Origin of the sequence: Stenotrophomonas sp. SMYL41 (assembly GCF_036319965.1) — a bacterium.
Taxonomy (GTDB): domain Bacteria; phylum Pseudomonadota; class Gammaproteobacteria; order Xanthomonadales; family Xanthomonadaceae; genus Stenotrophomonas; species Stenotrophomonas maltophilia_R.
Window position 1 is genome coordinate 56710 of sequence record NZ_JAWIRX010000003.1, and the last position, 114220, is coordinate 170929.

Annotated in this window: 102 protein-coding genes and 2 pseudogenes (2 of these 104 running past the window's edge); 48 read left to right on the top strand and 56 right to left on the bottom strand. The window is 66.0% G+C overall.

Features of this window, described 5'->3' with window-relative positions:
- From flgE to V3B30_RS04375, 5 genes are all read right to left on the bottom strand, one after another.
- Positions 1-846 carry the 5' portion of a flagellar hook protein FlgE gene (flgE, locus tag V3B30_RS04355; protein ID WP_087922493.1) on the bottom strand. Its footprint begins 378 nt before the window's first position, so 846 of the gene's 1224 nt are visible here — the first part of the coding sequence; it begins with the start codon at positions 844-846; its stop codon lies off the left edge, out of view.
- Between the two features lie 32 nt (positions 847-878).
- Positions 879-1562: a flagellar hook capping FlgD N-terminal domain-containing protein gene (locus V3B30_RS04360; RefSeq protein WP_087922494.1), complete on the bottom strand. Its 684-nt coding sequence runs from the start codon at positions 1560-1562 to the stop codon at positions 879-881.
- Positions 1563-1585: 23 nt separating this feature from the next.
- Positions 1586-1993 carry a flagellar basal body rod protein FlgC gene (gene flgC, locus V3B30_RS04365; protein ID WP_087922495.1) on the bottom strand — a complete coding sequence of 136 codons (408 nt, stop codon included), beginning with the start codon at positions 1991-1993 and terminating at the stop codon, positions 1586-1588.
- Positions 1994-1996: 3 nt separating this feature from the next.
- Positions 1997-2392, bottom strand: coding sequence for a flagellar basal body rod protein FlgB (gene flgB / locus V3B30_RS04370; protein WP_005409576.1), 396 nt, complete (start codon positions 2390-2392; stop codon positions 1997-1999).
- Between the two features lie 149 nt (positions 2393-2541).
- Positions 2542-3486 (bottom strand): chemotaxis protein, encoded by a 945-nt coding sequence (locus tag V3B30_RS04375; protein WP_014037130.1) that lies wholly within the window; start codon positions 3484-3486, stop codon positions 2542-2544.
- Between the two features lie 142 nt (positions 3487-3628).
- Here V3B30_RS04375 and flgA point away from each other — a divergent pair, with 142 nt between their 5' ends.
- The 4 genes from flgA (at position 3629) to V3B30_RS04395 (ending at position 6313) form a co-directional block, all read left to right on the top strand.
- Entirely contained in the window at positions 3629-4285 is a 657-nt protein-coding gene (gene flgA, locus V3B30_RS04380) for a flagellar basal body P-ring formation chaperone FlgA (RefSeq protein WP_262082667.1), read from the top strand.
- 75 nt (positions 4286-4360) lie between these two features.
- Entirely contained in the window at positions 4361-4666 is a 306-nt protein-coding gene (gene flgM / locus V3B30_RS04385) for a flagellar biosynthesis anti-sigma factor FlgM (RefSeq protein ID WP_005409579.1), read from the top strand.
- Entirely contained in the window at positions 4663-5001 is a 339-nt protein-coding gene (locus tag V3B30_RS04390; protein WP_014037132.1) for a FlgN family protein, read from the top strand. Before flgM ends, V3B30_RS04390 begins: the two co-directional genes overlap by 4 nt.
- Before the next feature lie 91 nt (positions 5002-5092).
- Complete coding sequence (locus tag V3B30_RS04395) at positions 5093-6313, top strand: ATP-binding protein (RefSeq protein WP_100472215.1); 1221 nt, start codon at positions 5093-5095, stop codon at positions 6311-6313.
- A 93-nt stretch (positions 6314-6406) separates the two neighbouring features.
- On the opposite strand, the gene V3B30_RS04400 is transcribed toward V3B30_RS04395, so the two are convergent.
- Entirely contained in the window at positions 6407-8179 is a 1773-nt protein-coding gene (locus V3B30_RS04400) for an EAL domain-containing protein (protein ID WP_100472216.1), read from the bottom strand.
- A gap of 4 nt (positions 8180-8183) precedes the next feature.
- On the bottom strand, positions 8184-10286 hold the full coding sequence (locus tag V3B30_RS04405) for a PAS domain-containing sensor histidine kinase (RefSeq protein ID WP_100472217.1): 2103 nt from the start codon (positions 10284-10286) through the stop codon (positions 8184-8186).
- Positions 10287-10416: 130 nt separating this feature from the next.
- Between V3B30_RS04405 and V3B30_RS04410 the strand changes: the two genes are divergently transcribed.
- Positions 10417-13176, top strand: coding sequence for a GGDEF domain-containing phosphodiesterase (locus V3B30_RS04410; protein ID WP_262082666.1), 2760 nt, complete (start codon positions 10417-10419; stop codon positions 13174-13176).
- A 219-nt stretch (positions 13177-13395) separates the two neighbouring features.
- Here V3B30_RS04410 and V3B30_RS04415 read toward each other — a convergent pair whose 3' ends face one another.
- The 8 genes from V3B30_RS04415 to V3B30_RS04450 all read right to left on the bottom strand — a co-directional run bounded on the left by V3B30_RS04415 (position 13396) and on the right by V3B30_RS04450 (position 18581).
- On the bottom strand, positions 13396-13605 hold the full coding sequence (locus V3B30_RS04415) for a hypothetical protein (protein WP_262082665.1): 210 nt from the start codon (positions 13603-13605) through the stop codon (positions 13396-13398).
- A 170-nt stretch (positions 13606-13775) separates the two neighbouring features.
- Entirely contained in the window at positions 13776-14123 is a 348-nt protein-coding gene (locus V3B30_RS04420; protein ID WP_262082664.1) for a hypothetical protein, read from the bottom strand.
- A gap of 97 nt (positions 14124-14220) precedes the next feature.
- Positions 14221-14436 (bottom strand): hypothetical protein, encoded by a 216-nt coding sequence (locus V3B30_RS04425; protein ID WP_099552262.1) that lies wholly within the window; start codon positions 14434-14436, stop codon positions 14221-14223.
- Positions 14437-14534: 98 nt separating this feature from the next.
- Positions 14535-15725, bottom strand: a complete 1191-nt coding sequence (locus tag V3B30_RS04430) for a methyl-accepting chemotaxis protein (protein ID WP_049421939.1) — start codon at positions 15723-15725, stop codon at positions 14535-14537.
- A 169-nt stretch (positions 15726-15894) separates the two neighbouring features.
- On the bottom strand, positions 15895-16509 hold the full coding sequence (gene hflD, locus V3B30_RS04435) for a high frequency lysogenization protein HflD (RefSeq protein ID WP_010485865.1): 615 nt from the start codon (positions 16507-16509) through the stop codon (positions 15895-15897).
- The gene (mnmA, locus tag V3B30_RS04440; RefSeq protein WP_100472222.1) at positions 16506-17648 is read right to left on the bottom strand and encodes a tRNA 2-thiouridine(34) synthase MnmA; all 1143 of its coding nucleotides are present in this window, start codon (positions 17646-17648) and stop codon (positions 16506-16508) included. Before mnmA ends, hflD begins: the two co-directional genes overlap by 4 nt.
- The gene (locus V3B30_RS04445; protein WP_262082661.1) at positions 17645-18106 is read right to left on the bottom strand and encodes an NUDIX hydrolase; all 462 of its coding nucleotides are present in this window, start codon (positions 18104-18106) and stop codon (positions 17645-17647) included. The genes mnmA and V3B30_RS04445 overlap by 4 nt, the downstream gene beginning before the upstream one ends.
- Position 18107: 1 nt before the next feature.
- Positions 18108-18581, bottom strand: a complete 474-nt coding sequence (locus V3B30_RS04450; RefSeq protein WP_100472224.1) for a YbjN domain-containing protein — start codon at positions 18579-18581, stop codon at positions 18108-18110.
- A gap of 112 nt (positions 18582-18693) precedes the next feature.
- Here V3B30_RS04450 and clpS point away from each other — a divergent pair, with 112 nt between their 5' ends.
- Positions 18694-19020 (top strand): ATP-dependent Clp protease adapter ClpS, encoded by a 327-nt coding sequence (clpS, locus tag V3B30_RS04455; protein ID WP_006444529.1) that lies wholly within the window; start codon positions 18694-18696, stop codon positions 19018-19020.
- 76 nt (positions 19021-19096) lie between these two features.
- Here clpS and V3B30_RS04460 read toward each other — a convergent pair whose 3' ends face one another.
- Positions 19097-19909 carry an APH(6) family putative aminoglycoside O-phosphotransferase gene (locus V3B30_RS04460; RefSeq protein WP_262082659.1) on the bottom strand — a complete coding sequence of 271 codons (813 nt, stop codon included), beginning with the start codon at positions 19907-19909 and terminating at the stop codon, positions 19097-19099.
- A gap of 138 nt (positions 19910-20047) precedes the next feature.
- On the opposite strand from V3B30_RS04460, the gene clpA reads away from it, so the two are divergent.
- Entirely contained in the window at positions 20048-22333 is a 2286-nt protein-coding gene (clpA, locus tag V3B30_RS04465; protein WP_100472226.1) for an ATP-dependent Clp protease ATP-binding subunit ClpA, read from the top strand.
- A 71-nt stretch (positions 22334-22404) separates the two neighbouring features.
- Here clpA and V3B30_RS04470 read toward each other — a convergent pair whose 3' ends face one another.
- The 3 genes from V3B30_RS04470 to aat all read right to left on the bottom strand — a co-directional run bounded on the left by V3B30_RS04470 (position 22405) and on the right by aat (position 24033).
- Positions 22405-22785: a hypothetical protein gene (locus V3B30_RS04470; protein ID WP_262082657.1), complete on the bottom strand. Its 381-nt coding sequence runs from the start codon at positions 22783-22785 to the stop codon at positions 22405-22407.
- A gap of 202 nt (positions 22786-22987) precedes the next feature.
- A complete protein-coding gene (gene infA, locus V3B30_RS04475) occupies positions 22988-23206 on the bottom strand; it encodes a translation initiation factor IF-1 (RefSeq protein WP_005409596.1) in 219 nt (72 codons plus the stop codon).
- A gap of 86 nt (positions 23207-23292) precedes the next feature.
- Positions 23293-24033 (bottom strand): leucyl/phenylalanyl-tRNA--protein transferase, encoded by a 741-nt coding sequence (gene aat, locus V3B30_RS04480; RefSeq protein ID WP_262082682.1) that lies wholly within the window; start codon positions 24031-24033, stop codon positions 23293-23295.
- A 72-nt stretch (positions 24034-24105) separates the two neighbouring features.
- On the opposite strand from aat, the gene V3B30_RS04485 reads away from it, so the two are divergent.
- Entirely contained in the window at positions 24106-25374 is a 1269-nt protein-coding gene (locus V3B30_RS04485) for a hypothetical protein (RefSeq protein WP_262082656.1), read from the top strand.
- 58 nt (positions 25375-25432) lie between these two features.
- Here V3B30_RS04485 and V3B30_RS04490 read toward each other — a convergent pair whose 3' ends face one another.
- A complete protein-coding gene (locus V3B30_RS04490) occupies positions 25433-26557 on the bottom strand; it encodes a GNAT family N-acetyltransferase (RefSeq protein ID WP_262082655.1) in 1125 nt (374 codons plus the stop codon).
- Between the two features lie 191 nt (positions 26558-26748).
- Here V3B30_RS04490 and V3B30_RS04495 point away from each other — a divergent pair, with 191 nt between their 5' ends.
- Both V3B30_RS04495 and V3B30_RS04500 read left to right on the top strand, forming a co-directional pair.
- Entirely contained in the window at positions 26749-27039 is a 291-nt protein-coding gene (locus tag V3B30_RS04495; protein WP_262082654.1) for a hypothetical protein, read from the top strand.
- A 402-nt stretch (positions 27040-27441) separates the two neighbouring features.
- Positions 27442-28227, top strand: coding sequence for an N-acetylmuramoyl-L-alanine amidase (locus tag V3B30_RS04500; protein ID WP_262082653.1), 786 nt, complete (start codon positions 27442-27444; stop codon positions 28225-28227).
- A gap of 99 nt (positions 28228-28326) precedes the next feature.
- Here V3B30_RS04500 and trxB read toward each other — a convergent pair whose 3' ends face one another.
- Positions 28327-29298, bottom strand: a complete 972-nt coding sequence (gene trxB, locus V3B30_RS04505; RefSeq protein ID WP_014037154.1) for a thioredoxin-disulfide reductase — start codon at positions 29296-29298, stop codon at positions 28327-28329.
- Positions 29299-29531: 233 nt separating this feature from the next.
- On the opposite strand from trxB, the gene V3B30_RS04510 reads away from it, so the two are divergent.
- The 5 genes from V3B30_RS04510 (at position 29532) to V3B30_RS04530 (ending at position 36559) form a co-directional block, all read left to right on the top strand.
- On the top strand, positions 29532-31895 hold the full coding sequence (locus tag V3B30_RS04510) for a DNA translocase FtsK (protein ID WP_100472231.1): 2364 nt from the start codon (positions 29532-29534) through the stop codon (positions 31893-31895).
- 39 nt (positions 31896-31934) lie between these two features.
- The gene (locus V3B30_RS04515) at positions 31935-33878 is read left to right on the top strand and encodes a DUF3857 domain-containing protein (RefSeq protein WP_262082652.1); all 1944 of its coding nucleotides are present in this window, start codon (positions 31935-31937) and stop codon (positions 33876-33878) included.
- Between the two features lie 111 nt (positions 33879-33989).
- Positions 33990-34628, top strand: a complete 639-nt coding sequence (gene lolA, locus V3B30_RS04520) for an outer membrane lipoprotein chaperone LolA (RefSeq protein WP_262082651.1) — start codon at positions 33990-33992, stop codon at positions 34626-34628.
- 193 nt (positions 34629-34821) lie between these two features.
- Positions 34822-36099, top strand: a complete 1278-nt coding sequence (locus tag V3B30_RS04525; protein ID WP_262082650.1) for a replication-associated recombination protein A — start codon at positions 34822-34824, stop codon at positions 36097-36099.
- Positions 36100-36187: 88 nt separating this feature from the next.
- Entirely contained in the window at positions 36188-36559 is a 372-nt protein-coding gene (locus V3B30_RS04530) for a DUF805 domain-containing protein (protein WP_262082649.1), read from the top strand.
- Positions 36560-36632: 73 nt separating this feature from the next.
- Here V3B30_RS04530 and V3B30_RS04535 read toward each other — a convergent pair whose 3' ends face one another.
- Positions 36633-37007 carry a hypothetical protein gene (locus V3B30_RS04535; RefSeq protein WP_262082648.1) on the bottom strand — a complete coding sequence of 125 codons (375 nt, stop codon included), beginning with the start codon at positions 37005-37007 and terminating at the stop codon, positions 36633-36635.
- Positions 37008-37288: 281 nt separating this feature from the next.
- Between V3B30_RS04535 and V3B30_RS04540 the strand changes: the two genes are divergently transcribed.
- The 9 genes from V3B30_RS04540 (at position 37289) to V3B30_RS04580 (ending at position 47364) form a co-directional block, all read left to right on the top strand.
- Positions 37289-38317: an alpha/beta hydrolase-fold protein gene (locus tag V3B30_RS04540; RefSeq protein WP_262082647.1), complete on the top strand. Its 1029-nt coding sequence runs from the start codon at positions 37289-37291 to the stop codon at positions 38315-38317.
- Between the two features lie 122 nt (positions 38318-38439).
- Complete coding sequence (locus V3B30_RS04545) at positions 38440-39816, top strand: YncE family protein (protein ID WP_100472238.1); 1377 nt, start codon at positions 38440-38442, stop codon at positions 39814-39816.
- A gap of 51 nt (positions 39817-39867) precedes the next feature.
- Positions 39868-40914, top strand: coding sequence for an ABC transporter substrate-binding protein (locus V3B30_RS04550; protein ID WP_100472239.1), 1047 nt, complete (start codon positions 39868-39870; stop codon positions 40912-40914).
- Complete coding sequence (locus V3B30_RS04555) at positions 40911-41954, top strand: iron ABC transporter permease (protein ID WP_100472240.1); 1044 nt, start codon at positions 40911-40913, stop codon at positions 41952-41954. The genes V3B30_RS04550 and V3B30_RS04555 overlap by 4 nt, the downstream gene beginning before the upstream one ends.
- On the top strand, positions 41951-42712 hold the full coding sequence (locus V3B30_RS04560; RefSeq protein ID WP_262082645.1) for a heme ABC transporter ATP-binding protein: 762 nt from the start codon (positions 41951-41953) through the stop codon (positions 42710-42712). The genes V3B30_RS04555 and V3B30_RS04560 overlap by 4 nt, the downstream gene beginning before the upstream one ends.
- Before the next feature lie 103 nt (positions 42713-42815).
- On the top strand, positions 42816-43520 hold the full coding sequence (locus V3B30_RS04565; protein WP_262082681.1) for a hypothetical protein: 705 nt from the start codon (positions 42816-42818) through the stop codon (positions 43518-43520).
- A gap of 415 nt (positions 43521-43935) precedes the next feature.
- The gene (fusA, locus tag V3B30_RS04570; protein WP_262082644.1) at positions 43936-45972 is read left to right on the top strand and encodes an elongation factor G; all 2037 of its coding nucleotides are present in this window, start codon (positions 43936-43938) and stop codon (positions 45970-45972) included.
- A gap of 253 nt (positions 45973-46225) precedes the next feature.
- The gene (locus V3B30_RS04575; protein WP_005409616.1) at positions 46226-46498 is read left to right on the top strand and encodes a hypothetical protein; all 273 of its coding nucleotides are present in this window, start codon (positions 46226-46228) and stop codon (positions 46496-46498) included.
- Positions 46499-46608: 110 nt separating this feature from the next.
- Positions 46609-47364, top strand: a complete 756-nt coding sequence (locus tag V3B30_RS04580; RefSeq protein WP_100472246.1) for a SapC family protein — start codon at positions 46609-46611, stop codon at positions 47362-47364.
- Here the strand turns inward: V3B30_RS04580 and V3B30_RS04585 are convergent, their stop codons facing one another.
- From V3B30_RS04585 to V3B30_RS04635, 11 genes are all read right to left on the bottom strand, one after another.
- Positions 47365-49692, bottom strand: coding sequence for an ATP-binding protein (locus tag V3B30_RS04585; protein WP_262082643.1), 2328 nt, complete (start codon positions 49690-49692; stop codon positions 47365-47367).
- Positions 49689-50315 (bottom strand): response regulator transcription factor, encoded by a 627-nt coding sequence (locus V3B30_RS04590; RefSeq protein ID WP_100475193.1) that lies wholly within the window; start codon positions 50313-50315, stop codon positions 49689-49691. Before V3B30_RS04590 ends, V3B30_RS04585 begins: the two co-directional genes overlap by 4 nt.
- Before the next feature lie 241 nt (positions 50316-50556).
- Positions 50557-51090 (bottom strand): lipocalin family protein, encoded by a 534-nt coding sequence (locus V3B30_RS04595; protein ID WP_262082642.1) that lies wholly within the window; start codon positions 51088-51090, stop codon positions 50557-50559.
- An 8-nt stretch (positions 51091-51098) separates the two neighbouring features.
- Positions 51099-52172: a cyclopropane-fatty-acyl-phospholipid synthase family protein gene (locus tag V3B30_RS04600; RefSeq protein ID WP_262082641.1), complete on the bottom strand. Its 1074-nt coding sequence runs from the start codon at positions 52170-52172 to the stop codon at positions 51099-51101.
- Complete coding sequence (locus V3B30_RS04605) at positions 52169-52954, bottom strand: DUF1295 domain-containing protein (protein ID WP_262082640.1); 786 nt, start codon at positions 52952-52954, stop codon at positions 52169-52171. Before V3B30_RS04605 ends, V3B30_RS04600 begins: the two co-directional genes overlap by 4 nt.
- Entirely contained in the window at positions 52951-53496 is a 546-nt protein-coding gene (locus V3B30_RS04610) for a DUF2878 domain-containing protein (protein WP_262082639.1), read from the bottom strand. The genes V3B30_RS04605 and V3B30_RS04610 overlap by 4 nt, the downstream gene beginning before the upstream one ends.
- A gap of 1 nt (position 53497) precedes the next feature.
- The gene (locus V3B30_RS04615) at positions 53498-54757 is read right to left on the bottom strand and encodes a cyclopropane-fatty-acyl-phospholipid synthase family protein (protein ID WP_262082637.1); all 1260 of its coding nucleotides are present in this window, start codon (positions 54755-54757) and stop codon (positions 53498-53500) included.
- Positions 54754-55521 carry a DUF1365 domain-containing protein gene (locus V3B30_RS04620; RefSeq protein ID WP_262082636.1) on the bottom strand — a complete coding sequence of 256 codons (768 nt, stop codon included), beginning with the start codon at positions 55519-55521 and terminating at the stop codon, positions 54754-54756. The genes V3B30_RS04615 and V3B30_RS04620 overlap by 4 nt, the downstream gene beginning before the upstream one ends.
- The gene (locus V3B30_RS04625; RefSeq protein WP_262082635.1) at positions 55518-56795 is read right to left on the bottom strand and encodes an FAD-dependent oxidoreductase; all 1278 of its coding nucleotides are present in this window, start codon (positions 56793-56795) and stop codon (positions 55518-55520) included. The genes V3B30_RS04620 and V3B30_RS04625 overlap by 4 nt, the downstream gene beginning before the upstream one ends.
- 1 nt (position 56796) lies before the next feature.
- Positions 56797-57747: an acyl-CoA desaturase gene (locus tag V3B30_RS04630; protein WP_100472265.1), complete on the bottom strand. Its 951-nt coding sequence runs from the start codon at positions 57745-57747 to the stop codon at positions 56797-56799.
- An 81-nt stretch (positions 57748-57828) separates the two neighbouring features.
- On the bottom strand, positions 57829-58596 hold the full coding sequence (locus V3B30_RS04635; RefSeq protein WP_262082634.1) for a hypothetical protein: 768 nt from the start codon (positions 58594-58596) through the stop codon (positions 57829-57831).
- 132 nt (positions 58597-58728) lie between these two features.
- On the opposite strand from V3B30_RS04635, the gene V3B30_RS04640 reads away from it, so the two are divergent.
- From V3B30_RS04640 to V3B30_RS04650, 3 genes are read left to right on the top strand one after another with little or no spacing between them, the layout of a single operon-like run.
- Complete coding sequence (locus V3B30_RS04640) at positions 58729-59352, top strand: sigma-70 family RNA polymerase sigma factor (RefSeq protein ID WP_100472269.1); 624 nt, start codon at positions 58729-58731, stop codon at positions 59350-59352.
- Positions 59349-60023, top strand: coding sequence for a ChrR family anti-sigma-E factor (locus V3B30_RS04645; RefSeq protein ID WP_262082633.1), 675 nt, complete (start codon positions 59349-59351; stop codon positions 60021-60023). The genes V3B30_RS04640 and V3B30_RS04645 overlap by 4 nt, the downstream gene beginning before the upstream one ends.
- 1 nt (position 60024) lies before the next feature.
- Entirely contained in the window at positions 60025-60726 is a 702-nt protein-coding gene (locus tag V3B30_RS04650) for an oxidoreductase (RefSeq protein WP_262082632.1), read from the top strand.
- Between the two features lie 2 nt (positions 60727-60728).
- On the opposite strand, the gene V3B30_RS04655 is transcribed toward V3B30_RS04650, so the two are convergent.
- From V3B30_RS04655 to V3B30_RS04665, 3 genes and pseudogenes are all read right to left on the bottom strand, one after another.
- Positions 60729-63128, bottom strand: a complete 2400-nt coding sequence (locus V3B30_RS04655) for a response regulator (RefSeq protein ID WP_262082631.1) — start codon at positions 63126-63128, stop codon at positions 60729-60731.
- Positions 63121-63481: pseudogene (locus tag V3B30_RS04660) on the bottom strand (response regulator). Before V3B30_RS04660 ends, V3B30_RS04655 begins: the two are co-directional and overlap by 8 nt.
- On the bottom strand, positions 63478-65715 hold the full coding sequence (locus V3B30_RS04665; protein WP_262082630.1) for an ATP-binding protein: 2238 nt from the start codon (positions 65713-65715) through the stop codon (positions 63478-63480). Before V3B30_RS04665 ends, V3B30_RS04660 begins: the two are co-directional and overlap by 4 nt.
- 250 nt (positions 65716-65965) lie before the next feature.
- Here V3B30_RS04665 and V3B30_RS04670 point away from each other — a divergent pair, with 250 nt between their 5' ends.
- The gene (locus V3B30_RS04670; protein ID WP_100472276.1) at positions 65966-66259 is read left to right on the top strand and encodes a hypothetical protein; all 294 of its coding nucleotides are present in this window, start codon (positions 65966-65968) and stop codon (positions 66257-66259) included.
- A 16-nt stretch (positions 66260-66275) separates the two neighbouring features.
- Here the strand turns inward: V3B30_RS04670 and V3B30_RS04675 are convergent, their stop codons facing one another.
- Both V3B30_RS04675 and V3B30_RS04680 read right to left on the bottom strand, forming a co-directional pair.
- On the bottom strand, positions 66276-66761 hold the full coding sequence (locus V3B30_RS04675) for a TspO/MBR family protein (protein WP_262082629.1): 486 nt from the start codon (positions 66759-66761) through the stop codon (positions 66276-66278).
- 72 nt (positions 66762-66833) lie between these two features.
- Complete coding sequence (locus V3B30_RS04680; RefSeq protein ID WP_262082628.1) at positions 66834-69029, bottom strand: hypothetical protein; 2196 nt, start codon at positions 69027-69029, stop codon at positions 66834-66836.
- Between the two features lie 133 nt (positions 69030-69162).
- On the opposite strand from V3B30_RS04680, the gene V3B30_RS04685 reads away from it, so the two are divergent.
- Positions 69163-69642, top strand: a complete 480-nt coding sequence (locus V3B30_RS04685) for a GNAT family N-acetyltransferase (protein ID WP_262082627.1) — start codon at positions 69163-69165, stop codon at positions 69640-69642.
- Positions 69643-69661: 19 nt separating this feature from the next.
- Here V3B30_RS04685 and V3B30_RS04690 read toward each other — a convergent pair whose 3' ends face one another.
- On the bottom strand, positions 69662-70477 hold the full coding sequence (locus V3B30_RS04690) for a helix-turn-helix transcriptional regulator (protein ID WP_329809634.1): 816 nt from the start codon (positions 70475-70477) through the stop codon (positions 69662-69664).
- Between V3B30_RS04690 and V3B30_RS04695 the strand changes: the two genes are divergently transcribed.
- Entirely contained in the window at positions 70358-71062 is a 705-nt protein-coding gene (locus tag V3B30_RS04695) for a DUF6265 family protein (protein WP_329809633.1), read from the top strand. The genes V3B30_RS04690 and V3B30_RS04695 overlap by 120 nt on opposite strands.
- 573 nt (positions 71063-71635) lie before the next feature.
- On the opposite strand, the gene V3B30_RS04700 is transcribed toward V3B30_RS04695, so the two are convergent.
- The 5 genes from V3B30_RS04700 to V3B30_RS04720 all read right to left on the bottom strand — a co-directional run bounded on the left by V3B30_RS04700 (position 71636) and on the right by V3B30_RS04720 (position 75698).
- Positions 71636-72016, bottom strand: coding sequence for a flavodoxin (locus V3B30_RS04700; protein WP_262082612.1), 381 nt, complete (start codon positions 72014-72016; stop codon positions 71636-71638).
- A 40-nt stretch (positions 72017-72056) separates the two neighbouring features.
- Positions 72057-73061: an HAD-IC family P-type ATPase gene (locus tag V3B30_RS04705; RefSeq protein ID WP_329809639.1), complete on the bottom strand. Its 1005-nt coding sequence runs from the start codon at positions 73059-73061 to the stop codon at positions 72057-72059.
- The gene (locus tag V3B30_RS04710; RefSeq protein ID WP_234368018.1) at positions 72950-74173 is read right to left on the bottom strand and encodes a cation transporter; all 1224 of its coding nucleotides are present in this window, start codon (positions 74171-74173) and stop codon (positions 72950-72952) included. The genes V3B30_RS04705 and V3B30_RS04710 overlap by 112 nt, the downstream gene beginning before the upstream one ends.
- A 287-nt stretch (positions 74174-74460) precedes the next feature.
- On the bottom strand, positions 74461-75402 hold the full coding sequence (locus tag V3B30_RS04715) for an SseB family protein (RefSeq protein ID WP_049401588.1): 942 nt from the start codon (positions 75400-75402) through the stop codon (positions 74461-74463).
- 2 nt (positions 75403-75404) lie between these two features.
- Positions 75405-75698: a BPSL0761 family protein gene (locus V3B30_RS04720; RefSeq protein WP_223224794.1), complete on the bottom strand. Its 294-nt coding sequence runs from the start codon at positions 75696-75698 to the stop codon at positions 75405-75407.
- 294 nt (positions 75699-75992) lie between these two features.
- Between V3B30_RS04720 and V3B30_RS04725 the strand changes: the two genes are divergently transcribed.
- The 5 genes from V3B30_RS04725 to V3B30_RS04745 all read left to right on the top strand — a co-directional run bounded on the left by V3B30_RS04725 (position 75993) and on the right by V3B30_RS04745 (position 82812).
- The gene (locus tag V3B30_RS04725; protein ID WP_019184715.1) at positions 75993-76253 is read left to right on the top strand and encodes a cation transporter; all 261 of its coding nucleotides are present in this window, start codon (positions 75993-75995) and stop codon (positions 76251-76253) included.
- 137 nt (positions 76254-76390) lie between these two features.
- Positions 76391-76786 (top strand): hypothetical protein, encoded by a 396-nt coding sequence (locus tag V3B30_RS04730; protein ID WP_107379584.1) that lies wholly within the window; start codon positions 76391-76393, stop codon positions 76784-76786.
- Positions 76787-76910: 124 nt separating this feature from the next.
- Positions 76911-78164: a TolC family protein gene (locus tag V3B30_RS04735; RefSeq protein WP_329809630.1), complete on the top strand. Its 1254-nt coding sequence runs from the start codon at positions 76911-76913 to the stop codon at positions 78162-78164.
- Complete coding sequence (locus V3B30_RS04740; protein ID WP_262082611.1) at positions 78161-79675, top strand: efflux RND transporter periplasmic adaptor subunit; 1515 nt, start codon at positions 78161-78163, stop codon at positions 79673-79675. Before V3B30_RS04735 ends, V3B30_RS04740 begins: the two co-directional genes overlap by 4 nt.
- Complete coding sequence (locus tag V3B30_RS04745; protein WP_005413407.1) at positions 79672-82812, top strand: CusA/CzcA family heavy metal efflux RND transporter; 3141 nt, start codon at positions 79672-79674, stop codon at positions 82810-82812. Before V3B30_RS04740 ends, V3B30_RS04745 begins: the two co-directional genes overlap by 4 nt.
- Before the next feature lie 104 nt (positions 82813-82916).
- Here V3B30_RS04745 and V3B30_RS04750 read toward each other — a convergent pair whose 3' ends face one another.
- Positions 82917-83747, bottom strand: a complete 831-nt coding sequence (locus V3B30_RS04750; RefSeq protein ID WP_026070028.1) for a DUF4198 domain-containing protein — start codon at positions 83745-83747, stop codon at positions 82917-82919.
- Positions 83748-83950: 203 nt separating this feature from the next.
- Positions 83951-84997 carry a DNA-binding protein gene (locus V3B30_RS04755; protein WP_107431706.1) on the bottom strand — a complete coding sequence of 349 codons (1047 nt, stop codon included), beginning with the start codon at positions 84995-84997 and terminating at the stop codon, positions 83951-83953.
- A 324-nt stretch (positions 84998-85321) separates the two neighbouring features.
- Here V3B30_RS04755 and V3B30_RS04760 point away from each other — a divergent pair, with 324 nt between their 5' ends.
- From V3B30_RS04760 to V3B30_RS04805, 10 genes are all read left to right on the top strand, one after another.
- Positions 85322-85714, top strand: coding sequence for a hypothetical protein (locus tag V3B30_RS04760; protein ID WP_107431705.1), 393 nt, complete (start codon positions 85322-85324; stop codon positions 85712-85714).
- Between the two features lie 71 nt (positions 85715-85785).
- Positions 85786-87096, top strand: coding sequence for a TolC family protein (locus V3B30_RS04765; protein ID WP_107379586.1), 1311 nt, complete (start codon positions 85786-85788; stop codon positions 87094-87096).
- Positions 87093-88577: an efflux RND transporter periplasmic adaptor subunit gene (locus tag V3B30_RS04770; RefSeq protein ID WP_107431704.1), complete on the top strand. Its 1485-nt coding sequence runs from the start codon at positions 87093-87095 to the stop codon at positions 88575-88577. The genes V3B30_RS04765 and V3B30_RS04770 overlap by 4 nt, the downstream gene beginning before the upstream one ends.
- Positions 88574-91738 (top strand): CusA/CzcA family heavy metal efflux RND transporter, encoded by a 3165-nt coding sequence (locus V3B30_RS04775; protein WP_107379587.1) that lies wholly within the window; start codon positions 88574-88576, stop codon positions 91736-91738. Before V3B30_RS04770 ends, V3B30_RS04775 begins: the two co-directional genes overlap by 4 nt.
- Before the next feature lie 43 nt (positions 91739-91781).
- A complete protein-coding gene (locus V3B30_RS04780) occupies positions 91782-92138 on the top strand; it encodes a hypothetical protein (RefSeq protein WP_046430565.1) in 357 nt (118 codons plus the stop codon).
- Positions 92139-92222: 84 nt separating this feature from the next.
- Entirely contained in the window at positions 92223-92669 is a 447-nt protein-coding gene (locus V3B30_RS04785; RefSeq protein WP_234368019.1) for a copper-binding protein, read from the top strand.
- Positions 92670-92735: 66 nt separating this feature from the next.
- Positions 92736-93122, top strand: coding sequence for a P-II family nitrogen regulator (locus tag V3B30_RS04790; RefSeq protein WP_049420838.1), 387 nt, complete (start codon positions 92736-92738; stop codon positions 93120-93122).
- Between the two features lie 39 nt (positions 93123-93161).
- Positions 93162-94667, top strand: a complete 1506-nt coding sequence (locus V3B30_RS04795; protein ID WP_230548501.1) for an NAD-dependent epimerase/dehydratase family protein — start codon at positions 93162-93164, stop codon at positions 94665-94667.
- Positions 94580-95854 (top strand): vitamin K epoxide reductase family protein, encoded by a 1275-nt coding sequence (locus V3B30_RS04800; RefSeq protein ID WP_197596969.1) that lies wholly within the window; start codon positions 94580-94582, stop codon positions 95852-95854. Before V3B30_RS04795 ends, V3B30_RS04800 begins: the two co-directional genes overlap by 88 nt.
- A gap of 329 nt (positions 95855-96183) precedes the next feature.
- Positions 96184-96396, top strand: coding sequence for a hypothetical protein (locus V3B30_RS04805; RefSeq protein WP_049420837.1), 213 nt, complete (start codon positions 96184-96186; stop codon positions 96394-96396).
- A 103-nt stretch (positions 96397-96499) separates the two neighbouring features.
- Here the strand turns inward: V3B30_RS04805 and V3B30_RS04810 are convergent, their stop codons facing one another.
- From V3B30_RS04810 to V3B30_RS04855, 10 genes are all read right to left on the bottom strand, one after another.
- A complete protein-coding gene (locus V3B30_RS04810; RefSeq protein WP_197596970.1) occupies positions 96500-97039 on the bottom strand; it encodes an MAPEG family protein in 540 nt (179 codons plus the stop codon).
- Positions 97040-97151: 112 nt separating this feature from the next.
- Positions 97152-98558 carry a dihydrolipoyl dehydrogenase gene (gene lpdA, locus V3B30_RS04815; protein WP_107379588.1) on the bottom strand — a complete coding sequence of 469 codons (1407 nt, stop codon included), beginning with the start codon at positions 98556-98558 and terminating at the stop codon, positions 97152-97154.
- 2 nt (positions 98559-98560) lie between these two features.
- The gene (gene lspA, locus V3B30_RS04820) at positions 98561-99088 is read right to left on the bottom strand and encodes a signal peptidase II (RefSeq protein WP_046430576.1); all 528 of its coding nucleotides are present in this window, start codon (positions 99086-99088) and stop codon (positions 98561-98563) included.
- A complete protein-coding gene (locus V3B30_RS04825) occupies positions 99078-100343 on the bottom strand; it encodes a sodium:proton exchanger (RefSeq protein WP_046430578.1) in 1266 nt (421 codons plus the stop codon). The genes lspA and V3B30_RS04825 overlap by 11 nt, the downstream gene beginning before the upstream one ends.
- 146 nt (positions 100344-100489) lie before the next feature.
- Positions 100490-100810: a P-II family nitrogen regulator gene (locus V3B30_RS04830; protein ID WP_046430579.1), complete on the bottom strand. Its 321-nt coding sequence runs from the start codon at positions 100808-100810 to the stop codon at positions 100490-100492.
- Positions 100810-103935, bottom strand: coding sequence for a CusA/CzcA family heavy metal efflux RND transporter (locus tag V3B30_RS04835; RefSeq protein WP_046430581.1), 3126 nt, complete (start codon positions 103933-103935; stop codon positions 100810-100812). Before V3B30_RS04835 ends, V3B30_RS04830 begins: the two co-directional genes overlap by 1 nt.
- Positions 103936-103969: 34 nt before the next feature.
- Positions 103970-105154 (bottom strand): efflux RND transporter periplasmic adaptor subunit, encoded by a 1185-nt coding sequence (locus tag V3B30_RS04840; protein WP_080342744.1) that lies wholly within the window; start codon positions 105152-105154, stop codon positions 103970-103972.
- Positions 105151-106437, bottom strand: a complete 1287-nt coding sequence (locus V3B30_RS04845) for a TolC family protein (RefSeq protein ID WP_080342745.1) — start codon at positions 106435-106437, stop codon at positions 105151-105153. Before V3B30_RS04845 ends, V3B30_RS04840 begins: the two co-directional genes overlap by 4 nt.
- A gap of 459 nt (positions 106438-106896) precedes the next feature.
- A complete protein-coding gene (locus V3B30_RS04850) occupies positions 106897-109284 on the bottom strand; it encodes a heavy metal translocating P-type ATPase (protein ID WP_046430586.1) in 2388 nt (795 codons plus the stop codon).
- Positions 109285-109290: 6 nt separating this feature from the next.
- On the bottom strand, positions 109291-111234 hold the full coding sequence (locus V3B30_RS04855; RefSeq protein ID WP_049420834.1) for a cytochrome c/FTR1 family iron permease: 1944 nt from the start codon (positions 111232-111234) through the stop codon (positions 109291-109293).
- A 120-nt stretch (positions 111235-111354) separates the two neighbouring features.
- Here V3B30_RS04855 and V3B30_RS04860 point away from each other — a divergent pair, with 120 nt between their 5' ends.
- The 3 genes and pseudogenes from V3B30_RS04860 to V3B30_RS04870 all read left to right on the top strand — a co-directional run.
- Positions 111355-111762 carry a helix-turn-helix domain-containing protein gene (locus V3B30_RS04860; protein WP_046430626.1) on the top strand — a complete coding sequence of 136 codons (408 nt, stop codon included), beginning with the start codon at positions 111355-111357 and terminating at the stop codon, positions 111760-111762.
- A 5-nt stretch (positions 111763-111767) separates the two neighbouring features.
- Positions 111768-113414 (top strand): NAD+ synthase, encoded by a 1647-nt coding sequence (locus V3B30_RS04865; protein ID WP_046430604.1) that lies wholly within the window; start codon positions 111768-111770, stop codon positions 113412-113414.
- 17 nt (positions 113415-113431) lie between these two features.
- Positions 113432-114220, top strand: a pseudogene (locus tag V3B30_RS04870) (site-specific integrase) (its annotated part continues 147 nt past the right edge of the window); the annotation flags it as partial.

The following is a 114220-nucleotide window of genomic DNA, read 5'->3' on the forward strand; positions in this document are numbered from 1 at the left end:
GTTGCGCAGCGCGAACTTCTCGCCGTACTGGGTCGAGCCACTGATATCCAGCGTCATGTTCAACTGGCCGGCACCGGTGGTCGGGGTGAAGGTGCCGAGGCTGACCTTGCCGTCGGCCGGTGCGACCAGCTTGCCGCTGTTGTCGAAGGTGACCGGGGTGGGTGCGCCTGCCGGCTGGCCATCGACGTAATTGCGCACGGTCCATTCGTTGGGGTTGGCGCCCTTCACGAAGTACGAGACCTGGATGTGGCTCACACCCAGCGAGTCGTACACGGTGATGCCACCGCTGGAGTGGTTGTAGCTGTTCGAATCGGTCGGGTCGAAGGTCGCCACCGTCGGTTGCTTGGCGTTGGCCGGCAGGGTGAAGCCAACCTTCACTTCGCTGGTCTGCTTCGGCGGGCTGTCGGTGGTCAGCAGCTGCAGGTCGACCAGCCGGCCGGCATCGAAGTTGGTGCCATCGGCGTTCGGCGCGAACACCTGCAGGCGCGCGCCCTGCGGGTTCACAACATAGCCGGCCGAGTCGGTCTGGAAGTTGCCGGCACGCGAGTACACGCGCGAACCATTCATGTTCATGGTGAAGAAGCCTTCACCGGAAATGGCCATGTCCAGGCTGCGCCCGGTCTGCTCGTTGTGGCCCTGGATGAACTGCTGGGCGACGTTGGAAACACGCACGCCCGAGCCGGTCTGGTTCTTCGACAGGCCGTAGCTGGTCGAAGCGAACAGATCGGCGAACTCCGCGCGCGACTGCTTGAAGCCGGTGGTGTTTACATTGGCGACGTTGTTGGCGGTGACGCTCAGGTCGGTGTTGGCGGCATTGATGCCGGACAGCGAGACATTGAAGCCCATGGGATGCTCCTGGTTGATGCGGAATGTGCGGCTCAGCTGACGCGGAGCACGTAGTCGATCGGGGCCGTGCCCAGGCCCTTGAGATTCAGGTACAGGCCGTCGGAACCGACGGTCACGCTTTCCACCGGCGCCTGCACGTAGGTGGACAGCTTGGTGCTCTTGCCAGCGGTGTCGACGTGGTTGGCGACGATGGAATACTTGCCCGGTTCCATGCGCTTGCCATTGGCATCCTTGCCATCCCACTGGAAGGCGGTCTCGCCGGCGGCCTTGGCTTCCACGCTCAGCGAGGTGACCTTGGCGCCGTTGGCGTCGGTGATGTCCACGGTGATGATGCCGGCCGACGGCGCAGCCACCGTGCCTTCGACGCTGCCTTCCTTCTCCAGCACCAGTTTCTCCGAAGGCACCAGCACCTGGTGGCCGACCAGCGCCGCACCACGCAGCACCTGGTCGCTGGCCATCGATTCCTGGAAGCCCTTCACCGTCTTGTTCAGATCGGTGATGCCTTGCACAGTGGACATCTGCGCCATCTGCGCGACCATCTGCGTGTTGTCCATCGGCTTCAGCGGATCCTGGTGCTGCAGCTGCTCGGTCATCAGGCGCAGGAAGTCGGCCTGGTCAAGCGTGTTCTTCTTTTTCGTGGCATTGCTGTTGGGGGCATTCAGGCCCAGCGCGGAATAGACGTCCTGGCTGGTCTGGTTGTTGACGGCGGTGGTCATGGCGGTGTCCGGTGCTGCGGGCCTCAGCGGCCCATGGTCAGGGTGGCCAGGGCCAGTTCCTTGGCGGTGGTCAACATCTCCACGCCGGCCTGGTAATTGCGCGAGGTCGAGATCAGGTTGACCATCTGCGCCACCGGATCGACGTCGGGCTGGTAGATGTAGCCATCAGCGTCGGCCAGCGGATGGCCCGGCTCGTAGCGCTTGATCGGCGCGGCCTCGCTCTGGCTGATCTCCTTCACCTTCACCGAGGTGATGTTCGGATCGTTCCTGCTGGTGACGGCCTGGAAAATCGGTTCCAGCGGCTTGTACACGGCGTCGGCGGAACCGGCGACGGTGTCGGCGTTGGAGAGGTTGGAGGCGATGGTGCTCATGCGCACCGACTGCGCCTGCAGCGCGGAGCCGGCGATATCGAAGATCGGCAGGTTGCTCATGGCTTATTGCCCCGTGATCGCGGTCAGCATGGAACGCACCTTGCTCTCGACGAAGCTGAGCGAGGCGCGGTATTCCAGTGCGGCGCGACCATAGGCGGCACGCTCGGCATCGGGGTCGACGGTGTTGCCGTCCAGGCTGGGCTGCACGCCTTCGCGCGCGATCTGGAACGGGTTCAGGCCACTACTGATCTCGTAGTGCTGCTCATGGGTGGTGGCCATCAGGCCGTTGGCATCCTGCCCCTGGGCGTGGCGCAGGGCGGCATCGAAGTCCAGGTCCTGGGCCTTGTAGCCGGGCGTGTCGGCATTGCCGAGGTTGCTGGCGATCAGCTTCATCCGCTGTTCGCGCAACGGCATGGCCTGGGCGTGGACGCCCAGGTAGTCGGTAATCAGGTTGCGCACGGTGCACTCCCACGGGAACGTTGCCCGGGAAGCTGCAAGGGGTGTGCCAAAGGCGTGGGGTCAGATCCCCGCAGGGGCTCTGACCCCGTGGTCGACACGTTGCGATGCGGGATCGGAGCCCGTTCCGGGTTCCGATCCCGCGGCCGGCCCTACGCCGCCAGCGCCACCTTGCGCAGGCGGTCCAGCACGAAATCAGCCAGTTCGTGCGGCGAGTACTTGGCGACGAAGGCATTGGCGCCGACGCGCTCGACCATGGCGTTGTTGAAGACGCCCGACAGCGAGGTGTGCAGCAGCACGTACAGGCCGGCCAGGCCCGGGTGGCGCCGAATTTCCGTCGTCAGCGTGTAGCCATCCATGGCCGGCATCTCGATGTCGGAGATGACCATGGCGTAGCGCTCGGCCGGGTTCTCGCCCGAGGCGTGGACCTGCAGCAGGTGGTCCAGCGCCTGCTTGCCGTCGGAAAGCAGGGTGGCACCCACGCCCAGCTGGTCCAGCACGCTGCGGATCTGCTGGCGGGCCACGCGCGAGTCGTCCACCACCAGCACCTGCAGCTGCGGGCCGTCGGCGGGCATGGCCATCGCCGGGTCGAGTACCGCTTCACCGCGCACCTGGGCGATATCGGCCAGCACGCTTTCAACGTCGATCACCTGGATCAGCTCACCCTGGAAGCGGGTCACCGCGGTCAGGTAGCTCGACTCGGCGCCCAACTCCGGCGGCGGGTGGATGTCTTCCACCGCGATGTTGACGATGCGCTCCACGCCGCTGACCAGGAAGCCCTGGATCGAACGGTTGAATTCGGTGACCACCAGGTAGCCCGGCGAGGTGTCCGCATCGGGCTCGCGCTCGGGGTGGCCGATCGCCAGGCCCAGGTCCAGCACCGGTACCGAGCGGCCGCGCACGTCGGCCACGCCAGAGAACTGGCTGGGCAGGCCGGGCACCTGGAACAGCTCGGGCCGCCGCAGGACTTCCTGAACCTTGAAGACATTGACGCCAAAAAGCTGACGTCCGCCGAGACGGAACAGCAGCAGCGCCAGGCGGTTGTGGCCGGCCAGTCGGGTCCGCTGGTCGATCCGGTTGAGCAGGTCATGGGACATGGCTGCTGTATCGGCGTGGGGGGGCGGAACTTGAGCGCTTTTGTGGTGTCGAGCATGGCTCGACTCCACAAAAGGCGGCCCCTCGGTCTGGCACACCCCTTGCACGCACCAGGGCCAGGTCTTGCCGATTGAAGGAGGCGCCATGCGCCGGGTCACATCTCTATTCGCCATCGCGCTCGCCGTGGCTGCGCCATGGGCGAGCGCTGCGGACTGGCAGCCGGTGGCCAGCATCCGCACCGCGGCGCTGTCGACGCTGCCGGCGGGCAGTGAAGGCGAAGCGCAGGTGGCCGATGCGCTGCGCCTGCCGAAATGTGGCGGCGCGTTGCAGGTGCAACCCACCGCCAACACTACGGTGGAGGTCAGCTGTCCCGATGCGGGCGGTTGGCGCCTGTTCGTGCCGGTGAAAGTGCGACGCAACCAGACCGTGCTGGTGCTCAACCGTGGAATCGGTACTGGAGAAACCCTCACTGCCGCCGATATCACCACTGCCCAGCGTGACGCCGCCCGGATTGCCGGCGCGGTGCTGGCCGATCCCACTGCAGCGATCGGCCGCATCGCCCGCCGTCCGTTGCAGGCCGGAGCCCTGCTGTCGAACAGCGACCTGGTGGTCCAGCGTCTCATCAGGCGAGGAGACAATGTGGCCCTGGTGTCGCGTCGCGGCTCGGTCGAGGTCCGCATCGCCGGTCGTGCGATGGGTGATGCAGGTGAGAACGAACGGGTCTCGGTCGAGAACCTTTCCTCGCGACGGATCGTGCAGGGCACGGTCGATGCCGCAGGTGACGTAATCGTGGCGCGTTGAATTACCGCAGAATATCCCTAAAGATCACGGCCCTGCGGCCGTTATCCCTTGTGAACGGCAACTCCAGGACACCCCATGAGCCAGAAAATCGACGGCAACCTGCAGGTCCCCCAGGCACTGCGCAGCGTGACGACCCCGGCCAACAAGCCCGGCGTCAGCACCGATGCGGCGGCGCGCCCGGTCGAGGCGGCCGACAGCCTGCGCCTGACCGGCGAGGCCACCAATCTGCAGGCCATCGAGCGTGAGCTGACCACCGCCCCGGCGATCGACGCCCAGCGCGTGGCAGCTGTGCGCGAGTCGCTGCAGAACGGCACCTACAAGATCAATCCGGACGCGATCGCATCGCGCATGCTCGATCTGGACCAGCAGCTGCACGGATGACTGCGGCAATGAGCGAGCCGCTGCAGCGTCTCGCCCAGGCCCTGGACGTTGAGCGCCAGGCCCTGGTCGAGCACGACGTGCACGCCCTGATCCGGGCTACCGGCGCCAAGCTGGAAGCGCTGCGTGCGCTGGAAGGCGCGCCACCGGTGGGCGAGGGCGAACAACTGCAGGAACTGGCCGAGCGCAACCGTGCCAACGGCGTGCTGCTGTCGCGCCGCCGCCGCGAGGTGAACTGGGCACTGCGCCAGCTCGGCCGCACCGAAGACGCCTCGGCCTACGACGCCAAGGGCCAGTCGCATACGGTCAGCATCGGACGGCCGCTCGCCGTCGCCTGACGCGACGGCGGTCGCACAACCCCATCAAGCGGGCTGAAGCCCGCTGCACGACCGCGTATATTGGGCGCCTGTTCGAACGCCCCGAGTCGCCGTGTCCGCTGCCAACGCCCTGGTTACCGCCCCCCTTCCGCCACAGCCGGTGCTGCAGGCCCTGCTTGAGCGCCTGCGCGAAGGGCTGCTGCTGTTCACCGAGGACGGGCAGGTGGCCCTGGCCAATCCGGCCGCGCAGAACCTGCTGGCCGGTGGCGAGGAGGGCGGACTGCCGCCGCCGCAGCGCCTGCGCGAACTGCTGCCCCCCGACGCACTGGAGCAGGCCCGCCAGCATGGCCACTGGAATGGCAGCCTGCCGCTGGGCGAGGGCGTGGTCATCGCCCACCTGTACCACCATGGCCCGATCGGCCAAGGCCATTTCCTCGCCCTGTTCCGCCACATTGAAGGGCAGGAAGACTACGAACGCGAACTGCAGCAGCGCCACGCCGAGCTGCGCCAGGCCTACCTGCGCCTCAATGGCACCCAGGAAAAGCTGCTGCAGTCCGAGAAGATGGCCTCGATCGGCCAGCTGGCCGCCGGCGTCGCGCATGAGATCAACAACCCGATCGGTTACGTGCACTCCAACCTGGGCAGCCTGCAGGAATACCTGCGAAGCCTGTTCACCGTCATCGAAGCCTACGAGCGCGCCCTGCGCGCGCCGGACCCGAAGGCGCTGATTCCGGAGATCGACGACATCCGCGACCGCCTGGACATCGATTTCATCAGCCGCGATCTGCCGCAGCTGATGGCCGAGTCGCGCGAAGGCATCGAACGGGTGACGCGTATCGTGCGCGACCTGAAGGACTTCTCGTACTCGGGCCGCGACGAGTCGTGGAAGCTGGTCGACCTGCACGCGGGCCTGGAATCGACCATCAACATCATCTGGAACGAACTCAAGTACAAGGTCACCCTGGTGCGCGAGTTCGGCCAGTTGCCGCTGGTGGAGTGCCTGCCGTCGGAGTTGAACCAGGTCTACATGAACCTGCTGCTCAATGCCGGCCATGCCATCGCCGAACGCGGCACGATCACCGTGCGCACCGGCGTCGACGGCGATCACGTATGGGTCGAATTCGAAGACACCGGCGGCGGCATCTCGCCGGAACTGCGCCAGCGCATCTTCGATCCGTTCTTCACCACCAAGCCGGTGGGCAGCGGCACCGGCCTGGGCCTGTCGATCTCCTACAGCATCATCAACAAGCACCACGGCCGCATCGACCTGGACAGCACCCCGGGCGTGGGCTCGCGCTTCCGCGTGGTGCTGCCGGTGAAGCAGCCGCGCTGACCGCACCTGGTAGTGCCGGCCGCTGGCGGCAACCTCATCCCACCAAGTACCCCAGAGCAGCCGGCCGGCGGCCGGCTCTACCGGACGGGACCCTCACCGCGGCGGCCGATCCTCGCCACCATCCCCGGCGTCCACCGGCGCCGGGCCGGCATTGCTGCGGCGCTGTTCCTCGTAGGTGCGGAACGCCTGGTGGATGTGCTTGCGCAGCTCGTCGTCGTTCCACGGCTTGGTCAGGAAGCGGTAGATCGCGCCGCGGTTGATCGCATCGGTCACCGTGTTCAGATCGGTGTAGCCCGACAGCACCAGGCGGATCGTGTCCGGGTACAGCATCTTCACCCGGCCCAGGAATTCGGTGCCGCTCATGTCGCTCATGCGCTGGTCGGACAGAATCACCTGCACGTCGTTGATCGCCAGCAGATCAAAGGCATCACGCACGTTGCCGGCCGCCAGGATGCGGTAGCCGTCGCGGCGGAACAGGCGCACCAGCGAGCGCAGCACGTTTTCCTCATCGTCCAGCAACAGCAGCGTCCGGTCCGGGCGCGTTTCGGCGAAGGCCTCCGGGCGCAGGTAGCGGCGGCGCAGCGTCATGCCGGCGGCATCGGCCGACATCGGTTCACCGAACAGGTAGCCCTGGAATACATCGCAGTCGTTGCGGCGCAGGAATCCCAGCTGGGCCTGCGACTCCACGCCGTTGGCGATCACGGTCATGCCCAGCTGGTGGCCCATGGCAATGATCGCGCGCGCGATGGCGGCCTCGCGGTTGCCGGCCGGCGCACTCTTGATGAAGCTGCGGTCGATCTTCAGCTTGTCCACCGGGTAGCGCACCAGTGCGCTGAGGCTGGAGTCGCCGGTGCCGAAGTTGTCCAGGCTCAGGCTGATGCCTTCGTTGCGAAGGTTGGCCAGCGTCTCATGGACGAAATTGACGTTGTTGGTCAGCGCACTCTCGTTGATCTCCAGCGTCAGCATGTGCGCCGGCACGCCCGCGGCCTGCATCAGCGACATCACCTCGGCGAAGAAGTTCGGCCGCAGCAGTTGCAGGGTAGATACGTTCACCGCGATGGTGAAGTCATCGAAGCCCTGGTCGCGCCAAAGCCGCGCCTGCTTCAGCGCGCCTTCCAGCACCCAGGTGCCGATCTGCACGATGATGCCCAGCCGCTCGGCGGTGCGCATGAAGCGTTCCGGCACCAGCATGCCCAGGGTGGGCGACTGCCAGCGCAGCAGCGCCTCCATGCCCACCACATGGCCATCGCGCGCACTCACCAGCGGCTGGTAGCGCAGCTTCAGCTCGCCATTGGGGATGGCATCGACGATCTGGCGGGCGATGATGCTTTCGCTGTGCGCGCTGGGCGGAGTGTCCACCGCATGGATGCGCACCGCATTGCCGCCTTCGCGGGCGGCCTGGTACAGCGCATCTTCCGCATGGTCGAGCAGGCGTGAGGCACTGCTGGCATGCTCCGGGCACAGGCTCACGCCCAGCTTGCCGGTCATGAACAGCGTGTACGGCAGCACCGACAGTGGCAGCTCCATCTGCTGGCGGATCTCTTCGGCGAAATCCTCCGGCAGCGGCAGGTCTGCGGTGCGTGGCACCGCGATCAGGAACTCGTCGCTGCCATGCCGCCACAGCTTGCCGCGACCGCGCAGGTAAGACTGCAGGCGTTGCGCGACCAGCACCAGCGCCTGGTCGCCCACTTCGGCGCTCATGTTCTCGTTGACCGATGCGAAGTGGTCGATGTCCACGTGCATCAGCATCAGCGCGATGCCGCCGGAGGCTGCCTCGGCAACCATGGCCTGCAGCTCGGGGTTGCCGGCGCCAAGGCGGTCGGGGGCATCGTCGATGCTGACCGGGGGCAGGTTCGGATTCCACATAGGCTCAGTATTCCGGTGAATCGACGGCGGCCATGCTGGCCGCCTGGTAGGGGAGGTGGACGTCGATCAGGGTGCCTTCGCCATGCGCGGATTCGATCCGCACGTGGCCACCGACGCTCTGTGCGCGCTCGCGCATCACGATCAGGCCGAGGCCGCGCGGGCCATCCGGATCGAAGCCCTCGCCATCATCGCGGATCTGCAGGTGCAGGCCGCGTTGGCCGACATCGCGCAGCTGCAGCAGTACCTGGCTGGCGCGCGCGTGGCGCAGGGCATTGGTGAGGCTTTCCTGGGCGATGCGGAAGCAGGCCTGTTCAATGCTGTTGTCGGGGCGGTGCGGCAGCGGCTCGATCTCGGCCAGCAGCTCCACCGGCGAGGAGCGGAACAGCACCCGCGCCTGCCAGCTCAGCGCCGCCTCCAGGCCCAGTGCATCCAGCTGCGGCGGGCGCAGCAGGGTGGAGATGTCGCGCAACTTGGCCACGGTGGTGTCGGCCAGGCTGACGATCTGCGCCAGGTCTTCGGCACGGCGCAGCGGGTCATCCTCGTCCTGCGCTGCATAGGCCGACAGCTTGATCGCGGTGATGGCCTGGCCGATGTCATCGTGCAGGTCGCGCGAGATCGCACGACGCTCATCCTCCTGCAGCGAGAACAGCCGCCCGGCCATCGCCTGCAGCTCGCGGTTGCTGGTTTCCAGCGCGCTGCGGGTGCGTTCGGAATCGCTCAGGTCGCGCACGATCAGCAGCTTGCAGTCGCGGCCGCCGTAACGGACTTCGCCCACCGCCAGGCCGGCATGGAAGCTGCGGCCGTCGGCACGCTGCATGGCCACTACGCTGCTGTGGCCCGGACCCAGGTGCGGCTGGCCGGCGCGCAGCTGGCTGCGCACCCGCGGCAGGTCTGCGGCAGCGACCAGTGCCGACAGTGGCTCGCCAAGCAGGGTGTGGCTACCGTAGCCGAACAGGCCAGCGGCCCAGGCGTTGGCGTACAGCACATGCTCGTCGGAGAGGATCACCACGCCGTCGGGCAGCACCCGCACCAGCTCGCGGAACTGTTCCTCGCGCTCGCGCAGAAGGCGCCGCGACTGCTCCCGCTCGGTCACGTCCTGCAGCGTGCCCAGCACGCGGCTGCGGCCCGCTTCATCGATCCCACTGGCGGCGCGCAGGTGCACCATCAGCGCACGGCCGTCCATCGCCAGCAGCGGCAGCAGCACGTCCACCTGCACCGGCTCACCGGAGCACAGCTCGGCCAGCAGCTGTTCGGTCTGGCTGGCGGTGGCCGGGTCGGCCGGCACCAGCAGCTCGTCGAAGCGGTGCCAGCGGCGGGCCTCGGGCGGGCGACGGCCGAGCAGGCGATAGACCTGGCTGGAATAACGGCCCAGCCCGGTGGACGGATCAAGCTCCCAGGCGCCGATGCGGGCCAGTTCATGGGCCTCCTCCACCCGGGCCAGCGCCTGGTCGCGGCGCAGCTGGGCCAGGTCCTCGGCGGTGCGATCGATGGCGATCAGCAGGCGGGCGTTGTGGCCGTCGTAGCTGATGGCGTTGGAGCGCAGTTCCATCTGCCGCAGCGAACCGTCGCGCAGCTGCAGTTGCGCCCGCAGGATGCACAGCTCCTCGGGCGCCTCGCGTATTGCTTCCAGCTTGGTCTGCAGCGCCTGGTCCTGGCCCGGGGGCCACAAGGCATCGATGGTCTGTTCCAGCAGCTCGTCGCGGTCCCAGCCGAAGGTGCTGCAGGCGGCCGGGTTGGCATCCAGGATCGCCAGCGTGTCCAGGTCATAGACGAGGATCGGGCCGGGGTTGCCCTCGAACATCTGCCGCAGGCGCAGCTCCGAGGCCTGCTGGCGCGCATGGGTGTGCAGCACGTGTTCGGCCAGCGGACGCAGCAGCAGATACAGCAGGCCCGCGCTGGCCAGGGCGAAGAACGAACCCTTCAGGCCCTGCCACAGGGCCGCCTGCTGCGGATCGGGCACCAGCGCCTGCACCACGCTGTCGGTGGCGATCATCCATGCAAGCGCCATCACCAGGTAGCTCAGCACTACCCGCCGTCGGTCACGGCTCAGCGCCTGCGCCATCCGTGGGTCGGGAACTGGAGCGTTGCCGGTCGGTTCTGCGGGCATGGACGGGGTGGGTGAAAGGGGCGCCGGTCATCTTACCCCGCAGCGCGCCGTGACCACTCAATTATCCGCCGCAGGCGCCGTTAACCACTGCGTGCCCCGCTGACGGGCGTGTCATCCGGAGCAAGATCGCGTGGACCAAGGGATCATCGCCAGCCTGCTGCAGCACCCGCTTGCGTCGGCGCTGGTCATCGTCGACCGCACGGGCCGCCCGCTGGCGGCCAATCCCGCTGCGCGCGCGCATGGCCTGCCGGCTACCGTAGCCGCGTATGCCCCGATGCTGGAAGATCTGCGCCTGTTGGCCGCTGATGGCGGCATCGTGGCCTGCACGCTGCCAGGTGGCCCGCGCGGGCACTACGACGGTCATCTGCGCGCCGTGCACGACGGCGCCGGCAATCTGCTGGCGTTCACCCTGAGCGTTCCCGAGCCGGTACCGGTCGACGGTGGCGGGCGTTGGGAGCTGGCACTGGACAGCGCCGGGCACAGCCTGTGGGACTGGGACATCCCCAGTGACCGCGTGGCGCGCACGCCGGCGCTGGGCGACGAAACCGCCACCGAAATGCTGTCGCGCGTGCACGGCGAGGACATCGCCCAGGTGCGCGCCGCGCTGGACGAGCACCTGCGAGGGCGAAGCGAGCAGTACAGCGCGCAGTTCCGCTTCCGCCAGGCCGACGGGCAGTGGCGCTGGGTGTTGGATCGCGGCCGCGTGGTCGCGCGCACCGCCGACGGCCAGCCATTGCGCATGGTGGGTACACATACCGATATCGAGCAGCAGAAGCAGCTTGAATCGCTGCTGCAGGAACAACAGCTGCACCTGAGCGAGGCCCAGCGCATCGCCAGCATGGGCAGCTGGTCGTTCGACCCCAACAGCGGTCACTTCTGGTGGTCGCCGGAACTGCGCTCGCTGCTGGCGCTGGGGCAGGGCGCCGTGCCAGGCCAGCGGCGCTGGCTGAAGCAGCTGCACCCGCGTTCCCGGGGTGCGCTGCGCGCGGCATGGCGGCGCCTGTGGCGTGACGGCCGTGCCGCCAATCTCGAGCTGGAGCTGACCCGCGGCCATGAACCTTCGCAGCATCTGCGCCTGTGGATGCAGCCACTGCTGGACATGGACGGGCAGCCCAAGCGCCTGCTCGGCCAGGTGCAGAACATCACCGAGCAGCATCAGACCGACGCGTTGATCCGCTGGCGCACCGAGCTGCTCAACCGGGTTTCCGCGCTGGGCCGCATCGGCGGCTGCGAGATCGAAGTGCAGACCCGGCACATGCAGTGGACCGAGGAGTGCTATCGCATCCACGGCCTGCGCAAGGAACCGATCACGCTGGATCAAGCGCTGGCGCTGTACACCGAGGATTCGCGCCTCGCCTTCGAGGCGGCGCTGGGCCGGATCGCCGCAGGTGGGCTGCCCGAGCAGCTGGACCTGTGCTTCTACCGCCAGTCCGGCCTGCGCGTGTGGGTGCAGGTACTGATCGAGCTGGACCGTCGCGATGGCCTGCCGCCGCGCTTCGTGGTGCTGTTCCGTGACATCACCCGCGAGCGCGAGGCCAACGAGCGCATCGAGCTGCTGGCCCACTACGACCTGCTGACCGGCCTGCCCAACCGCGTGCTGCTCGGCGAGCAGACCGCAGAGGCGATCGAGGAGGCGCGCGACCGCGGCACCTCGCTGGCGATGCTGTTCATCGACCTGGACGGCTTCAAGACCATCAACGACAGCTTCGGCCATGCCACCGGCGATGCGCTGCTGAAGGCCGCCGCCACGCGGCTGCACCAGAACCTGCGCAACAACGACCTGTTCGGCCGCTTCAGCGGTGACGAGTTCATCGTGGTGCTGCGTGACCTGGCCGAGCCGGAAGACGCGGGGCATGTCGCCCGCAAGTTGATCGCCTCGCTGGCCGAGCCGCTGCGCCGTGGCGAGACCACCTTGAAGGTCGGCGCCAGTGTCGGCATCGCGATGCTGGGTGATGCCCAGACCGACTTCGATTCACTGCTGCGCGCCGCCGACGCCGCGATGTACGCGGCCAAGGAAGCGGGGCGCAACACCTACCAGTACTACAGCCAGGACGCGCTGGCGCGCATCCAGCGCAGGCTGGAACTGGAGCACGCCCTGCACGGGGCGATCGAGCGCGAAGAATTCAGCCTGGCCTACCAGCCGTTGCTGCACGCCCACCAGGGCGAGCCGCCCGCGATTGAAGCGCTGCTGCGCTGGCATCGGCCCGGCATCGGCTACTGCAGCCCGGCCGAGTTCATCCCGATTGCCGAAAAATGCGGCGAAATCGTGCGCATCGGCGACTGGGTGCTGAATGAAGCCTGCCGCCAGGCGACCGCCTGGGACCGTGCTGGACTACATTTCGACCGAATCGCGGTCAATGTATCGGCGGTGCAGCTGCGCGACCGCGGGTTCGCCGAACGGGTGATCGAGATCTGCCATGCCCACGGCTGGCCGCCGCAGCGGCTGGAGTTGGAGCTGACCGAGTCGGCGCTGATCCGCGACACCGACATCCTGCGCCATTGCTTCGACGTGCTGGAACGGCACGGCGTACCGCTCGCGGTGGATGACTTCGGTACCGGCTTCTCCAACCTCAATTACCTCAACCGCTTCCCGGTGGGGCGCCTGAAGATCGACCGCAGTTTCGTGCAGGGCATGCTGCATGATTCGGGCACGGCCGAAGTCACCCAGGCGATCGTGCACCTGGGCCACGCGCTGGGCATGAAGGTGGTGGCCGAAGGTGTGGAAACGCACCAGGAAGAAGACATGCTGCGCCGCCAGGGCTGCGACGAAATCCAGGGCTACCTGTACTCGCGGCCGCTCAGCCCGCGCGACCTGGCACAGTGGCTGCGCCAGCAGCACCCGGCACCGGTGCGCACCGACGCCAGCAGCGAAGCGGTGCTGGTGCGCTGACAGCCCGACGCTGGTGTAGTCCAGCTCTGGTGGGTGCCGACTCCGGTGGGTGCCGACCGTTGGTCGGCACGGATGCTCGCGCTCGCGATCATCCACGCAGGGCGTGGATCTACCTGATCCGTGCGGGCATCGCTTCGCCAACGACAGCATAACGCCGCGCAAAAACCAGCAGATCCACGCCATGCGTGGATGCTGTCAACACAGGCTTGCAGCGCCAGGTCAGTCATCTTCCACCAGATCGCCTAGGTCGAGGATCTGCGGATTTACACTGTGCGCGGCAATGCTTCGGAGCATTCCAGCCTTTGGCCGGAGGGCGTAGCAATGCATCGTATGGATGGGATTGAATTCCAGCCACGGGCAGGATGAGTGCCCCAGGATAACCGGCATGTTGAAACTGATGTCGTTGGAATCGTCCAGTGGCGAGTCCATTTGCCGCCTTGATGTTCCTGCACGACATCGCCAAGATATCGCGCGAACACAAACCTCAAAGCATCCTGTTCGTCCTGCGACAGCGGCTCAGCCATTGATCCAGGCCATGCGACAAGTCCGAAAAGACGGAGGGTGGATGTTGTTCGTGTGCATTCCCGCAGGTCGTGGATCTACCGGTTCATCAATGCGATGCCTGCGATCGAATAGCTGGCGATCAGCAGTCCGAGCACATACGCCGCCACGATGATCAGCCAATACGTCACCGGCTCGATGTCCCGCCATGCATCAATGGTGCCGACGCGGTGATGGCTCAGATGGACATGCCCGGTGCTGATGGCAGCTGCTGCCATCCAGGCGCATAGAAAGGCCATCAGCATGAAGAGCAGGCTGCCGAACAGGAATGCGACAGGTCGATGCCGGGGCGGCCGCAAGGTGGCGTAGGCGGGACGCCAGGTAAAGGTGACCGCGATGAGCACCATCGCAGCAAATCCCAGCCAGGTCATGAACGTGGTGCTCATGCGACGACACTCCGTGTCCAGCCATAGATGGCATGGGCGGATCATGCCATGGGTGTGGAACGGGTGGCGGTGAAGGCCATCCACGCATGGCGTGGATCTACTTCAGCGCTTCCCCATCCAGCCCAAGGTCCCACGCCAGGCCCAGCAGCTCGTCGTCCGCGCGGGACGGTGCAGGCCGCGCATCGGCCAGTTGCTGCAGCTCGCGGATCTCCTCGCGTGCCACCTCTTCCAGCTGCTGCAGCTGCTCACGCACGCTCGCGTTGCGCGGGCGCTCGGTGTCGGTGAGGGAGGGCAGGGCGCGGATCAGGGTCATGGTGCGTGTACAGGATGCATCCAACGGCGGGTCACAGGCAAAGGCCCCGGAAGAACCGGGGCCTTGCGGGCTGCCGGTAGCGGCAGCGGACATCAGGATCAGAACAGCTCGACCGTGCCAGCACCCATGCTCTGTTGGGCAACCGGCTTGTGCGGCGGGCGTTCCCATTCGCTGCGCAGTTCGCGCAGGCGGTTGCCGGTGCGCTGCAGGGCGGTGGCGATCTCTTCGTCGAACACGCCGCCATTGCGGTGCAGCAGTTCCTGCAGGGCCACCGCCTCGCGGTTGATCGCGGTCAGGCGATCCAGGTGGGTGTGCACGCCGCCCAGCGCCTGGGTGGCGATGTCTTCGAACTGCAGGGCGCGCACGGCCTCGGCCACGCTGCCATCGATCGAACGGGCGCACTCGGAGACTTCGCGCATGCCGTCGCCCAGCGAGGCATTGATCTGGGCCACGTTGTCGAGCATCGCGGCCGCTTCCTGGCGCGCTTCACGGGAACGGTCCATGTCACGCGAGGCCATGTGCGAAACCGTCTCGCGGACCTTGGCGATGGCGTCCTTGGAACTGTGCGCCAGCTTGCGGATCTGCTCGTTGAACGTGGTCGAGCGTTCGGACAGGTTGCGCACTTCGTCGGCGACCACCGCGAAGCCACGACCGGCTTCACCGGCACGCGCAGCTTCGATGGCAGCGTTCAGCGCCAGCAGGTTGGTCTGGTCGGCGATCGACTTGACGTCTTCCAGCAGCGCGAAGATGCCGTCCAGGTGCTGCGCCATCTGGTCGATGTGCTGCACGGTGGTACTGCTCTGGCCGCTCACCTGTTCCAGCGCTTCCACCAGCTGTTCCATGCGGTGGCTGGCGTGCTGGGCGAAACGCGCAACGTCGAGGCCGGCATTGCCTTCATCACCGGCGCGGTCGACGATGCGCGACAGGGCCTGGCTCTGCTGGCGCGACTTGCGGTTCATCGCATCGAAGCTGCCGCCGAGGCTGGAAACCGCCTGGCGGATCAGGTCACGGGCGCGTTCCACTTCGCCACGCGAACCGTCGATCTCGTTGCCGACGAAGTTGCGCAGTTCGGTCAGCAGCTGGTCCTGCTCGCGCAGGACACGGGCATGTTCCGGGGAACGATGCGCCTGGGCGCGGGTGGTCCACCACGCAAAGCCGAGCCAGCTCAGCGTCATCGTGGTCAGGATCGCCCAGCGCAGGGCGGCCGGCCATTCGAAACCGATGGCGAAGGGGAGCAGCAGGGTCAGAGCCAGGGGGGCGGCCAGACGGATGAAAATGCGTGAGTACATGGACGTTCTCGGGAGGTGCACGGAGGATGTATCGGCCGTACCCCCTTTCTCTTTAACGTCGATGTGCCTCGAAGTGCATTCTGAATGCGCCGGTTTTCCGGCGCTGCCGGGGATTCGGGGTCAGGCGGGGTCGGATCCCTTTGGGAAAAGGGCTCTGACCCCATGGGGCTCACGCCAGCTGCCGGTCCACAGCCTCGATCATCGCCTTGCGGCTGAACAGGAAGTCCCAGTAGCTGCCCCCCAGCTGGCGCCACAGCACCGCCGAACGTACCGCAGCCAGCAGCAGAGCGCGGATCTCGGCGACCACGCCGGCCTGGCCCAGGTAGTGCGGGTTGCCCTGGACCATCACCCGCGGCTTCAGGTGGCTGATGGTGTCGGCGTACAGGCCGCCCAGGTTGGCCAGCACGTCCGGGTGACCGCTGTCGCCCAGTTCGGTGGCCTGGCGCTGGGCGCGCTCGATGCCCGAGGCGACCTTGTTCACGGTGGCGCCGTCCTGCACGAAGCGCCGCTCCAGCTGCAGTACCGACAGGGCCAGCTTGGGCAGGATCGGGTCCTGGCCCTGGCTGCGGAAGTAGTTGTGCAGCAGGCGCAGGCCGGCCTTCAGTGCATGGCGGTCACCGAACACCTCCTGCGGCGAGGACGCGTCAACGCGGAATACGCTGTCCACGGCAGTGCGCACGGCGGCGGCGTCGGAATGGCCGGTATCGGCGATGCGGCGTACCTGCTGCAGGGCCTGGGCAATGCCGGCCAGGGCCAGGACGCGGTCGTCGACAGTGAAACTCATGCAGCGATTACCTCAAAAGGAGAAGGGGTGGTGCGCAGGCGCTGTTCCAGCGGCGCATCGGTGGCGGCGATCACTGCGCCACCCAGGCACACGTCACCGTCATACAGCACCAGTGATTGACCGGGCGTAACGGCGCGCTGCGGGCACGCGAAGGTGACCAGCACGCTGCCATCATCCAGCACCTCGACTGCACACGGCTCATCGGGCTGGCGGTAGCGGGTCTGTGCCGTGCACTCAAAACGGCGAGCCGGGGGCGAACCGGCAACCCAGTGCGCGGTCTCCGAACGCAGGCGGTCGGACAGCATCCACTTGCTGTCGCGGTCCTGGTCCACGTACAGCACGTTGCTGGCCACATCCTTGCCGACCACGTACCACGGCGCAGCGGGGCGGCCGCGCACGCCGCCGATGTTCAGGCCTTCGCGCTGCCCCAGGGTGAAATAGAACACCCCCGGGTGCTCGGCGATGACGCTGCCATCGGCCGGGTCGAGGATCTGGCCGGGTTTGGCCGGCAGGTAGCGGCCGAGGAACTCGCGGAAGTCGCGCTCGCCGATGAAGCAGATGCCGGTGGAGTCCTTCTTGGCATGGGTCGGTAGACCGACGTCGCGCGCGATGCGGCGCAGGTCGCTCTTTTCCAGGTCGCCGATCGGAAACAGGGTGGCAGCCAGCTGCGCCTGGCCCAGCTGGTGCAGGAAGTAGCTCTGGTCCTTGGAGCGGTCGGCACCGCGCAGCAGCAGCCACTGGCCGCCGCGCTGGGTCACCCGCGCGTAGTGGCCGGTGGCGATGCGCTCGGCGCCCAGTTCGCGCGCGGCATCCAGGAAGTGCTTGAACTTCACTTCGCGGTTGCACAGCACGTCCGGGTTCGGCGTGCGGCCGGCGGCGTACTCGGCCAGGAAGTGTTCGAACACACCCTGCCAGTACTCGCTGGAAAAATCGCGGAAGTGGAACGGGATGCCGAGCAGGCCGCAGACAGCCACCGCATCGCGGCGGTCGTCTTCGGCGCGGCAGTCGCCGCTGCCATCATCGGCCCAGTTCTGCATGAACAGGCCAGCCACGGCCTCGCCCTGCTGCACCAGGCGCCAGGCGGCGACCGAAGAGTCGACGCCACCGGAGACGCCCACCATTACACGCGGAGTGCTCATGCGACCTCCCGGACCAGCGAAAGCGGATGGCGTTGGCCACCCAGGTAATCGGCCACCACCTGCCATACCAGCGGGCTGCGCTGGCGCTCGCCGGCGGCCTGCAGCTCGGCCGGGGTCAGCCACAGTGCGCGGTCGATGCCGGTGTCCAGCGGCTGCGCCGGGTCATGCGAGACCGGGCGCGCCGCATAGCAGAAACGCAGGAAGGCGGTGCCGTCGCCGGCGGTCCACTGGTAGCAGCCGATGAAATGGGTCAGCTGCACCGTCCAGCCGGTTTCCTCCCGGGTCTCGCGCAGGGCCGCCTCAGCCAGGCTTTCGCCCGGCTCGAGGTGGCCGGCCGGCTGGTTCAGCACCCGGCGCCCGTCGATGGTCTCTTCGACCAGCAACACGCGGCCGCCGTCGATCACCACCGTGGCGACAGTGGCGTGCGGTGCCCAGCGCGGGTCCGGCGTGGCGTTCAACTCAGAACTCGTCCTTCTTGGTCAGTTCCAGCTCCATCGCGTCGGCGGTGCGGATGGCCGCATCGATGGCGTCGCTGAGCTGGTCCGGGGTGGCATCGGCGTCGATCTTCACCACGAACATGGCCGTGGTGTCCTGCTTCACCCAGCCGCCCATCTTGGCATCCTGCGAATCCTCCAGCAGGCGGTTGGCCACGGCGACCGGGAACTGCTTGGTCTTGGCGCTGTAGGCCGGCGCCCAGATCTCGCGGATGTTGTGGGTGCCGAAGTCTTCCACCGCCGAGCGCACGTAGACCATCTGGGTGCGGTCACCCTCGACGTCGAAGACCATGCGGTAGTCGCCATCCTCGTCGACTTCGTAGGTGTAGCCCAGCTTGTCCAGGTGGCGGGCCACGGACTTGTCGGCCTGGGTCTCGGCGGCGGCGGAGCCGGCGGCGGCCAGAGCGATCAGCAGGGCGGGAAGAAGGGTCCTTTTCATGAAGATCCTGTGAAACAGTGTTGAGAGAGGGTGCAATTGTGACGGTGGGCGCGCGTGCCGTCCAATCTGCGTCGGGCCGACGCAGGCTTGCCCGAGCCTCTATAATGGGCAGATGCCCCATGAGTCTTCCCCCGATTCCCATCACGAGCACGGCGTAGCCGTGGAACCCGCGCGCCCGGAAGTGGCGCCGCCGCCGTTCTACCAGGTGATGCTGCTCAACGACGACTACACCCCGATGGATTTCGTGGTGGACGTGCTGCAGCAGTTCTTCAGCATGGACCTGGACAAGGCCACGCAGGTGATGTTGCACGTCCACACCCGCGGCCGCGGCGTCTGCGGGGTGTTCACCCGTGAAGTGGCCGAGACCAAGGTTGCCCAGGTCAACGAGTACTCGCGGATGAACCAGCACCCGCTGCTGTGCACGATGGAAAAGGCCTGACCGGCTGCCGATTCTCGTCCGGGCACATTGTTCCCGGATGGGTGTGCCCCCAAGGTGGGCACCTGCCAAGCACGGATCAGCCCTCCGCCAGCGCCTCCAGCGCCATCCGTGCCACCGCCTCGTCCACGTCGGCAGGGTCGCCGTCATCCCTGAACCACACTGCCGACAGCGCCATGCTGGCCGCGATCCAGCGCAGCAGGCGCGTGCGCTCCAGGCCGGCCAGTGCGCTTACCTGTTCCAGCCGGGCGGCAAACCGCTCGGGCCGGGTGGCCACATGGATGCCAGGGCCGCACAGGTCCGGATTGCTGAACATCGTCGTGTAGTCGAACGCGCGGTCGCCCAGCAGCCGCTTCGGGTCGATCGCCAGCCAGCCGCGCGCGCCGAAATCGAGCACATTGTCGTGGTGCAGGTCGCCGTGCAGCGGCCGGATCTCGCACTCCTCCTGCAGCAGTCCCTCCGCCAGTGATCTGCACTGTTCCAGCAGTGGCGGCAGCGCCGCCCTTGGCTGCAGCAGGTCGGCGAACCATGTACGCAGGCAGACCAGGTCGTCTGGCGGCGCACTCCGTGGCCGGTGCAACCGCAGCAGGACCTGGCACAGGATCGTGGTGCAGGCGTCATCGTCGCCCTCTATCGAACGTTTCCGCAGCGAGTCGCGGCCGGCACGTTCGATCAGGATCGCTGGTCCCTCGTGGGCCAGCAGGCGGGCGGCGCCGTCGCCACCCCACCAGCGCAGCAGCCGATGGGCGTTCTGTTCCTCGGGTTCGTCGCCGACCTTCAGCATCGCCGGTTCGCCGGCGGCGGTCAGCACCGGCCAGAGCCGGGCGCGCGGTGTTTCGATGGCCTCGCCATCACGCCGCAATCGCCAGCGGCTCAGGTAGGGTTCGCTCATGCTGGGCGGGCTGTCCTGGAGTGAATGAAGATCAAGCAATTCGCACTGCTAACGCCATCTGAACGCAGCAATCCGCTAGGGTGATGGAAATCGCGTAGTCAGGCCGCATATTGTCCCCATCTGCCGCCGGAGTAATCCATGTTCAGCAAAGACCTCGAACACACCATCGGCCAGTGCTACAAGCGCGCCCGTGAGGCCCGGCATGAATTCATGACGGTCGAACACCTGCTGTTGGCACTGCTCGACAACCCGTCCGCCCAGGCCGTACTGAAGGCTTGCGGCGCCGACGCCGACCGCCTGCGCCAGGAGCTGGAGCAGGCCATCGAGGCCTCCGTGTCCCGCCTGGCCGAAGATGACGGCCGCGATACCCAGCCCACCCTGGGCTTCCAGCGCGTGCTGCAGCGGGCCGTGTACCACGTGCAGTCCTCGGGCAAGAAGGAGGTCACCGGCGCCAATGTGCTGGTCGCCATCTTCGGCGAAAAGGACTCGCATGCCGTCTATTACCTCAACCAGCAGGACGTCACCCGGCTGGACGTGGTCAATTACCTGTCCCATGGCATCGCCAAGCTGGGCGAGGAGGGCGAGCAGCCGTCCTCCTCCTCCGAGGGCGAAGGCCGCATCGAAGGCGGGGAGGGTGAGCCGAAGGGCGATGCCCTGGCCGAGTTCGCCAGCAACCTCAACGAACAGGCCCGGGCCGGTCGCATCGACCCGCTGGTCGGGCGTGCCGACGAGATCGAGCGCACCATCCAGGTCCTGTGCCGCCGCCGCAAGAACAACCCGCTGTACGTGGGCGAGGCCGGCGTGGGCAAGACCGCGATTGCCGAGGGCCTGGCCCGCCGCATCGTCGAGGGCTCGGTGCCCGAGGTGCTGGCCGACGCGGTGATCTATTCGCTCGACCTGGGCGCCCTGGTGGCTGGCACCAAGTACCGTGGCGACTTCGAGAAGCGCCTGAAGAGCGTGCTGACCGCGTTGAAGAAAGTGCCCAATGCGGTGCTGTTCATCGACGAGATCCACACCATCATCGGTGCCGGTTCGGCCTCGGGCGGCACCATGGATGCGTCCAACCTGATCAAGCCGGCGCTGGCCTCCGGTGAGCTGCGCTGCATCGGCTCGACCACCTTCCAGGAATACCGTGGCATCTTCGAGAAGGATCGGGCGCTGGCCCGCCGCTTCCAGAAGATCGACATCGTCGAGCCGACCGTCGGCGAGACCTACGAGATCCTGCAGGGGCTGAAGTCCAAGTACGAACTGCACCACGGCGTGACCTATTCCGACGAGGCGCTGCAGGCGGCGGTGGACCTGTCGGTGAAGCACATCGGCGACCGCCTGCTGCCGGACAAGGCCATCGACGTGATCGACGAGGCCGGCGCCCGTCAGCGCCTGCTGCCGGAAGGGCAGCGCAAGGAGCTGATCGACGTCGAGGAAGTGGAGGCGATCGTCGCCAAGATGGCGCGCATTCCCACCAAGCAGGTCAGCGCCACCGACAAGGATGTGCTGCAGCACCTGGAGCGCAACCTGAAGATGGTGATCTTCGGCCAGGATCCGGCCATCGAGACACTGTCCTCGGCGATCAAGCTGGCACGCTCCGGCCTTGGCAACCCGGAAAAGCCGATCGGCAACTTCCTGTTCGCCGGTCCGACCGGTGTCGGCAAGACCGAGGTGACCAAGCAGCTGGCGCTGCAGCTGGGCATCGAGCTGGTCCGCTTCGACATGTCCGAATACATGGAGCCGCATTCGATCAGTCGCCTGATCGGCGCCCCTCCGGGCTACGTCGGCTTCGACCAGGGCGGCCTGCTGACCGAGAAGATCGTCAAGACGCCGCACTGCGTGCTGCTGCTGGACGAAATCGAGAAGGCGCACCCGGACATCTTCAACATCCTGTTGCAGGTGATGGACCGCGGCGTGCTGACCGATACCAATGGTCGCGAAGCCAACTTCAAGAACGTGGTGCTGGTGATGACCACCAATGCCGGCGCGGCCCAGGCCTCGCGGCGCTCGATCGGCTTCACCAAGCAGGACCATGCCACCGACGCGATGGAGACGATCCGCCGCAGCTTCACCCCGGAATTCCGCAACCGCCTCGATGCGGTGGTGCAGTTCCAGGCGCTGGGCTTCGAGCACATCCTGCGCGTGGTCGACAAGTTCCTGATCGAGCTGGAGATGCTGCTGCAGGACAAGCACGTCAGCCTGTCGGCCACCCCGACCGCGCGCGACTGGCTGGCCCACCACGGCTTCGACCCGCTGATGGGTGCGCGCCCGATGGCCCGCGTGATCCAGGACAAGATCAAGCGTCCGCTGGCCGACGAGCTGCTGTTCGGCAAGCTGGTCAACGGCGGCAAGGTCAGCATCGATGTCCGCGACGACGAGCTGGTGGTCGAGACCCAGGCCGAACCGGAACGCCTGCTGCCGGTCACGGTGGAGTGAGCTGACGCCGGGCCTGGCCCGGTGAGCTCGGGCAACAAGGGCGGCTCCGGCCGCCCTTGTCATGTGCGCGGTCAGCGGCTGCGCTGGCGGGTCTTCTTCTTGAAGGTGGCCTCGTCGATCGGCTCGATCTGCGCCACGGTGCAGCGGCTGGAGTCGGTCTGCAGCTGGCTGCGCCCGGCGGTGCACAGCAGGCCCTGCTGCCCTTCCGTGGAAAAGCTCAACTTCCGCGAGTAGCCCGCAGCGGAACAGTCGTCCTGGAAATGCACGACGTAGTGGTCCTGGCCATTGCGCAGCAGGATGTTGCGCGAGGCGCCGGCGCGCACCAGTTGCTGGTCGCTGCCCAGCTGGACGCAGTCACTGGTGGTGGAAGGGGTATCGGCGGCGCGCGCGGGCGATGCGCTGGCGGACGCGACAACGGCGATGAGCAGGGTGGTCAGCGGGAGCATGTTCATGGCGGGGCAGGGGATGGCGATCCGGACTGGATCGGCTCCCACGATGCCGCCACGCGTGCAGGGTCGAATCTGCCGCAAGCAGGGCTGACCGACGTCACGGTGAGTTCGGTCACGATGACCTCCGGCAGGGCCGGATTGCAGGCATGACAAAAGGCCAGCAACCAGGGCTGGCCTTGTCGAAGTGGCGCGGCGCGCCGACCGCTTACTTCATGCGGTAGGTGATACGACCCTTGGTCAGGTCGTACGGGGTCATTTCAACCTTGACCCGGTCACCGGTGAGGATGCGGATGTAGTTCTTGCGCATGCGGCCGGAGATGTGGGCGATGATTTCGTGCCCATTTTCCAGGCGAACGCGGAAAGTGGTGTTCGGCAGCGTCTCGCTGACGGTGCCCTCGAACTCGATGGAATCGTCTTTCGACATGTAGTCCTGTGCGGTTCAGAAAACGGCCACGCTGGGCCTAAGGCGCGGTATTTTACGCGTGACGGGCCCAGCTTGCAAAGTTTGTGTTAACCCCCGGCCAAACGCTGTGCCGGCAAGCGTCCGACCGCCTGCGTCCAGGGGCCTTCACGGCCGTCATGGCGCACCGCGTGGCGCACGTGCTCCAGAAACGCCGCGCGCGGCAGGTGTTCGGCGCCCATCCGCAGCAGGTGCGGATTCTCCACCTGGGCATCGATCAGCGCCCAGCCCCAGCCGTGAAGCGTGGATGCCAGCGCCGCCAGGGCGATCTTGGAGCCGCCGCTGGCGCCACTGAACATGCTCTCGCCGAAGAACATCGACCCGATCGCCACCCCATAGATGCCGCCGACCAGCGTCTGCCGGTCCCAGACCTCGAAGGAGTGGGCAAAGCCGAGATCGTGCAACTGGCTGTAGGCCTCAACCATCGCCGGGCTGATCCAGGTGTCGTCCTGGCCGGGCCGAGGCGCTGCCGCACAGGCGCGCATCACCCGGCTGAAGGCGGTGTCGGCGGTGACCTCCCAGGTGCTGCCGCGCAACTGGCGGCGGAAGCGGCTGGACAGATGCACGCCATCGGTCCGGAACACCATGCGCGGGTCGGGCGACCACCACAGGATCGGCTCGCCCTCGCTGAACCACGGAAAGATACCGCCGGCGTAGGCGTTGAGCAGGCGCGCCGGATGCAGGTCGCCGCCCACCGCGAGCAGGCCGTCGGGCTGGCGCAGGGCGGTCTCGGCCGGCGGGAAGGGGGCGTCCGGCGCATCGGCCAGGCGCCAGGGCAGCTGGCGGGTCATGCCGCCATTGTATTCGCCGTGGTGATGGTTGATGTCTGGCACCATCACGCTTCACCGGCAAGGAGCCTGCGAATGAGCGACCCGATCCCAGCCATCCTCGACGTGCATGACACCCCGCGCACGCGCAACGACAGCCAAGGCATGCTGCTGTCGCTGGCCAGCGAGCATCCGCATCAGCTAGGGGAGTTGATGCTGCAGGCCTTGGTGCGACGCTCACCGGGCTCGGCCTTCCTCGACATGGCGCTGGACCTGCTGCCGGATGAGGCGGTGCCCGCAGTCGCGGCCGATGCATGGCGCCGCTATCGCGAGGGCGAGCGCGGTGAACTGCTGGCCAGCGTGATGGCGTTCGCCAGCTACCAGGCGCCGCAGGTGCTGCAGGAAGATTGGGAGGCGTTGCTGGCGGTGGCCCACGAAGATCAGGTGCAGTTGGCCTCGCAGGTCTGGCAGGGCCTGTCCGCCGCGACCGCCGCACACTGGGCACAGATGCTGGCCGAGGCCGGGGATGATCGGGAGATGGCGCGCGCGAGGGCGCTGCTGCTTGCTGCTCAGCCCGAAACCTACACCGTAGCCCGGGGCTACCTCGTCGACTGGGGCCAGCTGGATGCCGAGATCTGGGCGCACTGGGCTGGCGTGGCCAACGGTCCGCTGCCGCGCCGCCTGTACGGTGAGAGGCCACTGCACATCCGCTTCGGCCGTGAGCAGCACCGCGCGCAGTTGGCCGATGAGCCAAGCTGGCGCAAGCGCATCTGGCGCCTGCATCCGACCTGGAATGGAGGCGAGGTGCATCACACGGGCCGCATGGGTGGGCTGCTGGACGCACTGTGCGGTGGTTGTCACGCGCCGCTGCAGCGCCTGCTGCAGACCCATGCTGCCGTACTGCAGCCCGGCGCGGAGGGTGAGGTTACGCTGGGGCTCTGCCTGGATTGCTGCGGCTGGGAAGAGCCGCCGGTGCGCTTCTATCGCCACGATGCCGACGGCCTACCCAATTGCCATCCCAGCCAGTATCGCGCGGTGCCGAATACGCCCACCGACAGTGGCGACCTGATGCAGGCCGAGGTGGGCCTTGTGGCCCTGGAAAGCGTGCGCTGGCAGCAACAGGACTGGGGCCAGTCCAACCATCGGCAGAACCTGTCGCGCGTGGGTGGTGCGCCGAGCTGGGTGCAGAGCGCCTGGTACCCGGCGTGCATCGATTGCGGCGAGGAGATGCCGTTCGTGATGCAGCTGGATTCAACGCTGCCGACCACGGCTGAGGGCACGCTGCTGTGGGGCAGCGGCGGCATGCTCTATACGTTCTGGTGCGCAACGTGCCGGGTGAGTGGGCACTTCTGGCAGTGCACCTGAGCGCAGTACGCGCCCCATCGCGCCGGTAGGTGCCAACCTTGGTTGGCACGCTTTTCCACTACGGCCCTGCGCGGAACGGCCCATGCCCCTGCAGTTCCTGCCGGTAACGCCGCACATCCCGACGCTCCTGCCGGCACCAGTCCTGCAGCGCTTCTGCAAACTCCGCATCGGCCACCCAGTGCCGGCTGCGCACCAGTGCCGGCAGGAAGCCGCGCGCCAGCTTGTGCTCGCCCTGTGCGCCGGGCTCGAATCGGCTCAGCCCCTCGCGCAGGCAGTACTCGATGCCCTGGTAGTAGCAGGCCTCGAAGTGCAGGCCAGGCAGGGTGGCGCCGCCCCAGTAACGGCCGTAGAGCGTGTGGCCGCCACGCAGGCACAGTGCACCGGCAATCGGCTGGCCCTCCTGCTCGGCCAGGAACAGCACCAGCCCGCGTCCCAATGAAATGGCCAGATGACGCAGGAACGCCTCGGTCAGCGCCGGGGCATTGCCGTATTCGAGGAAGGTCTGCAGGTAGAAACGGTACATGGCCTGCAGGTCGGCGCGGCTGGCCTCGTCGCCATGTACTACGCGGAACGTGATGCCCTGGCGGGTGACCTTGGCCCGTTCCTGGCGGATGTTCTTGCGGTGCTTGTGATCCATCGCGCCGAGGAACTGATCGAAGGTCGCCCACTCACCCGGATTCTGCCACTGGAACTGCACGTCCTCACGCAGCAGCCAGTCATCGCCGAACAGCGCCTCGTCGCCCGCTGTGTGGAAATTGATATGAGCCGAGGACACGTGCAGTGCGGGCAGCGCATCACGCAATGCCGACAGCAACGCGGCGCGTTCTGAATCGTGACGGGCCAGCAGGCGCGGGCCGGTGACCGGCGAGTACGGCACCGCGCCCAGCCATTTCGGGTAGTAGTCACGGCCATGCCGGGCATAGGCGTTGGCCCAGGCGTGGTCGAACACGAACTCGCCGTGCGAATTGGTCTTCAGGTAACCCGGTATGGCGCCAACCAGGTGGTCGCCCTCCCACAGCGTGAAGTGCCGGGGCTGCCAGCCCCAGTCCTCGCGCAGGCAGCCGTGTTGTTCCAGGCCAGACAGGAAGGCATGGCTGACGAACGGGTTCTGGCCGTCGTGCAGCGCATCCCAGTCGGTGGCGGGAATGGACTGCAGAGAGTCGAGGAAGCGGGCGGAGGGCATGGTTGGCAAGGATAGGCCAGGTGGATCGCGAACGGTGTTGGCGGGGCTGGGTTGGTTTGTTCCGGTTGGGGGTGAGGGAAGTTTGAAATCTCCATCCGTGTGCGCTTGGTGCGGAATTACCGGCGCACGGCTCGGCAGGGTGGCGGGGCGCTGCATGAGCGGCGCGCATCCCACCCATGGAGGAATCAACAATGAAAGGATTGAAGCTTGCAACTGCCGTGGTCGCGTGCGGCCTGTTCTTTGTGCCGCCCGTGTTGGCTTCTGCAGCCGAGATCTCGAAGGCAGCGGAAGATCCGGGCGCCTATGCAGAGTTGGTGGCGCTGCTTGAGCGCGAAATTTCCTCCCAGTTGACACGCCATCTGCAAGAGAAGGGCAGGTTGCGCCAAGTGACTGTGAGCGTAGCGGTAGATCCGCAAAAGCGCAGGATGGTCGTCGACTTCGGCTCCGGATACCTTCCGGGCAACGACCAGAACTATGGATAGCTCTTCCTCATACCGCTGGCCGCTGATCTTCGGCACTACTCCGATCAGGCGGGCCTGGAAATCCTGGACGTGGAGTTCCTTTTTCAGGGTAAGCCAATGGAGGCGCATTTCCCGGAAGATCACCCTGCGCCAAGAGCGGCGAAATCCCGGTCCGCACACGCGCAGGCTCTGGTTTCGTCAAGCCATGGGTACATTGCCTTGCATCCCAGCAGGGCGTGGGAATTTCAACGACCAGCCCCGCTCGGACTGCAGGAGGATGTATTGAGCCCAACATACGGAGACGAACTGCAGGGCTTTCTGGAGCAACGAAGCGGATTGGTCGTGCATCGAGCACGCAGTCGTTCTACGGACCCGCATCCGGAGTCGGGCCACCCTTGGGAACATATGTCTGCCAGGTATCACTTGAAAACGCTCCTTCCTGAGCATGCTGACATCTGGAACGAGCTGCCAAACAGCTCCGATAGCGATCGTGAAGTCAAGGAGGACATCCGTGCTCGCCCCAACTATGCCAATCATCTTGGTGTGGATGTGATGCTGAGCCTGCACACAAACGGAAACTCGTCCCCCAGTGTTCGTGGGGCCGAGGTCTATCACCATCGTGCCAAGCCTGAGGACAAGGCGCTGGGTGACAGCATTCTGTGCGGCATGAGAGAAGTAATCCATGCCCAGCCGGGGTACGAGAACTTTCCTGTTCGAGCCGAATCGGCTGCTGATGCGCACGGCGAAAACCGCATCGGGAGGATGCCCTCGGTGATCGTCGAAACCGCCTACCACTCCAATCCTGATGATGTGGCGGCATTGCAGGACCCCGTCTTCCGCTCGGCGTCGATGAAAGGGGTGGAGAAGGGCTATCGCCTGTGGGCAACGGGAAAGCCCTGCGAGCCGCTGGCCCTGCATCCGATCCCGGATATCGATGTCCCGATTCAGGCGGCCCGGGACGTTGAACTGGGCTATGCCGGGAATCCTCAGTATCCGTTGTCTGTGGAGCTCTCGCTGGCATCCTGTTCGGAGGCGGGCGCATGCACGCCCTGGGCGACGACATTCGATGACCCTGCCAAGCCACTGACCATCAATCTCGCCTGCAATGGCCCAAGTCCAGGTGTCGCGCGCTGGAGTGTTGTGCTGCGCGATGCGGATGGGGTTGCCACGACACCCGTCGAGTTCTCGCAGGCGTGCGTGCGAGCGTGAGGGCGGGCTTCGGTCTGCCAGGCATGGCCTGGCACTACTGAAAGCACAAAGGCCGGCGCTTTCGCGCCGGCCTTTGGTCTGGGTCGAGCATGGCTCGACTCAGCTGGCCTTGCCCTGCGCGTCCAGGTAGCGCTCGGCGTCCAGTGCGGCCATGCAGCCGAAGCCGGCCGAGGTGATCGCCTGGCGGTAGTGCTGGTCGGCCACGTCGCCGGCGGCGAACACGCCTTCCACCGAGGTCTGGGTGGCGTTGCCGCCCAGGCCCGAGCGGATCTCCAGGTAGCCGTTGTTCATCGCCAGCTGGCCGTCGAACAGGGTGGTGTTCGGGTGGTGGCCGATGGCCACGAAGAAGCCGTGGGCGTCGATGTCGCGGGTGCTGCCGTCCAGGGTGGACTTCACGCGCACGCCGGTCACGCCGGCGTCGTTGCCCAGCACTTCCTCCACCTGATGGTGCCAGACGGTCTCGATCTTGCCTTCGGCCACCTTCTTGAACAGCTTGTCCTGCATGATCTTTTCCGCCTTCAGGGTGTCGCGGCGGTGGACCAGATAGACCTTGCGGGCGATGTTGGACAGGTACAGCGCCTCTTCCACGGCGGTATTACCGCCGCCGACCACAACCACGTCCTGGTCACGGTAGAAGAAGCCGTCACAGGTGGCGCAGGCGGACACGCCGCGGCCCTTGAACTCGTCCTCGGTCGGGATGCCCAGGTACTTGGCGGTGGCGCCGGTAGCGATGATCAGGGCATCGCAGGTGTACTCGTGGCTGTCGCCGATCAGCTTGAACGGGCGCTGGGAGACGTCGGCGGTGTGAATGTGGTCGAAGATGACCTCGGTCTCGAAACGCTCGGCGTGGGCCTGCATGCGCGCCATCAGGTCCGGGCCCATCAGGCCATGGGCGTCGCCCGGCCAGTTGTCCACCTCGGTGGTGGTCATCAGCTGGCCGCCCTGCTGCAGGCCGGTGATGACAACCGGCTTCAGGTTGGCGCGGGCGGCGTAGACGGCGGCGGTCCAACCGGCCGGGCCGGAACCGAGGATGACGAGGCGCTGGTGGCGGGAGGGCAGGCTGGTGCTCATGTAGACTCGCGAAAAGGTAGATGGGACAAGGCGCTGGCGATGTTTGCGCAGCATCCGTGGCTGGTCATAGAGTGGCGGCTGGGGCAGGGCGATTCAAGCCGATGAACAGAACGCCGTCATCCAGCGGTGGTTCCGGCCCTCGGATTGCCCTGCCGGACGTCGCATAACTGAAAACTGACGCCGTCTCATTTATTATCAATCACTAACAGCGCATTCCAAAGGTATGGTCTAAGGTGGCGAAGCAGGTCCCCGAACGCTCCAAGTCCGACGACAGCAAGGCGTCACGTCGCACGGCCGCGGCGGCGGCGACGACCGACAATCCACGCCGCCAGCGCCTCTGGCGCGATCTGGGCCTGATCGCGATCGCGCCGGCCCTGCTGTATCTGGCGGCCAGTCTTTTCACTTATTCAGCGACGGATCCGGGTTGGTCGCACACCGGCAGCGTGGTCGCACCGGTGCACAACCTCGGCGGCCGTGCAGGGGCCTGGATCGCCGACGTGCTGCTGCAGCTGTTCGGCTACATCGCCTTCCTGCTGCCGGTGGTGCTGGGCGCGCTGGCGTGGATCGCCATGTTCGGCCTCAAGCGCGAGAGCAAGGGCGAGAACGACCTTGACCCGGCGCTGCGCCTGGTCGGCCTGGTCGGTTTCCTGATCGCCGGCACCGGCTTCCTGCATGTTCGCCTGTTCAGTGGCGACGTCTCCAGCGCTGGCGGCATCCTCGGCAAGCTGGTCGGCAATTCACTCACGGTGGGCTTTGGGGCGCTGGGTGCGAACCTGTTCGTGCTGGTGCTGCTGCTGGCCTCGATCACCCTGGCCACCGGGCTGTCCTGGTTCACGGTGATGGAGAAGATCGGCCGCGGCGTGATGTCGCTGGCGCCGTTGCTGGCGCGCAAGAAGGAGGAAGTCACCGAGTGGCAGCAGACCCGGGTGATGCGGGAGGAGCGCCAGGAAGTGCGCAAGGCCGATGCCGAGGTGCGCGCCAAGCGCGAGCCGGTGAAGATCGAGCCACGCCCGGAGCCGGTGATCGAGAAGAGTGACCGGGCCAAGCGCGATACGCAGATCCCGATGTTCCGTGGCGTCAACGGCGACGGCTCGGACCTGCCGCCGCTGGCCCTGCTGGACGACCCCAAGCCGCAGCCGGTGGGCTACGACAAGGAAACCCTGGACGCGCTGTCGCGGCAGATCGAGTTCAAGCTGAAGGACTTCCGCATCGACGCCCAGGTGGTCGCTGCCAACCCGGGCCCGGTGATCACCCGCTTCGAGATCGAGCCGGCGCCGGGCATCAAGGTCAGCCAGATCAGTTCGCTGGACAAGGACATCGCGCGCGGCCTGTCGGTGAAGTCGGTGCGCGTGGTCGACGTGATTCCGGGCAAGTCGGTGATCGGCCTGGAAATCCCGAACGTCACCCGCGAGATGATCTACCTGTCCGAGCTGCTGCGTTCGAAGGAGTACGACAAGTCGGCCAGCGTGCTGACCCTGGCGCTGGGCAAGGACATCGCCGGGCGCTCGACCGTGGCCGACCTGGCGCGCATGCCGCACCTGCTGGTGGCCGGTACCACCGGTTCGGGCAAGTCGGTGGCGGTCAATGCGATGGTGCTGAGCCTGCTGTTCAAGGCCTCGCCGAAAGACCTGCGGATGCTGATGATCGACCCGAAGATGCTCGAACTGAGTGTCTACCAGGGCATTCCGCATCTGCTCGCGCCGGTGGTCACCGACATGAAGGAGGCCGCCAACGGCCTGCGCTGGTGCGTGGCCGAGATGGAGCGCCGTTACAAGCTGATGAGCGCGGTGGGCGTGCGCAACCTGGCGGGCTTCAACAAGAAGGTGAAGGAAGCCCAGGACGCCGGCCAGCCGCTGATGGATCCGCTGTTCAAGCCGAACCCGGAGCTGGGCGAGGCGCCGCGGCCGCTGGAGACGCTGCCGTTCATCGTCATCTTCATCGACGAATTCGCCGACATGATGATGATCGTCGGCAAGAAGGTGGAAGAGCTGATCGCGCGCCTGGCACAGAAGGCGCGTGCGGCCGGCATCCACCTGATCCTGGCCACGCAGCGCCCGTCGGTGGACGTGATCACCGGCCTGATCAAGGCCAACATCCCGACCCGCATCGCCTTCCAGGTCAGCTCCAAGATCGACTCGCGCACCATCCTCGACCAGTCCGGCGCGGAAACCCTGCTGGGCCACGGCGACATGCTGTACCTGCCGCCGGGTACCGCCATGCCCGAGCGCGTGCACGGCGCCTTCGTCTCCGACGAGGAAGTGCACCGCGTGGTCGAACATCTCAAGGCGATGGGCCCGGCCGACTATGTCGACGGCGTGCTGGACGAAGTGCAGACGATGGGCGATGGCGTAGTCGTCGGCGCCACCGGCCTGCCCGAGAACAGCTCGTCCGGCGACGAGTCCGACCCGTTGTATGACGAAGCGCTGCGGGTGGTCACCGAGACCCGTCGCGCTTCGATTTCCGGCGTGCAGCGCCGGCTGAAGATCGGCTACAACCGTGCAGCGCGACTGATCGAGGCCATGGAAGCGGCCGGCGTGGTCAGCCCGCCCGAGCACAACGGCGACCGCACGGTGCTGGCACCGCCACCGCCGAAGTAAGACCCGACGTATCCCCCACGACGTCCAAGGAACCGACGCATGCTTCACCCCGTACCAAGCGCGCTGGCACTGGCGCTGGCAGCCTTGATGGCTGCCGGCCCGGCACTGGCAGACACCGCCACCTCCGCGCCCGCCACGGCGCCGCCTTCCACCAGCGGCGATACCGAAGCCAGCAATAATTTCAGCATTGTCCGCTACCGCGCCGACTACCAGGTGCGGCCGGATGCGGGCAATGTGCAGACCGAAACCTACGAAGTCCTGCTCAAGACCAAGGCGTCCGTCGAGCAGTTCAGCCAGGTGCGGCTGAGCTACAGCGAGAAGATGGAGACGCTGGAAGTGCTCGGCGCCTACACCATCACCGCCGACGGCCAGCGCCGCGACGTGCCGGCCGACCGCATCTACACCCAGGAAAGCTATTCCAGCGCCTCGGCGGCGATGTATGCCGACCGAAAGGTGCGGGTGATCGTGTTCCCGAACCTGGCACCCGGCACGCGCCTGTACTACCAGGTACGCCGCACCCAGGCCACGCCGTACTTCCCGGGCTACTTCGGCCTGTGGGAAACCTTCAATGTGTTCACCGAGTACGAGGACGCCGAGGTCACCCTGAGTGCGCCGGCCAATCTGCCGATGTTCGTCGACAGTCGCGGCGTGCAGGGCAGCGATCGCCCGACGGTGAAGAACGGCCAGGCACAGTGGCGCTGGCGCTACCAGCGTCGCGAGGCCATGCCGGCACAGAACTGGTCGGCGGCAGGGTGGGAGTTTGGCCCGAACATCATGGCCAGCACCTATCGTGACTGGTCGCAGATGGGCCGCGCCTACCAGCTCAAGGCGGGGCCGGCGGCGCAGGTCACCCCGGAACTGCAGGCGCTGGCCGATGAGATCACCACTGGCATCAGTGACCGCCGCGAACAGGCCGATGCGCTGTATCGCTGGGTGGCGCAGAACATCCGCTATGTGGCGGTGTACCTGGGCAATGGCGGCTTGGAGCCGAACAGCGCGCAAAGCATCCTCGACAACCACTACGGTGACTGCAAGGACCATGTGACGATCCTGGAGGCGCTGCTGGCGGCCAAGGGCATCGCCAGCTCGCCGGTGCTGATCGGTGCCGGCGGTGGCCCGACGCTGCCGAAGATTCCGGTGCTGGGTCGCTTCAACCACGCCATCACCTATATCCCCGAATTCGATCTGTACCTGGATTCGACTACGGCGTGGGCGCGCTTCGGCCAGCTGCCGGAAGGCGACCTCGGCGCGCCGGTGATGCGCACCCGCGACGCCACGCTGGCGCGCACCCCGGCCAACACGCCGGAGCGTAACGCCACCTCGATGGACGTGCGTTTCACCTTCGACGCCAACGGCAACCTGCGCGGCGAGACCATTCCGAAGCTGGGCGAGAACGCCGAGATCGGCATGCGAGCCCAGTTCTCCCAGCTCAACGCGCAGAACCGTGCGCGCGCCGAGGAGCAGATCATGGCCGCGTCCGGCTTCGACGGGCGAGGGCAGCTGCAGATCCAGGGCGTGCCGGTCGACCTGACCCGGCCGTTCGGCTACCGCATGGCCTTCCAGGCCGAGGACTACGCCGACTTCAGCGTGGCCGGCGGCATGGCCGTGCCGGATCCGCCGGGTGGCGAGTCGGTGCGCGGGCTGTACGCCACCGCCTCGGCGCCAGCCAACGAGACGCCGTTCTACTGCAATGCCAGCCTGCGCGAGGAAACCTATCGCCTGCAGTTCCCGACCAATGCGCCGATCATCGCCATCCCGGCCAGCCAGCGTTTCAGCAACGCCGCCGGTGAGTACCGGGTGGACTGGAGCCGCGAGGGCCAGGACGTGATCGTGCATCACCGCCTGCGGCAGAACGCGGTACGTGGCCCGGAGGCGTTGTGCCAGCCGCAGGACTATCCGGCGTTCCGCGCGCTGTATCGCGAAGTGCGGCGCGGCTTCCGTGGCCAGGTGCTGTACGGCAAGCTGCCGGGCTCCGGCGGCTGAATCGCCGATGGACGTTCAGGGCGGCATAATGTCGCCCTGATCGCCCATTCATCTTTATCCGGGCACACTGGCAACCACTTTTCCTGGCGCCCGCGCCCACAGGATTTCCGCATGAACTTCCGCTTCCGCCGTTTCCTTGCCACCACCACCCTGGCCGTGGCCTGCGCCGCCGCCGGCAGTGCCTGGGCTGGCGCCCGCGATGACCTGAAGGCCTTCACCAGCGGCCTGAAGGGCCTGGATGGCCAGTTCAGCCAGCAGGTGTTCGACAGCCGCGGCAAGGTGAAGGAATCGACCAGTGGCCGCGTGGCCCTGTCGGCGCCGCGCCTGTTCCGCTGGGAATACGTGCGTCCGCACGAACAGCTGATCGTGGCCGACGGCAAGAAGGTCTGGATGTACGAGCCGGACCTGGAGCAGGCCACCGTGCGCGAGCAGGGCAAGGAAGAGCAGAACAGCCCGCTGACCGCGCTGATCAACCCGGCGCTGCTGGAGCAGCAGTACGACGTCAGTGAAGAAGCCGCGCAGCGCGATGGCCTGCAGTGGCTGTCGCTGTCGCCGAAGCGCGAGACCGAGGCCAGCTTCCAGTACGCCGCGCTGGGCTTCAACGCCCAGGGCCTGGCCAAGATGGAAATCACCGACGCGGTCGGCCAGCGCACCGTGATCAGCTTCAGTGGCTGGAAGCACAACCCGGGCTTCGCTGCCGGCACCTTCAGCTTCACCCCGCCGAAGGGCACCGACGTCATCGGTAATTGATCGGGGACGCCGGGCATGGCCCGGCGCTGCCTGCTCTGGCAGGTGTCAACCGGCACCGCCGTGGTGGGTGTCAACCTTGGTTGACACGCTCTCGCGGTACAATAAGCACGTGCCAAGACATCGCTCCACTTCCTTCCCCGGCCCCGATCTGCTGAGTGTTGATCGGGAACACCTGCGCCCGCTGGCCGAGCGCATGCGCCCGCGAACCCTCGACGAAATGGTGGGGCAGAAGCGCCTGCTGGCGCCGGACAGCGCGCTGCGTCGTGCGGTCGAATCCGGTCGCGTGCATTCGATGATCCTGTGGGGGCCGCCAGGCTGCGGCAAGACCACGCTGGCGCTGTTGCTGGCCGAGTACTCCGACGCCGAATTCCGTGCCATTTCCGCGGTGCTGTCCGGCCTGCCGGAAGTGCGCCAGGTGCTGGCCGAAGCGGCACAGCGCTTCGCCGAGGGCCGGCGCACGGTGCTGTTCGTGGACGAGGTGCATCGTTTCAACAAGGCGCAACAGGATGCATTCCTGCCGCACATCGAGCGCGGCACCATCCTGTTCGTCGGCGCCACCACCGAGAACCCGTCCTTCGAACTGAACTCAGCGCTGTTGTCGCGCTGCCGTGTGCATGTGCTGGAAGGCGTTTCGCCCACCGATATCGTCGAGGCGCTGGAGCGTGCGCTGGGTGACCGCGAACGCGGCCTGGGCGAGGAGGGCATCGAGGTCGCTCCCGAACTGCTGCTGGAAATCGCCACCGCTGCCGATGGCGACGTGCGCCGTGCGCTGACCCTGCTGGAAATCGCCGCCGAACTGGCGGGCGGGGAGGGCGGTCGCATCACCCCGCAGACGCTGACCCAGGTGTTGGCCGACCGCACCCGCCGCTTCGACAAGGGCGGCGAGCAGTTCTACGAACAGATCTCCGCGCTGCACAAGTCGGTACGCAGTTCCAACCCGGATGCCGCGCTGTACTGGCTGACCCGCATGCTCGATGGCGGTTGCGACCCGTCCTACCTGGCGCGTCGGCTGACCCGCATGGCCATCGAGGATATCGGCCTGGCCGATCCGCGCGCGCAGAGCATGGCGCTGGAGGCCTGGGACATCTACGAGCGGCTGGGCAGTCCGGAAGGCGAGCTGGCCTTTGCTCAGCTGGTGCTATACCTGGCCAGCACCGCCAAGTCGAACGCCGGCTATGCGGCCTTCAACCAGGCCAAGGCCGATGTGCGCGAAAGCGGCACCGAAGAGGTGCCGTTGCACCTGCGCAATGCGCCGACCAAGCTGATGAAGGAGCTGGGCTACGGCGCCGAGTACCAGTACGACCATGATGCCGAAGGTGGCATTGCGCTGGACCAGACCGGCTTCCCGGATGCGATGGGCGAGCGCGTGTACTACAACCCGGTGCCGCGCGGGCTGGAAATCAAGCTGAAGGAAAAGCTGGACCGGCTGCGTGCCGAGCGCGAAGCGGCCAGGGCTGCAAAAGGCCGTTGACCCAGCAGCCGAGCATGGCTCAGCTCTACATTGTCCTGCGTGCGTTCATTTGGCACACTGCGCGGCTTCTCTTTCAAGGATCGATGCCGTGCAGGAAATGATTCTGCCGTTGAAGCGTTACGCCCAGTTCGAAGGTCGTGCCAACCGTCGCGAATACTGGATGTTCCAGCTGTTCCTGTTGATCGTCTCAGCCGTACTGATGGTGCCGCTGATCGCCGGGTTGGTGATGCAGTCCGACGGCCTCGGCATCGCGTCGATCATCCTGTTTGTCGTGTTCTGGCTGGCTACCCTGCTGCCGATCATCGCCGTCACCGTGCGCCGCCTGCATGACTGCAACCAGTCGGGCTGGCTGTACCTGCTGGCCTTCATTCCGTTCGGCGGCCTGGTGATCTTCGTGTTCGCGCTGCTGCCGGGCACGCCGCAGGAGAATGTGTATGGTCCGGTGCCCGCGGGCCCCTGACATGGCCTGAGTCGAGCTTGGCTCGATGCTACAGGGATAAAGTGAAGAAGCCGGCGTTTCGCCGGCTTCGTCATTACTGGATGCTGCAATCGCCGAAGGACAGGTAGTCCGTGCCGGAACTGAACTGCAGCGTGCAACTGGCGGTGAAGGCCGCACCTTCTTCCAGTGCGCCCAGCTTGGCCGCCTGCTGTTCGTCGTCGGTGGTCAGCCGGGCCAGGACATTGCCCTGGTCATCGCCGGCCTCGACCAGGAGCTCGCCCGCCAGGTTGCTGGAGACGCCCAGCGCGACGGCGCTGAACGTCACCGTCTGGTTGAGTTCTTCCATGCCCAGTGACGAATTGCCTGCCTCTTCATAGGCCTGGTAGAGCGCCGGCAGATCCTGCGCGGCGTGCGCGGCCAGCGGCGCAAGCAAGCCGAGGGAGAGGGCCATCAGGGTGGTGTGCTTCAAGAGAGTCTCACAATCATGGGATTCAATCCCATGTGTTCGTGGCGCGGATGAACGCGGCCTGGTCGGCGGCAGGTTGCCCACCTTCCATGGCTGCGCTGTGAGCAGGGCGATCCAATGCCCCGGTGGCCGGCAAAATAGGGGAAACACTGCGTCCAGTGCAACCCGGTCGTCGCGCGCGTGATACACAGCGTGACGTGTGATCGATGTGATAATCATTCGCGTTTAAGGTAGACTGCGGTCCCTTGTGAACGGGCGGCCCTGGGCCGCATCTGCCGCCGCTGATGAAGCATTTCGTCCTGCATTCGCGCCGTGGTCCGCTGGCCCGCGGCCTGGTCGCCTTGATGATGGGTCTGCTCCTGGCCACTCCGTACGCCCATGCGCAGCAGCGCAATCCGCTGCAGAAGATCGGCCACACCGTGCTCGACGAGCCGGCGGCCAGCTATCGCTTTGAACAGTTCGTGGTGAACAGCCCGGACCAGCAGCGGCGTTGGCGAGTGAACCTGGCGATTCCTGCCAAGGCCGCCAGTGCGCCATCCCCGGTGCTGTACGCGCTGGACGGCAATGCCGTGGCGATGGTGCTGGACCAGCCACTGCTGGCCGAACTGGCCGCGCGCAAGGCGCCGCCGGTGCTGGTGCTGATCGGCTATGACAACGACCTGCGCATCGATTCCAAGGCGCGCACCCGCGACTACACCGCGTGGATCGACCGTGCCGACGATGAGAGCGGTACGACCCAGGCGGTCGGCGGTGGTGCTGCCGCGTTCCTTGATGTGATCGAACGCCGCATCAAGCCCGAAGTCGAGCGTCGCGCACGCATCGATACGCAGCAGCAAGCGCTGTGGGGCCACTCGCTGGGCGGGCTGTTCGTGCTCAATGCGCTGTACACCCGTCCCGCCGCCTTCCAGTCCTACCTGGCGGCCAGTCCGTCGCTGTGGTGGAGCCAGGGCGCGGCGCTGGGCGATCCGGAGCAGCAGTTCGTGCAGAACGTGCACGGCCAGCCGGCGAAGCTGTGGCTGATGCTGGGTGGCGCCGAGCGTGTCGGTGATCGCGGCAAGCGTGACATGAACAACCCGCGCGTGGTCGCGCACCTCCGCCGCATCGGTGGCGCTACCCCGGACGCGGCAATGCAGTTGTCCGGACGGCTGGGCAAGGTGCCGGGACTGAGCGTGCAGTACCGCGAGTTCCCCGGCCTCGGCCACGGCCCGATGCTGCCGGCCTCGTTCCATGCAGCACTGCATGAGCTTTACGGCGTGACCGATCGCAGCGCTGGCGACGGCGGCCCCAGTGGCGGTGACAACGCCACCGAGTGAATCCCTTCGCACGCCTCGTCGTGCGACCCCACTACCCAGGCGAGGCTGCCGATGTGCAGCGGCCCAGGCAACCGATGAATCCCGCGCTACGTGGCGCGGCCTACGTGTGCAAGGAGCCTTCCATGTCGTTCCGTCCGTCTTTCCGTCTCACTTCCCTCGCTGCCGGCCTGTTGCTGGCGGTGACCGCCACCGCGCAGCCGGTGTTCGATCAGCCGGCCAACGCCACCTTCAAGGGCCAGGTGGTCTCACGCGGTGAGAATGTCGTCCCCGGCAGCACCGCGGACGTCGTTGGACGCGGTTTCGTACCGGGCCAGAAGGTGAGCCTGCTGCGTGGCGACAGCGTGCTCAACACGCAGCCGCTGGTGGTCGATGCCGATGGCAACTTCAAGACCCAGCTGAGCATTCCGGCTGATGCCGTGCCGGGCACCCATCCGGTGGTGGTGCGCGCCAGCCAGCCGGCCGCAGCCACCGTGCTGAAGCTGCGCGTCTCGCCGCAGCTGCCGCTGTCCGGCCAGGCGCAGTTCTCCACCCAGTCCAGCAAGCTGGTGCCGGGCCTGTACCAGTCCGCCTACAGCGCCGCCAGCAATGCGGTGTTCGTGACCTCGGCGGTGGGTCGCCCGCCGGTGACCCAGTCGCAGCTGCTGAAGCTGGACCCGAAGTCGCTGAAGGTGACCAAGGCGATCACCCCGGCGCCGGTGCCGGGCAGCACCAATGGCGCGGTGTACGCGGTCTACGGCGTCGGTGTGGATGACACCAACGGCAACGTCTGGGTTACCAATACCCGCCAGAACTCCATCGCGGTCTATCGCCAGAAGGACCTGTCGCTGGTCCACCAGTTCCCGGTCGACGCCGTTCCGCACGCGCGCGACGTGGTGGTCGATGGCACCCACGGCAAGGTGTTCGCCTCGGCCACGGGTGAGGACCACCTGTCGGTGTTCGATGCCAAGACCTTCAAGGAACTGCCGGCGGTGACGCTGGAATCGGGCGTGGATGACGGCAAGTTCACGCCGATGAGCCTGGTGCTGGACGAGAAGGGCGGCAAGCTGTTCACCGTCAGCATTGGCACCCCGGAAGCGGCGGTGATCGACGTGGCCAGCGGCAAGGTCGAGAAGGTCATCGACCTGGGTAATTCGATCAGCGCCTCGGGCGTGGCCTTCGATGCGGCGCGCAACCGCCTGTACGTGGCCTCGCAGGGCACCGACAACCTGCTGATCGTCGATGTGGCCGCCGGCAAGGTGCTGCATGACGTGCCGGTCGGCGCCGGTGCGCTCAACGTTGCCTTCGATGATGCTTCCGGCCTGGCCTATGTGAGCAATCGCGGCGCCGGCACCGTCACCGTGGTCAACGGCGACGGCAAGGTGGTCGCCAACCTCGATGGCGGCACGCTGCCGAACCATGTCCGTGCCGATGGCAAGGGCAACGTGTTCGCGGTGAACAAGTCGCGTGGCGCCGAAGACCCGAAGGGCGACCGCATCACCCGCATCACCCCGAAGCAGTAAGCCACACGGCAGGGCGGCGTGCGCGTCGCCCTGCCAGCAAGGAGAACGAGCATGAACATCGCGTCCCGTCTGCGCCTGTGCGCACTTCCGCTGGCTGTTTCGCTGGCATTGGCCGCCTGTGGCGGTCCGTCGGCGCCCTCGGACACCGGCAAGCCGGCTGAGCCTGCCGCTGCGGCCGCGGCTGGCGACGTTGCGTTGCCGGCTGGCTGGCAGCGCGTGGCTGGCACCGACATGCCGGCCGTGCGCGACCAGAAGGCCGTGCTGCCGGCCACGGTGCATTCCGATGATGGGGCCGACGTCGAGGTGGCCGATACCAGCCGCATCATCGCCGGCGGTGACGACGTGATCGCGGTGATCGAAGCGCTGGGGCTGGACAAGCAGGTGTTCGCCGCGCCAACCAACACCACCACCCGGGCCGGCCTGGCCGCGCCGCATCAGTTCCTGTTCAATCGCACCACTGGCGTGGAGGGCGTGCTGAGCCTGCAGGGCTCGCTGTTCCTCGGCAACAGCCTGCGCCGGCACACGGAGCTTGCAAAGAAGCTGCGTGAGGTGGGCGAACCGGCGGTGGTCATCGATGACCTGCAGCCGGCGCCGGACAAGGTGCGCAAGGTCGCCGCCGCACTAGGGCTGGCCGAGGCAGGGCAGGCGCTTGCCACGCAGGTGCAGCGTCAGCTCGACGAGGCTGCAGCGATTGGCAAGGGCCTGGGCCATGCGCCACGAGTGATCCACGTTTCGGCCACCGGCGCCGGTGGCTCCCCGACCGTGGCCGGTGCGGACAGTGCGTCGGCGCAGCTGATCGCCCTGGCCGGCGGGGTCAACATCGGTACCGAGGCGGGAGTGAAGAACTACTCGCAGCTGAGCAATGAAGGTGTGGTCGCGGCAGCGCCGGAGGTGATCCTGGTGACCGAGCATGACCTGCAGCTGTTCGGTGGTGCTGAAGGCCTGTGGAAGTCCTACCCGACGCTGAAGCAGACCCCTGCCGGGCAGGCCAATCGGGTCTGGGTGATGCCGGATGTGCAGCTGAAGTACACCAGCGTCGGCTCCGGTGCCGGTGCGCTGGCGCTGGCCAAGGCCCTGGCGGCGTTGCCGAAGGCATGAGTCCGGCGGATCGGCGCCGCCGTCGCGGGCGGACGATGTTGCTGGTGGCGCTGCTGGCACTGCTGGGGGCAGTGCTGGCCTCGTTCGCCGTGGGTCCGTTGCGGTTGCCGCCGCTGGAGGTGATGCAGGCGCTGGCGGTGAAGCTGGGTCTGCTCGATCCTCAGGCGGTCAGCAGTCGTGACCTGGCCGTGGTCTGGCAGCTGCGCATCCCGCGCGCCCTGCTGGGCGCGATGGTCGGCGCCTCGCTGGCGATGGCCGGTGCCAGCCTGCAGGGATTGTTCGGCAACCCGCTGGCCGATCCTGGCATCGTCGGTGTCAGCCAGGGCGCCGCACTGGGCGCGGTCGCCGCCATCGTGCTTGGCGCTGCCGGTGCGGCCGGCTGGCTGGTGCCGGTTGCAGCCTTCGGTGGTGGTGCACTGGCGATCGGCCTGACCTATGCGCTGGCCCGGCCCGGCAAGGGTACGGGCAACGCTACGCTGCTGCTGGTCGGCATCGCGATGGCGGCGTTCTGCTCGGCGTTGATCGGCTTCCTGACCTACATCGCCAGCGAAAGCGAGCTGCAATCGCTGGTGTTCTGGCAGATGGGTTCGCTGGCGCGCGCCAACTGGGCCGACGTGGCAGCGGTGGTGCCGTTGTTTGCGATTGGCGTATTCGCGCTGCAGCGATTGGCTACGCCGCTGGACATGCTGGCGCTGGGCGAACGCCAGGCCCAGCATCTGGGGCTGGATGTTCCCCGCACGCGTCGCCGCCTGGTGGCGTTCAGTGCGCTGCTGGTGGGCGCGGCCGTGGCCTTTGCCGGTTCGATCAGTTTCGTTGGCCTGGTGGTGCCGCACGTGGCGCGGCTGCTGGTGGGCCCGGGCCATCGCTGGCTGCTGCCGCTTTCCGGGCTGCTCGGTGCGTTGTTGATCGTGGTGGCCGACACCGCGGCTCGCACGCTGGATCCGCCGGCAGAGATTCCGCTGGGCCTGTTCTCGGCAGCGCTGGGCGCACCGTTCTTCCTCTGGCTGGTGCTGCAGCAGCGCCGCAAGGCTGCGCCATGAGCGTGCTGTTGAAACTGCACGAGGTGGTGGTGCGCCGCCAGCAGCGCGAGATCCTGCATGGCATCTCGCTGGCGTTCGAACCGGGTACGGTCACCGCGCTGGTGGGCCCGAATGGCGCGGGCAAGTCCACGTTGCTGGCTGTGGCAGCCGGTGACCTGCGCGCCGACGTGGGCGAAGTCAGTCTGTTGGGCAGGCCGCTGGCCACCTACAAGGCCGGGCCACTGGCACGCGAGCGCGCGGTGATGCCGCAGGAGCACGGCGTGCGCTTTGCCTTCAGCGTGGAGGAAGTGGTGGCGATGGGGCGGCTGCCACACCCGCCGGACCCGGCAGTGGATGACGCGCAGGTGGAAGCAGCGATCGATGCCGCCGAACTGCAGGCGCTGCGCCTGCGTGAGGTGCAGCAGCTGTCCGGCGGCGAGTCCGCCCGGACCACGTTCGCGCGCGTGCTGGCCCAGGACACGCCGTTGCTGCTGCTGGATGAGCCGACTGCAGCGCTGGACCTGCGCCACCAGGAACGCACCCTGCGCAGTGTGCGCGGCTGTGCCGAGGCCGGCGCATGCGTGATCGTGGTGCTGCACGACCTGAACCTGGCCGCTGGCTATGCCGACCGCATCGTGCTGCTGGAGCAGGGCAGGGTGGCGGCTGATGGCACGCCGCTGCAGGTGCTGACCGAAGACAACCTGCAGCGGGTCTACCAGCAGGATGTGGTGGTGCTGGAGCATCCGCGCCGTGGGGTGCCGCTGGTGGTGGTGACCTGAGCATTAAGGTACTCCGCCTGGCGACGTATCATGCGCGGTTCGTTCTCTTCAATGGACTGATGTGATGATGCGTTTCTTCCTGCGCGGCGCCTTCGTTGCCGCAATGACCGCGGTTGCCGGTGGTGTAGCTGCTACACCAGCAACGTCCATTTCGCTGGGTGACGCCACCGAGCGGGCATCCCTCATCGAGACGCGCCGCTCCGCCGGCGATGGCGCCGCAGTGTCGTTGATGAACACCCGCTATTACGCCAGTGGCGAGATGCAGTTCAGCTGGGATGGCCAGCAGGTGCTGACACTGTGCGAGGGTGCGGTGTATCTGAAATTTCCCGAGGGCAGAACGGTGGCGTTGACCGCAGAGCAGCGCCAGATGTTCGCTTACCAGGCCATGTTGGCCAGCCTGGCGGCCATCACTGCCGTCGGCGCCGCATCGGGCGAATCACTGGCTGTGGCGGCCGATGGCAGCGAGCTCCGTAGCGCGGGGGAAAGCCCGTGGGCCTATGGTGTAGAGCGCTTCGAGGTGACCACCCAACGCATGCCGGGCGGCGCGATACGTGTGCGTTCCCGAAAGACCGAGACCGTGAACACGACGCCCCCGGCGAGCCCGGACGACAGGTTCAGCACCGAAGACGACCAGGCGGCACGCCTGTCCGAGCTGGCGCCGGTGGGAAGCTGGACCGAGGTGGTTGTCCATGAGGGGCCGAGGCTGCCGCAGGTGGATCCGGCGATGTCGTTGAAGGAATGGACCTCGATGGGGGACGACCGGGCTGCGACCGTGGCTGAGGCCCGCAAGCTGCATGAGTGCAAGTGAGCTGAGCTGGGGTCGGAGCCCTTTGCCCGTGGCAAAGGGATCCGACCCCGTGGCCCGTCGGCCTCATCGTTCTATTTATGTGCGCAATATTCACTTGCGCGCCAGATTGGCAGGTCTAGAATGCGCCCCATGAACCGGATGCCGCTCCTGAAGTTTTTCACCCTGACCCGCGCAAGCGCGGAACGGGCGTGTCTGCCTGGAGCCCCACGAGGCCGTTGAGACGGCCATCGCTGGACCTTCTACAGAGCGCCCTCCGGGGCGCTCTTTTCGTTTCCGCAGTTCCATTCCCCGTAAGCCGATGTACCGCAAGGAGAACGTGCCATGCACCAGATCGCCGAGACCGAACGCTAGCCGCGCACCCTGTCGCCAACCGGGGTGTGCGGCCCCCGAAGTTGGCTTTGCAGGAACCTCTCTCATGAACACCCAAGTCCTCTCCCGCCGTCGCAACCTTGGCATCATTGCCCACATCGACGCCGGCAAGACCACGCTGACCGAACGCCTGCTGTGGAAAAGCGGTGAGATCCATCGCGTGGGCGAAGTGCACGATGGCAATGCGACCACCGATTTCTCGGCGATCGAGCGCGAGCGCGGCATCACCATCGGCGCCGCCGCGGTACAGGCGCAGTGGGCGCCGCGCGACCTGCCGCCGCATCGGCTGACCCTGATCGACACCCCGGGCCACATCGACTTCGCCATCGAAGTCGAGCGTTCGCTGCGCGTGCTCGACGGTGCCGTGGCCGTATTCTCGGCGGTGGATGGCGTGCAGCCGCAGTCGGAAACCGTGTGGCGCCAGGCGCGGCGCCACCGCGTGCCGCTGATCGCGTTCGTCAACAAGATGGACCGCGTTGGTGCCTCGTTCCAGCGCGTGCTGGAGCAGCTGCAGGACAAGCTGCAGGCGCGGCCGTGGGCGCTCGGTGTGCCACTGGGCAGCGAAAGCGGCTTCAACGGATGGGTCGACCTGGTCGATGAGCGCGTGCTGCGGTGGCAGGACGCCGCCGTGGCGACGATCACGCCGTGGGACGATGCGGCGCGCACCCTGTGGCAGTCGCACCGCGACGCACTGGTGGAGGCCGTGGCCGACCACGACGAACTGCTGGCCGATGCCTGGCTGGAAGGCCGCGTGATCGATGCCGAACTGCTGCGCGCGGCGATCCGCCGGGCGACGCTGGCCGGTGCGGGCTTGCCGGTGCTGGCCGGTGCCGCGTTCAAGGACAAGGGCATCGAGGCGCTGCTGGATGCGGTGGTCGATTACCTGCCTTCGCCGCTGGATCGCCCTGCCGTGACCGCCGAAAGCGAAGATGGCGACGTGGTGTTGCCGCCGGATCCAGACGGTCCGCTGGCCGGCCTGCTGTTCAAGATCACCCATCAGCAGCACGGCGCGCTGAGCTTCGTGCGGCTGTACTCGGGCACCTTGAAGGTGGGCGACGCCGTGGCCAGTTCGCAGCATCCGCAGGGGCGGCGTGTCAGCCGCCTGGTGCGGGTGCAGGCCGACCAGACCCACGACATCGAACAGGCCGTGGCCGGTGACATCGTGGCGGTGCTGGGCTGGAAGGACGCGGTCAGCGGTGAAACGCTGAGCAGCCGTGCGCAGCCGCTGCGCCTGGAGAACATCCAGGCACAGGCGCCGGTGCTGGCCTGGCGGTTGGAGCCTGCACGTGCGGCCGACCTGATCCGGATGGCGCAGGGCCTGGCCAGCCTGGCCCAGGAAGACCCGTCGTTCCGCGTCGAAACCGATCGCGACACGGCGGAAACCCTGGTCTGGGGCATGGGCGAGCTGCACCTGGAGGTGATGGTCGAACGCCTGCGCAGCGAATGGAAGGTCGACGTGGGCGTGGGTTCGCCGCGCGTGGCCTACCAGGAGACGCCAATGCGTGCGATGACTGGCGTGGTCGGGCGGCTGGTCAAGCAGACCGGCGGCCAGGGCCAGTTCGCGCATGTGGTGCTGGATGTGTCGCCGCGCGAGGATGGCCAGGTGGTGTTCAACGACCGCATCGTCGGTGGCGTGGTGCCGCGCAGCTTCATTGCAGCGGTGGAAAAGGGCGTGCGTGCCGCGCTGTCGGAAGGCCCGCAGGGACATCCGGTGGTGGGCATCGAGGTCAGTCTTGTCGATGGCCAGACCCATGCCAAGGACTCCTCGGAGATGGCGTTCCATCGCGCCGGTGCCGAGGCGATCAAGGCCGCGCTGGCAGAGGGCGGTACGCAGCTGCTGGAGCCGGTGATGGCGGTGACGGTACATTCGCCGTCGGCATCGGTGGGTGATGTGGTCGGCGACCTCAACCGTCGCCATGGTCGCATTGCCCGCATCGACGACCAGGACGGTCGTGCGGAGGTCAACGGCTTTGCGCCGCTGGCGCAGCTGGTGGGTTACACCACCTCGCTGCGCTCGCTCAGCCAGGGGCGGGCCAGCAGCGAGGCGCATCTGCACGGCTACGAGCCGGTTCGAGCGGCATGAAGAAGGTGAGGGAGCCCGTTCGCGGGCTCCCTTTTTTCGTGTCGGCCGGTTCCCGTATCCACGCATGGCGCGGATCTACCGGGTGATCGGGTTGCGGGCTCTGCAGCAGATCCACGCAACGCGTGGATGCCGTTCTCAGGGGGTCCGCTTTTTGCACTGCATCGCAACAAAACTGCAGAAAAAGCTGGATTAAAGTGATGCCTCACGATAAATTGCGCACCCCCCGTTGCTCGCCGCCGCCCGCACCCTGCCCATGCGTGATGACAAAGACCCCGGAACCCTGGAGCTGACCTTGCCGCGCAAGCGCGGTCGTCCGCCCAAGTTCGGGTACGCGATGAGCGATGCGCAGCGGGCCGCGCGCTACCGTGCACGCAGGGCGGGGCAGGCCAACCATGCCGACGTGCGCTCCTGCAGTGACATGGTGCTGCTGGACAAGATCCGCGCCGCGGTGAGTGCGCGCGACACCGAGCTGGCCGGGTTCCTGGTCCACGTGCTCTGGCAGCGCTACCCCCTGCAGCTGAAATAGTTCGCCGGTGGGGTGGCCGTTGTCATCGAGCTTGTTGATAATGCGGGATTCAGGTTGTTCCCGCTGGCGTGCCCGGGATGGCAGGCGCGCATGATCGAACGGTTCCCAAGATGACCACCACCAGCGACACCACCACCGAAGCGGCGCCGAGCGGCGCCCCCCTGTTCTATACCCGTCCGGTGCCGCTGCAGGCCGATGTGCATGCCGATCTGCGCATCCTGCCGGGCAAGCTCGAATTCGCCGCTGGCAACAACGCCATCCCGCTGGTACTGGGCGAATTCTCGCTGGCCCTGCACCACTTCCCGATCCTGTTCGCTGGCCCGACCGCGGTGCCGATGGCCGCCGTGGGCGTGTCCGACCAGAACCTGTTCATCAAGGACGGCCTGTGGGAAGACGAGGCCTACATCCCGGCCTACCTGCGCCGCCACCCCTTCATCTTCATCGACACCGGCGCGGAGAATGACTTCCTGCTGGGCATCGACGAGGAAAGCCCGCGCGTGGTCAAGGGCGGCGAAGAAGGCCAGCCGCTGTTCGTTGACGGCAAGGCTACCGAAATGGTGCAGCAGGCGCTGGAGTTCTGCGGCCAGTACACCCGCGAGCACGAACAGACCCAGGCCTTCTCCAAGGCGCTGATCGACAACGGCCTTCTGGTCGAGCGCAATGCGACTGTGCGTACCCCCGATGGCCGCGAGTTCAACCTCAACGGCTTCCTGGTCGTGGACGTCGAGAAGTTCGTTGCCCTGCCGGAAGCAACCGTGATCGAATGGCACCGCAGCGGCTGGCTGGCATTGATCCACCAGCACCTGATGTCGCTGGGTCGCTTCAACGACCTGACCCGCCGCCAGGTCGAACGCCTCGCCGCCTGATCAGGGCTCTGACCGGGTTCCCGCTGCGCGGGAGCCCTGTCCGGCCAGCAGCACGTCCAGCAGGCGTCGTGCATCGGCCCAGTCCGGCGCGGCGTCATGCGCCAGATCGGCCAGCTCCGCCGCGATGGCCGCGTGCCCGCATTGGCCCAGCATCTGCAGCGTGCCCTGCAATCGGTGTGCGTGATGGCTTAGTGCCGATGCGTCTGCACGATCGACAACCCGCTCCAGGTTGCCGAGCTCATCGCGGATGTCGGCGATGTAGGCCGCGTCCATTTCAATCGACTGCACGGAAGTGTCCAGGCCATCCGGCCGCGCAGTGCCGAGCGCAGGCAGCAGTTGGGCGGCGCGCAGCGGCTTGGCGAGTACCGCGTCGAAGCCCGAGCGGCGGCAGCGTGCGCGATGACGCCGCCCGGTGCGGGCAGACAACGCGATCAGGCGGATGGACTGCCCCGCGCGCCCACGCAGTTCGCGCGCCAGCGCGTGACCATCGATGCCACGCAGTCCAATGTCGATCAATGCGGCGGGACGGGGCTGGCGCAGCTGTTCGGCCAGGGCACTGGCCGCATCTTCCACGGCGCACACCTCGGCACCCCAGCGCCGCAGCTGTTCGGCGATGACGTGGCGATTGAGCTCGTGGTCCTCCACCAGCAGCAGATGCAGGCCGGCCAGTGGCGTGGCGCCAGCGCACAGGTCTTCGGCATCCGCGCTGGCACTTGCAGGAGACACCGGCAGGCGCAGGATGAAGCGGCTGCCGCGGCCCAGCACGCTGTGCACGGTGAGGTCGCCCCCCATGGCGCGGGCCAGCTCGCGCGCGATCGAAAGCCCCAGGCCACTGCCGCCACGTTGGTGCCCGCTGCTGCCTTGCTGGAAAGGTTGGAACAGGGCGGCCACCTGCGCCGGTGCAATGCCGATGCCGCTGTCGATCACCTCCAGCAGCAGTTCCCGCGGCCGCGCCGCCGGCATCAGCTGCAGGCGCAGCTCGACGCCGCCGATATCGCTGAACTTCACCGCGTTGGCCAGTAGATTGCTGGCAATCTGGCGTAGCGCATCGGCGTCCACCAGGATGAAGGACGGGTATGCGTTCCGGGCATCGAAATGCAGCTGCAGGCCTTTCCGCCGGGCCTCTGGCCGGATCGCCTCCAGTGCCTGCCGGCACAGCTGTGCTGCATCGCAGGGTTGCGGATGCGGCTTGAACGCGCCGCTGGCGAGCCGCGAAAAGTCCAGTGCACGATTCAACAGGCTGCGCAGGGCGTGGCTGGCCGTGCTGGCAGCGGCGAGCAGATCGCGCTCGCCCTTCGGTAGTGTCGATTGTCCAAGCAGTTCGATCGAGGCCAGCACGGCCTGCGCCGAGTTGCGCATCTCGTGACTGATCACCCCGATGGCATGTGCGCCGCTTCGGTCACCGCGTGCCCGCAGGTGGCCGGTTGCGCGCCACAGCAGCGGCAGGGCGATCAGCAGCGGGGCCAGCAGCAGCCACCCGCGCGGGGGCGACGCCTGCATCCAGTCCAGTGCATTCCCCGCGGCCGCAGGCAAGGTCTGTCCAGCCCAGAGTCGAAGCAGGCCCGCATGCTCCTCCAGCGTGATCTCCCGCAATGCCTGTTGGATGCGCTCCAGCAACTGCCGGTCTTCGTGGCGGACGAGCAGGTAGAGGTCCGTGGAGAAGCTGCTGTCGAACGACTGCAGGCGCAGGCTGCCATTGAAATGGCGTCGAACCAGGGGGCGCAGTGTGGGCTCCAGGCCAATCGCCGCGTCCGCCAGGCCGGATTCGACCGCCTTCAATGCCGCATACCGGTTGGGCAGTTGCTGCAGCCGGATCTGTGGATGATGTGCGCGCAGCCAACCGGCGTAGGGCCCGCCTTCAACCACGGCGACGACCCGTCCGTCGAGTTCGCGCATCTCCCGTGGCAGCCATTCGCCCGTGCGCCCGGCCAGCAGGGTGGCGCCGCCGCGAAAGCGGCGGGACGCGGCAAGGTCGGGGCAGGGGAGCGACTGGTGTCTCGCCCCGCCAAAGACCATGACCAGATCGGCCTCGTGATGGCACACCGCGAGGATCGACGCGGCGGTGGTCGGATAGGGCCGTTCCAGGAAGCTGAGTTGGGCATGCCGGGCCACCAGGCTGGCGTAGCCATGGGCCAGCGTTGGCGGTGATGAGGCATCGGCCAATGCTGCGGGCAGCGGCCGCAGGGAAGGCGCCGTGGCGACCCGCACGCTGCTACCCGGTAGCCAGCGTGGCGACCGGATATCTTCGGCCGACGCAGCGGGCAGGAGAAGGAGCACCAGCAACCCCGTGGGCAGGAAGCGACGGCGCAGCGGCGGGTGGTGCCTCACGGGGTCTCCAGTCGCTCGCGCAGTGCGTAGATTTCCACATCGCTGCGCAATCCCAGCTTGCGCAGCACGGCGACCTTCTGTGTGCTGACGGTCTTGATGCTGCGATGCCGGCGCAGGGCGATCTCGGAGACGGTCAGGCCTTCCAGCAGCAGGCCCAGCACCTCGCGCTCGTTGCGGCTGAGCTCACCGCGATCGCCGGCCAGCCTGACGTCCGGTGGAACCCGGGTCAGGCCCTGCGAAACGCGCACGATGGCATCGGACAGTGCAGGAAGTGGCTCGGCCTTGCTGACGAATCCGCTGAGCCCGGCATCGATCAGGCGGTTGAGGTTGGTGGTGGGCGAGGGTGTGGCGAAGGCCAGCAACGGCGTGCGCGGGAACTCCCGGCACAGCCGCGCAACCAGCTCGATGCCGCCCAGGTCGCCACGGGCAAGCGTGAGATCGATGATGGCCACGTCAACGTGCGTGCCCTGCAGGCTGCTGAGCAGATCGGCGCTGCAGCCATGGCTGGCGACGATGTCGAACCGGAGGTCGCCTGAAAGGTGGAGGGCGGTGCCGCGACGGACGACTTCGTGGTCATCCAGGAGCGCCAGGCGAAGCCGACGCGGTGCAGGAAATCCATTCATGCGCGGGAGGTGGTCAGCGCCCATGGGCGTGGCCGTCATTCTGGCGCTGCTGTCGCGTCGAACATCGAATTCGTTGCGATTTTACGACTATTCCTAAAGATCGATGGATGCCCTCCATCGATAGGGGCTGATCCATGGGTCGGGCGTATCGTCAGGTCGAAAGTCGCCGGCTACCGATACCCTTTGAAGAGATATTAATGTGACGCGTCACGCCGGGGCGGGCGCGGGCGGCTGCCGCGATCTATCGCACCGACTGCGGTACGCGCCTCAGCTTGCCGGTGTCGTAGCCCATGGCCGCGATGCGTTGCACGGCCTGCTGGTAGTCGCTCTCGGACACCTGTGGCGTGCGCGCCATGTACCACACATAGTCGCGCTTGCTGCGCGCGACAATGGTCTGCCCATAGTGGTCGTCCAGCCAGGCAATCACATACTCGGCCTGGATCGGCCAGATGAACTGCATGCCCCAGATCGCGCCATTGCCCTGTTTCTCGACCCGTCCCACCGGGTGCATCGACTTCTGCGGGGCGTCGAAACTGCCCTTGCGATAGGTGAAGGTCGTCTGGATGCGCCCGTCCGGCTTCAATGTGTAGCTCTCCACCGCGTCGAAGGCCTCGCGCTCCGGCCACGACGGTATGTGGGCGATCACATACCAGTCGCCCATGAAGCGTGGCACGTCCACTGATGGAGGGCGAGGCAGGGGACGGGTATCGCTGGAACTGCAGCCGGAACCAAACAGGCTCAATGCCAGCAGGGGAAGCAGCGAGCGCATGCGCATGTCACACCTCAACGGGGGCGGAAGAGATAGTGGGCGACCAGCCACTGCTGGCCGTCGTCGTAGCCGAACAACTCGGCGCATGCCATCCAGAACATGCGCCAGCGCTGCCACCAGAGCTTCGCCGCGGCCTGGCCGTAGGTTGCGACCAGAACCGGCATCACCTTCTCGCGGGCTGCATCCTGGTTGGCCAGCCAGTGGTCGGCGGTGCGCTGGTAGTGGGTGCCGTCCAGCAGCCAGCGTTGATCGAGCCGCAGGTCGCGCTGGAAATGCAGCAGGGTGTCGGCGGCAGGCATCAGTCCGCCGGTGAAGAAGTGACGCCCCATCCAGTTGTCGCCACCCTCGGTCTCGAACGGGTACATCAGCGTGCGATGGGCGAAGATGTGCACGAACAGCGCGCCGTCGGGCTTCAGCCACTGGCTGATGCGCGCGAGCAGCCGTTCGTAGTTGCGCACATGTTCGAACATTTCCACCGAGACACAGCGGTCGAAGCGTGCGCCGGGCAACTCGAGCTGGTTGACGTCGCGGGTCAGCACCTCGACGTTGTGCAGGCCCCGGGCCTGGCATTGCGCCATGATGTGCTGGCGCTGGCTGTGCGAATTGGACACCGCCGTGATCGCAGCGGTGGGGTAGCGCTCGGCCATCCACAGGGTCAGCGAACCCCAACCACAGCCCAGTTCGAGAATGTGCTGGCCATCGGCCAGTCCGGCGCGCTGGCCGTACAGTTCCAGCATGGCGTCCTCGGCCTGGTCCAGCGTTTCGCGCCCGGTGGGGTAGTAGCAGCTGCTGTACTTCAGCCGCTTGCCCAGGCAGGCCTGGAAGAAGGCCGCGGGAACTTCGTAGTGCTGGCGGTTTGCCGCGTCGGTATGCAGCGCGAGTGGGCTGCCGGCCAGTTCTGCGATGCGACGGTCGAAGCGCGCGGACTGTGCCTCGATGCCGCCCAGCATTTCCTCGTGCAGGCGTTGCGCGCACAGGCGACGGATGCCGGCCCGCAGTGCCGCATCGGGAACCAGCCCGCGTTCGGCCCAGGCGATCAGCCCGGTTTCCGCGTCGTCGGCCGGGGTCAGTGACGGGATCGCGCTCATGCGGAATACTCCTTGGAAGAACGGGGAAACCAGGGGAAGAACATCGGCGTGCTGCGCTGGTAGGCGCGGTAATCGTCGCCGCGGCTGCGCAGTGCCTGCTTCTCGGTGAACGGGATGCCGCTCAGGTAGCGCAGGAACACGTACATCAGCAGCGGGCCGGCCCACGCCAGCCACCACAGTGGCGAGCCGACCGCGAGCAGGACATAGCTGAACCAATGCAGCCACTCGAAGAAGTAGTTGGGGTGGCGGGAGTAGCGCCAGAGCCCGTCGCGGCAGGTGCGGCCCTTGTTCGCTGGATTCGCGCGGAACCTGGCCAGCTGATGGTCGGCCAGGCTCTCGCCACCGACGCTCAGCAGCCAGACGAGTGCGGCGGCCACGATCCACAGCGTCATGCTTGCCTGCGGATTGGCAGCCACCGCGACGAAGGGCAGGGCGAACAGCACGACCAGCAGCGCCTGGGCCATGAAGAAGCCGAAGATCCTGCCTTGATGCCCCTGCCAGTGCTCGCGCAGATAACGGTAGCGGCCGTCCTCCTGTTCGTGACGGACCCGGTGCCACAGGTGCAGGGCGAGTCGGCTGCCCCATAGGCCACCGAGCACGCTCAGCGCGATCCGTGGCGCCGCCGCACCCTCGCCGAGCAGCGCCAGCAACAGGGCCGAAGCGCCCACGCCCTTGGCCCAGAGCACATCGACCACGCCGATGTTGCGGTGGCGGCGCTGCCAGGCCCAGCCCCAGCTCATCACCAGCACGGCATACAGCAGGACCCACAACAGAGTGATCATGACGGTGCTCCGGCCAAGGGTGGCGGGATGGTGCGGGAACCGCGACGAGCGGCCGTGCACAGCAGCGAAAGCGCGATGGCCCAGCCCACCCCCAGCACCAGCAGGCCCTGCCACAGCGGCGCAGTGAATCGAACCGCATCGAAACCGCGCGCTGCGGAGAGATAGGCCAGCGGGGCCAGCAGCAGGCCGAACGCGGCTGGCAGGGCAAGGTGGCGCAGCAGGAAGCGCATCGAAGTGGTCAGCGTCATCGCAAACGCGGCCCATAACGCCATGATCCAGGGGGGCGGTGCCCAATCCAGTGGGGCGGCAGCGTAGCGCACGGTGCTGCTGGCGGCGGCACTGGCGTCGACCAGCCACGCGCAGGCCAGCGCCAACAGCATCAGCCGAAGATCCAGCCGAGGTTGCGGCGAGGTCAGCAGCTGGCTGCCGATGTAGAGCGACGCTGCCAGCAGCGCTGGCCATTGCCAGCCGCGCCCGGCGCCGGCAACGGCGCACAGCCAGACCAGCTGGTTGCCAAGCAGATTGGCCCAGAACCGGCGCATCTCAGCCGCCTTGACCCGATGCGCCAACGGGACGATGCCCCGGGCGCGCCAGCAGCAGATGCGAAACGCCGATCGAACGCTCCAGGAAGCCGCCCTCGCAATAGGCCAGGTAGAACTCCCACATCCGGCAGAAACGCGTATCAAAGCCCTGTGCCTGCACAGCGGGCAGCTGGGCAAGGAAGCGTTGGCGCCAGGCGCGCAGGGTCAGTGCGTAGGAGTGGCCGAAATCCTGCTGGGCGACCAGCTGCAGGTCACAGGATCGCGTCTTGGCCGCCATGATCGCGTTGATCGACGGAATGAAGCTGCCCGGAAACACATAGCGCTTGATGTAGTCGACGCTGCGCCGGGCCTGTTCGTAGCGATGGTCCTCGATGGTGATGGCCTGCAGCAGGGCAACGCCATCCGGCTTGAGCAGGCGTTGCAGCGTAGCCATGTAGGTGTCCAGGTACTCGGCGCCGATGGCCTCGATCATCTCGATCGATACCAGCTTGTCGAACTGGCCCTGCAGGTCGCGGTAGTCCTGCATCAGTAGCGTGACCTGGTCCTGCAGCCCTGCATCCCGCACGCGCTGGGTGGCCAGCGCATGCTGCTCGGCAGAGATGGTGGTGGTGGTGATATGGCAGCCGTAGTACTGGGCGGCATGTACCGCGAAGCCACCCCAGCCGGTGCCGATTTCGACCACGCGGTCGCCTGGCTTGAGCTGCAGCTGCTGGCAGATGTGGTCCAGCTTGCGCCGCGAAGCGGACTCCAGCGGTTCGCTTTCGCTGGCGAACAAGGCCGAGGAATACATCAGGTCCGGCGACAGGAACAGGGCGAAGAAATCGTTGCCGAGGTCATAGTGCGCGGCAATGTTGCGGCGGCTGCCTTCACGGCTGTTGCGTCGCAGGCGGTTCCAGCCGCGCAGTAGCCAGCCTCCCACGCGCGCCGGCCCGTGTTCCATGCTGTCGAGCAGATCGCGATTGCGCACCAGTAGCCGTATCAGGGCGACCAGGTCATCGCAGTGCCACTCGCCGTGGATGAAGCTTTCACCCGCGCCGACGCTGCCCTGTGCCGCCACCTTGCGATAGAACGCCGGGTCTTCGATGGTGACGGTGACATGCAGTTCGCCGCGGGCATCGCCCAGCCAGACTTCGCCCAGCGCGTCGCGCACGCACAGGCGGCCATCGCGCATCGGGGCGAGCTGGGCCAGCAGGCGGCGGCGCAGGAAGGCATCCAATGCGCCGGGGCGCGGCAGCGCGACCGAAGGAGTCATCGAGTTCATCGCGGTTTCTCGGCAAGGGTGGGGTGGTCGTGCACGGGATTGCGTTTCAGCCACAGCCGCAGCGCGTGCCAGTGGATGGCGGCCACCACCTGGGTGGTCATCAGTGGATAGCAGGCGAGGACGCGGGCCAGCCCGCGACCATCCAGGGCGCGCCGTTGCATGACCTGGGTGGCATCAAACTGGCGCCCGCCGTCGCGCCAGACCTGCATGTGCACGCGCAGGCCCTCATCGGGGCGGCTGAACCGCCAGTCGTAGTGGCAATCCATCGGCATGAAGGGCGAGACATGGAAGCATTTGTCGAACTGCCAGCGCAGCGAGGTGCCTTCGTGCGTGGCCGTCGCGACTGGCAGCACGTAGGCGTGCCGTTCCTTCCAGGGCGTATTGGTGATCTCGGCGACGATGCAGTCCAGCGTGCTGCCATCGGCCCGGTAGCAGTAGTAGAAACTGACCGGGTTGAACACGTGCCCGGCGAAGCGGAGATGGGTAAGCAGGCGGACCGGGCCGGTCGGCCGGTAGCCGAGGGAGGTTGCAGCGTGGTCGCGCACCGCATCGGCCAAAGGCCGGGCGGGATCGCCGAAGTAATCGCTGCGACGGAACTCGGCCAGGTTGCGGCGATTGACCGACCACAGCCAGCGCCCGGTGAACACGCTGTCGAGCTCATCCAGGTCGAGCAGCAGCTGTGCGATCGGATAGCGGAATGCATGCGGGTGTGGAAGATGCCTGCGGTGCATCACCTGCCCGAAGTAGAGCGCACTGGCGCTCATGCGGCCACCTCGCCGGGAGCGGCCATGACACGGTGCGGTTCGCAGGTGCGCAGTGCATCGACCACGCGGCGGGCGCTGCGGATGCCGTCCTCATGGAAGCCCCAGCCCCAGTAGGCGCCGGCGAACCAGGTGTGGCGGCGGCCCTGCAGCTCGGCCCAGCGCTGTTGCGCGCGCACTGCGGCATGGTCGTGCACCGGGTGCGCATAGTGCAGGGTGCGCAGCACCTGGGACGGGTCGATCGCCGCGCTGCGGTTGAGCGTTACCACCAGGGGTGTGCGGCCGGGCAGGCCCTGCAGCAGGTTCATGCAGTAGCTGACCGTGCAGGGCGCGGCAGGGTCGCGGGGCACGTGGGCGTTCCATGCCGCCCACGCCTTGCGGTTGCGCGGCAGCAATGACGCATCGGTGTGCAGCACCGCCTCATTGGCCTGGTAGCGGATGGCGCCGAGCACCTCGCGCTCGATGGGGTCGGCGTCACGCAGCAGCGCCAGGGCCTGGTCGCTGTGGCAGGCCAGGATGACCTCATCGAAGCCTTCCACGCCGGCCGCGCTGTGCACGCGAGCGCCCCAGGGCATGCGCTCGACCGACTGCACCGGGCACTCCAGCCGCTCATGCACCCGCCAGCGGGCGCGCAGGGCATCGACATAGCGCGCCGATCCACCGCTCACCACCCGCCACGGTGCGCGCCCGGTCATCTGCAGCATCTGGTGGTTGGCCATGAACTGGGCCAGATAGCGGGCCGGGAAATCCACCACCGTGGCCGTCGGTGACGACCACAACGCGGAGGCCATCGGCAACAGGTGCTCGTCGATGAAGGCATCGCCGTAGCGCTGGCTGCGCAGGTACTGCCCCAGCGTTGGACCCGCGTCTTCTGCCAGCAACAGGGGGGCATCGCGGTAGAACCGGCGCAGGTCGGCCAGCATGCCCCAGAACCGCGGCGATACCAGGTTGCGGCGCTGGCAGAACAGGCCATCCAGCGAGGTGGCGTTGTACTCCACGCCGCTGCGCTCGCTGTGCATCGAGAAGCTCATCGTGGTCGGCTGCGAGGCTACGCCCAGCTCGTCGAACAGCGCGGTCAGCAGCGGATAGTGCTGGGGATTGAACACGATGAACCCGGTGTCCACCGCCATGCGCATGCCATCCACCTGCACGTCGTGGGTGTGGGTGTGGCCTCCCAGATAGTCGTTGGCCTCGAACAGCGTGACGTCGTGTTCGCCGTCCAGCCACCAGGCGCTGGCCAGCCCCGCGATGCCCGAACCGATGATCGCGATGCGCATGTCAGTACCTCGCCTTGGCCAGCACCCACTCGGGAATGGGCTTGAGCCCTTTGACCAGCCCCAGCGCCGCCATCGCGCGCAGCCCGTACCAGGTCAGGTCCACTTCCCACCAGCGGAAGCCCTGGCGGACGGTGCCCGGGAAGAAGTGGTGGTTGTTGTGCCAGCCTTCGCCGAAGGTGAGCAGCGCCAGCCAGAGGTTGTTGCGGCTGTCATCGCGGGTCTCGAAGCGGCGGCGGCCGAAGCGATGGGCCAGCGAATTGATGGTGACCGTGGCGTGGAACAGCACGATGGTGGAGATGAAGAAGCCCCATACCAGCAGTTGCGGGCCGGAGGTGTGCAGGCCCGGCGCCCAGCGCTCCAGCCCGGCGCCCAGTGCATACAGCGCTGCGGCCAGCAGTACCGGCACAGCCGTATCGAAGCGGTCCAGCCAGCGCAGTTCCGGGAAGCGTGCCAGGTCCGGTACCCGCGACAGATCGGTGGCAAAGGCCTCGTGGGTCAGGAACCAGCCCATGTGGCTGCGCCAGAAGCCGCCTTCACGGGGGGAGTGCGGGTCCAGCGGCTGGTCGGCGTGACGGTGATGGTGGCGATGGTGGGCGGCCCACCAGAGCGGCCCGCGCTGCACGCTGGAGGCGCCGATCACCGCGAACACGAACTGCACGGGCCGCGATGCCTGGAAGGTGCGGTGCGAGAAGTAGCGGTGGTAGAACGCGGTGATGGCGAACATGCGCACCGCATAAAGCGCTGCGGCGACGATCACCGCTGTCCACGAGATGCCCACCCAGAGCACCGCGATGCAGGCCAGGTGCATCAGTGCGAACGGCACGGCGCGGACCCAGTCGATGCGGCCCGGCCGTTCGCCGCTGGCGTCTGCGGCGTTGCCGGTATCGAACCAGCGCTGCAGCGTGCGCAGCAGGCGCCAGCGTCGACGGGGGAGGGGCGCTACAGAGGCCATGGCGGATCTCGGCGGGTGTCGTGACCTCCTGTACGCAGCAGGATGCGTATTGGATGCGCCACGGCGCATTGAATTTCGACTTCACCTGGGCGTCACGACGCAGCGCTCCGCCAGGGGTTGCGCCCACGCCTGCTGCCAGTCGCTTGCTGATCGCCCGACGGGCGGAGAGTTGAAGCGAACGATCACCTGTGGGTAGCTGCCGCGCGCATCGCGCAGGTTGCTGGTGCCGCGGAACTCCAGCAGGCGGCGGTCGGCAGTGGCGTAGACCAGGGCCAGGCGCGGCGCGATGCCGCCGTACCAGGTGTCCACACTCACCTCGATGGCCTGGGCATCGACGTCCTGCCAGCGAACAGGGCCGGTGCGCCGCACCTGCACCGGGAAGTAGCGCTGGCGCGCCGGCACCAGGAATGGCAGCGTGATGCGCTCGCCCCGCAGCAGTGCCGGCCAGTGCAGGCGCACCGCCGCGTCGAATCCTGCATCTATCACCGCGTCCGGCGGCAGTTCAAGCCGGCGCTGACGCAGCTGGCTGGCGGCATCTTCCTGCCAGGAGATCGACACCGAATCGCCGGCGGCCTCCACCTCGGCCTTCTGGCCACTGCGGCGGTCCTCGAGCAAGTAGCCCCGTGCCTGCGGCCGGGCGCTTGCCGGCAGATGCTTGCGGGCGAAGGTCTTGCCATCCGGACACTGGTACAGCACCCAGCGCTCGGCGCCCTCCGTTGCCTCGCGCTGCCAGTGCACTTCACGGTAGAGGATGTCGCCCTGTGCGGAGGTGGCCACGCCCTCGCTTCGCAGCCAGGGGGCCGCCAGCGCGGCATGGGGCAGGCACAGCAGCAGCCAGGCGGTGCGCATGGTGTTCATCCGTAAGGGCGGGCTCTGGTCATACGCCGGGAGCGGCTGGTTGGATGCGTTGGGTAACCTGCATCCAATTGCTGCCCCCGCGCGTACAGAGGACAGACCTTCACCCGCCCGCCGCGAACGCAGATGTACCCTGACGCCGCCAGCACTCTCCTCAACTTCGATACCGCACGCACCGTGTCCAGTTCCCAGCAGCCGAGCAGCGAGCCGACGAACTGGGCCGGTGACATGGACGGCGTGGCGCGGCTGCGCGATCGCGACTGCTTCATGCGGATCTACGACCATTTCATGCCGCGGTTGTGCGTGTACCTGCGTGGCCTGGGCGTGCCTGACGCGGTGGCCGAGGAGCTGGCGCAGGAGAGCCTGTTGCGGCTATGGCTGCGTGCGGCTGACTTCGATCCTGCGCAGGGGGCACTGAGTACCTGGCTGTACCGCATCGCGCGCAACCTGCATATCGACCGCGTGCGGCGCGAACGCAGCTGGATGCAGGTACAGGCAGCGGTGGAAGATGCGGCAACACTGGACGTGGTTGAGCGCAGCAGCGCCGAGCAGTTCGCCGACCAGGCGCGCCTTCGCCAGCGCATCAACGAGCTGCCTGCGGTGCAGGCGCGGCTGGTGCGGATGTCCTATTTCGAAGCCAAGAGCCACAGCGAGATTGCCGAGGCGCTGGGCATGCCGCTCGGGACGGTCAAGTCACACCTGAGGCGGGCGTTCCTGCAGCTGCAGTCGAAAGTGGGAGGTGCGCTGTGAATCCGCATCACCACCTGCATGAATCCACCTTGATGAGCTATGCCGCCGGCGCGCTGCCGGCGCCGTTGAGCATCGTGGCCGGCGCCCACCTGGAGCAGTGCCCGCAGTGCCGCCAGCGCCTGCGCGAGGCCGAGGCGATCGGCTCCGCATTGCTGGAGCAGACGCAGCCAGCCACGCCCGATCGGCGCCGCGAGCGGCTGCGCGAGGCCATGCTGATGCAGCTGGCGGCGGAAACGCCGCTTGCCGTGGCCGGCGCCGCGCGTCCCGTGCCGAAGGAGCGGCCCGAGGCCGATCCGGATCATCTGCCTGCCTCGCTGCACCCCTATTTCGGCGCCTCGCTCAGTGGGTTGCGCTGGCGCTGGATGGCGCCGGGGGTGCACTGCATCCGTGCCGAGCAGATGCCCTCGCTGATCATGCTGAAGATCGCCCCGGGCAAGTGCCTGCCCATGCACAGCCACGGCCGCAGCGAGCTGACCCAGATCCTGCGCGGTTCCTACAACGACGCGCTGGGGCTGTTCGCACCGGGCGACGTGGCGGACCTGGATGAGGATGTGGAACACCAACCAGTCACCGCACCTGGCGTTCCCTGCATCTGTGTATCGGCGTTGGATGCACCGCTGGTGTTCAGCGGCTGGCTGGCACGGAAGATCCAGCGTTTCGTGAAGCTCTAGGATGAGTACGGCGATGGCAACCGGTGCGCTACGGGTTCTGTTGACCGGTGCCGCGGGGCTGGTGGGGCAGGGTGTGGCCCTGGCCTGCCAGCGCTCGCCCCGGGTCGCCAGTCTGACCGCACTGGTCCGGCACCCGGGCAGCCTCGCCGGTAGCGGCAGCGAGCTGATCGTGCCGGACTTTCTGCATATCCAGGATCGGGTGGAGGACCTGGCCGGGTTCGATGCATGCTTCTACTGCGCCGGCGCTCCGCCGGTGGGCACCGCCGAGGCCGAGTACCGGCGGGTGACGCTGGACACCACCCTGGCCGTCGCCCGCGCCTGGGCCACGGCGAATCCGCAGGGGTGTTTCCTCTATGTATCTGGCGCCGGCGCGGATGCGCGAAGCCGGGTGATGCCATTGCGGGTGAAGGGCGAGACCGAGCGGGCACTGCAGGAACTGCCGGTCCGCACGGTCATGCTGCGTCCGGGTGGCGTGCGCCCTGTGGAAGGCACCGGCACCCGTCACGGCCTGTTGAAGCCGCTGTACTGGGGTGGCGCGCCCTTGATGAAACTGGCGGGCGCGATTGCGCCGTCGCTGGTGACCAGCAACCTGGCGCTGGGCCAGGCGATGATTGCGCTGGCCGGCAGGGAGCACCCGCCGGCCACGGTGGAGTGCGCGGACATCAACCGGATCGCAGCGGACCAGCGCGACCCGGTTGCCTGACCTCAGTGCGTGGCACCCTCCAGCGCGGCACGTACCGCCTGGGCCAGGTCGCTGCGGGTGAACGGCTTGGGCAGCAGGGCGGCTGCCCGGCCTTGGCTGCCGACTGCGTCGTGGTCGCGTGGATAGCCCGAAGTGAACAGCACGGCGACTTCCGGCCAGCGTTCCCGCACTTCGCGCACCAGCTCCCAGCCCGACATGCCGGGCATCACCACGTCCGAAAACAGCAGGTCCACCTTGGTGTCGGGGCGTTCCAGCAGGCGCAGCGCGGAGGGGCCGTCGTGTGCTTCCAGCACGCGATAGCCCAGCAGGCGCAGGGCATCGACGGTGTGCGCACGCACATCATCATTGTCCTCGGCCACCAGGATGGTTTCCTCGCGTGGCGAGTAACCCGCCAGGCCGGTCTGCGGTGCGCTTGCCTCGCAGGGCAGGGCCAGCGTCGAACGCGGGAACATCATGGTGATGCTGGTGCCGCCGCCTTCCACCGAGTCAATCAGCACATGGCCGCCGGACTGCTTGACGAAGCCATGCACCATCGACAGGCCCAGGCCGGTGCCGCGGCCAACCTGCTTGGTGGTGAAGAACGGCTCGAACACGCGCGCGAGGGTGGCCGCGTCCATGCCGTGGCCGTTGTCGCGGACCCGCAGCATCACGTATTCGCCAGGCGCAGCGTCGGGGAACAAGGCGGCGTAGTCGTGGTCGAGATGGCTGTTGTCGACTTCGATCACCAGCCGGCCGCCGTGGGGCATGGCATCGCGGGCGTTGACGGCCAGGTTGAGCACCGAGGCTTCCAGCTGGCTGACGTCGATCTCGACGCACCAGACGTCCTCGGCGGCGCGGATTTCCAGCTGCACCAGCTCGCCCAGAGCACGCTGCAGCATGTCATGCATGTCCAGCAGCCGGTCGTTGAGGTTGGCGGCCTGGCTGTGCAACGGTTGACGCCGGGCAAATGCCAGCAGGCGCTGGGTCAGGCTGGCGGCACGGCCCACACCCTTGAGGGCGTTGTCCAGCGCACGGCTGACCATGGCGCCCGGCTCGCCGGCGCGCTCGCTGAGCAGCATGGCGTGTTCGACGTTGCCGGAAATCACGGTCAGGATGTTGTTGAAATCGTGGGCGATGCCGCCGGTGAGCTGGCCCACCGCTTCGATCTTCTGTGACTGGCGCAGTGCATGCTCGGCCTGCAGCCGGGCCGTGGTTTCCACTGCCTCCGACACCACCGCCGTCACTGCGCCTTCGGCATCCAATAGCGGACGGAACGAAAAATCGTAGCTGCGGCGGCCGGTGGGCAGCTCCAGTTCCAGTGCATGCAGCGAGCTTTGCCCCTTCGCGGCATCGGCAACGGCCAGGTCCACCAGGGTGCCAACGTCGCCGCTGGTGCTGAACCACAACGATTGCCCATAGCGCTGCCCTACCACGCCGGGCTTGTCAGCCAGTACGGCAGCCAACGATGCAACATTGGCATCGACCACGCAGCCCTCCAGGTCCAGCAGCACCTGATGCTGGAAGCTGGATTCGAAGATGGCCTGCAACCGTCGTTTGCTCGCCCGCAGTTCGGCGGTGCGCGCCTGGACCTGCCGTTCGAGCAGCTGGTTGTCTTCGCGCAGGGCGAGCTCGGCCTGCTTCAGCCCGGAGACGTCGCTGCCCAGGCAGATGTAGCCGACCACGGCGCCGTCGGCGCCTCGCTCCGGCACGCAGTCCATCTGCACGAAGCGTGACTCGCCGCTGCGGTGGGCCAGTTCCACCTGGAAGCGGGTGCGCTCACCCTGCAGCACCCGTTCGATGCTGGGCAGGGCATGTTCGAAGGCGGAAATGCCGCTGACATCGCGCGCCGAACGGCCCAGCAGTTCGGCCAGGCTGACGCCGTGCCAGTCCAGGAAGGCCTTGTTGGCGAAGCGGTAGCGATGCTCCTTGTCGAGCTGGGCGATCAATGCCGGTACAGCATCGGTCACCTGCTGCAGCTGGGCCTGGCTGTCATTCAGTGCGGCCTGCGCGTGGGCCAGCTGGGTGCGCTCGTGCTCCTCCTGGCGGGCGCGGCGGATCGCATCCGGCAGGCGCTGCAGGCGCTGCTTGACCACGTAATCGCGTGCGCCGCGGGTCAGCGCCTGTACCGCCAGCTCCTCGGTGAGCGTACCGGAGACGAAGATGAAGGGCGTCTGCGGGATCCGCTCGCGCGCCAACGCAAGGGCAGCGTCGCCGTCGAATCCGGGCAGCACGTGATCGGCCAGGATGACATCGAAGGCGCGATTCCCGATCGCCTCGATGAAGGCATTGCGGGTCCACAGGCGCTCGGCCTCGAAGTCGAGGCCAGCCCGCTGCAGTTGTGCGCTGATCAACTCCGCATCAAGCGCACTGTCCTCAAGCATGAGGATGCGCAGGCGCTCGCTGCGGCGCGATCCATCACGCATTGTGCTGCCCCGAGCCGTTGGGGCGATGCGGCGGTGGCTGGTTGGTGATGCCCCAGAACATGCCCAGGCCCTGGATGGCGTCGAAGAACTCCTTGAAGTCCACCGGCTTGACCACGAATGCGTTGACGCCCAGTTCGTAACTGCGCACCAGATCCTGCTCTTCGCGGGAGGAGGTCAGCATCACCACCGGCGTGCTGCTCAGGTTCGAATCGCCACGGACCTGCTAGCGCTTCGGCGCCGTCACGTACATGGATGACATCGTTCAGCAACTGGCAACGCGACAGCGCCGCCAGCGTCAGCTCTGCATCCTTGGGGCTGTCCTCTACCAAGAGGATCGGCCGCAGGTCCCTCATGGGTGATCTCCTGTGGAACGGGGTAGGGTGAAATGGATCGTGGCGCCCTTGCCTGGCTCGCCCTCGGCCCAGGTGCGGCCGCCATGGCGGCCGATGATGCGGCGCACGTTGGCCAGGCCGATGCCGGTGCCTTCGAATTCCTCGACGTGATGCAGGCGCTGGAATACGCCGAACAGCTTGTCGACATAGCGCATGTCGAAGCCGCAGCCGTTGTCGCGTACGAAGAAATGGTCTTCGTCGACGTTGCGCTCGTGACCGATCTCTATCACTGCCTGCTCGCGCTCGCGGGTGAACTTGATCGCGTTGGCCAGCAGGTTCTGCCAGACCAGGCGCAGCATCGTCGGGTCGGCCTCGACCTCCGGCAGCGGTGCCAGACTCCACTGTACGTCGCGGCCGCTGTAGTCCAAGGCCAGGCTCCTGCGGACATCTTCGGCCAGTGCGGCCATGTCCAGTCGCACCCGGCCGAGCGTGGAACGGCCCATCTGCGAGAAGCTGAGCAGGTCATCCACCAGCGTTCCGGCAGATTTGGCAGACTCCACGATCGTATCCAGGAAGCGGCGCTCGGTGTCGTTGAGGCGTTCGCCGGCCGAGCTGCCCAGCAGCTCCGAGTAACCGACAATGTGGCGGAAGGGCGCGCGCAGGTCGTGGCTGACCGAATAGGAAAACGCTTCGAGTTCCTTGTTGCTGCGGACCAGCTGTTCGTTGAGCTCGGCCATTTCCTCGGCCTTGCGCAGCACGATGTCGACGATGGCGGTGCGCATCTCTAGGGCGGCATCGCGGTCGGCGTCGTTCCACGGAAGGCTGCGCTGCTGGACGATTTCCTTCCAGGCCTCGAAGGAGCTGCGCGGCGAAAGTGCCACCTCGGGTGCTTCGGTCTTGCGTGGATCGCCGCCCCAGCGCACGGTACGCACCACCTCCGGTCGGAACCACATCAGGTAGCTGTCGTGCAGCTGCGAGATGGACACCGCCAGTACGCCGCTGGCCACGTCGGACAGGCGCGCACCGGGCGCCCAGTCGGCTGCCAGATGGTCACTGCAGTACGTTTCCTGCCCGGCCTGCTGTGCGGCCAGCCAATCGGCCAGGGCCAACACGTCGGTTGCGGGCGGGCACTGGCCCACACGCATGCAGTCGCCCTTGTGCACGATGGCGGCCCCTGCCGCGCCGGTCAGCGACAGCAGGCTGGCTTCATCGTGGCGCAGCGCAGCCATGAAATCCTCGTCGCCGGCCATGCGTGCAAGCAGCTTGACCAGCACCGAGCGGCGCGCCACGCGCTCTTCGATGGCGCGTGCACGCTCCTTCAGCGCGATCTGCAGCGACAGGATCTGGCCCATGAACTCACAGGCGGTGCGCACGTGGTAGGGCAGGCGGCGCGGCTGCACCGTGTGGCAGGACACCAGGCCCCACAGCTGGCCCTCATGCACCAGCGAGACCGACATCGACGCGCCGGTGCCCATGTTGCGCATGTACTGCAGGTGCACCGGCGAAACGCTGCGCAGCACGGCCAGGCTCAGGTCGGTGGCCGGTGCATCGCGATACTCCTCGCTGCGCATCAGTGGGGCAGGGGTGTAGTTGTTGTCCGCGATCAGGCGTACCCGGTTGCTCCGGTACAGCTCGCGGGCCTGGGCCGGGATGTCCGATTCGGGAAAGCGCAGGTCCAGGTAGGACGGCAACAGGCCGTTGCCATCCTCGGCGACCACGATACCGTTCCAGCCGGCATCGAACTGGTAGACCAGGGTGCGATCGAAGCCGGTCAGCCGGCGCATGTGCGCGGCCGCCAGCTGGCACAGATCTTCCACGGTGCTGGCCGATTCGATGCCAGTCATCAGTTCGCGGATCGACGGATACAGTTCTTCAAGCGAACCCGGCTGGCCGGGAACCGGTGCCTCCAACTCGACCAGCAGATCCGTGGCAGAGCGGTGCAGCAGCAATTGATGGCGGCCGTGGCCATCCAGGTGCACGGCGCCGACATGGGCGCTGCTGCCGACCGTGGCCTGCTGGAACAGCGCCTGGAAGGGCGCCAGTACGCCGCCCAGCACCTCGCTGACATGCTGCGACAAGGGTTCGCCGAACTGCCGCAGCAGACCCGGCTGGCTGATCGCGCGCTCGCGCACCCGCAGTGACTGTGGCTCCACTACCAGAAGCACGCCGTATGGCTGGATGGCACCGGGCGTGTGGATCGGTTCGCGCGCACAACGGGACTGGGCGGTGTCGTGCGTGGGCTCGGCAGAAGGCATCAAGGGCTGGACTCATGATTCGTGGATGGCTGGAATGGCCCAGCTGCACCCGGTATCCGTGGATGGTGACGCAAAATCCTGCATTCGCATACCAGTACGCGTGCGTGAAGAGCGCTTCATTCGAAGCTGAATTCTTCATCCAGAGCATCCGGGAGCACCTGCGTGCTTCGCGAAAGGTACATGCGCGCTGCACGCGCGCTCGACACCGACTTGCCTAGGGTGAACGCACATTCCTGAGTGACCACCTCCCGTGAACCTGCAGACCTTGCCTTCAACGCCGTACCGCATGCTTGCCGACAGCTGCCAGTTTGAGCTGCTGGATGTGGATGCCCTGCAGGATCCGGCCAGTGGGCGCCTGCTCCACCTGTACTCGCTGGTTGCGCGCTGCCTGTGCTGCGAAACGGTATTCAAGGCAGAGGAAGGGCAGGGCCTGGTCAGCCACACCGCCGCGCGGGTGGTGCGGTGCCCCACAGGCTGTGGCCAGCAGGCGTTCAAACCCGCGTTGCTGCGTACCTGGCAGCCACATCACGTCGCCCAGGCCTGAAAGTGCCGATACCGGGTCACAGTACCCCGGGATTGCCGCGCCAGACCGCGAAGTTGAGCGCAGAGGCGAACGATATCCAGGCCAGGTAAGGCAGCAACATCACTGCCGCACCGCGGTGGATGCGGGCGAAGGCAACGATCGTTGCGCACACCAGCGTGATCAGTACCAGGATGTCGACGAAGGCCAGCGCGCCCAGCTTCCAGCCGAAGAACAGCCAGCTCCATAGCGCATTGACGGCCAACTGCAGCAGATAGAGCACCAGGGCCGGTTGCGCGTTACGCCAGCCGCGTTCGCGCCAGACCAGCCACGCCGCAAGGGCCATCATTGCGTAGAGCAGGGTCCATACCGGGCCAAACACGCTGGCAGGCGGTGCCCAGGCGGGCAGGGCGAGGGCAGCGTAGAAGTTGGCGGCGGATGTGGATGCCCACGCGCCGACTCCCGCCGCCGCAAAAGTGACCATGCTCCATCCCAGAAGACCCAAAGCCTGTGAACGCCGCTTCATTCCGTACCGCTCCGTCATGCCTATACCCGTGCATACGAACAGAAGCGGCACATGGATGCAGCCCGGGTGCGATCAGTCTGAAGTGCCTCCGACGCTGCCACCCTGGCTGGCAGGCAGCAGCGATGGCTGCTGATCGAACCATTCGCGCGCCTTGGCCAGATGCCACTGGCGCTGGTCGCCATTGAGTTCGATGCCGGCGCCCAGCAGCCCCCAACGCAGGTAGAGATCGCCACGCTTGCGCTGCTCCAGAAGATCCAGCCGCGCACGTACCGTCAGGCGATCATTCTCGGCCTCCAGTCCGTCGATCAGCAGATGGCCCGGACGCCAGCGCAGCGTGGCCTGTGCATCGACCTGGCCAGAGTCGAGCAGTGACAGCGTCCAGCGCGGATAGTCGGTGCGCTTGGCGAACACGGCCAGCAAGGGGCGTGCATCGCTCAGGGTCAGATCGGTGGTAGCGTCCACCTGGAACGGGGACTGCGCGTCGATGCGGCCCCGCTTGAACACGGCACGGCCTTTCCACGCGCTGTTGGAATCGGTGCCCGCCACCTGCACATTGCGCAGCTCCACGGTGGTGCCGGACAGATCGAAATGGCGCTGGTTGAAGTCGCCGCGGCGAAGCGTCGCATTCACGTCGACATCGCCGCCCAAGTCCAGGCCCGCAACGTTCGCGCTGGCATTGCGGCCCAGCAGCCGCGCGGTGCCGTGGCCGACGCGGCCATCGGTGTCGAGCGTGGCGTCGCCGCTGAGGCTGCCGGTGCCACGCAGCAGGCGCACCTGTTGGGAGCCAAGGTAGCGGTTGTAAGCGGCCAGGTCCGGAATGGTCGCTTGGCTGAAGCGCAGCCGCGCACGAACGCCCTTGCGCAGTTCCTGCAGGCGTCCATCGCCAGCGAGGTCCACGGCCAGGTCGCGCCCGTCGAACAGCCGCACGTCCTGGGCATCGCTGGGCCGCGCGGTGAAGCGGGGCAGCCGGATGGCCAGCTGTGCCTGGTTGGGGCTGCCTGCCTTCAGCTCGCCATGCGCGCTGGCGGTACCGGCCAGGCGCACGCCGGCCACTTCGGCCACTGCTGCGGCCGAGGGAATGTCCACGGTGCTGCCTTCGATCAGTCCGCCATTGCGCAGGCGCAGATCCGCCTTCAGCGTGCCACCGCCATCGAGCTGCAGCCATGGCTTGCGCACGAACAGGGCAGGGATCCAGTTGAGCGAGGTGAAGGCCCATTCGCCTCGAACGGTACCGGAGCTGCGCTCCAGCAGCTGGGCAGGGTGCTGGAACGGGATCTCGCGCCCGGTGATGTGCAGATCGGCATCGATGCCGGCGGCCGAATCCGGGCGTGGCGGCAGGCGGGCCTGCAAGCGCAGGTCGTTGGCCACACTGAGCTGCAGGGCCAGCACGCCGCGATCGGGCGCGCCATCGCCGAGGAAGAGCGGTACCTGCCAGAGTGCGTGGTCACCGGGTTGCAGCTGGCCATCGATCAAGTGGAGCGCCAGCTGCAGGTGTCCGGCCACGGGCGCGCTGGAGACCTTCGGCGATGTTGCATCCGTATCCATGCGCAGGCCCTGGCTGCGCGCATCCACCTCAAGTTGCGCATGCAGCAGCTTCAACTTGGCCAGGCCGGGCGCCTGGTCGCGATAGTGGCGCGGATAGCTGAAGCGCGCGGTCAGATCCATGTCGCCCAGCAGCTGCACGCCGTCATAACTGGTGTCTGCTGCGCTGAACGAGACCTCGGAATCGAACAGCTCGGACGGCCCGCCACGCAGTTGCTTGAGGAACCCCACCGTGCCCTGGCCCTTGCCGATGATCAGCAGCTTGCCGAGCCGGGTACTGCGAATACTGTCGCTGTGGATGGCGTCGAAACGCAGGTTCCAGCCCTGGTCGCTGCGCGGGGGCGACGGAATGGCCTCCTCGACGCGGCTGATCTCGGCAGACACGCCATTGGCCTGCAATCGGGGAACCCGCACTTCGCGGCGGAACAGGGGCAGCACGGCCAATCGGGCGCTGGCACGCTCGGCATGCAGCACGTAGACGGTGTGGTTGACGTGGCCGCGCATGTGCACGTTCCAGGCAATCACATGGCCCGGCAGCAGCGTGATGGCCGGGCCGGTCGTCATCACGAACTTGTGCGGCTTGCGGTTGGTGACCTGGTCGAACAGCGGGGTATTGAGGAAGATGTTGCCGGCCAGCAGGTAGAGAACGTACACGCCCAGCAGGAGGTAACCAGCGACGCGCCATCGGCGGAACCGGTGTGGAGTGCGCGCGGGAGTGGGGGACATGTACTGCTCTAGAGGCCGGAATTTGCTCAACTATTGCGGAACTGATGGCGGTGGCGCGTGAAGCGGGTGCGGGGCACGTGCTGGATTCTGCTAGTGTCCGCCTTGCCCACTATGCCGAACCGCGGGGAATCGCATGGAGATCCGAGCTGCCACCGCCGGTGACTTCGACGCCATGTGGGCGATCTTCAAGGCGGCCATTGCGACGGAGGATTCGCTTCCGTTCGCCGGCACCTTCGAGGCCGGAACCTTTCGGAGCCACTGGTTCGGGGTGCAGCCGGCCTTTGTGGCCGTTCTGGAGGGGCGCGTGGCCGGAATGTACAAGATGGGTGCCAACTTCCCGGACCTGGGCGCGCACGTCGCCAGTGCCACCTACGTGGTCGACCCGCTGACGCAAGGGCGTGGCGTCGGGCGGGCGCTGGTGGAACACAGCTTGGATCGCGCCAGATCGGAGGGGTTCCTGGCCATGCAGTTCAACTACGTGGTCAGCACCAATGCGCCAGCGGTTGAGCTGTACCGGAAGCTTGGCTTCGCCGTGGTCGGGACGCTACCGGCGGCGTTCCGGCATCGGGCGCTGGGGTTGGTTGACGTATATGTGATGCACCGGTTCCTGTAGGTCGACGCAGGGCAGGGGCTCACGGTGAGCGGGCGACACTGCTTCCACGCACGAAGGCCGCTGCCAGCCGCAGTGCATCGTTACTGCCACGATCGCCGCGCAGCGCGTCGGCCAGTCGGCCGGGCGTGACGCCGGTCCAGCGCACCAGGTCATGCGTGGCATGGGCCTGGTCGCTGTAACCGTGGCGCGCCGCAGCGGAGGCGATGCTGGTGGCTTCTCCATCCAGCGTGTGCAACAGAGCCTGCAGCCTGCAAACCCGGGCATATTCTTTCGGGGTCATGCCCACGGCCGCCAGAAAACGCGACTGCAAGCCACGCAGGGACATGCCAAGCCGCCGTGCCAGTTCGGCGATGCGCAGAGCGCCTTCCGCTGCATCCAGTCCCGCAACGGCCAGTTCGATGCGCTCGTCCAGCGCGAAGCCGGCACAACGATCCCGCAGCACCTGCCAGAGGGGCTCGGGCGTTCCGCTGGCGGCGCTTGCCCGCGCGGCGGCGCTGAAGGTCTCGGCAAAGATGGCATCCAGCGTGTACAGGTCCGGCGCCTGGTCGCGAAGCCCGGGCAGGCGGACGCCGGCAATCAAGGCGCTCGCGGCCGGCTGCAGGCGCACGCCGATGCAGGAAACCGGGCCGACAGCCTGCAGACGAATCGGGCCGCATTGCTGTGCAGCGAAGCAGAACGGCAGATCGGAGCGGATCCGGCCATCTGCCCCATGAAGATGCAGCGGCACGCCCAGTTCCGCCAGCAACTCGCAGCGGCCATCGGGATAGATGACCTGCACGTCATGGCCGGGGGCTTCGTCCCGCAGCCACCAGAGGCACTGGACATGACGGCGCAGGTCGCCGGGGGCAGGGTGCTCGCGGTAGTCCATGCGGCATCGGACGCCATCCTGCGCATTTTTACAAGCGCCCTTGGCGGCCCTGCCGCTAGCCTGCAGCCAATCCATCCAGGAGGTCTGTACATGTTGAAGTCGAAGGTGGCGGTGCTGGGCGCAGGCCTGGCGTTGGGAAGCGGCGCGGCCATGGCTGCACCGGCCGAGTTCGATTGGCTGGCCGGGCATTGGTGTGGCGGCACCGAGGAGCGCAGGCTTGATGAGGTCTGGCTGCCCGAGGCCGGCGGCGCATTGCTTGGGATGTCGCGCACGCTGAGCCACGGCGATATGGAGTCATTCGAGTACATGCGCCTAGTGCCTGCAGGCAAAGCGGCTGGCCTGCATGTGCAGCCCAATGGCGTGGCGCCAACCACATTCGTCATTGCTGACCACGGCGAAAACTGGGTGGTGTTCGAGAACCCGCAGCATGACTTCCCGAAGCGCATCGAGTACCGGCGTGATGGCACTGCGCTGAAGGCGAGCATCTCCGGTCCGGCAGATGATGGGAAGATCCTGCGGATTCCGTTTGACTATCGTCGTTGTGGGGATTGAGTGGGCAAGATGGCCCAAGGTGAGGCTTTGGGATCTGAGGGCTGGGAAGGCTCCGGTCGCTTGGGCGGCGATCCCGCTGTGAACATAATATACATTATGCGAAATCGAATATCCGCCAAATCTGGGCCTTTGTCGGCTCAGCGTGGCAATGGCTGGCCTCTGGCTCGGCTCTTGCCTCCGCCCTCAGTCCCCGGCCAAGGATGAGATCGCGGCATGATTGAGTTCGACCCGCACCAACGCATCGACTTGACCGGCCCTTGGGCCGGTTGTATTGTTCATCGCAAACACTCTTAGTGTGCCATTGCAGAGATTTCAGCTTTTGAGGCAGACAATTTCAGTGCAAGACGGCCGGTTGCAGACATTTGTTGTTGCTGGCGGCCGCAAGGTAGAAATTACTGATGCGCAAATGCCGCGCCATAGAGTGTGCATTCTTGCTGCAGGATCATCACCTATCTAGCTTCAGCGCTATCGAGATCGGTAGGCCTTCTGAACTAGGTCTGGCAAGCCTGGGCGCATCTGGCCGCGGGACCGGATCCTCGACCTAGGGCTGTGACAGCGTTGTGCCGGATGTCTCTAGATTACGCCTCGACGGTCCAAAATCCGATCTGATCTGCACCCTACCCCAGTCGGCAATTTCCTTGGTCCGCCCCTGGCATGGCGCGCTGGTTCGTGCAAGAGCTTGTTGTGGATTGGTGGAGGCTGGCTATCCGTCAAGACCTGTGGATGCCAGCCACTCGTTAACTCGAGGTTCGCGTCGGGTGCCAGTTCGATCACCTGTCTTTGACTGCGCCCGAGCCCATAGCCGCCGTGGGTTACGAACTGATAGAGCTTCTTCCCGGCAAGACTGTGCGCTGACAGGAATGACGCAATAACTGGCGGCAACGACTCCCCCAAGATGGGATAGCCGAGCATCACCGTGTGGTAGCGATCAATGGATCGCTCATTTGTAGCCAAGGGCGGAAGGTAGCCTTGCTCGCGCTCACGCCTAGCCTGCTCAACCGTTTGAAGGTAACCAGCGCTGGCGCATCGTTGACACCATCGCCAACCATGGCCACCGGTGCCGACTGAGCCAATTCAGCGACCAACGCAGCTTTCTGCTCAGGCGTACATTGGCGCGCACCTCTTGGATGCCCAGCACCTTGGCCACCGAGGCGGCCGCGCCGGGGTTGTCTCCAGAAATCATGACGGTGCGTAGACCCAGCGCGTGCAGCCGTTGCACGGCCGCAGCTGCACCCAGACGCGGTGGATCCTCAAAGGCCAGTATGCCGAGCAATTGCGGATGATCGGTGCCCTGCTCTGCCAGCCAGGACACCGTGTGGCCGGTCTGGCTGAGTAGGTCGGCCCGGGTCTGCAATGCCGTGAGCGCCACGCCATGCTCAAGCATCATACGGGTACTGCCCAGCAACAGGTTCCTGCCATCCACCTTGCCGGTGATGCCACGGCCAGGCACCGCCTGCACGTCGCGTGCGAGCGGAATGGCGCGCTGGCCCATTGCGCTCAGTACAGCCTTGGCCAAGGGATGCTCGCTGCCTTGCTGCAGGGCCGCCGCCAACGGCAACAGATCGGCCGCGTGGCCACGGGTGGCAGTTTCTTCGGTAAGTACCGGACGTCCTTGGGTCAAAGTGCCTGTTTTGTCGAAGGTCACCACCTTTACGGTACGTGCCACTTCCAGCGCTTCGGCATCCTTGACCAGAATGCCCGCTCGGGCGGCCACGCCGGTGCCGGCCATGATCGCGGTCGGGGTCGCCAACCCCAGCGCGCACGGGCATGCGATGACCAGCACCGCTACCGCGCTCAGGATCGCCTGGTTCCAATCACCCGTTCCCAGACCCCAGCCGAGCAGCGTGAGCAAAGCCAGGCCGATCACTACCGGCACGAAGGTCGCGCTCACCCGGTCCACGGTTCGCTGAATAGGTGCCTTCTTGGCCTGTGCATCCTCCACGAGGCGAATGATCCGGGACAACGCGGTTTCGGCGCCGATGGCCAGTGTGCGTACCAAGATGCGGCCTTCGCCATTGATAGCCCACCGGTGACGCGATCGGCCTCCCCGCGCGCCACGGGCATGGACTCCCCGGTGATCAGGGGCTCATCGACGTGTGTGCGGCCCTCCGCGATCACGCCATCCACGGGGATGCGCTCGCCTGGCCGCACACTGACAATGTCCGAGACGGCAACCTCGCGCTCTTGTCCGTCCTGATACACGCGTGCGGTGGCTGGCCGCAGTGCTTGCAAGGCCCGGATCGCTTGCGTGGTCTGTTGCTTGGCGCGGGCCTCTAACCACTTGCCCAGCAGGATCAAGGTAATGATGACCGCCGAGGTCTCGAAGTACAGCGCGGCATCGCCGTGGTGTCCGGCATCATTGAACAAGTGATAGACACTCAACCCATAACCGGCGCTGGTCCCCAAAGCGACCAGCAGATCCATGTTGCCCGTGCCGGCGCGAAGGGCGTGCCATCCGGCGCGATAAAAGCGCGCACCGATCCAGAACTGCACCGGCGTTGCGAGCAAGAACTGCATCCAGCCCGGCAGCATCCAGTGCTGACCTGCGACCCATCCCAGCATCGGGACGACCAACGGCAGGGACAGGGCCGCAGCGATCAGTAGTTTGAGGGTGTCACCACTGAGCGCCTGGCGCGCCGGCGCTGTATCGATCTTGCCTTCCAGTGTCTGCGGTTCGATCGCGCGATAACCCGCTGCGCTGACGGCGGCAACCAGAGATGTGACCTCCACCAGTGACGTGGCCCGTATGCGCGCACGCTCGGTGGCCGGATTGACCGACACCTCCATCACGCCCGGCACAGCACGCAGCGCACGCTCTACCCGTGCCACACATGAAGCGCAGGTCATCCCTTCGATGATCAGATCCCGCTCCTGGCTCGCAACCTCATAACCGGCCTGCTTCACCGCCGCGATCAAGGCGGGCAACGCGGCCGCCGGCGCGGTTACCTCGGCCACTTCTGTGGCCAGATTGATCGAGGCATCGCTCACGCCGGCAACGGCCCGCAAGCTGCGCTCTACCCGGCCTACACATGAGGCACAGATTATGCCGGCGACACTGAAGCGATGGATGTCCGCAGGCGCCGGCTGCGGCGGGGTGAGCGCTATGTCCATGGAGTAAGGGCCAATAGGAACGAGCAGCTAGCCTGAGCCTTCCCATGATGGGAAGGTCAACAGGAAGGTCGGCAGGGATTCGTGAGAAAAACAGCCGAATCGTCTCTAACACCATGATTCAACGAGGAAACACCCCTCGACGTCAGGCAGTTCGTGGATTACAGACCTAGGCTTGATTGAACCAGAAGCCGCGTGACACAGGCATTCCTGGAGTACTGCTCAGGCACGCGTGCCCTTCTTGAATATTGGATTCAAGAGTTTCCACGCTCCTGACCCAACGGAAACCTTCAAGAAGGCTCTGACCGTCGCCTGATCCATTGCAGTAGTTCCTCGTGCGGGATCGTACGTCCAGCGTCGACGTCGGCCATACCCTCGCGGGTCCGCCGTTCCTTCTCTTCCTCGGTCAATCCCGGAAGGAGTGCTAGTAGCTTATCTTCAGGGCTCATAGGCCGATGAGCTGTGCTCAAGTTGGCTTGATTCTCGTGAAAAAATATGGGCAGGATCTGGGGATCATCCAAGCCCGCCGGCAAAGGCAGAGATACGTCGTGGACCGCCAAGTCGATGATGACGTCCAAATCTGAGCATAAGGGCTGTATGGCGGTGGTCACCAGACGAGCCGCCCGCTCGGCGAAAGCCAGGTCCACCACCAGCCAGATCAACAGACCGGGAGGCTGTTCGACGCCCCCTGACGAGTGAGTTTCCAGGAGATAGGCCGACGAGACGAAGTCGGCGTGCTCAAGGCTGCCGCTGATGGCCGGAGCGAGCCAAGCCGGCGCGGCCTGGGCAGGTCTCACCGCGAACTCCGCCGGCGCGAGACGTTCCACCCTGGCCAGAAAGCCCGTATCCAACAATGTCGCAACCTCTTCCGGGTACAGGACAACGCCGCCGTAGTTGGGATTGAGCATCAACGTCGCGCCGCGAGTACCGGTTAGCAGCTCACGGCCTGAAACTCCCAGAATTCTGACAGCAGACGAGCTGGCCGCCTGCGCCTTGTCGAGCGAGGTAAAGAAAGGGATCGCATCGAAACCGTCAGGATGGCGGAACTGGACCAGCCGCAGTGTCTGCGCGTCGTCCGAGATGGGCGCATGCACGTACACGATCGCATCCATCAGTCGCTTGAAGAATGCGCGTTCCTCGGCTGCACTGTCGCGGGCCCGTTCAAAGGAAGCCTCCAGCGCTGTCTCCGCAGACGTAGTCCCTCTTCCACGCGGCCTGCTCGGTTGCTTCATGGTCAGATGCGATGAGGGCCAAGCGGGTACCCGGAGAACCAATCCGCCTCGATCTCGCTGCTCAGGTAGGGTCGTACGAAGGCCGACTGGGTCAGCGCTCGCAGCCGCTCTTCGTGCTCAGCAATCGCCTCGATGTCGCTGACGGTTGGATAGTGCCGCAGCAGTCGATATGCCTCTTGCCGCACCTCTTTAGGCACGGCTTGGCTGGCCGCTAGCTGCCTGAGGAACGCGCCCGCCTGCAGCACATTGCGGGTGCGCTCAGATGGCATCGTCATGACATCAAGAATGACTAGCACTAAGGAATGCTTAGCTTATCGCGTTTGTGGCCGGCCAGGGCACGGTGCAACTACAGACCTTGCGATTCCTGTATTAATGTAATATAATCAATAACTTAATTCGCATAAGTGAGCGTTATGTCCATGGAGTGAGGGCCAATAGGAACGAGCAGGTAGCCTGAGCCTTCCCATGATGGGAAGGTCAACAACGCGGGACGGATCACCACTCAACTTGCCTGTCGTTTGACCTTCCCACCGTGGGAAGGCTCATCGTGACACCGTCGGCAAACCGCCGATGCTTTTGGAGGGTTGTCCATGAATCTCGTTGTTGAAGGTATGACCTGTGGTCACTGTGTCCGAACGGTCACCCAAGCCATTCAGGCCCTTGACCCCCACGCCCAGGTGGTCGTCGATCTGGGCAGTGGCGTGGTCAAGGTCGAGGGCCTGCTTGCCGTAGAACAGGCGGTTGAGGCCATCCAGCGGCAAGGCTATGTGATCGCCGCCGTGCTTCTTTCTGAGGCTGGTACGCCGGCCGCCCCGGCCGCATCCTCCTGCTGCGGCGGATGCCACCGCTGAGTCCGCGCGAGAGCTTGATCCTGATCAATGCCAGTCGGCCCCAAGAGGGCCAGACTGGCCATCATGAGAGCTCGCACGTCCCCTGCCCTGATCTGCCCAGCGTCCGCAGGGGCTGCTTCGGGCGTGCGGGAGCTGTCATGGTGAAGCTGCTGAGGCGATGGCGGCGACCCCGTTCTCGTGCCCGACTGGCATGGCTGGGACTGTGGGCGCTGCTGCTGCAGCAACTGGCGTTGGTGGCCTACGCCTGTCCGCTGGAATCGGTGGAAGTTGGACAAGCGATCCTGATGGTCGGTTGCGAAGAGATGTCCACGCCGGATCCCGATGCTCCGGCGTTGTGCGACCAGCATTGCCAGCGCGATCACATCGCCACGGCCGATGCGAAGGCCCCTCAAGTGCCTTACCAGCCCGCGCTGGCCGCCTTCGCGCTGGTGCAGGCTCTGTTGCCACCGGTACACGCGCAGTTCTATCGGGATGTTCCGGTGTGCGTGTCCGATCCGCCTCCCCTGCAGCGCTTCTGTAGCCTGCTGATTTAAGCCCCCTCCTGGATTGACCCGTGCTCGTGCTGCATGCGTTGCAGCGCGCTCGTTGTCGTTTCCCGGAGGTCTTATGGAGATGTCTTTCTTCTTGCGTGCAAGGCGCAAGATGGCGTGTGGGTTCGTGTTTGCCCTGGCGCTCAGTGGTCCTGTGCTGGCGGCATCGCCCGCTATCCCGATCAGCTACACAGAAGCCCTACAACGGGCGCTTGCTAACGCCCCAACCCTGCAGGTGCGCCGATCGCAGATCGATGCCAGTACCGAAGAAGCCGCGCGTGCTGGCGCGCTTCCCGACCCACGTTTGATCGTGGGGCTGGCGAACTGGCCCGTCAGCGGACCCGATGCCTTCAGCCTGCGGGCCGATGAGATGACCACCCAGCAAGTCGGTTTGATGCAGGAGTTTCCTGCGCGTGCGAAACGACGTGCCGAGCACGCGTTGGCGCAAGCGACGCTGGCGCAAGCGCGCTCACTGTCGATGGCCGAACAGCAGATGGTGGCCCAAGCGGCCGCGCTGGCCTGGATCGAGCTGTGGAGTACGCAGCAAGCCGTAGATGCGTTGGAAGGTCTGCGCGAGCCGGCCCGTATAGCCGAGCGTGCGGCGCGTGCTCGCTTGGCAGGCGGCACGGCCGGGGCCAGTGATGTGCTTGCCGCCCAGGCCGCCCTACTGCAGTTGGACAATCGCCTGGAGCAGGTACATGCGGAGCACGCCGCCGCGCAGGCCGGCCTGGCGCGGTGGTTGGGTATTGCACCAGAGGCGATCTTGGCCAGTGGTGCGGCACCGGATTTTTCGCAGTTGCCATTGGAGCCCACCCAACTGCTGGCCAAACTGGACCAACACACGCCACTACTGGGCTGGGAGGCACGCGAGAGCTTAGCCCAGGCCCAGGTGGATGCGGCCGTGGCCGAAACCCGCCCGGATTGGAGTGTGGAGCTCACCTACGGACGTCGCGAGCGCGCACCCGACGGCATGGCGCGCAGCGACATGCTCATGGTGGAAGTGGGTGTGGGCCTGCCGCTGTTCCAGAAGAACCGCCAAGCACGAGGCATCGCGGCACGGCGGGCCGAGCTGGAGGCGGTGTCCGCAGAGCGCGATGAGGCCCGGCGCATCCAAGCCGAGTCGGTGCAACGCGCGATAGCGCGATGGCGCGGGTTAACCGGCCAGTTGGAGCGCCAGAACACGCAGAGCCTGCCTTTGGCGCGCGATCGTGCACGCACGGCGTTGGCCGCCTACGGCGCCGGTGCCGACCTGCAGCCGTGGCTGGAAGCGCGGCGCGATGAGATCGAATTGCACCTGGAGAACGCCCGTCTGCTGGGCGAACAGGGCCGTGCCTGGGCGGCACTGGCCTATCTGCTACCCCATGAGGAGAACACGCCATGAGCCCGACCAAGACGCGTCTCACACAGCTCGCCGTGGCCCTCGGGTTGCTGGCGCTCGGCTTTGCCGGCGGCTACGCCTGGATGACTCGAACCTCTGATACCACCCCGCCCCCCGGCACGAGCGTCGCAGATCAAGCACGCAAGGTGCTGTACTGGTACGACCCCATGGCGCCAGAGCAGCGATTCGACAAGCCGGGCAAATCTCCGTTCATGGATATGGAGTTGCTGCCCAAATACGCAGATGAGGCCATAGGGGGCGGAACGCAGATCGATCCGCGCCTGCAGCAGAACGTGGGCATACGCACTCAGGAAGTGACGGTAGAGTTACTAGGGACTGCCGTACGCGTGCCGGGCACACTGACGTGGGATCTGACCCAGGAAAGCGTGATCAGTGCGCGCATGGAAGGCTTGATCACCCACGTGCAGGTAAAGGCGCCGTTTACCGAGGTTCGTCGTGGTCAAACGCTGGCCACCGTGCAGGCCCCGGCATGGAACGCGGCCATCGCCGAAGCACATGCCCTGAGCCAAGCTCAGTCCGCGGGCGCGCGTGAGCTGCAGGGTGCGGCGCAACAACGGTTGCGTTCGTTGGGTGTTCCTTCTGGCGCCTCGGCCAGAAGTGGCGTCGTGCTTAGCGCAGACCACAGTGGTGTCGTGACCGAGATCCTGGCACGCGAGGGACAGACGGTGATGCCCGGTACGCCACTGTTCAAGATCAATGGGCTGGACACGTTGTGGCTGGAGGCCTCGGTACCCCAGGCAGCGCTGGGCACCTTGCGGCCGGGGACCTCAGTGCAGGCCACGGTCAGTGCCTGGCCGGCAGAGCGCTTTGCCGGACAGATCCAGGCGTTGCTTCCCCAGATCGACATGGCTAGTCGCACGCAGCGGGCGCGAATTGTGCTGCGCAACCCGCAGCGTCGGCTGGTGCCGGGCATGTTCGCCGAGGTTCTGGTGCAGCCCGACGCCGAGCAGGCCCTGCCAGTCGTTCCCACGGAGGCGCTGATCGCCACCGGGCGGGACAGCCGGGTCATCGTGCAGGATCCGGACGGGAGCTTCCGGCCAGTGCGGGTGAGTGTGGGACGTAGCGTGCAAGGGCGCACGCAGATCGTGGCAGGCTTGGCCGGTGGTGAACGCGTGGTCGTCTCGGGTCAGTTCTTGCTCGACTCCGAAGCCAGTCTCTCCGGTGCGTTGGAGCGCCTGGGTGCTGCACAACCGACACGCCCTGCCAGCGCATCAGGTGTGCACGAGCGCCATGACGCCGGGCACGAACCACGCACTGTCGTGCCGTCACCGTCCAGACAGCCGGCGCCTGTCGCGCCAGACACCTCCACCTCTACGCCGCCGCGCTGCCCGGTGCAGTACTGGTATGACCCGATGGTGCCGGAGAAGCATTTCGACAAGCCGGGCAAGTCACCGTTCATGGATATGCAGTTGGTACCCAAGTTCGGCCCCGCCGCAGCCGCTGATTGCCAGGCAAGCGAGGTCATGTCCGAAGCGATGGAGGGCACACCATGATCGCGCGCCTGATCCATGCTTGCATCGCCAATCGCGTGCTGGTGCTGGTTGCCGCCGCGCTGCTGGCGGTGGTCGGTATCTGGTCGGTAAAGAACACGCCGCTGGATGCGCTGCCGGACCTGTCCGATACCCAGGTCATCATCCGCACGCAATGGGCGGGGCAAACCCCGCGCATCATCGAAGACCAGGTCACCTACCCGTTGGCCACCACGATGTTGTCCGTGCCGGGCGTGAAGGCGGTACGCGGCTTCTCCTTCTTCGGTGATTCATTCGTCTACATCCTGTTTGACGATGCCACTGATCTTTACTGGGCGCGCTCTCGAGTGCTCGAGTACTTGAGCCAGGTACGCGATCGACTTCCGCCGAATGTGAATCCGGCGCTGGGTCCTGATGCGACAGGACTGGGCTGGATCTACCAGTACGCCTTGGTGGATCGGACAGGTCAACGTGATGTGGGGCAGCTGCGTGCGTTGCAGGACTGGTTTCTTCGTTATGAGCTAAAAACCGTGCCGGACGTGGCTGAAGTAGCCAGTGTGGGCGGTGCGGTGCGCGCCTGGCAGATCCAGCCCGATCCGCAGGCGTTGGCGGCCCGTGGACTGACGGTGGCCGAGCTCATCGAGGCGGTGGATGCGGCCAACGGCGCTACCGGGGGCTCGGTGATCGAACAAGGCGAAGCCGAACTGATGGTGCGCAGCGAAGGCTACCTGCGCACACAGGAGGCGTTCGAACAGGTGCCGGTAACCGGCAACGACGGCATCCCCGTCCTGCTCGGCGAGGTGGCCACGATCAGTCGCGGGCCGGTCTTCCGTCGTGGTATCGCAGAGTTGGATGGTCAAGGTGAGGTGGCCGGCGGCGTGATCGTCCTGCGGACCGGCAAGGATGCCTTGGGGGCCATTCGGAACGTCAAAGCGCGACTGCAGGCGTTGCAATCCAGCTTGCCCGAGGGCGTGGAAGTGGTGCCGGTGTACGACCGCTCCGAGCTGATCCAGGATGCGGTACGCAACCTCACCCACAAGCTTGGCGAAGAGTTTCTGGTCGTAGCGCTGGTATGCCTGCTGTTCCTGTGGCACCTACGCTCGGCGTTGGTGGCCGTCATCACCTTGCCTTTGGGTATCCTGGCGGCCTTCATCGTGATGCACGCCCAGGGGATCTCCGCCAACTTGCTGTCATTAGGCGGCATCGCCATCGCCATTGGTGCGATGGTCGATGCAGCGGTGGTGATGATCGAAAATGCACACAAGCATCTGGAGCACTGGCGGGAGGCGCACGGCCGGGAACCTCAGGGTGAGGAGCGCTGGCAGCTGATGGCCCGCTCGGCGGCCGAGGTCGGACCGGCCCTGTTCGCCAGCTTGCTGGTCATCACCCTGTCTTTCGTGCCGGTTTTTGCCCTGCAGGCGCAGGAAGGGCGATTGTTCTCGCCTCTGGCCTACACCAAGACCTACGCGATGGCCGCCGCAGCAGGGTTGTCGGTGACCTTGATCCCCGTCTTGATGGGCTACCTGATCCGCGGCCGCATCCGCCCGGAACAGCAGAACCCCATCAATCGCATCCTGATCGCTGGCTATCGGCCCATCCTGCTGTGGGTCCTCAAACATCCCGGTGTCACCTTGCTGCTCAGCGGCCTGCTGCTAGTGCTCACCTTGATCCCCTTTAGCCGGTTGGGCAGTGAGTTCATGCCGCCCTTGGAAGAAGGCAGCCTGTTGTACATGCCCACGGCCCTGCCCGGCCTGTCCGCCGACAAGGCCCGTCAGTTGCTCCAGCTCTCGGGCCGGATGATCAAGACCGTACCGGAGGTTGAGCACGTGTTCGGCAAGGCGGGCCGTGCCGAAAGTGCGACCGATCCGGCACCGATCGAAATGTTTGAGACCACCGTGACCTTCAAGCCGCGGGATCAATGGCGCCCGGGCATGACCCCCCAGAAGCTACGCCAGGAGTTGGACGCAGCGGTCAAGATTCCCGGTCTGACCAACCTATGGGTCCCGCCCATTCGCAATCGCATCGATATGTTGGCCACCGGCATCAAGAGCCCGATTGGGATCAAGGTCTCCGGACCCGATGTGGAGCAGATCGAGCGCCTGAGCCAGCAGATCGAGCAGGTGGCCAAGACTGTGCCCGGCGTGAGTTCGGCACTGGCCGAACGCGTCACGGGTGGGCGCTATGTCGATGTACAGGTGCGCCCGGAAATCGCTGCACGTTACGGATTCACTCAAGGCCAACTCCAGCAACTGATTGCCACGGTCGTTGGCGGTGATCCAATCGGGGAAACGATCGAGGGGCGCGAACGCTATCCCATCGTCTTGCGCTACCCCCGTGGCCAGCGTGACTCGTTGCAGGCCTTGCAGGATCTGCCGCTGATCGCGCCAGGCGGTGTGCAACTGACCTTGAGCCAGGTGGCGGAGCTGTCAATCAGCCCAGGCCCGCCGATGCTCAAGAGCGATAACGGCCGGTTGGTGGGCTACATCTACGTGGATGTGGCCGATCGCGACTTGGGATCGGTGGTCCAGGACCTGCAAGCCGCGGTGCAGACCCAGGTGAGTTTGCCTGCCGGCTATGGTCTGGCGTGGTCGGGGCAGTACGAGTATCTGCAACGGGCTTTGGCACGCCTGCAATGGGTGGTGCCCGCGGCGTTGGCGATCATCTTCCTGGTCATCTGGATGGTGTTTCGCCGGCTTAGCGATGTATCCATCATCCTGCTCAGCTTGCCCTTGGCGTTGGTGGGCGGTTTCTGGTTGATCTGGGGGCTGGGCCATGCGATTTCGGTGGCCAGCATGATCGGATTCATCGCCCTGGGCGGCGTTGCGGCTGAGTTCGGCGTCATCATGCTGCTGTACCTGCGTCATGCCTGGGAGCAGCGCTTGGCCAGCGGTGCGCCGGAAGATGTGTCTACCCTGCAAGAGGCTATCTACGAAGGCGCCGTGCAACGGGTGCGCCCGAAGGCGATGACGGTAGCCGTCATCCTGGCCGGGTTGTTTCCGCTGTTCGTTGGTGCCGGTGCCGGCTCGGAGGTCATGCAACGTATCGCCGCGCCGATGCTGGGTGGCATGCTCACCGCACCGGTGCTCTCTATGGTGGTGATTCCCGCAGCGTTCTATCTGGTGCGGCGACGTGGATTGCGCGCGGCGCGGGGCGACCAATGAGAGACAGACTGAGCACCTGAGGTCCGTCCCCACAAAAAGACGCGAGTCATGGAAGAAGTCATGACTGGCGTCAAAGGGGAGAGTACCGCCTACGTGCCTACTTGTCAGTGCCCGGCGTGCGGGGAAATCTCAAAGCTCAGCGACGCCCGATCCGACACAAAATCCAAAGCCTTTTGTGTAGAGGGCACCATGTGATTGGTGTGGATGTACCAGGTCTTGGCGGTGGTCACCTGGAAACTGGCTTGGCCTTGGGCATCGGTGCGCAGGAGCGTAGCGCTACCGTGCCCGCCCTTGACCGGTGCATCAGCACGATGACCGACGTACACGCGTAGGTTGGGCACTGGCGTGCCCTGCTGCAGCACTTGGAACGACAGCTGATCGCCGACCTTCACGCTTCCAGGATTGCGGGTCAAGCGGATCTCCAACGGATAGCCCAGCGAGGCAGCGAAGTCGTCGGTCAGTTTCGTGCCCACCTGTCCAATGGCACGGGCATGCTTGGTATAGCTATAGGTGACCCCTTTGGGGAACTTGCTTGCGTCATAGGTGGCCAGCGTATCGGGCAAGTCTTCCAGCTCCAGGTACTTGCCGAACTCGCTGGCCGTACGTGTGCTGGTGGAAGCCATCGTCGAGACACCCAGCAGATAGGTGCCCTCGCCCGCCGGATGGACGGTGAGCTGGCTTTGCTTGCCGATCTCTTTCCAACTGGCCAGGTCCGGGGCGGCCTTGGCACCGTCCTGGCTCAGCGAAACGTCCTGTAGACGCGCTCGGGTGACTGCGCCAGCACTTTCATCGAAGGTGCCGTTGTTCACCAAGGCGGTGTTCGCCTCGCCCGCTGCGGTGCCAGGCTTGGAGAAAGCGACAAACAGGTCGTGCGCACCGGCACTGCCGGCCACAGCGAACAGCAGTAGTGTGGCGGATAGTTGCGTGTTTCTCATGATGTGTAGCTCCTCGTGATCGTGGCTTACCAGTGGTAACCAAAGCGGACATTCCAGCGACGACCCAGCAAGTCGTACGTCATGGTGTCGGTGTTGGCGTTGGGGTTGGGGTTCAGCCGAGATACGTGTAAAAATGCCCCATAGAATCCGATTTCCTTTGTGGAATCATGTGGTTGCCGGATTAAAAACGCTTCGCGTGGTCTTTACCCACGATCACGCCCTTTCCCGGCGAATGCCGTGTCGGCAACAGCCTGTTCGGGTTTCAGCTGCGCCAGTAGCTGCTCCAGTGTTTCCAGACGCACACCGGCGCGCAAGGCGTCAGCTTCGGCTTGCTCGCGACGTTCCCGTTCTTTGGTCGCTTCGGCGCGAGCGCTGGTCAGTTCGACCCGCGCAGCCTCTAAGGCCTGTACGTCTTCGGCCCACCGTCCCTTCAGCGCCTGATGCTCTGCGGCCGTCAGCCGCAAGGCATCCAATTCCTTCTGCTGGACCTCGATGCCGCGGCGGGCATCGGCCAGTTCTCGCTCCAAGCGCCCGTGGCGCTCCAGCCACTGGCCGTTGTCGCGGTTGAGCTGCAGGAGTTCGTGGTTCTTGGCGGTCAGCGCCTCGTTGGCCTGGCGCAGCGCCACCTGCAGCTCTTGCACCTGGTGCTCGTGGCGGCGCTGTTCCTGCTCGCGTTGTTCTTTGACTGAGGTCCGGTAGTGCTCCAGCCCCTCGCGGGCGTGGGTGTGCTTCTCTTCCAGCGACTGCACGTGGGCCTCGTGCTCGGCAAGGCGGGCGGTCAGTCCGGTGATGCGCTCGCCGAGCTGGGCGACTTCGGTAATCCGCTCGGCCAACGCCTGCCGGTCCGAAGCATGGGCGCTCCGCGCGTCGTGCAAGGCCGTTTCGGTCCGCTGCAACTGGTCGCGCAGCGCGGTCGCTTCCTGCCGGGCCCGTTCCAACGCGTCGCTGCGCTCCTGCAACTGCGCCGCCAAGCGCTGCTGAGCTTCGGTGATCACCGCCTCGGCTTCTTCGTGCAGCCGCGCCGCGAGCCGACCGACCAGATCCTGCAGGGCATCGCTGATCGCCACCTTGGCGCCGAGTCCCTGGCCCTCTTCTTCGTCCAGTTCCTTGAGGTAGCGGTGGATGGTGGTCTTGGAGCCGGTGTTACCCAGTGCCACCCGCACCGCGTCGACCGACGGGTGCTTGCCTTGCGCCCGCAGGGTGTCGCGGGCCTTCTGTACCTCGCTCTTGTACAACCCGCCGCGGGCCATGGCCGCCTCCCAGACTATTTCGTAACGTATTACATACCACGTAATTACGTACCGTTCAAACCGGAGAATGGCCGAAAAGAGAGCCACAAATTAAAGCGGGATAATAGTGGTTTATCCCGCCTCAGGCTCCGCCCGACGCGTCAGACAGACGTCACGCAGTACGAAACCACCCAATCCCCGGGAACTTCCGGAATGCGCCGCGCTTCCAAGCAGCAGTCCGCAGCGTTATGCTCACTTGGCAATGCTCTCTTCCTTGGCCCCTGTCACGCGTAACCAGCGCTCGTTTGCTCGGGTTGTTGCCGCGTTGCATTGCGAGGGTCACCGATGAAGCTGCGTGCATTCCGGACCCGTTCGCTCCGCCTGCGCTTTGCCTGGCTGGCATTGCTGGCGCTGTTGTTCCAGCAGGTCGCGCTGGCCGCTTATGCGTGCCCCGTCAGCGAAACGCCCCCGGCGCCTCAGATGGTCATGGCTGGCTGCGAAGGCATGGAGATGCCCGATCCGCAGGCGCCGGCGCTGTGCGATCAGCACTGCCAGCGCGACCACGTCACCAGCCCGGACGCAAAGGCGCCACAAGTGCCTCCGCTGGCCCTGCCACCGTTGCACTTCGCTTTGACCTCGGCCTTGCTGCCGCCGGTGGAAGCCCAGTACTACGAAGACGTGCCCACCTGCCGGTCCGACCCACCGCCGGCGCAGCGCTTCTGTAGCCTGCAGATCTAGACCCCGACCGCGACCCGTTCTCGCGCTGCCGATGCCGGCGGCGCGCTCGTCGTTGCGTGTTCGGAGGTCTCATGTCTCTTTTCTTTCCATTGCGCCGCTGGTGCGGCAACCGTCGTCGGCCTACCGCGTGGTGGCTCGCCCTCGGCTTGGTTCTTGTTCCCGGTTGGTCCGCGGCGACCGATCTGTCCTTTGACGATGCACTGCGCATCGCGGCCGAGCGCGCCCCGATGCTTCAGGCGCGCCAGTCGCAAGTGACGGCGGGTCGCGAAGAAGCGGCCCGCGCAGCCGCCTTGCCCGATCCCCAGCTGAAACTGGGCCTTGCCAATTGGCCAGTCACCGGCGCGGACGCGTTCGACTTCCGCACCGACGACATGACCATGAAGCAGGTCGGCGTGATGCAGGAATTCCCAGCCCGTGCCAAGCGCCAGGCGCGTCAGGCGGTGGCCGACCGCACCGTCGAACAGGCGCAGGCGCTGTCGGTAGCCGAACGACTCGCCGTGCGTCAGGCCGTGGCGCAAGCCTGGATCGCCCTGTGGGCGGCACAACGGGAAGTCGCGGCGTTGCAAGCGCTGCGGGAGCCGGCCGACGTCGCCGTCCGCGCCGTCAAGGCACGGCTCGCCGGCGGCACCGGTTCGGCTGTCGATGCGATGGCGACGCGAAATGCCGCGCTTGAACTGGAGAACCGCATCGACGCCGCCGAGGCGTCGCTGGAAGCCGCGCGTGCCGGCTTGGCGCGCTGGCTGGGCGAAGACCCGGCAGCGCTGCGCATCGAGGGCGCACCACCGGAACTGACGGGACTGCCGGTCGCCCCGGCCGCGCTGCTGGCCTCGATCGATCGGCAGGGGCCGCTGCTGCCGTGGCACTCGCGCGAAGCGATGGCCGAGGCCGAAGTGTCCGCCGCCATCGCCGAGAAGCGGCCGGACTGGAGCCTCGGCGTGACCTACGGGCAGCGCGAGCGCACGCCCGAAGGCGTGCCACGCAGCGACATGCTGATGGTCGAGTTCGCGATCGACCTGCCGCTGTTCACGCGTGATCGGCAGGATCGCGGCGTGGCCGCGCGGCGGGCCGAGTTGGACGCGGTGGCCGCCGAGCGCGAGGACGCCCGTCGTGCGCAGGCCGAACGCGTGCGCAAGGCCCTGGCTGAATGGGAAGGACTCAAGCGGCAAGTCGCCCGCAAGGAAACCGAATCCCTCCCGCTGGCCCATGACCGCGCGCAGACGGCGCTGGCCGCCTATGCCGCCGGCGCCGGCCTGCAACCGTGGCTGGAAGCGCGCCGCGACGAAATCGAACTGCACCTCGAACACGCCCGCCATCTGGGCGACCTCGGCCGCGCCTGGGCAGCGCTGGCCTACCTGCTGCCCGAAGAGGAACCCTCACCATGACCTACACGATGAACCGAGTGGCGATGATCGCCGCTGCGGCCGCGCTATTGGTGGTCGGTTTAGCCGGCGGCTACTGGTGGGCCCGACGTGGCAGCGGCCACGACATGGCGATGGCCGATGCGCCGGCGGCCGAAGCTGGCGAGCGCGAGGTCCTGTACTGGTACGACCCGATGGTGCCGGACCAGCACTTCGACAAGCCGGGCAAGTCGCCCTTCATGGACATGCAACTGGTGCCCAAGTACGCCGACGAAGTCGCCGGTGGTGGCATCAGCATCGACCCGGGCCTGCGGCAGAGCGTGGGCATCCGCACCGAGGCGGTCGAGGTCGGCCGGCTGACGGCCACCGTGCGCGTGCCGGGCACGCTGGCCTGGGATCTGCGTCGGGAGGCCGTGGTCAGCGCGGTGACCGAAGGCCTGGTGAGCCGGGTGCGGGTCAAGGCGCCGTACACGAAGGTCGCGCGGGGTCAGCCGCTGGCGGCGCTGTTGGCACCGGGCTGGAGCAGTGCCTTGGCCGAAGCGCAGGCGCTGCGGCAGGCGCAATCGACAGCGGCGCGGGAACTGCGATCGGCCGCGCAGCAACGGCTGCGCGTGCTCGGCGTTCCCAGCGGCCTGGGCCGCGATGGCAGCGTGACCTTGAGCGCGCCGCACGATGGTGTCGTCACCGAAGTGCTGGCCCGCGACGGCCAGGCGGTAATGCCGGGCACACCCCTGTTCCGCGTCAACGGCACGGCCACGTTGTGGTTGGAGGCGGCGATTCCTCAGGCCGACGTGGCGCGGTTGCGACCGGGCACACCGGTTGAGGCGGTCGTCAGCGCGGTGCCGGGGCAGACCTTCAGCGGCGAAGTCGAGACGCTATTGCCGCAAGTCGATATGGCCAGCCGCACGCAGCAGGCCCGCATCGTGCTGCGCAATCCCGACGGCGTATTGGCGCCGGGCATGTTTGCCGAGGTGACGGTGCAGCCCGAAGGGGGCGCACCGGTGGCGTTGGTGCCGACCGAGGCGCTGATCGCCACCGGCACGGACAGCCGCGTGATCGTGCAGGAGGCGGACGGCGGGTTCCGTCCGGTACGCGTGCGCACCGGGCGCAGTGCCGGCGGCCGCACCGAGATCCTCGCCGGACTCACGGGCGGCGAGCGCGTGATCGTATCCGGCCAGTTCCTGATCGACTCCGAGGCCAGCCTGTCGGGGTTGCTCGGACGTCTCGAAACGGCCAAGACGTCCAGGGCCGCGGGCCAAGCGGTTCTGCATGAAGCCGAGGCCACCGTCGAGGCCATCGCGGACGGAAAGATCACCCTCGAGCACGACCCGTTCCCGACATTGAACATGCAGGGCATGACGATGGCGTTTCCGCTGGCGAATCCGGACGTGGCCAAGGGCCTCAAGGCTGGCGACCGCGTACGCGTTTTCGTCCGCTCCGACGCCAAGGGACTGACGGTGGAACGGCTTGAGCCGATCGAAGAACGCGCGGGAGAGCAGCCATGATCGCCCGGCTGATCCGCGCTTCCATCGCCAACCGTGCCCTGGTGCTGATGGCGGCCATGCTGCTCGCGGCCGCCGGCCTGTGGTCGATGTTGCACACGCCGCTGGATGCGCTGCCGGATTTGTCCGACACCCAGGTCATCATCCGTACCGAATGGCCCGGCCAGACGCCGCGCATCGTCGAGGACCAGGTCACCTATCCGCTGACCACGACGATGCTGTCGGTGCCCGGCGTCACCGCCGTGCGCGGCTTCTCGTTCTTCGGCGATTCCTTCGTCTACGTCCTGTTCGACGACGACACCGACCTGTACTGGGCGCGCTCGCGCGTGCTGGAGTACCTGAGTCAGGTGCGCGACCGCTTGCCCGCGGACGTCAGTCCTGCCCTCGGGCCCGACGCTACCGGCCTGGGCTGGATCTACGAGTACGCGCTGGTCGACCGCACCGGCCAGCACGATCTCGGACAATTGCGCGCCTTGCAGGACTGGTTCCTGCGCTACGAGTTGAAGACCGTGCCCGACGTGGCCGAAGTCGCCAGCGTCGGCGGCATGGTGCGCGCCTGGCAGATCGTGCCCGATCCGCAGGCGTTGGCGGCCCGCGGCATCACCGTGGCACAGGTGATCGATGCGGTCGACGCCGCCAACGGTGCCACCGGCGGTTCGGTGATCGAACAGGGCGAAGCCGAGTTGATGGTGCGCAGCGAGGGCTATCTGCGCAGCCGCGAAGAGTTCGAGCGCGTACCGATCAGTAGCACCGCCACCGGTGTGCCGGTCCTGCTCGGCGAGGTCGCGACGGTCACCCGCGGTCCCACCTTCCGGCGCGGCATCGCCGAACTCGACGGCGAAGGGGAAGTGGCCGGTGGCGTGATTGTGTTGCGCACCGGTAAGGACGCGTTGAGCGCGATCGAGAACGTCAAGGCGCGGCTGAAGCAGTTGCAGATCAGCTTGCCGAAAGGGGTGGAGATCGTGCCGGTCTACGACCGTTCCGAGCTGATCCATCAGGCGGTGCGCAACCTCACTCACAAGCTGGGCGAGGAGTTCCTGGTGGTGGCGCTGGTGTGCGCGCTGTTTCTCTGGCACCTGCGCTCGGCACTGGTGGCAGTGGTCACGCTGCCGCTGGGTGTGCTCGCGGCCTTCATCGTGATGCGCTATCAGGGCATCACCGCCAACCTGCTGTCGCTGGGCGGCATCGCCATCGCCATCGGCGCGATGGTAGACGCCGCGGTGGTGATGATCGAGAACGCACACAAGCACCTGGAACACTGGCGCGAAATCCACGGGCGCGACCCGGAGGGCGAGGAACGCTGGGAACTGATGGCCGTCTCGGCCAGCGAAGTCGGTCCGGCGCTGTTCGCCAGCCTGCTGGTGATCACCCTGTCGTTCGTGCCGGTGTTCGCACTGCAGGCCCAGGAGGGCCGGCTGTTCTCGCCGCTGGCCTATACCAAGACCTACGCGATGGCGGCCGCCGCCGGTTTGTCGGTGACGCTGATCCCGGTGCTGATGGGTTACCTGATCCGCGGCCGCATCCGCCCCGAGCAGACGAACCCGATCAATCGCGTGCTGATCGCCGGCTACCGGCCGGTGCTGGATTGGGTCTTGCGGCATCCGCGGCTGACCTTGGGTTTGAGTGGGGTGTTGCTGCTGCTCACCGCCATTCCCTATGCACGGATCGGTAGCGAGTTCATGCCGCCGCTCGATGAGGGCACGCTGCTGTATATGCCCACGGCGCTACCCGGCCTGTCGGCGGGCAAATCCGGGCAGCTGCTGCAATTGAGCGATCGCATGATCAAGACCGTGCCCGAGGTCGCGCACGTGTTCGGCAAGGCCGGCCGCGCCGATACGGCCACCGACCCGGCGCCGATCGAGATGTTCGAAACCACGGTGACGTTCAAGCCGCGCGACCAATGGCGGCCCGGCATGACGCCGGAGAAGCTGCGTCAGGAGCTGGATGCCGCGGTGAAGATCCCCGGCCTGACGAACCTGTGGGTGCCGCCGATCCGCAACCGCATCGACATGCTCGCCACCGGCATCAAGAGCCCGATCGGCATCAAGGTGTCGGGGCCGGATACCCGGGTCATCGAGCAGATCAGCAACAAACTCGAACGCTTGGCGAAAACGGTGCCCGGCGTGAGTTCCGCGTTGGCCGAGCGCGTGACCGGCGGTCGCTACGTCGATGTCCGCATCCGTCCGGACGTCGCGGCCCGCTATGGCTTGAGCCAGGCCCACCTGCAGCAGCTCATCGCCACGGTGGTCGGTGGCGATCCCATCGGCGAAACCATCGAGGGGCGCGAACGCTATCCCATTGTGGTGCGCTACCCGCGCGGGCAACGCGATTCGCTGGCGGCGCTGGCGCAGTTGCCGCTGGTCGCTCCGGGGGGCGTGCAACTCACGTTGGGGCAAGTGGCCGACCTGACGCTGACGCCTGGTCCGCCGATGCTCAAGAGCGAGGCCGGGCGCCTGGTTGGTTACATTTTCGTCGACGTTGCCAGCCGGGATCTCGGTTCGGTGGTGAAGGACCTGCAGCAGCGCACGGCAAAGGACATCCAGCTGCCGCCGGGTTACGGCATCGCCTGGTCGGGCCAGTACGAATACCTGGCGCGGGCACTGGCCCGCTTGCAGTGGGTGGTGCCGGCTGCACTGGCAATCATCTTCCTGCTCATCTACCTGGTGTTCCGACGTTTCAGCGAGGCAGCGATCATTCTGCTGAGCGTGCCGCTGGCGCTTGTCGGCGGGCTGTGGCTGATCTGGATGCTGGGCCATGCCATCTCGATCGCGACCTTGATCGGCTTCATCGCACTGGCCGGCGTGGCGGCCGAATTCGGCGTGATCATGCTGCTGTACCTGCGCCACGCTTGGGAGCAGCGCCTCGCTGCCGGCGAACCGGAAACTCTCGCGACGCTGGAGTCGGCGATCCGCGAAGGCGCGGTGCTGCGCGTGCGGCCGAAGGCGATGACGGTTGCGGTGATCCTCGCCGGCCTGCTGCCCTTGTTCATCGGTGGGGGTGCCGGCTCGGAAGTCATGCAGCGCATCGCCGCACCGATGATCGGGGGGATGGTGACCGCGCCCCTGTTGTCGATGCTGGTCATTCCGGCCGCGTACCGCCTGCTGCGTGGTCGCACCTTGTCCCGAACTTCGTCCGCCGCGCCGCCGGCGGGCGCCGCGACGTGAGTGGCGCGTTGGGTCCACTCACTCCTTGCGTTGGAGATTCGTCATGAACCGTTCTCTAGTCATCGCTCTTCTCACCATCGTCGGCGGGTTGCTGAGCGCCTGCACCTCATTGAATCCGGCGTACCGGCTCGGCACGGTCTCGACCGTGTCGGGCAGTGATCTTCAGGTGTGCTCCGGCCCGAAAGACACCCCGCCCAGCGCCGGACAGGCCGTGCAACTGGTGCGGCGCGAGCAGTTCGGTAATCCGAAGTTTGCGCCCACCTTCCGCGAGCGCCGTGTCGGTAAGGCGGAAATCGGTACGTCGGTCTCCGGACGCTGCGTCGAGGCTCGTTTGGTGCAAGGCAAGGCACGCCGATACGACCAGGTATTCCCTGCGCTGGGAGATGCCACGCCCAAGTGAAATCGCTTCTTCGTTTCGTGGCAGCCGAATGTGCCGCCACTGCGTGTTGTTCAAATCCCGCTCAACCAACCAAAGGAGATCCACATGAAACTTCAAGCCGTTCTGTTTTTCACCGTCCTGCTGGCCGCCTGTTCGCAACAGCCCGGCAACGCGGAAGATCAACCCATGCCCGAGGCAACGCAGCAGCCGATGCCGAATGAAGCGCCGTCATCCGCCGACACATCGGCCACCGCAACCACAAGCGCCGCCGACATGCAGATGACCGAAGCCGAGCACAAGCAAATGGCCGGTGATGCCCAGGCGGCGACCATGGCCCTGGCGATGGGGACCGTCGAGTCAGTGGATGCCGCCGCCGGCAAGATCACCATCGCCCACGGTCCGGTCGAGGCATTGACGTGGCCGGCGATGACCATGGCGTTCAAGGCATCGCCGGAGCAACTGGCGTCGGCGAAGCCCGGTCAGAAAGTGGAATTCGAATTCGAGTCCAAAGGCGCGGATAACACCATCACCCGCATCACGCCGATGAAATAGGCCATTGCATCATTCCGAGAGGCGGCGCGTGGCTGCCTCTCGGTCCTCGCTTCGGAGGAGACTCGCATGAACTTCAAACATGTGGTTGCCATCGTCAGGCCCGATGTACTGACTGCGCCGGAAGGTGCGCTCCGGGATCTGGGAATACGCGGGATGACCGTGATCAAGGTCCGCGGCATGGGCGAGCACGACGGCGTCGATTTTCTATCGCGCGATCATCTGTCCGATTACCTCAAGATGGAGTTCTACGTGGAGGTGCCGAAGGCGGACGCGCTGATTCGGACCATCATGGAAGTCGCGCGCTCCGACCTGCCGGGTGCGGGCATCGTGGCGGACAAGCCGGTCGAGTGGTTTTCCCGCGTCCCGAAAGGCGACGACACGTTGCCCGATGTGTTGGCTAGCCGCGGCCGTACGGGAGGGCTTCACGCAGCCTCGTACGGCATGGGTCCGTAATGGCAACCACATTGGCTGCCAGGATATGGAGCACCGATTATGAGCAACGAGCAGCGAGAGGTCGTGGTTGTCACTGGCAGCAGTGGCTTCATCGGTACGGCGGTGGTCAAGAAGCTCGCGCAGCGGTATCGGGTCGTGGGCTTCGACCGCGGTGTTTCCACACATCCTCCGGCGGCCGCCGAATGCATCTGCGTCGACGTGACTTCCGATTCCAGCGTGGCCGCCGGCATGGAACGCCTGCGAACGGCGTACGGTGACCGCATTGCCTCGGTGATCCACCTTGCCGCTTATTTCGATCTCTCCGGCGAACCCAGTCCGCTGTACGAGGCGGTGACCGTCCGGGGCACTGAGCGACTGCTGCGCGCATTTGGGGACTTCGAACTGGAGCAGTTCGTATTCGTCAGCACGATGCTGGTGCATACGCCTACCACGCCGGGCGCGCCGATCAATGAAGATGCACCGTTGGATCCCAGGTTCCCGTACCGGGCGTCGAAGATCCGCACCGAACAGCTGTTGCGGGAGCAGCACGGCGATATTCCGATCGTGCTCGTTCGGCCAGCCGGTGCATACGACGATCACGGCCATTCGGCATTTCTCGCTCAGCAGATTGCCCGGATCTACGAGCGCCAGCTGTCGAGCCATTTCTACCCCGGCGACGTTGCTACCGGCCAGCCGTTTCTGCATCTGGACGACCTGGTCGACGCGCTCGTGCGCATCGTCGAGCGGCGCGCGCAGTTGCCGCCGGAGCTGCCACTGCTGCTTGCCGAGCAGGATGCTCCGAGCTTCGATCGACTGCAGCACGAACTCGGATGCCTGATCCACGGTGAAGCGTGGACGACGCATGAGGTACCCAGGACGCTGGCGCAGACCGGGGTCTGGATCGAAACGCAGGTGCTGCGCGAAGAGCCGTTCATCCGGCCCTGGATGGTCGAGATTTCCGATGACCACTACGAAGTCGACACTTCGCGCGCATTGGATCTGCTCGAATGGGCGCCGCGGCACCGCTTGCTCGAGGCGTTACCGACCATCGTGGCCGAACTCAAGCGCGATCCGGTCGGCTGGTACCGCGCCAACAAGCTCAATTCCTCCAAAGTAGCTGCACGTGGTGTGGAGGCGCAGGCCGCTGCATCCACGCATGAGCCAGGCGAATACGCCGACGGTCACGATACGGTCTCCGATAAACCCATGGAGGGCCGATGTGGACAGGAAATGGCAGGCAAAACTGCCGAAGGCAAATGCGGAAACGCGATGACCGCGACGGGCAAGGTCGCCGAAGGCCGGTGCGGAGAGGCGATGTCGACGAAGACCGGCGACGAAGGCATGAGCGGGCATATGGCCGGCATGCGCAAGCTGCACTTCAACCTGCTCTGGGTCCATTACCTCAACCTGCTGCTGGGTGCGTGGCTGATGACCAGCCCGGTCATCCTCGGCGGTGACACTGTCTTCAGCGATGCCATATGGCGCGTGACGCAGGAACGCGGCCTGTCGGATCGGCACTGCGCAGCCAGTGGCTGGCCCGCAGCGACCTGTTCAGCGGCGCGCTGATCATGTTGTTCTCGATGATGTCGCTCACGCCGCGGCTGGCTTGGGCGCAGTGGGCCAATGCTGCGGTCGGTGCGTGGCTGCTGTTCGCCCCGCTGGTGATGTGGGCGCCGAGTGAAGCGGTCTATGCCAACGACACGATGGTGGGTGCGCTGGTGATCACATTCTCCATCCTGGTGCCGATGATGCCGGGCATGAGCATGGCGGGAATGATGGATTCCTCCGACATGCCCCCCGGCTGGACCTATTCGCCGTCCACGTACCTGCAGCGCCTGCCGATCATCGCGTTGGGTGCAGTGGGATTCCTGATTTCGCGACATCTGGCGGCCTACCAGCTCGGTCATATCGAAGGCGCCTGGGAACCGTTCTTCGCCGGCATGCATGGCCTGAACGGTACCGAGACGATCATTACCTCGGACGTATCCAAGGCCTGGCCGATCGCCGACGCTGGCCTTGGCGCGGTCGCGTATCTGTTCGAGATCCTGATGGGCGCCATGGGTGGCCGGCAACGCTGGCGCACCATGCCCTGGATGGTGACCATGTTCGGCATCCTCGTGGTGCCTCTGGGCATCGTCAGCATCTACTTCATCATCATCCAGCCGATCGTCATCGGCACATGGTGCACGCTGTGCCTGCTTGCCGGCATCGCGATGCTGATCATGATCCCGTACAGCCTCGACGAACTCATCGCGATGGGCCAGTTTCTGGCGCAGAGCGTGCGCCGCGGCGAACCGTTCTGGCGCACGTTCTTCCAGGGCGGCGCCCAGCCTTACGACGGCCGCGATGCGCACCCCGATTTCGATGCGCCTCTCGTGCAAGCGGCGCGCTCCGCGATTCGCGGCATCACGCTGCCTTGGACGCTGCTCGTGAGCACAACATTAGGGGCATGGCTGATGGTCACGCGGCTGACATTCGACGCAGAGCCGCCCATGGCCGACAGCGACCACCTGGTCGGCGCGCTGATCGTGACCACCGCCGTGATCGCGATGGCCGAAGTGGCACGCCCGGTACGTTTCGTGAACATCGGGTTTGGCGCATGGCTGCTCGTAGCGCCATGGATGCTCGGCGGAGCGTCGATGCCCGCCACATGGAACGGCGTGCTGGTGGGACTCGCCATCATCGCATTGAGCCTGCCGCGGGGTACGCGCAGCAAAGAGCATTACGGCAACTGGGACCGTTTTGTGGTGTAGAGCGAAACGACATACGCCTTGAAGCGGGTCGTGCCCAGTGACGCTTAAATCTAATACGGAATAATGTTGAACTATCCTGGCCCGAGGTGATCGGGAGGGCAGCGCCAGGCCGGAACCGGTACGTATCCATCCATCTGTCTGATATTGGCTGCCGGAGCCAAAGACCATAAAAAAATCCTCGAGTTCGCTTTCTTGAAGTCGGCGATACCCGGCAGGCCGCTCGGCGGTATCGTCACATCGACGGTATGGCCACTCTGCTAATGATCGCATTCCGCTCTGGGGGCCTTGTAAAGTCGCTGATTGCGAGTAAATCGACTTGGAGATTGACCATGATCGACCGCAAGAAAGAGATTGCCAAATTCTTCTGTGGGTTTGAGACCTTTCATACGCTCTTCCATGCCTATTTGTGGCTCTCTGGCACCACATTCGCAGCTTTCGGGATCACTACCACTCCAGCTTGGAATGCCGCGGGCACGATCCTCAACAGCGCAATTGCCGTCATCCTCGGCGTCTACGGATGGAAGCAACGGAAGTTGGCATGAAGAGCGGCAGTCGTGGAACGCTGAAGGTGGGCGGCGGGCAACAAGGAGACAATGTGCAAGATCGCTCGCGCGAAATGGCGTGCTCTCCGCTCGCCCACTGCAACTACGCGAACAACTGCCGAGTGATCAAAAAGAGGGCCCATGCATAGCCCAACAAAGTCGGAAGCACCGTCAGCACAAATCCGAAGCCTCGGCCCGGCGCGCCCCTTTGGTATCCGAGGAAAAACGTCACTCGTCCTATGCCAAAAAGCACCGCAGCACTGACGAGGAGCGAAAGCGCTGGCCCCGCGAGCAGCGTGATCAGCGCCAGGTAGGCGCCGCTGGCGAGCACGGCCTGTTCCAGGCTGTTCTGAAGGAACGCGATCCGAATCGCCACGCGCGGACTGGGTGGGCCATAGGCCGAGCCCCGAATATCCTGAGCCGACCGCCGCCGGCCGCGGGAGACCGCCCCGACGCCCATCGCCACCCAGATCAGTAGAAACACCTGCAGGCGAGCCCAGAACACGAACCGATCGGTCAGCGCTTCGGGAAAGTCGAAGTATCTCGGCAGCAGCAAATAGCCCGCAAACAGTCCGACAACACAGGCAACCACGCCCAACCCTGCAACCTTGAATAAGCCTCGACGCTGGTGGGCCAGATCCACGAGTGGGTCCGCATCGGGTATGTTGGGTTTCGATCCTGCATGCATGGGATGCCTCCCAGTCGTTAAGTTCTATGCTCGCAGTCGCGCCGAGCCTGTTACCACGTTGCAGTGGTTAGACGTGTAGCGCCCAGTTGTCCACGGCCATGGCCGCCTCTTTGAGCGCCTCGGGCAAGGTGGGATGGGCATGGCAGCTGCGGGCGATGTCCTCTGCCGATCCGTGGAACTCCATGGCGACCACCGCTTCGTGGATGAGCGACCCGGCCTCCGGGCCGATGATGTGCACGCCCAACACGCGATCGGTCGTCGCATCGGCGAGGATCTTCACGAAACCATAAGTCTGGGCTTTGGCGCGGGCACGACTGTTGGCACTGAATGGGAAACGGCCAACCTTGTAGCTCACCCCGGCAGCCTTCAGGGCTTCTTCGGTCTGGCCCACGGAGGCGACTTCGGGCGCCGTGTAGACGACCGCCGGAATGGCGCCGTAGTTGACGTGTCCCGGCAGTCCGGCCAATTGCTCGGCCAAGGCGACACCTTCCTCGGTGGCTTTGTGCGCCAGCATGGGACCGCCGATCACATCGCCAATGGCGTAAATGCCGTCCACATTCGTGCGCCAGTGCTCGTCCACTTGGATATAACCCTTCCGATCCCGTGTGATACCGATGGCGTCCAGTCCCAACCCGTCGGTAAAGGGCCGGCGTCCGATCGATACCAGCACATAGTCGGCGCGAATCTCCTCGCTCGGGCCGCCCTGGGCCGGTTCTACCGTTAATACGATTTCATCGTCCTCGCTTCGCGCGCCCGTCACCTTCTGCGAAAGCCGGAATACGAAGCCCTGTTCCTCCAGCACCTTGTGCAGGGCTTGAGAAAGCTCGATGTCCATTCCCGAAGTGACGCGATCGAGATACTCGATTACGGTGACGTTTGCCCCCAAGCGCCTCCAGACCGATCCCAGCTCCAGGCCGACATAACCTGCGCCGATCACCACGAGATGCTTGGGCACTTCCGGCAAGGCCAATGCGCCGGTGGAAGAGACGATGCGTGCTTCGTCGATCGGTACGCCGGACAAGGTCGCGCTGTCGGAGCCGGTGGCGATGACGATGGAAGTGGCAGTCAGCGTCTGTGTAGCGCCGTTACTGTCGATCAGGGTGACCTGTCCAGGCGCGGGTATCGATCCGGTGCCGACCAGCCGCGCGATCTTGTGCTTGCGCATGAGAAAGTCGATGCCATTGCCCAGCCCCGACACGACGTTGTCCTTATGCGTCATCAGCTGTAGCAGATTCAGCCGCAGGCCCTCGAACTCGACGCCGTGTTCGGCGAACTCCGTGCGGGCGGCGATGAAGCGTTCGGAGGATTCGAGCAGCGCCTTCGACGGAATGCAGCCGACGTTGAGGCAGGTACCGCCCAGCCGTTGGCGGCTCTCGATGCACGCGACGCGCAGCCCCAGCTGGGCGGCACGAATGGCGGCGGGATAGCCGCCCGGGCCGCCGCCGATAATGACGACATCGTAGTGCTCGCTCATGTTCAGCTCCGAGTGGTGTTGCCTGAAGTACGACCCGACCCCAACACGCCGTGCAGCGCGATCGCGATGGCTCCGACCATGATGGCCGAATCGCTGAGGTTGAACGCCGGCCAGTAGTAATCGCGCCAGTGCCATTGGATGAAGTCCACCACGTGGCCGCGCAGCGATCGGTCGATGACATTGCTCAGCGCGCCGCCGATGACCAACGCGTAGGGCAACGCAACCTTGTAGGCGGAGCGTGGCGTCTGGTATAGCCAGTAGGCCAGGAGCCCGCTGATACCCAACGCCAGGATGCTAAACACAACCTGCTGCCAGCCGCCGGCATCGCTGAGGAAGCTGAAAGCCGCGCCGGTGTTGTAGCTGCGGTACCAGTTCCACACGCCCTCGATCACCGGAACTGCGGTGTACTCGGGCAGCGCGGTGACCACCCAGTGCTTGCTGGCCTGGTCCAGTGCAATCACCAGCAAGGAGACCGTCAACCAAATGAGACCGTTAGGGATTGGAGCCGCGTTCTTGCGATTAGTGTTCATGGGGGCCCTCGTCGACGGCTGGACGCTTGTTCCATGCGGCGCCCACCAGCGCCGGCAACTGCCGGAAGTTGCGCGTCAGCAGAAGCACCGCGAGCCCGAGGTAGATCCACGCCATTGTGGTCAGCACGGCGATCTCTCGTGCCGGTGTGGCCTGGTAGAAGAACGCAAGCCCCAGCTGGGTCAGGAACAGGACCGCCAGCGCGATGGCGCCCCACACACTCAGGCGCAGCTGCAGCAACAGCGCAAGGGCGAACAGCGACTGGGTCGCGGTGAGGAAGAATTCCTCATGCTGGCGGGCATCTAGCGGCAAGCTCGTCAGTTCTCCAGCGCCGATGCTCATCGCAATGGGCAGCATGCCGACCAGCAAGGTCCATTGGTTGATCTTGTCGCTGATCATCGTAGTCAGCCCAGCGCGGGCGCGGCCGTCGAGCACGAACAGGACCGCGATCGTCACCGCCGGCGCTTCACTGGCGAGCGGCGCCAGCCATTGGATCAGCAGGAACTCGTCAATGCCCAGGCGGCGACCGGAGGCCACCAGCGACTCGGCGAACGGCTCGGCGGATAGCAGGATCACGGTGGCGGCAAGCACGCTCATGGCGCCCATCACCGTCCAGCGACGCACCGGTGAGAAGGTGGCGATCACCGCTCCAGGGCCGGGTTCCTCGTCTTCTTCCTCCTCTTCGTTCTCTGCCCGCGACACCCGCCACAAATAGGTACCGAACAACGCGCCGAGCACGAGGAAATCGAAGATGCTGATGCGGTCCTTGAGCACGATCACGAACGCATACGCGCTTGCCAACGCCAGGAAAGCGATCTCGACCGTGTTCTCCGGCTGCAGCGCGATGCCGCGCTTGCGCGAACGCCACCAGTGCAACCCGACCAGCAGTGGCCAGGCCAAGCCGATCAACAAGCGGTTGGCGCCAGTCATGTTGGCCGCGGCATAGGCGACGTAGCCCGACGCGGGATCCTGACCAGCGCGGTAGGCGTAGTAGAAATCCACGGCGTACTCGGGCAGCACGGTGATCAAGGCGACGACAGCGAGCACGAAGCCGGTGGCGATGTACTTCTCCGCCGCCTCCGCGCCCCACGACAACAGGAAACCCGCCGCCAGGATTGCCAGGCCGAACAGCGCTGCATCCGCCAGCACTCCGGCGCTGCGATCGGTCAGGCGTAGGACCAAGGCCGGCAGCACTGCCAGTACCGCCACAGCCACGGGGATGACAAGTTCGCGAATGGCGTTGTGCTGTCGGGTCATCGCTGACGGCTCCTTGATAGATGAAGGCAGTGAAGGTGTGCGTGGCCGCGCCCTTAGGTGATTGAAGGCCCGACAACGCGGTCGGCATGGGAAGGATGGACGAACGCAACAATCAGCTTCATAACATACTCCTGAAGCGAGTACCGTTACGGGGCGCCATCAATCACAAACGCCTGTTCGACCGAACTCACGTAAACCGCACCTGCGTCTGTGCGGCCGGTGCGTCCGACGCGGCGAAAGATTTCGACCGCGCGCTCCACGTCGCCGTCCTCGCAGAACAGTTCCATCTGCACTTCGTTGATCACCTGATCGCCAAACTCGACCGAATACTGCTGCTCGCGCGCACTGAGTGCGCGCAGCAGGCCCTTGACGTCGAACAGGGAAAGCCGCCGGAACCCGGCGGCCTCCAACTCATGGATCAGATCGGCGACCCGGTTGCGATGTACGAAAGCCTTGATCTGTTTCATCACGCGTTCTCCTGGGAGTTGCGCTCGGCCGCCTTGCGGTCGGAGCGGTTTTCGAGCCATTCGTACAACACGGGCAACAGCACCAGCGTCAGCAGCGTCGAACTGATCAGGCCGCCGACGACCACCGTGGCCAGTGGTCGTTGGGTCTCGGCGCCGACACCACGCGACAGCAACATGGGCACTAGGCCAAGGATCGCGACGCTTGCGGTCATCAGCACCGGTCGCAAGCGCAGAGCAGTGCCTTGCACCACAGCGTCGCGTACAGACAAACCTTTCTCACGCAGTTCGTTGAGAAAGCTAACCAGCACGATGCCGTTGAGCATGGCCACACCGAATACCGCGATGAACCCGATGGCCGAAGGCACCGACAGGTACTGACCGGTCACAGCCAGCGCAATCAGCCCGCCGATCGTCGCGAAGGGCACATTGGCGATGATCAAGGTTGCGTACTTGACCGAGTTGAACGCGGTGTACAGCAGCACGAAGATGAAGAAGATCGTGATCGGCACGATCAACGCCAGTTTCGCCAAGGCGCGTTGCTGGTTCTCGAATGCGCCACCCCATTCGATCCAGTAACCGGCCGGAAGCTTGACCTGCTGTTTGATCGCGGCTTCCGCATCCCGAACGAAGCCGTCGACATCGCGGCCGCGTACGTCCATCTGGATCACCGCATAGCGCTGCAGCTGTTCACGACGGACGAAGGAATAGCCCTCGGCCACGCTGACCTCCGCGACACGCGATAACGGCACGATTGCGCCCGAGGCAGTGCGCAGCGGAATCTGCCGGATCGCTTCGACGGACGTGCGCGCGGCATCGTCCAGGCGCACCGAGATGTCGAAACGCTTGACGCCATCCAGCAGCACGCTGACCGGCTCGCCGCCCAGGCCGTTGCGGACGATGGTCAACACCTCCTCGGCGTTCATTCCGTACAGCGCCAGCTCGTCGCGGTTGATCTGGATGCGTACCTGCGGCTTGCCCAGGTTGGCTTCCAGTGACAGGTCCGCGACCCCCGGCACCTTGTCCAGCACGCGTTTGAGCTGTCCGCTGAGCTTGTCGAGTTGAGCCAAGTCCTCGCCGTAGAGTTTCAGCGCCAGCGTGGCGCGCACGCCCGAAATCAGTTCCTCCACGCGCATCTGGATCGGCTGGGTGTAGCCGGGAACGACGTTGGGAACGACCTTTTCCAATGTCTCCTGCATGGCGACTTCCAATTGCTTGATGTCGCGGCCGCTGGTCCACTCGTCCTGTGGCTTGAGCGCGGTATAGATCTCCATGTAGTTGACGTCGGCGGTGTCGCCCTTCTCGGCGCGGCCAATCATGGCCAGCGTGGTCTCGACCTCGGGGAACTTCTTGAAGGCCGCGGCGATGGTGTTGCTGGTGCGGATCGACTCGTTGAGCGATGTCGACGGAATGCCGGTCACACGCCACATGATCGAGCCTTCCTGCAACTGCGGCATGAATTCCTTGCCCAGGAACGGGAACAGCGCCAGGCTCGCGACCAGCGCGACGACGGCACTGAGCACGACCATCTTCTTCTTCGCCAGCGCCTTGTCCAGCAGCGGCCGGTAGACACGCTTGATCCGTGCCACCAGCCAGGTATCGCGTTCTTCCTTGGGCTTGAGGATCAGCGAAGCCAGCACCGGAATCAGCGTGAGGCTCAGGATCAGCGAACCGGCCATCGCGAAGGCGATGTTGAAGGCCATCGGCTTGAACATCTTGCCTTCGAGACCTTCCAGCGCGAACAGCGGCAGGAACACGACGATGATGATGATGATCGCGAAGGTGATCGGGTTGGCCACTTCCTTGGCCGCCGCCAGCACGGCCGAGGTCCTGTCGACCTTCTCGCCGTGTTCCAGGCGTTCGGCCATGATCCGGAAGGCGTTCTCGACCATCACCACCGCGCCGTCGACCATCATGCCGATGCCGATGGCCAGGCCGGCCAGCGACATCAGGTTGGCCGACAGCCCCACCTGACCCATGCCGATGAAGGCGATTAGCATCGCCAGCGGCAGCGTTACGATCACCACCAACGCCGAGCGGACCTCGCCCAGGAACAGGAACAGGATCACCGCCACCAGCAGCGAGCCTTCGATCAACGCCCGCACCGCGGTTTCAACCGCCTTGTTGACCAGATCGGTGCGTTCGTAGATCGGCTTGAGCACCATGCCCTTGGGCAGCGCGGCGCGAGCGGTGTCGATCTTGGCTTTCACCGCTTCGACCACGTCCTTGGCGTTCTCGCCGATGCGGGCCAACGCCTGACCCATCACCACTTCCTGGCCGTCGCGGGTGACCGCGCCAAAGCGCGGCCCCGGCGCTTCCAGCACGGTCGCCACGTCACGCAGGTACACGGGCACGCCGTCCTCGGACTTGAGCACGATCGCGCCTATGTCGGCCGTCGATTTGAGCAGCCCCAGACCGCGTACCAGGAACTGCTCGCGCCCCACGTCTACAACGTTGCCGCCGACCTGGCCGTTGTTGGCCGGTAGCGCGTTAATCACGTCGGCGAAGCCCAGGCCCCGGGCATACAGCCGCTGTGGATCGATCTGCACCTGGTACTGGCGCTCGCCGCCGCCCCAGGAACTGACGTCGTCTACACCGGCTGCCGTGCGCAGGATCAGCCGCACCGTCCACTCCTGCCAGGTGCGCAGGTCCATGTCGCTGATCTGGTCCTTGCCGACACCGGGCGCACGCTCGACGGTGTACCAGTACACCTGCCCGAGTCCCGAGGTGTTCGGCCCCATGCTAGGCTTGCCATAGCCTTCGGGCAGGCGGTCACCGATCTCCTGCAACCGCTCGTTGACCAACTGGCGGGCGAAGTAGATGTCCATGTCGTCCTTGAAGTACACGGACACGTAGGACAAGCCGAACAGGCTGACCGAGCGGATTTCCTGCACCTTGGGCAGGCCGGCGAGCGCGGATTCCACCGGAGTGGTCAGCAATTGTTCGACGTCTTCCGCCGCCAGTCCGGGCGATTCGGTATAGACATTGACCTGCACCGGCGTGACGTCGGGGAAGGCGTCGATCGGTACGTTGCGTACCGCGTTGATGCCGAGGAAGGCCACCACCGCGAACACGATCAGCACCAGGAACTTGTAACGCAGGGAGAGTTCGACCAGGCGATTCAGCATGACAGGTCACTCCGCAGCGCATGAGGGACCCGGTTCATTCTTCTTCTCCGAGCTGCGACTTGAGCATCTGCGACTTGATCGCGTATGCACCTTGCACAGCCACCACGTCGCCCGCTTTGAGGCCTTCGCGGATCACGGTACGGTCGCCGATCACTTCGCCGGTACGCACCGGCACCGGTTCGAGTGCGCCCTCAGCATTGCGGCGGAAGACCACGGTATCGCCCTGGAATTGCACGAGGGCGTCATTGGGCACCGACAGTGTGGTGGTGCTGACACGACCGGAAGCCGACTCGAAGAACACGTCGACGAAATCCCCGCCGTGCAGACGATCGCCTTGGTTCGGCACTTCGATGCGTACCACTGCAGTGCGGGTGGTATCGGAGGTCCGGTGTGCGGAACGCTGCACGGTGCCGGTCAAGCGCTCGCCCGCGAACACGACAGTCGCCTGCGAACCCGGTGCCACGCGGGACATCGTGCCGGAGGGCAGTTTGGCGTCGACCCATACCCTCGACTCGTCCACTAGACGGAACAGGGGCTTGCCCGGCTCGATGCGCTCGCCGACGACAAACTCGTCTTCGGTGATGCGGCCGGCATGGGGTGCGGCCAGCGTGAACTGGCCGTTGACGCCCCCGCTGGCGGTGCCCGGCAGGCCATAGGCCTGCGCCTTGGCCCTTGCCCGGTCGACTGCGATCTTGGCTTCGTTGATGCGGCGGCCGGAAACGGCTTCGCGACCGAGTGCAGAAACCCGGCGCCACTCCTGCTCCGCGATCCGCAGTTCGGCTTGGGCGTCCGACACCTCGACGCTGGCCAGTGTCACCAGCGGCGCGCCCGTGCGGACCTCGTCCCCGAGCCTGGCGTGCCGGCGCACGACCAGAGCCTCGACCCTAGGCGTGATCAGCGTGGTGCCGTAGGCATCGTCGACCACTTCGCCAGGGGCCCGCAGTTCTTCGCTGAGCGCGGTCGCCTGCACGGCCTGAAGCTGGATGCCCGCGGCCTTGAGGGCTGCGGCGTCCATCTTCACTGGGGTTCCGACTTCACCTGCTTCGCCGGCTTCACCCGCCGCGGTCGCGCCTTCGGCATCGCCATGCTCGGCCGATTCGGTGGCAGGTGCTTGGGCGGCTTTGCCGTCAGGCGATTTGGAGCAGCCCGCCAAGGCCAGCAATAGGGTCACGGTGAGCAGTGACGTCAGTCGAAACGGAACCATTGAATTCTCTCTCATGGGGCGCCCTCCAGCCCGGCCCAGCGTTCTAGCTGGCCGGTGGCGGCGAGGTAATCGGCGTAGGACCGCCACAGCCGGGCTTCGAGTTCAGCGCCAGCGAGTTGGGTGTCCAGGGTTTGTTTGAGTTGCTGCAAGTAGTCGGCAGTCGACAGTTCGCCTTCGCGCCACAACCGCTCCAGCAATGTGGTGCGGCGCTCGACGTCGGTGCCGCGGCTGGCCTGCCAGCGCGTCCAGGTCGATTGCGTCGCCGCGTAGCTGTCGATGGCCCGCTGTCGATCGGCTTCCAGTTCGATGCGCACGCGGTCGCGGTCCGCGGCCGCGACATCGGCGTCGGCCTGCGCCGCCACCACTTCGGCGCGATAAGAGTTGCGTACGAACAGCGGCACGCTGATCGACACGCCGACGACGTTGTCGCTGGGGCCGCCGATATCGAGTCGTTTCCGTCCGCCGTAAGCGCCCAACGTGGGATCGGCGATCCGGTTGCGACGGGCGACCGTGACTTCGCGCTCGGCCGCGACTGCAGCGGCCTGGGCGACCTGCCAGTCCGGCAGTTGCTCGACTTCCCCGGCGGTGCCGGTCGGTGGCGGCAACGTTCCGGTGGGCAACGTCAGATCGGCCAGCAATTCCGGCGATCCGCCCAGGGCACGGAAACGCGCCTGCGCCTCGGCCTGCTCGGCGATCAGCTGCGATTGCTCGGCTTGCGCTTCATCCCGCGCCAGCAAAGCGAGATCGCGTTCCAGACCCGAGATGTCCTCGGCGGCGAACTGCTTCTGCGCCAGGTCACCGAACCGCGTCATCAGCGCCAAACGCCGTTCTCCGGTGCGCACGCGCTCGTTCGCCGTCTGCAGTTCGGTCCATCCGGCGAACCATTGTTTGGCGAAATCGCGTCGATGCAACCGCGCTTCGGCGGTCGCATGGTCCACACGGGCGGATGCCGCCTCCCGACGCACGCGCCGTTTGCCGCTGAGATCGAGGGTGAGATTGAGCCCCGCCTTGGTGGTGCGTTCGGGACCTTCGTCGTCGGAGGCCAGTTCGACTTCCGGGTTGTACAGCGGCTGTGCCGCTGCATCGAGGCGGGCGCGAGCGGCCGCCAACTGGGCTTCCGTGGCGCGGTAAGTGGGGTGGCGCTGCCATGCGGCCTGTAAGGCATCGCGTACGGCGGCAGGCGCCAGCGTGGACGGCATCTCGGCCGCGATGACCGGCAACGATAGCGTCAAGGCCAGCGCAATGACGGCAGCCAACCGCACGGCAGAATGTCGTCGCGGCAAACGAACAAAGTGCATGAAGGAATCCTCTGAGTCGACATCATTCCTGGGCGCTATGCGCCAGGTGCAACAACACTGCGACTTAGACGATCGGTGGTCTCAACTCTGGCCGTGGCGAAGCGCGCGGTGGTATGCCCGGCGTACGCACGGCGACAGCTCGTTGCGGTAATCCGCTGAACATGACACCCGTATCCGGTGCGGGCATGGCGGCAATGTGGCAGCTGCAGTGCTGGCAGGCGCCGACGCTGACCCGTTTGGCTTGATCGGGGGCAGTGCTTTTATCGCCCGCGGGCGCATGTATCCCAGCCGCTTGGCCTTTACCCACACCGCCGCCGAAGTCCAACTCGGCGAAGTCGGACTGAGTGCAAGCGGCCACCGCACCGATCTTCAAAGCGAAGACCAGCAGTACCAGCACCGCTAGACGCGTCGAGGCGCGCAGGCGAGCGAGCACGGTGCGGAGTGCGGCCGGACGCGTCCTCATTGGCGCAGCAACCGCAACCCGTTGAACACCACCAGCAAGCTGGCGCCCATGTCGGCAAACACCGCCATCCACATGGTGGCCTGCCCCGTAAAAGTGAGCACCAGGAAGATCGCCTTGATGCCCAACGCCAGCACGATGTTCTGCATCAACACGCTTGCCGTGGCGCGAGAGAGGCGCACGAAGGTGGGGATCTTGCGCAGGTCATCGTCCATCAGGGCCACGTCGGCCGTCTCGATAGCGGTATCGGTGCCGGCAGCGCCCATCGCGAACCCGATGTCCGCCTGTGCTAGCGCCGGCGCATCGTTGATGCCGTCGCCCACCATGCCTACCGTCCCGGCCCGGGCCAATTGCTCGACCTCGCGTTGCTTGTCTTCCGGCAGCAGATTGCCTTGGGCACGATCGATACCGACTTGCGCGGCAATGGCTTGCGCGGTGTGCGGATTGTCGCCGGTTAGCATCAGCGTCTTGACGCCCAGGGCATGCAGCTCGGCGATCGCGTGGCGACTGCTGTCCTTGACGGTGTCGGCCACGGCGAACAGCGCATGCACGCGACTGTCTCCAATCAGCATCACCACGGTCTTGCCCTCGGCCTCCAGCATCGAGAGGCGGCGCTCCAGCTCCGGCGAGCTGACGCCCAGTTCTTCCACTAAGCGGTGATTGCCCAGGTGGTAGGTCACATCACCGAGACGGCCGCGGACACCACGGCCGGGCAGCGCGGCGAAGTCGCTGACCGCTTGCAGCACTACGCCGTCGGCCTGCGCGGCCAACGCGACCGCCTTCGATACCGGATGGTCGGAGCGCGCAGCCAGACTGGCCGCCCATTCCCGCGCGGCGGTCGGCGCCGCTTCGTTCCAGGTCAGGAAATCCGTCTGCACCGGCTTGCCGTGGGTGAGCGTGCCGGTCTTGTCGAGGGCGAGCCATTGCAGCTTGCGCCCGCCTTCGAGGTAGACCCCGCCCTTGATGAGGATGCCGTGGCGAGCAGCGGCGGCGAGACCGCTGACGATGCTCACCGGGGTCGAGATGACCAGTGCACAAGGACAGGCGATCACCAGGAGCACCAGGGCCTTGTAGACCCAATCGAGCCACGGCCCGCCGATCACCAGTGGCGGCACGATGGCCACGGCGAGCGCGACCGCGAATACGGCCGGGGTGTACCAGCGGGCGAACTGATCGACAAAGCGTTGCGTCGGTGCGCGACTGCCTTGTGCGGCCTCCACCGCATGAATGATGCGCGCCAGTGTGGAGTTGCTCGCGGTGGCGGTAACGTGGAACTCGAACGAACCGGATTCGTTGATGGTGCCGGCAAAGACAGGGTCGCCCGGCGCCTTTTCCACGGGCAGGCTCTCACCGGTGATCGGCGCTTGGTTGACGGTGGAACGTCCCTCCAGCACTTCGCCATCGAGCGCAAGCCGTTCGCCCGGTTTGACGCGCACCCGGCTGCCGATCATGACGTGCTTGGCCTCCATCTCCTGCCACGTGCCATCGGCTTGCTGCACCGTGGCCCGTTCCGGCGCGAGATCCAACAGCCCGCGGATGGCGTTGCGAGCACGATCCAGGGACTTGGCCTCGATCACTTCGGCCAGCGCAAACAACACCATCACCATCGCCGCTTCGGGCCAGTGCCCGATGAGCATGGCGCCGGTGACCGCAATCGACATCAACGCATTCATGTTGAGGTTGAGGTTGCGCAGCGCGATCCAGCCCTTCCTGTAGGTCGGCAGGCCGCCCGTCAGGATCGCCACCAAGGCCAAGGCAATGACGGACCAGTGATTGCCGTTGTTGAGCCAATAGATCGCTTCGGCGGCGATCGCAGCAACCGCGGAAATCGCCAACGGCCACCATTTCGTTGGGGTCGCCGCCGCCGGCGCCACGGCACCGGCTCCCTCCACGACGTGTGCTTCAAAATCGAGCGTCCTCAGCGCCGCCAGCACCTGGGGCAAGGCATCGGGCGTATGGCGGACCTGCAAGGTGCGTTGCACCAGATTGAAAACGAGATTCGACACCCCCGACACCGTCCCGAGCTTGGCCCGGATCAAGGCTTCCTCGGTCGGGCAATCCATCTTGGCGATGGCCAGCGTCGTTGACTGGTCCGTCGGCGTCCCTTGAACGGGCACCGCACGCATGCCGATCGCCGCCAAGGCCTGTTCCACGGGCGTCAGCGACGGCAAGGCGTGGTGCACCGTCAGCAATCGCTGCACCAGATTGAAGTCCAGGCGCTCGACGCCCGGCACGCCCGCCAGCTTGTTGCGGATCAAGGCCTCCTCGGTCGGACAGTCCATGTTCTCGATGCGGTAAACCGTCGCGGCGGGCGTGTGAAGGTGCGCCTCGGGGGCTGCCGCTGCGGCCGCCGAACAACCACAGGTTTTGGAGTCTGCTTGGCTCATGGGGGATTAGGCCTTGGTGGTCCGCACCGGGGCGGGCGAGCGCATGTTGAAGAGGAAGCCGATCATGGCGACGACGGCCACGGTCAACTGGGCCAGCAGCGATTGCCAGGAGGGATAGATGCCCAGCCATTCGATACGCGGGGCCGCCACCAGGGCCTGCGCGATCCAGCCCGCCTCCTGCAGGGCCGCGACGCCCTTGCCGACCAGGACCACAGCCAACACGGCGATCAGGATCGAACTCGCCGAGAAGAACTGGCCGATCGGCAGGCGCTTGCTCATGCGCAGCATCCAATAGGCCACCCCGGCCAGGACCACGGCACCGGCCAGCAAGCCGCCCAGGATCGCGCCGGACGCCTGTTCGCTCCACATGGCGATGAAGAACAGGATCGTCTCGAACACTTCGCGGTAGACCGCGATGAAGGCGAGCGAGAACAGGAAAATCGCCGAGCGCCGCGTCAACGCCGCCGACATCTTCGCGTGCAGGTACTGCTGCCAGCGCCCGGCCAGGCTCTTCTGGTGCATCCAGATCCCCACGCTCAACAGGACCACCGCGGCAAACAGCGCAGACACGCCTTCGGTGACCTCGCGATTGGCGCCGCTGATGTCGACCAGATGCGTGGCGACGGCCCAAGTCAGCACGCCAGCCAGCAAGGCGCCGACCCAACCGGCATGGACGTAGGGCAGCACTTCGCGCCGTTCGGCCTTGCGCAGGAACGCAATCATGCCCACGACGATCAGCAGCGCTTCCAGTCCCTCCCGCAGCAGGATGGTGAAGCTGCCCAGGAAGGCCGTGGTCGTATCGGTGTGGGACGTTTGCAGTACCGCTTCGGCGCGATCGAACAAGCCGGTGATCTCCGCCGCCGTAGCGGTCACCTCGGCGGCCGGCGCACGGCGCCCCAGCGCATCGCGGAATCGGGCCATGCTCGCTTCGATCCGGCGCATCAGCGCACGATCGCGGCCGGCCAAGGTCGGCTCCACTGGCTCCACGCCATCCAGGTAAGACGACAACGCCAGGGTCTTGGCTTGCACTGCATCGCCGGCCGCATACGCCCGCAGGCTGCCCGCCAGGCGTTGCCGCGCGAGTGCGAACGGGCCAGCCCCGACAGCGGCATGCGGCACCACTTCAGCCGGGCGAGCGCGCAAATACGCAGTGATCGCCTTGGCCTGTGCCGCCGCCAACGTCTGGCCCAACTCTGCCTCGCTCGAACCGGACAAGGCGGCCAATGTCGGGAGCGCCTGATGCAGTTTCGGATCCTCTCGCCACAGGATTTCGCCGCGGTTGCGCGCCGCGTCGTCGTAGGCAAATCCCCCAACATAGAAGGCCAGTGCCCAGCGATCGGCTTCGGACAGATGGGCAAAGCTGGTCATGGCCGTGCCGTTCAAACCCTGCGAGATCACCTGATACAGCGCCAGGGGACTGCGCTGCGCCGCGCGTTCTGCGTCAGTGAACGCAATTGGCCGTGGCGTGAGGCTGGCGGCTACAGGGCCATCTCCGCGGCCCTGGGCCCCGTGACATCCGGCGCACTGCTGGGCGTAAAGCGGGGCCGCGCTGGCCACGTCCGGCGGGGTCGTCGGCGCCGCCTCGATGCGATAAACCGTCAGCAATTCGGCGGCCAGTGCATGCGCAGCTTTCGCAATGACTTCCGGTTCGGCGCGGGCGGCGACCGCCGCCTGCAGCCGCTCGGCCGAGCTCACCAGCGCAGCTTGCTGCGGCGTCGCCGGGAGGCCGGCCACTTTCGTGCGCACCGTGGCCGCGAACTCCTGCATCTCACTGTATTCACCCGGTTCGACCACTTGGCCGCCGCGCACGGCCCCGCCGTAATCCACGGCGATGTAATCGAGCAGCTGCCAGGCCTGCCGGGCTTCGGCCTGTGGGTCGGCCGCCCCGGCCGCGCCAGCACTGAGCGCCATAATCAGGAGGGCGAGCGCGCAGTGACGCAGGACTTTCATCAAAAAAAAGGGCATTGCATGCGACCAGATAAGAGCCCATGGCGGCCGAGTAGCCAGGGCGTGGAATTTCGGAGACCTCTAGTTTAGAGTCTGTACCTACTACAGAGTCAAGTAATGCGAATGAAAATCAGTGACGCTGCCGCCGCCAGCGGCTGCCACCTCGAAACGATCCGCTATTACGAACGCGTCGGCCTGCTGCCCAGGCCCGGACGGACGCGCAGCGGCTACCGACAATACACCACGGCCGACGTGGAGCGCCTGCGCTTCGTCACGCGCGGTCGCGACTTGGGGTTCAGCCTGGAGGAGATCCGCGGTCTGCTGCAGCTGGCCGAGGATCCGGCGCTGTCCTGCACCGAGGTCGACCGGTTGGCGCGCGAGCACCTGGACGACATCCAGACCCGGATTCGGGATTTGCAGCGGATGGCCAGCGAACTGGAGCGCACCATCGGCAGTTGTCGCGTCGGCCAGCGCGGGCAATGCACGATCCTCGAAACGCTGCGGCGATCCCCCGACCATTCCTCCCCCTGACGCCGATGACCACGCCACTTCGACTCGCGCTGGCGCAGTTCGATTTTCCCGTCGGCGATCTGATCGGGAATGCCGAGCGGATCACGGCATATATCGCCGAGGCCCGCGATATCCACGGCGCCGATCTGGTGGTGTTTCCGGAGCTCACGCTGAGTGGTTATCCGCCCGAGGACTTGCTACTGCGTCCCAGCTTCCTCGCCGGGTGCGAGGCGGCCGTGAGGCACATCGCGGCGGCGGCCCGCGGCATCGTAGCGGTAGTCGGCTGGCCGGAAGCGGCCGGCGCCGTGGTCTATAACGCGGTCAGCGTCTTGCGCGATGGTGCTATCGCGACCACCTACCGCAAGCGCGACTTGCCCAACTACGCGGTCTTCGACGAGCGGCGTTACTTCGCCGTCGATCCCGACGGTGGCGCCTGCGTGTTCGAGGTAAAGGGCGTTCCCATCGGGCTGCTGATTTGCCAGGACCTGTGGGGCCTGGAACCACTCATTGAAACCGCGGCCGCCGGTGCGCACCTGGTGCTGGTGCCCAATGCATCGCCCTTCGAGCGCGACAAGCACGCCGAACGCGACGCCTTGCTCGCCGAGCGCACGCGCGATGCCGCCGTCGCGATTGCCTACGTGAATGTGGTTGGGGGGCAGGACGGCATCGTCTTCGATGGCGCCTCGCTGCTGGCCAACGCAGACGGCCGCGTGCATCCGGTGGCCATCGCGTTCGAGCCGCATTGGCTGATCGCGGACTACGACGTCGAAAATCGCACGCTGCTACCGGTGTCGTGGCCGATCGAAGGCGACGAAAGCCGCGATGGCCTCGCGTGGCGGGCCGTGGTCTTGGGCACACGCGATTACTGCCGCAAGAATGGCTTTGACCGCGCTTGGGTCGGCCTGTCGGGTGGCCTAGACTCGGCGGTCGTGCTCGCGATGGCGGTGGATGCGCTTGGCGCAGACCGCGTCACAGCCGTGCGTCTGCCTTCGCGCTACACCGCCGCGGTGTCGAATGACCTGGCCCAGGAGCAGTGCCGCGTCCTGGACGTACGCTTGGTGACGCTGCCGATCGAGGAGCCTTTCCAAGGGTACCTGGATGCCTTGGCGCCGCTGTTTGCGCAGGCGCCAGCGGATGCGACCGAGGAGAATCTGCAATCGCGCATTCGCGGTGCGCTATTGATGGCTTTGGCCAACAAGTTCGGCGGCCTGCTGCTGACCACCGGCAACAAGAGCGAATACGCGGTCGGTTACACCACGATCTATGGGGATATGTGCGGTGGCTATGCGCCGATCAAGGACCTGTACAAGACAGAAGTCTCCGCGCTCGCCCGCTGGCGCAACGCCGTGGCGGGCGCTCCAGTGGTCCCATGGGGGGTGATCGATCGTCCACCTTCGGCGGAGTTGCGCGCGGACCAGACCGACCAGGACACGTTGCCGCCGTACGACGTGCTCGACGCCATCTTGTTCCGCTCTATCGATCAGGAGCAGTCGCGAGAGGAGATTGTCGCGGCAGGATTCACCCCCGAAACGGTCGACCACGTGCTTCGTCTGGTGCGCATCGGCGAATGGAAGCGGCATCAGGCGGCGCCAGGACCGAAGGTCTCGCGCCGCGCCTTTGGTCGGGAGCGGCGATATCCCATTACCGACGCGTGGGCCGACACGGCGGAATAGTCAGAAGAAGGCACGGCATGAGCGATATCGACCGTTACCTGCAAGCCGCCACCCGCGACAACACGCGGCGCAGCTATGCCTCGGCATTGCGGCACTTCGAGGTCGCCTGGGATGGGCACCTGCCGGCCACGGCCGACAGCGTGGCCCGTTACCTGGCCGAACACGCCGGACGGCTGGCCGTGAATACCCTGAAACTGCGCCTGGCTGCCCTGGCGCACTGGCATGCCGCACACGGATTTGCGGATCCGACCCGGGCGCCGCTCGTGCGCCAGGTGCTCAAGGGCATCCAAACCCTGCACCCTCAGGAGGAGAAGCAGGCCACACCGTTGCAGCTGACCCAGCTGGCGCAGGTCGTGGACTGGCTCGACGGGGCGATCATCGCCGCCCAGGCGCGGAACGCACACGCCGCGGATCTGCGTTATCGACGCGATCGGGCGCTGATCTTGCTCGGCTTCTGGCGGGGATTTCGCGGTGACGAACTGATCCGGCTGCGGATTGAACACCTGCGCCTGGTCCCTGGGGAAGGCATGGTCTGCTTCCTGCCGCACAGCAAAGGCGACCGCCAAGCCCAAGGCAAGACCTACAAAGTACCGGCCCTGTCGCGTCTGTGCCCGGTAGCGGCGACACGGGACTGGCTCGAGGCCGCACAGCTGACTTCCGGCCCGCTGTTTCGGAGCGTCGGTCGCTGGAGCCGGATTGCCGACGCCCCCTTTCATCCGAACAGCTTGATCCGATTGCTCCGGCAGGTGTTCCTGCATGCCGGATTGGCCAACGTCGAGGGCTACAGCAGCCATTCCCTGCGCCGA

Coding starts and splice junctions, on each gene's coding strand:
- V3B30_RS04590 (WP_100475193.1), bottom strand. CDS start 50,315: ATGAATGGATTTCCTGCACCGCGTCGGCTTCGCCTGGCGCTCCTGGAT.
- V3B30_RS04785 (WP_234368019.1), top strand. CDS start 92,223: ATGAAACTTCAAGCCGTTCTGTTTTTCACCGTCCTGCTGGCCGCCTGT.
- lolA (WP_262082651.1), top strand. CDS start 33,990: ATGAACTTCCGCTTCCGCCGTTTCCTTGCCACCACCACCCTGGCCGTG.
- V3B30_RS04360 (WP_087922494.1), bottom strand. CDS start 1,562: ATGACCACCGCCGTCAACAACCAGACCAGCCAGGACGTCTATTCCGCG.
- V3B30_RS04850 (WP_046430586.1), bottom strand. CDS start 109,284: ATGAGCCAAGCAGACTCCAAAACCTGTGGTTGTTCGGCGGCCGCAGCG.
- V3B30_RS04685 (WP_262082627.1), top strand. CDS start 69,163: ATGGAGATCCGAGCTGCCACCGCCGGTGACTTCGACGCCATGTGGGCG.
- V3B30_RS04545 (WP_100472238.1), top strand. CDS start 38,440: ATGTCGTTCCGTCCGTCTTTCCGTCTCACTTCCCTCGCTGCCGGCCTG.
- V3B30_RS04580 (WP_100472246.1), top strand. CDS start 46,609: ATGACCACCACCAGCGACACCACCACCGAAGCGGCGCCGAGCGGCGCC.
- V3B30_RS04675 (WP_262082629.1), bottom strand. CDS start 66,761: ATGAAGCGGCGTTCACAGGCTTTGGGTCTTCTGGGATGGAGCATGGTC.
- V3B30_RS04635 (WP_262082634.1), bottom strand. CDS start 58,596: ATGCGCACCGCCTGGCTGCTGCTGTGCCTGCCCCATGCCGCGCTGGCG.
- aat (WP_262082682.1), bottom strand. CDS start 24,033: ATGACCCGCCAGCTGCCCTGGCGCCTGGCCGATGCGCCGGACGCCCCC.
- V3B30_RS04615 (WP_262082637.1), bottom strand. CDS start 54,757: ATGAACTCGATGACTCCTTCGGTCGCGCTGCCGCGCCCCGGCGCATTG.
- V3B30_RS04490 (WP_262082655.1), bottom strand. CDS start 26,557: ATGCCCTCCGCCCGCTTCCTCGACTCTCTGCAGTCCATTCCCGCCACC.
- V3B30_RS04415 (WP_262082665.1), bottom strand. CDS start 13,605: ATGGACTCGCCACTGGACGATTCCAACGACATCAGTTTCAACATGCCG.
- clpA (WP_100472226.1), top strand. CDS start 20,048: ATGTTCAGCAAAGACCTCGAACACACCATCGGCCAGTGCTACAAGCGC.
- V3B30_RS04835 (WP_046430581.1), bottom strand. CDS start 103,935: ATGCTGAATCGCCTGGTCGAACTCTCCCTGCGTTACAAGTTCCTGGTG.
- infA (WP_005409596.1), bottom strand. CDS start 23,206: ATGTCGAAAGACGATTCCATCGAGTTCGAGGGCACCGTCAGCGAGACG.
- clpS (WP_006444529.1), top strand. CDS start 18,694: ATGCCCCATGAGTCTTCCCCCGATTCCCATCACGAGCACGGCGTAGCC.
- V3B30_RS04575 (WP_005409616.1), top strand. CDS start 46,226: ATGCGTGATGACAAAGACCCCGGAACCCTGGAGCTGACCTTGCCGCGC.
- V3B30_RS04750 (WP_026070028.1), bottom strand. CDS start 83,747: ATGAGAAACACGCAACTATCCGCCACACTACTGCTGTTCGCTGTGGCC.
- V3B30_RS04595 (WP_262082642.1), bottom strand. CDS start 51,090: ATGCGCATGCGCTCGCTGCTTCCCCTGCTGGCATTGAGCCTGTTTGGT.
- V3B30_RS04795 (WP_230548501.1), top strand. CDS start 93,162: ATGAGCAACGAGCAGCGAGAGGTCGTGGTTGTCACTGGCAGCAGTGGC.
- V3B30_RS04430 (WP_049421939.1), bottom strand. CDS start 15,725: ATGTACTCACGCATTTTCATCCGTCTGGCCGCCCCCCTGGCTCTGACC.
- V3B30_RS04745 (WP_005413407.1), top strand. CDS start 79,672: ATGATCGCGCGCCTGATCCATGCTTGCATCGCCAATCGCGTGCTGGTG.
- V3B30_RS04845 (WP_080342745.1), bottom strand. CDS start 106,437: ATGCACTTTGTTCGTTTGCCGCGACGACATTCTGCCGTGCGGTTGGCT.
- trxB (WP_014037154.1), bottom strand. CDS start 29,298: ATGAGCACCAGCCTGCCCTCCCGCCACCAGCGCCTCGTCATCCTCGGT.
- V3B30_RS04495 (WP_262082654.1), top strand. CDS start 26,749: ATGAAAGGATTGAAGCTTGCAACTGCCGTGGTCGCGTGCGGCCTGTTC.
- V3B30_RS04780 (WP_046430565.1), top strand. CDS start 91,782: ATGAACCGTTCTCTAGTCATCGCTCTTCTCACCATCGTCGGCGGGTTG.
- V3B30_RS04390 (WP_014037132.1), top strand. CDS start 4,663: ATGACTGCGGCAATGAGCGAGCCGCTGCAGCGTCTCGCCCAGGCCCTG.
- hflD (WP_010485865.1), bottom strand. CDS start 16,509: ATGAGTTTCACTGTCGACGACCGCGTCCTGGCCCTGGCCGGCATTGCC.
- V3B30_RS04825 (WP_046430578.1), bottom strand. CDS start 100,343: ATGACCCGACAGCACAACGCCATTCGCGAACTTGTCATCCCCGTGGCT.
- V3B30_RS04765 (WP_107379586.1), top strand. CDS start 85,786: ATGTCTCTTTTCTTTCCATTGCGCCGCTGGTGCGGCAACCGTCGTCGG.
- V3B30_RS04620 (WP_262082636.1), bottom strand. CDS start 55,521: ATGAGCGCCAGTGCGCTCTACTTCGGGCAGGTGATGCACCGCAGGCAT.
- V3B30_RS04625 (WP_262082635.1), bottom strand. CDS start 56,795: ATGCGCATCGCGATCATCGGTTCGGGCATCGCGGGGCTGGCCAGCGCC.
- lpdA (WP_107379588.1), bottom strand. CDS start 98,558: ATGAGCGAGCACTACGATGTCGTCATTATCGGCGGCGGCCCGGGCGGC.
- flgM (WP_005409579.1), top strand. CDS start 4,361: ATGAGCCAGAAAATCGACGGCAACCTGCAGGTCCCCCAGGCACTGCGC.
- V3B30_RS04730 (WP_107379584.1), top strand. CDS start 76,391: ATGGTGAAGCTGCTGAGGCGATGGCGGCGACCCCGTTCTCGTGCCCGA.
- V3B30_RS04600 (WP_262082641.1), bottom strand. CDS start 52,172: ATGAGCGCGATCCCGTCACTGACCCCGGCCGACGACGCGGAAACCGGG.
- V3B30_RS04405 (WP_100472217.1), bottom strand. CDS start 10,286: ATGCCCGCAGAACCGACCGGCAACGCTCCAGTTCCCGACCCACGGATG.
- V3B30_RS04755 (WP_107431706.1), bottom strand. CDS start 84,997: ATGGCCCGCGGCGGGTTGTACAAGAGCGAGGTACAGAAGGCCCGCGAC.
- V3B30_RS04830 (WP_046430579.1), bottom strand. CDS start 100,810: ATGAAACAGATCAAGGCTTTCGTACATCGCAACCGGGTCGCCGATCTG.
- V3B30_RS04610 (WP_262082639.1), bottom strand. CDS start 53,496: ATGCGCCGGTTCTGGGCCAATCTGCTTGGCAACCAGCTGGTCTGGCTG.
- V3B30_RS04740 (WP_262082611.1), top strand. CDS start 78,161: ATGAGCCCGACCAAGACGCGTCTCACACAGCTCGCCGTGGCCCTCGGG.
- V3B30_RS04770 (WP_107431704.1), top strand. CDS start 87,093: ATGACCTACACGATGAACCGAGTGGCGATGATCGCCGCTGCGGCCGCG.
- V3B30_RS04710 (WP_234368018.1), bottom strand. CDS start 74,173: ATGGACATAGCGCTCACCCCGCCGCAGCCGGCGCCTGCGGACATCCAT.
- V3B30_RS04790 (WP_049420838.1), top strand. CDS start 92,736: ATGAACTTCAAACATGTGGTTGCCATCGTCAGGCCCGATGTACTGACT.
- fusA (WP_262082644.1), top strand. CDS start 43,936: ATGAACACCCAAGTCCTCTCCCGCCGTCGCAACCTTGGCATCATTGCC.
- V3B30_RS04650 (WP_262082632.1), top strand. CDS start 60,025: ATGAGTACGGCGATGGCAACCGGTGCGCTACGGGTTCTGTTGACCGGT.
- V3B30_RS04860 (WP_046430626.1), top strand. CDS start 111,355: ATGAAAATCAGTGACGCTGCCGCCGCCAGCGGCTGCCACCTCGAAACG.
- flgC (WP_087922495.1), bottom strand. CDS start 1,993: ATGAGCAACCTGCCGATCTTCGATATCGCCGGCTCCGCGCTGCAGGCG.
- V3B30_RS04665 (WP_262082630.1), bottom strand. CDS start 65,715: ATGCCTTCTGCCGAGCCCACGCACGACACCGCCCAGTCCCGTTGTGCG.
- V3B30_RS04725 (WP_019184715.1), top strand. CDS start 75,993: ATGAATCTCGTTGTTGAAGGTATGACCTGTGGTCACTGTGTCCGAACG.
- V3B30_RS04775 (WP_107379587.1), top strand. CDS start 88,574: ATGATCGCCCGGCTGATCCGCGCTTCCATCGCCAACCGTGCCCTGGTG.
- V3B30_RS04605 (WP_262082640.1), bottom strand. CDS start 52,954: ATGATCACTCTGTTGTGGGTCCTGCTGTATGCCGTGCTGGTGATGAGC.
- V3B30_RS04865 (WP_046430604.1), top strand. CDS start 111,768: ATGACCACGCCACTTCGACTCGCGCTGGCGCAGTTCGATTTTCCCGTC.
- V3B30_RS04680 (WP_262082628.1), bottom strand. CDS start 69,029: ATGTCCCCCACTCCCGCGCGCACTCCACACCGGTTCCGCCGATGGCGC.
- V3B30_RS04400 (WP_100472216.1), bottom strand. CDS start 8,179: ATGTGGAATCCGAACCTGCCCCCGGTCAGCATCGACGATGCCCCCGAC.
- V3B30_RS04560 (WP_262082645.1), top strand. CDS start 41,951: ATGAGCGTGCTGTTGAAACTGCACGAGGTGGTGGTGCGCCGCCAGCAG.
- V3B30_RS04630 (WP_100472265.1), bottom strand. CDS start 57,747: ATGGCCTCTGTAGCGCCCCTCCCCCGTCGACGCTGGCGCCTGCTGCGC.
- V3B30_RS04425 (WP_099552262.1), bottom strand. CDS start 14,436: ATGACCCTGATCCGCGCCCTGCCCTCCCTCACCGACACCGAGCGCCCG.
- V3B30_RS04470 (WP_262082657.1), bottom strand. CDS start 22,785: ATGAACATGCTCCCGCTGACCACCCTGCTCATCGCCGTTGTCGCGTCC.
- V3B30_RS04840 (WP_080342744.1), bottom strand. CDS start 105,154: ATGAGAGAGAATTCAATGGTTCCGTTTCGACTGACGTCACTGCTCACC.
- V3B30_RS04655 (WP_262082631.1), bottom strand. CDS start 63,128: ATGCGTGATGGATCGCGCCGCAGCGAGCGCCTGCGCATCCTCATGCTT.
- V3B30_RS04760 (WP_107431705.1), top strand. CDS start 85,322: ATGAAGCTGCGTGCATTCCGGACCCGTTCGCTCCGCCTGCGCTTTGCC.
- V3B30_RS04805 (WP_049420837.1), top strand. CDS start 96,184: ATGATCGACCGCAAGAAAGAGATTGCCAAATTCTTCTGTGGGTTTGAG.
- V3B30_RS04565 (WP_262082681.1), top strand. CDS start 42,816: ATGACCGCGGTTGCCGGTGGTGTAGCTGCTACACCAGCAACGTCCATT.
- V3B30_RS04695 (WP_329809633.1), top strand. CDS start 70,358: ATGCAGCGGCACGCCCAGTTCCGCCAGCAACTCGCAGCGGCCATCGGG.
- V3B30_RS04450 (WP_100472224.1), bottom strand. CDS start 18,581: ATGAAAAGGACCCTTCTTCCCGCCCTGCTGATCGCTCTGGCCGCCGCC.
- V3B30_RS04525 (WP_262082650.1), top strand. CDS start 34,822: ATGCGCCCGCGAACCCTCGACGAAATGGTGGGGCAGAAGCGCCTGCTG.
- V3B30_RS04715 (WP_049401588.1), bottom strand. CDS start 75,402: ATGAAGCAACCGAGCAGGCCGCGTGGAAGAGGGACTACGTCTGCGGAG.
- V3B30_RS04555 (WP_100472240.1), top strand. CDS start 40,911: ATGAGTCCGGCGGATCGGCGCCGCCGTCGCGGGCGGACGATGTTGCTG.
- lspA (WP_046430576.1), bottom strand. CDS start 99,088: ATGAACACTAATCGCAAGAACGCGGCTCCAATCCCTAACGGTCTCATT.
- V3B30_RS04855 (WP_049420834.1), bottom strand. CDS start 111,234: ATGAAAGTCCTGCGTCACTGCGCGCTCGCCCTCCTGATTATGGCGCTC.
- V3B30_RS04550 (WP_100472239.1), top strand. CDS start 39,868: ATGAACATCGCGTCCCGTCTGCGCCTGTGCGCACTTCCGCTGGCTGTT.
- flgA (WP_262082667.1), top strand. CDS start 3,629: ATGCGCCGGGTCACATCTCTATTCGCCATCGCGCTCGCCGTGGCTGCG.
- V3B30_RS04460 (WP_262082659.1), bottom strand. CDS start 19,909: ATGAGCGAACCCTACCTGAGCCGCTGGCGATTGCGGCGTGATGGCGAG.
- V3B30_RS04540 (WP_262082647.1), top strand. CDS start 37,289: ATGAAGCATTTCGTCCTGCATTCGCGCCGTGGTCCGCTGGCCCGCGGC.
- mnmA (WP_100472222.1), bottom strand. CDS start 17,648: ATGAGCACTCCGCGTGTAATGGTGGGCGTCTCCGGTGGCGTCGACTCT.
- V3B30_RS04800 (WP_197596969.1), top strand. CDS start 94,580: ATGGCGCGTGACGCAGGAACGCGGCCTGTCGGATCGGCACTGCGCAGC.
- V3B30_RS04515 (WP_262082652.1), top strand. CDS start 31,935: ATGCTTCACCCCGTACCAAGCGCGCTGGCACTGGCGCTGGCAGCCTTG.
- V3B30_RS04420 (WP_262082664.1), bottom strand. CDS start 14,123: ATGAGCACCACGTTCATGACCTGGCTGGGATTTGCTGCGATGGTGCTC.
- V3B30_RS04485 (WP_262082656.1), top strand. CDS start 24,106: ATGAGCGACCCGATCCCAGCCATCCTCGACGTGCATGACACCCCGCGC.
- V3B30_RS04375 (WP_014037130.1), bottom strand. CDS start 3,486: ATGTCCCATGACCTGCTCAACCGGATCGACCAGCGGACCCGACTGGCC.
- V3B30_RS04640 (WP_100472269.1), top strand. CDS start 58,729: ATGTACCCTGACGCCGCCAGCACTCTCCTCAACTTCGATACCGCACGC.